105 protein-coding genes, 1 tRNA gene and 4 pseudogenes (2 of these 110 running past the window's edge) are annotated in these 114075 nt (G+C 59.8%); 51 read left to right on the forward strand and 59 right to left on the reverse strand.

The window, feature by feature from the left end; all coding sequences use genetic code 11:
- A protein-coding gene (locus tag ACX3YD_RS07720) for a carboxy terminal-processing peptidase (protein WP_167361787.1) crosses the window boundary here: on the reverse strand, positions 1–434 show its beginning. The gene continues 1648 nt to the left of window position 1, outside the view; only the first 434 of its 2082 coding nucleotides appear in the window; it begins with the start codon at positions 432–434; its stop codon lies beyond the left edge, outside the window.
- Positions 435–572: 138 nt separating this feature from the next.
- On the opposite strand from ACX3YD_RS07720, the gene ACX3YD_RS07725 reads away from it, so the two are divergent.
- Positions 573–1535, forward strand: a complete 963-nt coding sequence (locus ACX3YD_RS07725; RefSeq protein WP_103402564.1) for a zinc-binding dehydrogenase — start codon at positions 573–575, stop codon at positions 1533–1535.
- Between the two features lie 106 nt (positions 1536–1641).
- Here the strand turns inward: ACX3YD_RS07725 and ACX3YD_RS07730 are convergent, their stop codons facing one another.
- The 6 genes from ACX3YD_RS07730 to ACX3YD_RS07755 all read right to left on the reverse strand — a co-directional run bounded on the left by ACX3YD_RS07730 (position 1642) and on the right by ACX3YD_RS07755 (position 7002).
- Complete coding sequence (locus ACX3YD_RS07730) at positions 1642–2295, reverse strand: HAD family hydrolase (protein WP_458959599.1); 654 nt, start codon at positions 2293–2295, stop codon at positions 1642–1644.
- A 110-nt stretch (positions 2296–2405) separates the two neighbouring features.
- Positions 2406–3395 carry an ABC transporter ATP-binding protein gene (locus ACX3YD_RS07735; RefSeq protein ID WP_047531715.1) on the reverse strand — a complete coding sequence of 330 codons (990 nt, stop codon included), beginning with the start codon at positions 3393–3395 and terminating at the stop codon, positions 2406–2408.
- Positions 3392–4192 (reverse strand): ABC transporter permease, encoded by an 801-nt coding sequence (locus ACX3YD_RS07740; protein WP_047531714.1) that lies wholly within the window; start codon positions 4190–4192, stop codon positions 3392–3394. The genes ACX3YD_RS07735 and ACX3YD_RS07740 overlap by 4 nt, the downstream gene beginning before the upstream one ends.
- Positions 4179–5015 carry an ABC transporter permease gene (locus tag ACX3YD_RS07745; protein ID WP_161793951.1) on the reverse strand — a complete coding sequence of 279 codons (837 nt, stop codon included), beginning with the start codon at positions 5013–5015 and terminating at the stop codon, positions 4179–4181. The genes ACX3YD_RS07740 and ACX3YD_RS07745 overlap by 14 nt, the downstream gene beginning before the upstream one ends.
- A gap of 5 nt (positions 5016–5020) precedes the next feature.
- Positions 5021–5827, reverse strand: coding sequence for an alkaline phosphatase family protein (locus ACX3YD_RS07750; protein ID WP_458959600.1), 807 nt, complete (start codon positions 5825–5827; stop codon positions 5021–5023).
- Between the two features lie 110 nt (positions 5828–5937).
- On the reverse strand, positions 5938–7002 hold the full coding sequence (locus tag ACX3YD_RS07755; protein WP_103402567.1) for an ABC transporter substrate-binding protein: 1065 nt from the start codon (positions 7000–7002) through the stop codon (positions 5938–5940).
- 372 nt (positions 7003–7374) lie between these two features.
- Here ACX3YD_RS07755 and ACX3YD_RS07760 point away from each other — a divergent pair, with 372 nt between their 5' ends.
- On the forward strand, positions 7375–8088 hold the full coding sequence (locus ACX3YD_RS07760; RefSeq protein ID WP_047531705.1) for a UTRA domain-containing protein: 714 nt from the start codon (positions 7375–7377) through the stop codon (positions 8086–8088).
- Positions 8089–8139: 51 nt separating this feature from the next.
- Here ACX3YD_RS07760 and ACX3YD_RS07765 read toward each other — a convergent pair whose 3' ends face one another.
- From ACX3YD_RS07765 to minC, 7 genes are all read right to left on the reverse strand, one after another.
- Complete coding sequence (locus ACX3YD_RS07765) at positions 8140–10293, reverse strand: mechanosensitive ion channel family protein (RefSeq protein WP_103402569.1); 2154 nt, start codon at positions 10291–10293, stop codon at positions 8140–8142.
- Positions 10294–10370: 77 nt separating this feature from the next.
- Positions 10371–10547, reverse strand: a complete 177-nt coding sequence (locus ACX3YD_RS07770; protein WP_167361786.1) for a hypothetical protein — start codon at positions 10545–10547, stop codon at positions 10371–10373.
- A gap of 193 nt (positions 10548–10740) precedes the next feature.
- Positions 10741–12030, reverse strand: coding sequence for a M18 family aminopeptidase (locus tag ACX3YD_RS07775; RefSeq protein ID WP_047531698.1), 1290 nt, complete (start codon positions 12028–12030; stop codon positions 10741–10743).
- Positions 12031–12177: 147 nt separating this feature from the next.
- Positions 12178–12813, reverse strand: coding sequence for an RluA family pseudouridine synthase (locus ACX3YD_RS07780; protein ID WP_047531695.1), 636 nt, complete (start codon positions 12811–12813; stop codon positions 12178–12180).
- Positions 12814–13005: 192 nt separating this feature from the next.
- Positions 13006–13260, reverse strand: a complete 255-nt coding sequence (gene minE, locus ACX3YD_RS07785; protein WP_007974947.1) for a cell division topological specificity factor MinE — start codon at positions 13258–13260, stop codon at positions 13006–13008.
- A 3-nt stretch (positions 13261–13263) separates the two neighbouring features.
- Complete coding sequence (gene minD / locus ACX3YD_RS07790; RefSeq protein WP_047531687.1) at positions 13264–14076, reverse strand: septum site-determining protein MinD; 813 nt, start codon at positions 14074–14076, stop codon at positions 13264–13266.
- A 200-nt stretch (positions 14077–14276) separates the two neighbouring features.
- The gene (gene minC, locus ACX3YD_RS07795; protein ID WP_458959601.1) at positions 14277–15014 is read right to left on the reverse strand and encodes a septum site-determining protein MinC; all 738 of its coding nucleotides are present in this window, start codon (positions 15012–15014) and stop codon (positions 14277–14279) included.
- A 118-nt stretch (positions 15015–15132) separates the two neighbouring features.
- On the opposite strand from minC, the gene ACX3YD_RS07800 reads away from it, so the two are divergent.
- Both ACX3YD_RS07800 and ACX3YD_RS07805 read left to right on the forward strand, forming a co-directional pair.
- A complete protein-coding gene (locus ACX3YD_RS07800) occupies positions 15133–16065 on the forward strand; it encodes a lipid A biosynthesis lauroyl acyltransferase (protein WP_458959602.1) in 933 nt (310 codons plus the stop codon).
- A gap of 148 nt (positions 16066–16213) precedes the next feature.
- Positions 16214–17365, forward strand: a complete 1152-nt coding sequence (locus tag ACX3YD_RS07805) for a patatin-like phospholipase family protein (RefSeq protein WP_103402571.1) — start codon at positions 16214–16216, stop codon at positions 17363–17365.
- 98 nt (positions 17366–17463) lie between these two features.
- On the opposite strand, the gene ACX3YD_RS07810 is transcribed toward ACX3YD_RS07805, so the two are convergent.
- The 8 genes from ACX3YD_RS07810 to puuE form a co-directional block, all read right to left on the reverse strand.
- Entirely contained in the window at positions 17464–18249 is a 786-nt protein-coding gene (locus tag ACX3YD_RS07810) for an outer membrane protein OmpK (RefSeq protein ID WP_103402572.1), read from the reverse strand.
- 377 nt (positions 18250–18626) lie between these two features.
- The gene (locus tag ACX3YD_RS07815; protein WP_103402573.1) at positions 18627–19412 is read right to left on the reverse strand and encodes an outer membrane protein OmpK; all 786 of its coding nucleotides are present in this window, start codon (positions 19410–19412) and stop codon (positions 18627–18629) included.
- 167 nt (positions 19413–19579) lie between these two features.
- Positions 19580–20932: a nucleobase:cation symporter-2 family protein gene (locus ACX3YD_RS07820; protein WP_458959603.1), complete on the reverse strand. Its 1353-nt coding sequence runs from the start codon at positions 20930–20932 to the stop codon at positions 19580–19582.
- Positions 20933–21101: 169 nt separating this feature from the next.
- Positions 21102–22403 carry a urate hydroxylase PuuD gene (locus tag ACX3YD_RS07825; RefSeq protein WP_196585639.1) on the reverse strand — a complete coding sequence of 434 codons (1302 nt, stop codon included), beginning with the start codon at positions 22401–22403 and terminating at the stop codon, positions 21102–21104.
- A gap of 50 nt (positions 22404–22453) precedes the next feature.
- Positions 22454–22957, reverse strand: coding sequence for an ureidoglycolate lyase (locus ACX3YD_RS07830; protein WP_007988150.1), 504 nt, complete (start codon positions 22955–22957; stop codon positions 22454–22456).
- Between the two features lie 117 nt (positions 22958–23074).
- Positions 23075–24070 (reverse strand): allantoicase, encoded by a 996-nt coding sequence (gene alc / locus ACX3YD_RS07835; RefSeq protein WP_047531665.1) that lies wholly within the window; start codon positions 24068–24070, stop codon positions 23075–23077.
- 90 nt (positions 24071–24160) lie between these two features.
- On the reverse strand, positions 24161–24676 hold the full coding sequence (gene uraD, locus ACX3YD_RS07840) for a 2-oxo-4-hydroxy-4-carboxy-5-ureidoimidazoline decarboxylase (protein ID WP_103402576.1): 516 nt from the start codon (positions 24674–24676) through the stop codon (positions 24161–24163).
- Positions 24673–25599, reverse strand: coding sequence for an allantoinase PuuE (puuE, locus tag ACX3YD_RS07845; RefSeq protein ID WP_458959604.1), 927 nt, complete (start codon positions 25597–25599; stop codon positions 24673–24675). The genes uraD and puuE overlap by 4 nt, the downstream gene beginning before the upstream one ends.
- A 434-nt stretch (positions 25600–26033) precedes the next feature.
- Here puuE and uraH point away from each other — a divergent pair, with 434 nt between their 5' ends.
- Positions 26034–26387, forward strand: coding sequence for a hydroxyisourate hydrolase (gene uraH / locus ACX3YD_RS07850; RefSeq protein ID WP_103402578.1), 354 nt, complete (start codon positions 26034–26036; stop codon positions 26385–26387).
- A gap of 186 nt (positions 26388–26573) precedes the next feature.
- Here uraH and ACX3YD_RS07855 read toward each other — a convergent pair whose 3' ends face one another.
- From ACX3YD_RS07855 to ACX3YD_RS07865, 3 genes are all read right to left on the reverse strand, one after another.
- Positions 26574–27200 carry a LysE family translocator gene (locus ACX3YD_RS07855; RefSeq protein ID WP_047531655.1) on the reverse strand — a complete coding sequence of 209 codons (627 nt, stop codon included), beginning with the start codon at positions 27198–27200 and terminating at the stop codon, positions 26574–26576.
- 72 nt (positions 27201–27272) lie between these two features.
- Positions 27273–28622 carry an NCS2 family permease gene (locus ACX3YD_RS07860; protein WP_047531652.1) on the reverse strand — a complete coding sequence of 450 codons (1350 nt, stop codon included), beginning with the start codon at positions 28620–28622 and terminating at the stop codon, positions 27273–27275.
- A 297-nt stretch (positions 28623–28919) separates the two neighbouring features.
- On the reverse strand, positions 28920–29366 hold the full coding sequence (locus ACX3YD_RS07865; protein ID WP_458959605.1) for a MarR family winged helix-turn-helix transcriptional regulator: 447 nt from the start codon (positions 29364–29366) through the stop codon (positions 28920–28922).
- Between the two features lie 82 nt (positions 29367–29448).
- On the opposite strand from ACX3YD_RS07865, the gene ACX3YD_RS07870 reads away from it, so the two are divergent.
- Positions 29449–30615: an aminotransferase-like domain-containing protein gene (locus tag ACX3YD_RS07870; protein WP_458959606.1), complete on the forward strand. Its 1167-nt coding sequence runs from the start codon at positions 29449–29451 to the stop codon at positions 30613–30615.
- Positions 30616–30691: 76 nt separating this feature from the next.
- Here ACX3YD_RS07870 and ACX3YD_RS07875 read toward each other — a convergent pair whose 3' ends face one another.
- The 5 genes from ACX3YD_RS07875 to ACX3YD_RS07895 form a co-directional block, all read right to left on the reverse strand.
- Positions 30692–31063 (reverse strand): glutathione S-transferase N-terminal domain-containing protein, encoded by a 372-nt coding sequence (locus ACX3YD_RS07875; RefSeq protein WP_103402581.1) that lies wholly within the window; start codon positions 31061–31063, stop codon positions 30692–30694.
- A gap of 103 nt (positions 31064–31166) precedes the next feature.
- Positions 31167–31712 (reverse strand): GTP cyclohydrolase I FolE, encoded by a 546-nt coding sequence (gene folE, locus ACX3YD_RS07880; RefSeq protein ID WP_024076633.1) that lies wholly within the window; start codon positions 31710–31712, stop codon positions 31167–31169.
- Positions 31713–31789: 77 nt separating this feature from the next.
- Positions 31790–32347, reverse strand: coding sequence for a Smr/MutS family protein (locus ACX3YD_RS07885; protein WP_047531639.1), 558 nt, complete (start codon positions 32345–32347; stop codon positions 31790–31792).
- 87 nt (positions 32348–32434) lie between these two features.
- Positions 32435–32755: a hypothetical protein gene (locus tag ACX3YD_RS07890; protein ID WP_458959607.1), complete on the reverse strand. Its 321-nt coding sequence runs from the start codon at positions 32753–32755 to the stop codon at positions 32435–32437.
- 131 nt (positions 32756–32886) lie between these two features.
- Positions 32887–33477: a cysteine hydrolase family protein gene (locus ACX3YD_RS07895; protein ID WP_047531636.1), complete on the reverse strand. Its 591-nt coding sequence runs from the start codon at positions 33475–33477 to the stop codon at positions 32887–32889.
- A gap of 239 nt (positions 33478–33716) precedes the next feature.
- On the opposite strand from ACX3YD_RS07895, the gene prmB reads away from it, so the two are divergent.
- A complete protein-coding gene (gene prmB / locus ACX3YD_RS07900) occupies positions 33717–34625 on the forward strand; it encodes a 50S ribosomal protein L3 N(5)-glutamine methyltransferase (RefSeq protein ID WP_458959608.1) in 909 nt (302 codons plus the stop codon).
- Positions 34626–34754: 129 nt separating this feature from the next.
- Here the strand turns inward: prmB and ACX3YD_RS07905 are convergent, their stop codons facing one another.
- Together ACX3YD_RS07905 and ACX3YD_RS07910 are read right to left on the reverse strand one after the other, a co-directional pair.
- Complete coding sequence (locus ACX3YD_RS07905) at positions 34755–35546, reverse strand: hypothetical protein (RefSeq protein ID WP_103402585.1); 792 nt, start codon at positions 35544–35546, stop codon at positions 34755–34757.
- Between the two features lie 139 nt (positions 35547–35685).
- On the reverse strand, positions 35686–36639 hold the full coding sequence (locus ACX3YD_RS07910; protein ID WP_103402586.1) for an alpha/beta hydrolase: 954 nt from the start codon (positions 36637–36639) through the stop codon (positions 35686–35688).
- A gap of 129 nt (positions 36640–36768) precedes the next feature.
- Between ACX3YD_RS07910 and aroC the strand changes: the two genes are divergently transcribed.
- From aroC to mtnC, 5 genes are read left to right on the forward strand one after another with little or no spacing between them, the layout of a single operon-like run.
- A complete protein-coding gene (gene aroC / locus ACX3YD_RS07915) occupies positions 36769–37860 on the forward strand; it encodes a chorismate synthase (protein WP_103402587.1) in 1092 nt (363 codons plus the stop codon).
- Positions 37861–37888: 28 nt separating this feature from the next.
- Positions 37889–39040 (forward strand): MFS transporter, encoded by a 1152-nt coding sequence (locus tag ACX3YD_RS07920; RefSeq protein ID WP_458959609.1) that lies wholly within the window; start codon positions 37889–37891, stop codon positions 39038–39040.
- Complete coding sequence (locus ACX3YD_RS07925; protein ID WP_103402588.1) at positions 39037–39663, forward strand: methylthioribulose 1-phosphate dehydratase; 627 nt, start codon at positions 39037–39039, stop codon at positions 39661–39663. Before ACX3YD_RS07920 ends, ACX3YD_RS07925 begins: the two co-directional genes overlap by 4 nt.
- Before the next feature lie 19 nt (positions 39664–39682).
- Positions 39683–40228 carry a 1,2-dihydroxy-3-keto-5-methylthiopentene dioxygenase gene (locus ACX3YD_RS07930; protein ID WP_458959610.1) on the forward strand — a complete coding sequence of 182 codons (546 nt, stop codon included), beginning with the start codon at positions 39683–39685 and terminating at the stop codon, positions 40226–40228.
- 4 nt (positions 40229–40232) lie between these two features.
- On the forward strand, positions 40233–40916 hold the full coding sequence (gene mtnC, locus ACX3YD_RS07935; RefSeq protein ID WP_458959611.1) for an acireductone synthase: 684 nt from the start codon (positions 40233–40235) through the stop codon (positions 40914–40916).
- Between the two features lie 124 nt (positions 40917–41040).
- On the opposite strand, the gene ACX3YD_RS07940 is transcribed toward mtnC, so the two are convergent.
- Positions 41041–41319, reverse strand: coding sequence for a DUF3509 domain-containing protein (locus ACX3YD_RS07940; protein ID WP_103402591.1), 279 nt, complete (start codon positions 41317–41319; stop codon positions 41041–41043).
- Positions 41320–41663: 344 nt separating this feature from the next.
- On the opposite strand from ACX3YD_RS07940, the gene ACX3YD_RS07945 reads away from it, so the two are divergent.
- The 10 genes from ACX3YD_RS07945 (at position 41664) to ACX3YD_RS07990 (ending at position 50613) form a co-directional block, all read left to right on the forward strand.
- Complete coding sequence (locus ACX3YD_RS07945; protein ID WP_458959612.1) at positions 41664–43502, forward strand: long-chain-acyl-CoA synthetase; 1839 nt, start codon at positions 41664–41666, stop codon at positions 43500–43502.
- Positions 43503–43598: 96 nt separating this feature from the next.
- On the forward strand, positions 43599–44117 hold the full coding sequence (locus ACX3YD_RS07950) for an ankyrin repeat domain-containing protein (protein WP_458959613.1): 519 nt from the start codon (positions 43599–43601) through the stop codon (positions 44115–44117).
- Between the two features lie 96 nt (positions 44118–44213).
- Complete coding sequence (locus ACX3YD_RS07955) at positions 44214–44744, forward strand: hypothetical protein (RefSeq protein ID WP_090463937.1); 531 nt, start codon at positions 44214–44216, stop codon at positions 44742–44744.
- Positions 44745–44826: 82 nt separating this feature from the next.
- On the forward strand, positions 44827–45018 hold the full coding sequence (locus tag ACX3YD_RS07960; protein ID WP_047531608.1) for a PLDc N-terminal domain-containing protein: 192 nt from the start codon (positions 44827–44829) through the stop codon (positions 45016–45018).
- A gap of 264 nt (positions 45019–45282) precedes the next feature.
- Positions 45283–46158: a polyamine aminopropyltransferase gene (gene speE, locus ACX3YD_RS07965; RefSeq protein ID WP_047531607.1), complete on the forward strand. Its 876-nt coding sequence runs from the start codon at positions 45283–45285 to the stop codon at positions 46156–46158.
- 161 nt (positions 46159–46319) lie between these two features.
- Positions 46320–46553 (forward strand): hypothetical protein, encoded by a 234-nt coding sequence (locus ACX3YD_RS07970; protein ID WP_103402739.1) that lies wholly within the window; start codon positions 46320–46322, stop codon positions 46551–46553.
- Between the two features lie 211 nt (positions 46554–46764).
- Positions 46765–47106: a ribonuclease E inhibitor RraB gene (locus ACX3YD_RS07975; RefSeq protein WP_060541568.1), complete on the forward strand. Its 342-nt coding sequence runs from the start codon at positions 46765–46767 to the stop codon at positions 47104–47106.
- Between the two features lie 328 nt (positions 47107–47434).
- Positions 47435–48844 (forward strand): circularly permuted type 2 ATP-grasp protein, encoded by a 1410-nt coding sequence (locus tag ACX3YD_RS07980; RefSeq protein WP_103402594.1) that lies wholly within the window; start codon positions 47435–47437, stop codon positions 48842–48844.
- 12 nt (positions 48845–48856) lie between these two features.
- Positions 48857–49807 (forward strand): alpha-E domain-containing protein, encoded by a 951-nt coding sequence (locus ACX3YD_RS07985; RefSeq protein ID WP_047531601.1) that lies wholly within the window; start codon positions 48857–48859, stop codon positions 49805–49807.
- Positions 49804–50613 (forward strand): transglutaminase family protein, encoded by an 810-nt coding sequence (locus tag ACX3YD_RS07990; protein ID WP_103402595.1) that lies wholly within the window; start codon positions 49804–49806, stop codon positions 50611–50613. Before ACX3YD_RS07985 ends, ACX3YD_RS07990 begins: the two co-directional genes overlap by 4 nt.
- A 58-nt stretch (positions 50614–50671) precedes the next feature.
- Here the strand turns inward: ACX3YD_RS07990 and ACX3YD_RS07995 are convergent, their stop codons facing one another.
- The gene (locus ACX3YD_RS07995) at positions 50672–51493 is read right to left on the reverse strand and encodes a c-type cytochrome (protein WP_047531597.1); all 822 of its coding nucleotides are present in this window, start codon (positions 51491–51493) and stop codon (positions 50672–50674) included.
- 595 nt (positions 51494–52088) lie between these two features.
- On the opposite strand from ACX3YD_RS07995, the gene ACX3YD_RS08000 reads away from it, so the two are divergent.
- The 3 genes from ACX3YD_RS08000 to ACX3YD_RS08010 all read left to right on the forward strand — a co-directional run bounded on the left by ACX3YD_RS08000 (position 52089) and on the right by ACX3YD_RS08010 (position 56288).
- Positions 52089–53294: an acetyl-CoA C-acetyltransferase gene (locus ACX3YD_RS08000; protein WP_458959614.1), complete on the forward strand. Its 1206-nt coding sequence runs from the start codon at positions 52089–52091 to the stop codon at positions 53292–53294.
- 24 nt (positions 53295–53318) lie between these two features.
- Positions 53319–55463 (forward strand): 3-hydroxyacyl-CoA dehydrogenase NAD-binding domain-containing protein, encoded by a 2145-nt coding sequence (locus tag ACX3YD_RS08005; protein WP_458959615.1) that lies wholly within the window; start codon positions 53319–53321, stop codon positions 55461–55463.
- A 96-nt stretch (positions 55464–55559) separates the two neighbouring features.
- Positions 55560–56288, forward strand: coding sequence for an amidotransferase (locus ACX3YD_RS08010; protein WP_458959616.1), 729 nt, complete (start codon positions 55560–55562; stop codon positions 56286–56288).
- Positions 56289–56342: 54 nt separating this feature from the next.
- Here the strand turns inward: ACX3YD_RS08010 and ACX3YD_RS08015 are convergent, their stop codons facing one another.
- From ACX3YD_RS08015 to ACX3YD_RS08025, 3 genes are all read right to left on the reverse strand, one after another.
- Positions 56343–57314, reverse strand: coding sequence for a magnesium and cobalt transport protein CorA (locus ACX3YD_RS08015; protein WP_458959617.1), 972 nt, complete (start codon positions 57312–57314; stop codon positions 56343–56345).
- 160 nt (positions 57315–57474) lie between these two features.
- Positions 57475–58197, reverse strand: a complete 723-nt coding sequence (locus ACX3YD_RS08020) for a lysophospholipid acyltransferase family protein (protein WP_458959618.1) — start codon at positions 58195–58197, stop codon at positions 57475–57477.
- A gap of 211 nt (positions 58198–58408) precedes the next feature.
- Positions 58409–59098 carry a crotonase/enoyl-CoA hydratase family protein gene (locus tag ACX3YD_RS08025; protein ID WP_090463920.1) on the reverse strand — a complete coding sequence of 230 codons (690 nt, stop codon included), beginning with the start codon at positions 59096–59098 and terminating at the stop codon, positions 58409–58411.
- Between the two features lie 308 nt (positions 59099–59406).
- On the opposite strand from ACX3YD_RS08025, the gene ACX3YD_RS08030 reads away from it, so the two are divergent.
- A tRNA-Ser gene (locus ACX3YD_RS08030) sits at positions 59407–59496 on the forward strand.
- Between the two features lie 215 nt (positions 59497–59711).
- On the opposite strand, the gene ACX3YD_RS08035 is transcribed toward ACX3YD_RS08030, so the two are convergent.
- On the reverse strand, positions 59712–60929 hold the full coding sequence (locus tag ACX3YD_RS08035) for an MFS transporter (protein ID WP_458960393.1): 1218 nt from the start codon (positions 60927–60929) through the stop codon (positions 59712–59714).
- Between the two features lie 264 nt (positions 60930–61193).
- Positions 61194–62693, reverse strand: a complete 1500-nt coding sequence (pdxR, locus tag ACX3YD_RS08040) for a MocR-like pyridoxine biosynthesis transcription factor PdxR (protein ID WP_458959619.1) — start codon at positions 62691–62693, stop codon at positions 61194–61196.
- Between the two features lie 225 nt (positions 62694–62918).
- On the opposite strand from pdxR, the gene ACX3YD_RS08045 reads away from it, so the two are divergent.
- The 3 genes and pseudogenes from ACX3YD_RS08045 to ACX3YD_RS08055 all read left to right on the forward strand — a co-directional run bounded on the left by ACX3YD_RS08045 (position 62919) and on the right by ACX3YD_RS08055 (position 64733).
- Positions 62919–64169 (forward strand): benzoate/H(+) symporter BenE family transporter, encoded by a 1251-nt coding sequence (locus tag ACX3YD_RS08045; RefSeq protein ID WP_458959620.1) that lies wholly within the window; start codon positions 62919–62921, stop codon positions 64167–64169.
- 15 nt (positions 64170–64184) lie between these two features.
- Positions 64185–64403: pseudogene (locus ACX3YD_RS08050) on the forward strand (heavy metal-binding domain-containing protein); the annotation flags it as partial.
- Between the two features lie 141 nt (positions 64404–64544).
- Entirely contained in the window at positions 64545–64733 is a 189-nt protein-coding gene (locus ACX3YD_RS08055; protein ID WP_103402740.1) for a hypothetical protein, read from the forward strand.
- A gap of 39 nt (positions 64734–64772) precedes the next feature.
- Here ACX3YD_RS08055 and ACX3YD_RS08060 read toward each other — a convergent pair whose 3' ends face one another.
- The gene (locus ACX3YD_RS08060) at positions 64773–66104 is read right to left on the reverse strand and encodes an IS4 family transposase (RefSeq protein ID WP_458959474.1); all 1332 of its coding nucleotides are present in this window, start codon (positions 66102–66104) and stop codon (positions 64773–64775) included.
- A 373-nt stretch (positions 66105–66477) separates the two neighbouring features.
- Between ACX3YD_RS08060 and ACX3YD_RS08065 the strand changes: the two genes are divergently transcribed.
- From ACX3YD_RS08065 to ACX3YD_RS08075, 3 genes are all read left to right on the forward strand, one after another.
- Positions 66478–66846 carry a hypothetical protein gene (locus tag ACX3YD_RS08065; RefSeq protein WP_047531564.1) on the forward strand — a complete coding sequence of 123 codons (369 nt, stop codon included), beginning with the start codon at positions 66478–66480 and terminating at the stop codon, positions 66844–66846.
- A gap of 110 nt (positions 66847–66956) precedes the next feature.
- Positions 66957–67418, forward strand: coding sequence for a glycine zipper domain-containing protein (locus ACX3YD_RS08070; protein ID WP_448647265.1), 462 nt, complete (start codon positions 66957–66959; stop codon positions 67416–67418).
- A 319-nt stretch (positions 67419–67737) separates the two neighbouring features.
- Complete coding sequence (locus ACX3YD_RS08075; protein WP_458959621.1) at positions 67738–68433, forward strand: HAD-IA family hydrolase; 696 nt, start codon at positions 67738–67740, stop codon at positions 68431–68433.
- 50 nt (positions 68434–68483) lie between these two features.
- On the opposite strand, the gene ACX3YD_RS08080 is transcribed toward ACX3YD_RS08075, so the two are convergent.
- The 3 genes and pseudogenes from ACX3YD_RS08080 to ACX3YD_RS08090 form a co-directional block, all read right to left on the reverse strand.
- The gene (locus ACX3YD_RS08080; RefSeq protein WP_458959622.1) at positions 68484–69230 is read right to left on the reverse strand and encodes a 3-oxoacyl-ACP reductase family protein; all 747 of its coding nucleotides are present in this window, start codon (positions 69228–69230) and stop codon (positions 68484–68486) included.
- A gap of 530 nt (positions 69231–69760) precedes the next feature.
- Positions 69761–71038 carry an O-acetylhomoserine aminocarboxypropyltransferase/cysteine synthase family protein gene (locus tag ACX3YD_RS08085; RefSeq protein WP_103402606.1) on the reverse strand — a complete coding sequence of 426 codons (1278 nt, stop codon included), beginning with the start codon at positions 71036–71038 and terminating at the stop codon, positions 69761–69763.
- A gap of 526 nt (positions 71039–71564) precedes the next feature.
- A pseudogene (locus ACX3YD_RS08090) lies at positions 71565–71678 on the reverse strand (hypothetical protein); the annotation flags it as partial.
- A 206-nt stretch (positions 71679–71884) separates the two neighbouring features.
- Between ACX3YD_RS08090 and ACX3YD_RS08095 the strand changes: the two are divergent.
- Positions 71885–72283, forward strand: a pseudogene (locus ACX3YD_RS08095) (methyl-accepting chemotaxis protein); the annotation flags it as partial.
- A 279-nt stretch (positions 72284–72562) separates the two neighbouring features.
- Here ACX3YD_RS08095 and ACX3YD_RS08100 read toward each other — a convergent pair.
- From ACX3YD_RS08100 to ACX3YD_RS08110, 3 genes are all read right to left on the reverse strand, one after another.
- Positions 72563–73291 carry an aspartate/glutamate racemase family protein gene (locus ACX3YD_RS08100; RefSeq protein WP_458959623.1) on the reverse strand — a complete coding sequence of 243 codons (729 nt, stop codon included), beginning with the start codon at positions 73289–73291 and terminating at the stop codon, positions 72563–72565.
- Between the two features lie 57 nt (positions 73292–73348).
- Positions 73349–73837, reverse strand: coding sequence for a cytosine permease (locus tag ACX3YD_RS08105; protein WP_458959624.1), 489 nt, complete (start codon positions 73835–73837; stop codon positions 73349–73351).
- Positions 73838–74225: 388 nt separating this feature from the next.
- Positions 74226–74966 carry a phosphoadenylyl-sulfate reductase gene (locus ACX3YD_RS08110; protein WP_103402608.1) on the reverse strand — a complete coding sequence of 247 codons (741 nt, stop codon included), beginning with the start codon at positions 74964–74966 and terminating at the stop codon, positions 74226–74228.
- A gap of 162 nt (positions 74967–75128) precedes the next feature.
- Between ACX3YD_RS08110 and thrH the strand changes: the two genes are divergently transcribed.
- Complete coding sequence (gene thrH, locus ACX3YD_RS08115; protein WP_103402609.1) at positions 75129–75746, forward strand: bifunctional phosphoserine phosphatase/homoserine phosphotransferase ThrH; 618 nt, start codon at positions 75129–75131, stop codon at positions 75744–75746.
- 110 nt (positions 75747–75856) lie between these two features.
- Here thrH and pabB read toward each other — a convergent pair whose 3' ends face one another.
- From pabB to rloA, 4 genes are all read right to left on the reverse strand, one after another.
- Positions 75857–77200, reverse strand: a complete 1344-nt coding sequence (pabB, locus tag ACX3YD_RS08120) for an aminodeoxychorismate synthase component I (RefSeq protein ID WP_458959625.1) — start codon at positions 77198–77200, stop codon at positions 75857–75859.
- A gap of 108 nt (positions 77201–77308) precedes the next feature.
- A complete protein-coding gene (locus tag ACX3YD_RS08125; protein ID WP_458959626.1) occupies positions 77309–78295 on the reverse strand; it encodes an alpha-L-glutamate ligase-like protein in 987 nt (328 codons plus the stop codon).
- The gene (gene rloB / locus ACX3YD_RS08130) at positions 78295–79830 is read right to left on the reverse strand and encodes an osmotic stress tolerance membrane protein RloB (protein WP_103402611.1); all 1536 of its coding nucleotides are present in this window, start codon (positions 79828–79830) and stop codon (positions 78295–78297) included. Before rloB ends, ACX3YD_RS08125 begins: the two co-directional genes overlap by 1 nt.
- A gap of 5 nt (positions 79831–79835) precedes the next feature.
- A complete protein-coding gene (gene rloA / locus ACX3YD_RS08135) occupies positions 79836–80372 on the reverse strand; it encodes a retropepsin-like aspartic peptidase RloA (RefSeq protein WP_047531528.1) in 537 nt (178 codons plus the stop codon).
- 303 nt (positions 80373–80675) lie between these two features.
- Here rloA and ACX3YD_RS08140 point away from each other — a divergent pair, with 303 nt between their 5' ends.
- The 6 genes from ACX3YD_RS08140 to prpD all read left to right on the forward strand — a co-directional run bounded on the left by ACX3YD_RS08140 (position 80676) and on the right by prpD (position 89227).
- Entirely contained in the window at positions 80676–81392 is a 717-nt protein-coding gene (locus ACX3YD_RS08140) for a GntR family transcriptional regulator (protein ID WP_177329355.1), read from the forward strand.
- Positions 81389–82282: a methylisocitrate lyase gene (gene prpB / locus ACX3YD_RS08145; protein ID WP_047531524.1), complete on the forward strand. Its 894-nt coding sequence runs from the start codon at positions 81389–81391 to the stop codon at positions 82280–82282. Before ACX3YD_RS08140 ends, prpB begins: the two co-directional genes overlap by 4 nt.
- 146 nt (positions 82283–82428) lie before the next feature.
- A complete protein-coding gene (prpC, locus tag ACX3YD_RS08150; RefSeq protein WP_458959627.1) occupies positions 82429–83556 on the forward strand; it encodes a bifunctional 2-methylcitrate synthase/citrate synthase in 1128 nt (375 codons plus the stop codon).
- 194 nt (positions 83557–83750) lie between these two features.
- The gene (gene acnD, locus ACX3YD_RS08155; RefSeq protein WP_103402614.1) at positions 83751–86345 is read left to right on the forward strand and encodes a Fe/S-dependent 2-methylisocitrate dehydratase AcnD; all 2595 of its coding nucleotides are present in this window, start codon (positions 83751–83753) and stop codon (positions 86343–86345) included.
- 66 nt (positions 86346–86411) lie between these two features.
- Positions 86412–87602 (forward strand): 2-methylaconitate cis-trans isomerase PrpF, encoded by a 1191-nt coding sequence (gene prpF / locus ACX3YD_RS08160; RefSeq protein WP_103402615.1) that lies wholly within the window; start codon positions 86412–86414, stop codon positions 87600–87602.
- A 140-nt stretch (positions 87603–87742) separates the two neighbouring features.
- A complete protein-coding gene (prpD, locus tag ACX3YD_RS08165) occupies positions 87743–89227 on the forward strand; it encodes a 2-methylcitrate dehydratase (protein ID WP_458959628.1) in 1485 nt (494 codons plus the stop codon).
- Positions 89228–89290: 63 nt separating this feature from the next.
- Here prpD and ppsR read toward each other — a convergent pair whose 3' ends face one another.
- A complete protein-coding gene (gene ppsR / locus ACX3YD_RS08170) occupies positions 89291–90109 on the reverse strand; it encodes a posphoenolpyruvate synthetase regulatory kinase/phosphorylase PpsR (RefSeq protein ID WP_047531512.1) in 819 nt (272 codons plus the stop codon).
- A gap of 175 nt (positions 90110–90284) precedes the next feature.
- Here ppsR and ppsA point away from each other — a divergent pair, with 175 nt between their 5' ends.
- From ppsA to ACX3YD_RS08210, 8 genes are all read left to right on the forward strand, one after another.
- Complete coding sequence (ppsA, locus tag ACX3YD_RS08175; protein ID WP_090463871.1) at positions 90285–92660, forward strand: phosphoenolpyruvate synthase; 2376 nt, start codon at positions 90285–90287, stop codon at positions 92658–92660.
- 182 nt (positions 92661–92842) lie between these two features.
- Positions 92843–93832, forward strand: a complete 990-nt coding sequence (locus ACX3YD_RS08180) for an alpha/beta fold hydrolase (protein ID WP_458959629.1) — start codon at positions 92843–92845, stop codon at positions 93830–93832.
- Positions 93833–93969: 137 nt separating this feature from the next.
- On the forward strand, positions 93970–94461 hold the full coding sequence (rraA, locus tag ACX3YD_RS08185; protein ID WP_103402618.1) for a ribonuclease E activity regulator RraA: 492 nt from the start codon (positions 93970–93972) through the stop codon (positions 94459–94461).
- Positions 94462–94496: 35 nt separating this feature from the next.
- Positions 94497–95492 carry a zinc transporter ZntB gene (locus ACX3YD_RS08190; RefSeq protein WP_458959630.1) on the forward strand — a complete coding sequence of 332 codons (996 nt, stop codon included), beginning with the start codon at positions 94497–94499 and terminating at the stop codon, positions 95490–95492.
- A 63-nt stretch (positions 95493–95555) separates the two neighbouring features.
- Positions 95556–95804, forward strand: a complete 249-nt coding sequence (locus tag ACX3YD_RS08195; protein WP_047531500.1) for a hypothetical protein — start codon at positions 95556–95558, stop codon at positions 95802–95804.
- Positions 95805–95806: 2 nt separating this feature from the next.
- The gene (locus ACX3YD_RS08200) at positions 95807–96631 is read left to right on the forward strand and encodes a mechanosensitive ion channel family protein (RefSeq protein WP_008048604.1); all 825 of its coding nucleotides are present in this window, start codon (positions 95807–95809) and stop codon (positions 96629–96631) included.
- A gap of 90 nt (positions 96632–96721) precedes the next feature.
- On the forward strand, positions 96722–97312 hold the full coding sequence (gene sigX, locus ACX3YD_RS08205; RefSeq protein ID WP_075949123.1) for an RNA polymerase sigma factor SigX: 591 nt from the start codon (positions 96722–96724) through the stop codon (positions 97310–97312).
- 107 nt (positions 97313–97419) lie between these two features.
- Positions 97420–98469, forward strand: coding sequence for an OmpA family protein (locus tag ACX3YD_RS08210; RefSeq protein WP_103402620.1), 1050 nt, complete (start codon positions 97420–97422; stop codon positions 98467–98469).
- 85 nt (positions 98470–98554) lie between these two features.
- On the opposite strand, the gene cobA is transcribed toward ACX3YD_RS08210, so the two are convergent.
- The 7 genes and pseudogenes from cobA to ACX3YD_RS08245 all read right to left on the reverse strand — a co-directional run bounded on the left by cobA (position 98555) and on the right by ACX3YD_RS08245 (position 108527).
- Positions 98555–99319, reverse strand: a complete 765-nt coding sequence (cobA, locus tag ACX3YD_RS08215) for a uroporphyrinogen-III C-methyltransferase (protein WP_458959631.1) — start codon at positions 99317–99319, stop codon at positions 98555–98557.
- Between the two features lie 10 nt (positions 99320–99329).
- A complete protein-coding gene (locus ACX3YD_RS08220) occupies positions 99330–102047 on the reverse strand; it encodes a nitrate reductase (protein ID WP_458959632.1) in 2718 nt (905 codons plus the stop codon).
- A 20-nt stretch (positions 102048–102067) separates the two neighbouring features.
- Positions 102068–103303 (reverse strand): annotated as a pseudogene (locus tag ACX3YD_RS08225) (NAD(P)/FAD-dependent oxidoreductase); the annotation flags it as partial.
- Positions 103304–103593: 290 nt separating this feature from the next.
- On the reverse strand, positions 103594–105261 hold the full coding sequence (locus tag ACX3YD_RS08230; RefSeq protein WP_458959633.1) for a protein kinase domain-containing protein: 1668 nt from the start codon (positions 105259–105261) through the stop codon (positions 103594–103596).
- Positions 105262–105268: 7 nt separating this feature from the next.
- A complete protein-coding gene (locus ACX3YD_RS08235) occupies positions 105269–106480 on the reverse strand; it encodes a nitrate/nitrite transporter (protein WP_458959634.1) in 1212 nt (403 codons plus the stop codon).
- A gap of 244 nt (positions 106481–106724) precedes the next feature.
- Complete coding sequence (locus ACX3YD_RS08240) at positions 106725–107300, reverse strand: ANTAR domain-containing response regulator (RefSeq protein WP_047531484.1); 576 nt, start codon at positions 107298–107300, stop codon at positions 106725–106727.
- A gap of 15 nt (positions 107301–107315) precedes the next feature.
- On the reverse strand, positions 107316–108527 hold the full coding sequence (locus ACX3YD_RS08245; protein WP_458959635.1) for a CmpA/NrtA family ABC transporter substrate-binding protein: 1212 nt from the start codon (positions 108525–108527) through the stop codon (positions 107316–107318).
- A gap of 229 nt (positions 108528–108756) precedes the next feature.
- On the opposite strand from ACX3YD_RS08245, the gene ACX3YD_RS08250 reads away from it, so the two are divergent.
- Entirely contained in the window at positions 108757–109776 is a 1020-nt protein-coding gene (locus tag ACX3YD_RS08250; protein ID WP_458959636.1) for a quinone-dependent dihydroorotate dehydrogenase, read from the forward strand.
- Between the two features lie 147 nt (positions 109777–109923).
- Here ACX3YD_RS08250 and rmf read toward each other — a convergent pair whose 3' ends face one another.
- Positions 109924–110139, reverse strand: coding sequence for a ribosome modulation factor (rmf, locus tag ACX3YD_RS08255; RefSeq protein ID WP_003223300.1), 216 nt, complete (start codon positions 110137–110139; stop codon positions 109924–109926).
- 530 nt (positions 110140–110669) lie between these two features.
- Here rmf and rlmKL point away from each other — a divergent pair.
- Positions 110670–112940 (forward strand): bifunctional 23S rRNA (guanine(2069)-N(7))-methyltransferase RlmK/23S rRNA (guanine(2445)-N(2))-methyltransferase RlmL, encoded by a 2271-nt coding sequence (gene rlmKL, locus ACX3YD_RS08260; protein ID WP_103402629.1) that lies wholly within the window; start codon positions 110670–110672, stop codon positions 112938–112940.
- A 141-nt stretch (positions 112941–113081) separates the two neighbouring features.
- Positions 113082–114075, forward strand: the 5' portion of a protein-coding gene (locus ACX3YD_RS08265) for a sensor domain-containing diguanylate cyclase (protein WP_103402630.1). 1418 nt of this gene lie beyond the right edge of the window; only the first 994 of its 2412 coding nucleotides appear in the window; it begins with the start codon at positions 113082–113084; the stop codon falls past the right edge of the window.

Consider the following 114075-nt stretch of genomic DNA (forward strand, 5'->3'; position numbering starts at 1 on the left):
TTGGTGGTGAAGTCGATCTTGTCGACGCCCTTGTCCAGCTCTGCCAGGGCAAAATCCAGACGCGATTTGACGCGGTCCAGATAACGCTTGTAGATGGTGAACCCGGCGTTGAGGTCGCCGCTTTTGAGGAAGTCGTCGAACTGGTTCTTCCACTTGTCGAATTCAGCGATGTCGCTGGCCATGAAGTAGCTGCGCGACGGATCCAGCAGTTTGAGGTAGCTGTCGTAGATGATCGCCGAGCGCGCGTCGTCGAGCGGCGGTTTGCTGTAATGGTGACGCTTGAGCAACTCCACGACGTTCAGACTGGCGATGACTTCGTCGCGATCAGGTTGAAGCTTGTCCCAGCTGTTGGCTGCGAAAGAACTGCTCGACATCGGCAACAGGCCGATACCGATGAATAGGGCGAGGGCGGTGCTGGGGAACAAACGCTTCATGTTGATTCGACGCGGGGACAATTGATAACGCATATTAGGCCGTCTTTGAAGTCGCCGGTTCCACAAGGGCCGGTCGCATAATGCAAAAAGCCCGGTGCTACAGCTACGGGCTCAGTCCAGACTCACTATGGAGGCACTGTGAAAGCATTGCAAGGCGTTGAAGGTCAAGTGGAGTGGGTAGAAGAGCCGAGTCCGGCATGTGATGTGGGACAAGTTCGCATTCGAGTCGCTGCGGCAGGTCTCAATCGCGCCGATTTGTTGCAGAAAGCGGGCTTGTATCCGCCGCCGCCGGGGGCCAGCCAGGTGCTCGGTCTAGAGTGTTCGGGGGTGATCAGCGAGGTCGGGCCGGGTTCGTCCTGGCAACTGGGGGATAGGGTCTGCGCCTTGCTGGCCGGGGGCGGCATGGCCGAAGAGGTGGTTGTCGACGGACGGCATGTGTTGCCGGTTCCCGACGGAATGTCGTTGGCTGAAGCCGCCGCGTTGCCGGAAGTGTATGCGACCGTTTGGTTGAACCTGTTTCAACTCGCCGGGCTCAAGCCGGGTGAAAAAGTGCTGCTGCACGCTGGAGCAAGTGGAATTGGTTCAGCTGCCATTCAGTTGTGCAAAGCCTTTGGTAACCCGTGCTGGGTCAGCGTGGGCTCCGCCGAACGCCTGGCCTATTGCGAGGCGCTCGGTGCCCAGGGTGGCGTGGTGCGCAACACCGACCTGGAGAGCTTGCGCGACCTGGGGCCGTTCGATGTCATCCTCGACCCGGTGGGCGGCAACTATTCGGCGTTGAACCTCAAACTGTTGGCGCAGGATGGGCGCTGGGTGCTGATTGGCCTGATGGGCGGTCGCGAGGCGAAGCTGGATCTGGCTCAGGTGCTGTCCAAACGCGTGCAGTTGCTGGGATCGACCCTGCGCAGTCGAGACGATCAGTTCAAGGCCGATCTGTTCAGCGATCTGAGCCAGCATGTGTGGCCGCTGTTTGCTGAAGGACGCTTGAGTCCACAGTTGGCCAGGACTTTTGCGATCAAGGATGCGGAAGCGGCGTTTGCGGAACTGGCGAGCAACAAAGTGGAAGGGAAGGTGGTGTTGGTGATTGACGAAAGCTTGAGCTGAATCCTGTGGGGGCGTGGCTTGCCCGCGATGAACGATGACGCGGTTTGACAGAGACACCGCGTCGCCTGAATCGCGGGCAAGCCTCGCTCCCATAGGGGAGTCGTTGTCATTTCCAGAGATGGATCGGCCAGCCTGCTTTTTCGGCGTGCTCAAGGAGCACCGGATCGGGATTGACCGCATGCGGAAAATCCACCTTCAGCAGCAACGGCAAATCGTTGCGTGAGTCGGAATAGAAACTCGCGCCTTCGAGGTTTTCCTCTTCAGCATCCAGCCATTCCAGCAGTCGGGTGATCTTGCCTTCGCGGTAGGTCAGGGTGCCCACGGTTTTGCCGGAGTAAACCCCGTGCGCCACATCCAGTTCGATGGCGAGTATTTCGTCGATGCCCAGGCGTTCGGCAATCGGTCGCACAAGGTGGGTGCCCGAGGCGGAAATCACCAGGATGCGATCGCCGAGCTTGCGGTGCTCGGCGATGACCCGGGTGGCGCCGCTGAAGATGATCGGTTCGATGACGTCTTCGACCCATGGACCGACCAGGTGCTCGATCTCCTCCGGCGTGCGGCCGATCAACGGTTCCAGGCTGAAGGCCATGTAGTCTTCCATCGCCAGGTGGCCGCGGCCGTAAGCGTCCATCAATTCCTTGTCTCGACGCAGGAAGGATTCACCGTCGACCCAGCCGAGGCGGACCATTTGTTCACTCCACAGCGTCGCGCAGTCACCGTGGATCAGGGTTTCGTCCAGATCAAAAATTGCCAGGGCCATCGGGTTCTCTCTGGGAACAGCTCAAGCTTAAAGCTACAAGCTGCAAGAAGTGGATTTGGGGGGCTTCAGTCTACAACTTGAAACTAGCAGCTTGAAGCTTGGCGCTGCCTTCAAGCTACCTCACACAGCGCCGTCGGATCGATGGAAAGCGCCAGGCGCTGACCATCGGGATGCAAATCGGACGCCGAACGGTTGAGCACATCCACCACCAACTCCACACCCCGGGCTTCGATCCTGTAGCGGATCACGTTGCCCAGCAGGCTGTGGCTGCGTACCTGTGCGTCCAGCTCGCCATTGAGGCTAAGCTCGATGGCCTCCGGGCGAATCGCGATGCGATGGCTGATTGGCCGCTGCAGCAGCTTCGAGGCCGCATCGGCGTCCAGCAGGTTGTAGTTGCCGATGAACCCGGCCGCGAATACATCCACCGGTGCGGTGTACAGGGTTTCGGCGTCGCCACTCTGTACGATCTTTCCCTGATTCATCAGGAAAATCCGGTCGGACATGGTCAGGGCTTCTTCCTGATCGTGTGTGACGAATATTGTGGTCAGGCCCAATTCACGCTGGATCTGACGGATCTGTTCGCGCAAGTGCTTGCGAATTCGCGCATCGAGGGCCGACAGCGGTTCATCCAGCAGCAACAGGCGTGGTCGCGTGACCAGCGAGCGGGCGAGGGCCACGCGCTGACATTGGCCACCCGACAGTTGATGCGGATAGCGCGAGGCAAAGTCGTTCAGCTCGACCAGTTTCAGCACTTCGGCGACGCGTTTCTGGCTATCGTCGGCGTTGACCTTTTGCATGCGCAGACCGAAGGCAACGTTCTGCTCGACGGTCATGTTGGGGAACAGGGCGTAGCTTTGGAACACCATGCCGATTCCACGCTTTTGCGGGCTCAATGGCACGATATCGACACCATCGAGCAGGATCTTGCCACCATCTACCGACGTCAGGCCGGCGATGCAGCGTAACAGGGTCGACTTGCCGCAACCGGAGGGGCCGAGCAGGGTGACGAACTCGCCTTTCTGGATTTCGCAGTTGATGTCGCTGAACACCGTGGTGCCCGCGTAGTTTTTCTGAAGGTGTTGGACGCTGACATAGCTCATTCGCTTTTGTCCTTGTTCAAGATATTGGCCGCCCAGGTCAGAACCAGTACGAAGAAGAAGTAGGAGATCACCAGCGCACTGGTGAAGTGGCCGCTGCTGTTACGCATGTTGTTGAGGTACACCTGCAGGGTTTCGTAGCGGGTACCGACGAGGATGTTGGCGAACACGAACTCACCGAACAGGAACGAGAACGACAGCAGCAACGCCACCATCAAGCCCTTGCGCAGGTTTGGCAGCACCACCAGGAACGCTGCTTGAAAGGTGCTGGCGCCGAGCAGTTGGGCGGCGTCCATCAGGTCGCGCAGGTTGATCGCTTGCAGGTTATTGGTAATCGCCCGGTACATGAACGGCAACGCCACGGTGAAGTAGCAACCGATCAGAATCCAGGGCGTGCCGACCATCGCAAACGGCCCGGACCCGTAGAGCTGCAGCAGTCCGACCGATGACACCACCGGCGGCACCGCGAAGGGCAGCAGGATCAGGATGTTCATCAGCGCGTCGAGTTTCGGGAAGTGGTAATGCACCACGAACAGCAGCGGCAGAATCAGCACCACCGACAGGATCAGTGCGCCGACGCAGACCAGCAGCGACTGACCGAAGGCGTGCAGGAAACGTGGATCGCTCCACAACTGCACATACCATTTAAGGGTGAAACCGCTGGGCAAGATGGTCGCCGACCAACTGCTGGCGATCGAATAGACAAGCGTGCCGAGCAGCGGCAGCAGCAGGATGGCAAACAACAGGTAAACCACCACCCGATGGTAAATGCCGACGGGGCCCAATTCAGCGCGAGACATGGTAGCTCCTCTTCAACAGCAGCTGATGCACGATGGTCACCAGGGTCATCAAGGCCACCAACACCACGGCCAGGGCACTGGCCAGGTTCGGATCGAGGGAAATGTCCCCCGAGACCATCGCCGCGATACGGATCGGCAACACGTTGAAGTTGCCGGTGGTCAGGGCATACACCGTGGCATAGGCGCCCAGGGCGTTGGCCAGCAGGATAACGAAGGTGCCGAGCAGTGCCGGGGTCAGCACTGGCAAGCCGATGTGGCGCCAGAACTGCCAGCCGTTCGCCCCGAGCAGCTCAGCGGACTCACGCCAGTCTTCGCGCAGGGCATCGAAGGCGGGGTAGAGCAGCAGCACGCCAAGGGGAATCTGGAAGTAGGTGTAGAGGATGATCAGCCCGGTTTTGGAATACAGGTTGAAATCCTGAATGATTCCCGCCTGCTTGAGCATGATGGTGAAGCTGCCGTTGAAGCCCAGCAGGATGATGAACGCGAAGGCCAATGGCACGCCGGCGAAGTTGCTGGTCATGTTGGCGAAGGCGTTGACGAAGTTGCGCAGTTTCGAATCGACCCTGCGCAGCGAATAAGCGCCGAGGACCGCGATGATGATGCCGAATACGCTGGACCAGAAACTGATCTCGAGGCTGTACTGAATCGCCTGCAGGTAAAACTTCGAGCTGAAGATCCGGGTGAAGTTGGCCAGGCCCCATCCGGACTCTTCCGATTCCAGGCTGTTGATCATCACCCACGCCAGCGGGGCGATTTCGAACACGATAAAGAACAGTGCGAAGGGCACCAGGCACAAGGCTGCCAGCCATTTGCCGCGAGTCATGGCGTTCACTTGAGCAACTCCCGGCACACAGGTTTGTCATGGGGCACGCCCAGCAGCTCGCAGACCGTGCCGCAAATGTCCGTCTGTTTCGGCGCCGCGTCGGCATTGAAGCTGAAGGCATCGCCAAGCACGAACAGCGGCACTTCGCGTTCTTCTGGCAACAGGCCGTTATGGGAACGGTCGTTGTTCATGCCGTGGTCCGCCGTCACCAGTACCTGATAACCGGCGTCGAGCCAGCCTTGCAGGTAGTCGGCGATGATGATGTCGGCCGAACGGGCGCTGTTGCGGTATTGCGGGGTGTCGAGACCGTGCTTGTGCCCGGCATCGTCGATGTTCATGGGGTGGATCAACAGAAAATTCGGTGCGTGGCGCAGGCGCAGGTTTTCCGCGTCGGCGAACAGGTGCGAGTCGGGGTAGTGATCGCTCCAGTAGAAGTGGCCGTGCTGGATCGGCAGGTCCGGATCATCGGTATGACGATCCCGGGCAGGTACGAACGGGGTACGGTTATAGAGTTCGCTGACCCAGTGATAGGCCGCCGCAGCGGTTTTCAGGCCGGCATCCCTGGCGTAGTGGTAGATGCTGCGCTGGCTGGACAGGCGCGAGACGTTGTTGTGAACGATGCCGCTGTCGATCGGCGTGACACCGGTCAGGATGCATTCGTAGAGCGGTCGGGACAGTGCCGGCAGCTCGCACTCCAGTTTGTAGAGCGCTGCGCGTCCTGCGCCGACATAGGCCTGCAGGTGCCCCATGGCATGCCGGGCAACCTCGTAGCTCAGGCCGTCGAGCACGACAAGGATGACGTTGTGCTTCATAGGGGCGATGACTCCGTGAAACGGGATATCGGAACTCACTCGGTCCACTGTGGGAGCAGGCTCGCTCCCACAGGGATTTCCATTGGCCCGTCGGTTGGCGGGCTACAGCATCACTTCATTTCGACAATGACTTCTTCGTTCCACTTCTGCGGCAGTGCCTTGGATGCCTTCTCCCACGCATCCGCGTCCTTGATCGGCGTGACGTTTTTGTACTGCTCGTTAGGCAGCAGCTTGGCCTGCACGTCTTCCGGCAGTTTCACGTGTTCGGCACGGATCGGACGGGCGTTGCCGCGCGCCAGGTTGGTTTGGCCGGCGTCGCTGAAGATGTATTCGCGGGTCAGCTTGGCGGCGTTCGGGTTCTTGGCGTATTTGTTGATGATGGTGGTGTAGCCGGAAATCACCGAGCCATCGGACGGGATCAGCACCACGTAGTCATCCGGATTGGCCATCTTCGCTTTGTAGCTCAGGCCGTTGAAGTCCCAGACCACGCCGACTTCGATTTCGCCTTTTTCCATGGTCGCGATGGTCGGGTTAGCCATCGACAGGCGACCCTGTTTGGCGATATCGGCAAACATCAGCAGGGCAGGTTGCAGGTTTTTCTCGTCACCACCATTGGCCAGTGCCGCAGACAGTACGCCGTTGGCGGCCTGGGCAGCGGTGCTCACGTCACCAATGGAAACCTTGTATTTGCCATCCTTGAGGTCGGACCACTTGGTCGGTACATCGGAACCGTGCAGCAGCTTCTTGTTGACGATAAAGGCGATGGAACCGGTGTAGGCCAGTGCCCAGTTGCCGTCCTTGTCCTTGGCCCAGGCCGGAACCTGATCCCAGGTCGTCGGTTTGTAAGGTTGTACCACGCCTTGCTTGACCGCGATCGGGCCGAAGGCGGCACCGACGTCGCCGATGTCGGCGCTGGCGTTGTCTTTTTCAGCGGCGAACTTGGCGATTTCCTGCGCCGAGCTCATGTCGGTATCGATGTGCTTGAGGCCATAAGTCTTGGCCAGGTCGTCCCAGGTGCCTTTCCAGTTGGCCCAGTCATCGGGCATGCCGACGCTATTCACTGCGCCTTCTGCTTTCGCAGCGGCTTCAAGGGTTTTCAAATCATCAGCCGCCATGGCGGCGGTGCACATGGCAATGGTCGAGCCTAACAGTGATGCCAGGAAAAGCTGTTTCATTCCGAAGCTCCTATGGGCGTTTTCAACGCTGCGATTGCGATTGTTTTGGTCTAGGTCAGCAATACCTGAGCCAATTTAAGCGGGCTCGATGACACTTTGATGTCGTTCGTCGCCCTGCAAGTCTTTTATTCGCACGGTATTGGAGGGTGCCCGGTAAGCGTAGACCATGGGCAAAGGCCCGCTACACAGGGGACTTGGCCGGTGAATTGCAGGTTTCCAATCGATCGTTGGTTCACGTTTGAGATGACCGTTCGGTAGGTTGTCATCTCTCAGTCATCTGCACTGCCTACGCTTGCAGGGCGTTGATTGAACCGATTTGTCGTGCGGTTCCGCCCCGAAACAGTGCTGGTCTAGTCCAGATAGGTAACATTGATGCGCGACGAGGCAACAAAAGCGGTGACAGCCATTGGCCAGGTGCTTCAGGAGCAGCTCGACCACGGGCTATTGGCTCCCGGCAGCAAATTGCCGGCCGAGCGAAAACTCAGTGAGTTGTTCGGCACCACGCGGATCACCGTGCGTGAGGCCTTGTTGCAACTGGAAGCCCAGGGGCAGATCTACCGCGAAGAGCGACGGGGCTGGTTCGTCTCGCCGCCCCGTCTGGCCTACAACCTGATGCAGCGCAGTCACTTTCACGCGATGGTCAGCGCCCAGGGACGGGTGCCGTCTACCGAGGTGATTTCGGCGCGATTGCAGCCGGCATCAGCGGCGGTCTGCGCCTGGTTGCAACTGCCGGCATTGTCGAGCGTGATTCAGATTTGTCGCTCGCGGCGTATCGATGGGCGGCTGGTGTTGTACGTGGAGCACTACCTCAACCCGCAGTATTTTCCGGGGATTCTGGCGTTCGATCTAAATCAGTCGATCACCGAGCTGTACGCGCGGCACTACGATTTGCACTATGGCCGGGTGCGCTTCGAGATTGTGCCGACCGCGTTGTCGGCCGATGCGGCGGCGGCTTTGCGCGTTTCGGTGGGCAGCCCGGGCTTGCGCATCGCCCGGGTCAATTATGATCAGCATGAACGCTTGATCGACTGCGACCTGGAGTTCTGGCGACATGATGCGATTCATGTCGGGGTGGATGTGGTCTGAGGGTGGCCTAGAGCTGCAAGGTTAAAGTGACAAGTCCTCGACCGGCCGCGTTCATTCCTTTTGCGGTCCACCGCCGGCCGTGATGACCTGCACGCTCATCCGCGGGGTGGCCAGATCCATTCCGGCTTCATCCAGATGCCGTTTCAGCAACAGGTTGAACGCCCGGGACACTTCCCATTGTTTGATCGGCGCGGTCTTGAAGCGGGCGCGCAGAATCGCGTTGCCGGACTCGAAGCTTTCCACACCCTGAATCTCCAGCGGCGACCAGATGTCGCGCCGTTGCAGCGGATCGGTGCGCATTTTCTGGCCGACCTCGCGCATCAGTTTGATCGCGTTGTCGATATCCATGCTCGCAGGCACCGCGACCCGGAAGATCGCGTAGCCGAATTCCCGTGAATAGTTTTTGATGCTTTTGATTTCGCTGAACGGAATGGTGTGGACGATGCCGTCGATATCCCGCAGGCGCACGGTACGAATGGTCAGGCCTTCGACGGTCCCCATGTGGCCGCCGACGTCGACGTAGTCATCGATGGCCAGGGAGTCTTCAATGATGATGAACAGCCCGGTGATCAGGTCGGCCACCAGCGACTGGGCACCGAAACCGATCGCCAGGCCGATCACGCCGGCACCGGCCAGCAGCGGCGTGACATTCATGCCCATGTTCGCCAGGGCGACGATCAGCGCGATGATGAAGATTGCCACGAACAGCACGTTGCGAATCAGCGGCATCATCGTCTGCGCACGGGCATTGGCCAGGCCTTTGCGCGAGCGGGTGAGGGCGTGATGCACGGCGGTATCGCTGAGAATCCAGATCAGCCAGGCAAAGATCAGCGTGCCACCGAGGCTGAACAGTTTGACGCTGACCTCATGGCCTTCGCCTTCGGTGAAGCGGATCAGCGACATGCCCCAGACCCGCAGGCCGAGTTCTATGAACGCCAGCCACACCAGCAGGTGGGCGAGGGTATAGAAAAAGCTGTTCAGGCGTTCCGAGTACAGTGCGTGGCGCTTCACGCCGCGTTGCGGCTTGAGGGCATGGCGACGCACCAGACCGTTGATCACCATGCACAGCACCAGCAGCACGGTGCAGATCAGCGACTGACGCAGTGCGGTGCTGGTGTCTCCGGCCGAGACAAAGGTGGCGAACAGGGAAATCCCTACCAGCACCAGTGCCGGCACGTACCAGAAGGTGCCAAGAATTTCGATGGTATCGCTAAGGGCGCGGCGGGTCAGGCGCCGGGACAGCGGCTGATTGCGGATCAAGTGGGCAATCGGCCGACGGAATCGCAAGATGAACAAACCGGTGGACAGCGCAGCCAATACATTGGCCGCCGTCGCGGCGGTGTGCGCCAAATGTCTGCCAAGGCTGTCGATCAGGCGTGGGTCGTTCAGCGCTTCACCGAACGCGGCGAAGCTGCCGATCAGCCACAACGGCCGGAAGGCCTGATGCCGAAGGATGTACAAGGCGCGGTGGCGGTGCGGACCTTCGAGCAAGGAAAAGGCGATCACGCAGATCGCGGAAAAACAGGTGCCGACTACCAGCGCATAGGCCAGCACCATGGCCAGGCTTTTGCCCAACGACGAGGGTAGCGCGTAGCTCATGTACACCGTGATGACCAAGGCAATCAGCCAGGGGCCGAGTTTTCGCAACGCGAAACGCAGCATGTCCAGGGCCTTGGGGTGTTGCGGCAGTTCTTCGGTGAGGCCGAAGCGCATGCGCACCCGATGGCTGATCCAGATCAGCGCTGCCGCCAGCAGGCTCCAGACCATCAGGATCATGGCGAAGGCGAAGGCGATGGGTAGCCATTCACTGGCCGGCAGCGCCAGTGCCATCAGTTCGTTGGTGGCCAGGTCGAACTCGTTGGACCAACGGGTGATCGGGCTGTCGGCTTCGGAAAACTGTTTTCCGAGACTGGCCAGGGTCCCGCCAATCAGGCCCAGCACGCCCTCTTCGGTGATGGGTTGGGCCTTTTTCGTGGCGTCGCGCAGCTTCTTCAGATCCGCCAGTAGCTGGGCTCGCTGCTGATCGTTCTCCAGTGATTTGATCACTTCGTCCAGGGATTGCCCCAAGGGTTCCTGTGCCTCGGGCTGGGTTTTTGCCGGGCTGAGCAGGCTTGGCAGACCGACCGCCTGGGCAGGCGCCATCGGCAGCAGCGTCATGAGGCAGAGCAGGAACAGGCACGGTAGGGCGAGCAGGCGAGCGAACACTAGGCGGTCAACCTCGGGGTGAGCGGGTCGATCGAGTGTACGAGCCTGCGAAAACCAATGCGAGTCGAGGGGAGGATTTATTCGTTGAGTTTGGCGAGGATCTTGAACACCACGGTGGCGAGGATGGTGAGCATGCCGATCCACATGGCGAACACGCCGAGATTCTTGTCGCGAAAATTGAAGCCGACGGCCAGCAGAATCATCCCGGTCAGAATCGGGATCAGCATGGCGTGGAACGAAGAGAGTGAGATCATGGCGACTGCCTTGTCGAAAGCGATGGTTAAAGTTTAGGTGGCTTTTGGTGGGGCGGGATGATGTGTATCAGAAATGAACCACTGCAATCATGAACTTTGCATTGAGTGAGCTGGCGTCATCGCGGGCAAGCCCGCTCCCACAGGTGAATGCGAATCCTGTGGGAGCGGGCTTGCCCGCGACGTTTTCCAGGGGTTACGGCAGTTCGCGGCTGGCGTAGAACGCGCTCAACACTTTGACCAGGTGTGCCAGGTCATGGCTGCCGCACAGTTCGCGAATCGAGTGCATGGCGAAGGTCGGCAGGCCGATGTCCACGGTGCGTACCCCCAGGTGGCTGGCGGTGATCGGGCCGATGGTCGAGCCACAGCCCATGTCGCTGCGCACCACGAAGCTTTGCACCGGCACTTCTTCGGCCATGCACAGGTGGCGGAAGAACCCGGCGGTTTCGCTGTTGGTGGCGTAGCGCTGGTTGCTGTTGACCTTGATCACCGGGCCGGCGTTGAGTTTCGGGCCGTGGTTGGCGTCATGCTTGTCGGCGTAGTTCGGGTGCACGCCGTGAGCGTTGTCCGCCGAGACCAGCAGGGATTTCTGGATGGTCCGTACGAATTCATCACCTTCGGGCAGCAGGCGGCGCAGCGTCTGCTCCAGCATCGGGCCATCGGCGCCGCACGCCGAGCAGGAACCGACTTCTTCGTGGTCGTTGCAGACCAATACGCAGGTTTCTTCAGTGTCGGCGTTGAGCAGCGCTTGCAGGCCGGCGTAGCACGACAGCAGGTTGTCCAGGCGCGCGCCGGCGATGAAGTCGCCATGCAGGCCGATGACGGCGGCGCTTTGGGTGTCGTAGAAACTCAACTCGTAATCAAGCACGACGTCGGCGTTCAGACCGTGTTCGCGGGCGAGCTGGTCGGTGAGCACGGCGCGGAAGTCCACGCGTTCGTCACCGGCAAACTGCGCAAGCACAGGCGGCAGCTCGGTCTGGGCGTTGATCGCCCAGCCCATGTTGGCTTCGCGATTGAGGTGAATGGCCAGGTTCGGGATGATCGCAATCGGTGCCTTGAAGTCGATCAACTGGCTCTCGACCTTGCCGTCGCGACGGAAGGTCACGCGGCCAGCCAGGGACAGGTCACGGTCGAACCAGGGGGCCAGCAGTGCGCCGCCATAGACTTCGACACCCAGCTGCCAGAAACCCTGGCGCTGCAGTTCCGGCTGCGGCTTGACCCGCAGGCACGGGCTGTCCGTGTGGGCGCCCACCAGGCGAATACCGCCGTGCAGAGGCGAGTGGCGGCCCATCTTGATCGCGACGATCGAAGAGTCGTTACGGGTGACGTAGTAGCGGCCATTGGTCTCGGTATTCCATGGCTCGCGCTCGTCGAGGCGCTGATAGCCCGCCGCTTCCAGACGCTGAACTAGGCTGGCGGTGGCGTGGAACGGGGTGGGGGAGGCCTTGAGGAAGTCGATCAGGCCTTGGTTCAACTCTTCGCGCATGTACTAACTCCAGACAGCAATGGCGCCAGTTTAACGTATTGGCCTGGTAAATGGCGTCGCACTGATGGTGCGGCTGGTCACTGAAATTGAATCTGGACGAGATCCCTGTGGGAGCGAGCGTGCTCCCACAGGTTTTGTGCCCGTGGTTCAGAACGGTGCCGGGCACTCGAAACGCAGGCGTTCACCGGTTTGGGGATGGGTGAAACTGAGCATGCTCGCATGCAGGCACAGTCGCGGCCAGGCGGCCAGTGCCTGCTCGTGGGCGTAGAGCCCGTCGCCCAGCAACGGATGGCCGATGGACAGCATGTGCACGCGCAGTTGGTGAGAGCGACCGGTGATGGGTGTCAGCTCGACGCGGCACCAGTCGCCGCAACGCTCCAGCACACGCCAGAACGTCAGGGCGTGTTTGCCGAATTCATGGTCAACCACGTGGCGTGGCTTGGTCGGTGGGTCGTAGCGCAGCGGCAAATCGATGCTGCCGCTGTCCAGTTCCGGCTGACCCCAGCACAGAGCGGTGTAGGCTTTTTCGGTTTCGCGGTCGTGAAACTGCCGGGACAGCTCGCGATGCGTGTCCGGGTCACGGGCCAGCAGAATGATGCCGGACGTTTCCCAATCCAGTCGGTGGACGATTCGCGCTTCCGGGTAGCCATTTTCTTGCAGACGGGTGATCAGACAGTCCTTGTTGTCATCGGCCCGGCCGGGGACGGAAAGCAACAGGGTCGGCTTGTTCACCACCAGCACGGCGGCGTCCTGGTGAAGGATGTGGATATTGGACAACGGCATTAAAACAGCCTCGTTACAAACGCCAACGGCGGCTCGATCATTCATACGCTCCTCTCTGTGGGAGCTGGCTTGCTGGCGATGCAGGCAACGCGGTCTGACTGTCACAACGCGTTGATGCTATCGCTGGCAAGCCAGCTCCCACAGGGAAGACGTTTCGAATGATCGAGCCGCCGTGGCTCCTGCCGGATCGACTCAGCGATCTGGCAGGGTGATGTTGAGTTCCAGAATCGAGCAGCTGCCCTGGCTTTCCAGTGCGACGTGCACGTCATCGGACCCGATATTGACGTACTTGCGGATAACCTCGACCAGTTCCTTCTGCAAGGCCGGCAGGTAGTCCGGGGTGCTGCGTTGGCCGCGTTCGTGCGCCACGATGATCTGTAGACGCTCTTTCGCTACCGACGCGGTGCTTTGCTTTTTGTTGGCACGAAAGAAGTCAAAAAGGTTCATTGCTTAGTTGCCTCCAAACAGGCGCTCGAAGAATCCCTTCTTCTGTACATCGAGGAATCGATGATTCACGGACTTGCCCAGCAGGCGATCAACGGTATCGCTGTAGGCCTGGCCGGCATCGCTCTGGTCGTCGAGAATCACCGGCACGCCCTGGTTGGATGCCTTGAGCACCGCCTGGGATTCCGGGATCACGCCGAGCAGGGTCACCGAGAGGATTTCCTTGACGTCTTCCACGCCGAGCATTTCGCCTTTGCTCACACGCTCCGGGTTGTAACGGGTAATCAGCAGGTGTTCCTTGATCGGATCCTGACCTTGTTCGGCACGACGGGACTTGCTGGCCAGCAGGCCGAGCATGCGGTCGGAGTCACGAACCGAGGACACTTCCGGGTTGGTCACGACAATCGCTTCGTCAGCGAAGTACATGGCCAGGTGGGCGCCTTTTTCGATGCCGGCCGGGGAGTCGCAGACGACGAACTCAAACTGTTCCTTGAGCTCCATCAGGACTTTTTCCACGCCTTCAACGGTCAGCGCGTCTTTATCGCGGGTCTGGCTGGCGGCCAGGACGTAGAGGTTTTCCAGGCGCTTGTCTTTGATCAGGGCCTGTTGCAGGTTGGCTTCGCCGTTGACGACGTTGACGAAGTCATACACCACGCGGCGCTCGCAACCCATGATCAAGTCGAGGTTACGCAGGCCGACGTCGAAGTCGACGATAACTGTTTTGTGACCGCGCAAAGCGAGGCCTGTACCGATAGCGGCGCTGGTGGTGGTCTTACCCACACCACCCTTGCCGGATGTAACCACGAGAATCTTGGCCAAGGTGTTTCACCCCTAAGGAAAAAGGACTTTTAGCCCCTGAAAAACATCTCTTGAAAACTACTGCAGTCGGACAGCCTTGGCTGGAACCCGGTCCCTGGCGGCGTTTACCCCCGGTAAACACTGCTTTCGACCTTTTTCCTACTTCGTTTGAGCCGTTTTCGCTACGTTTTAGAGATGCTTGGAAAATGCGGCAGTATCCGTTAAAGCCGAATGATGTTCAACACGTCGCCCGACAGGCTGACCTGTACGCCCGAACCCCATAGAGGGTCGCGACGCAAGTCCTCGGAAACCTTGTAATGACCGGCGATGGAGACCAGTTCAGCGCTCATTTGCTGACAGAAAATCCTGGCTTTCGTGTCGCCTTTGACCCCGGCCAACACACGGCCACGCATGGGGCCGTATACATGGATGTTGCCATCGGCGAGAAGTTCCGCGCCGGGGCTGACCGACGAGATCACCACCAGGTCGCTGCCCTGAGCATAGATCTGCTGACCACCGCGCACTGGCGAGGTGATGATTTTCGTCGGCTTGATGGTCGGCTCCGGTGGTTTTTCCGGTTTTTTCACCACCACGCCTTCGTTCAGGTCCAACGGTCGCTCACGGGCGCCGGAGGGCGGCAACACGGGCAGATCGACGGCAATGGCGGCCGCAATGTCTTCGATGCGGTTGGCGCGGATCGCCAGGGTGCGCAGACCATGCTGGCGGCAGACGCGCATCAGCCCCGGCAAGTCGACGGAGCCTTCGTTGGCCGGCAGTTTGTCAAGGGCCAGTACCAGCGGCGCGTTGCTGAAGAAGTTCGGCGCCTGGGCGACCTTGGCGGCCAGTTGCCGGTCAAGGCTTTTGAGGTCGTTACGGGCCAGTTCCAGCACCGTAATGGCGAGCATGCTGCCCTTCAGCTGGAACACGGGATCTTGGTCTAGCGGTTCGGTTTGGCTCATGATCGGCATACAACGACTTGTCACTAAAAGTGCCGAGACTTATAACGAGAACGCCCGCAGGCCGCAAGCCGGGTCGAACGATGTAGAATGCGCGGCCATCGTCTTTTCGGAAGCTTTAATGGATCGCCCGCGTTTTCGAACAACCTTTCTTTCTCCGCGCTTCTGGCCGCTGTGGTGCGGCCTGGGGCTGTTGTGGCTGATTGTGCAGTTGCCGTATCCGGCATTGTTGTGGATCGGTCGTGTGTTGGGCGCGCTCATGTATCGGGTGGCCGGCGACCGACGGCGCATCGCCAAGCGCAATCTTGAGCTGTGTTTCCCTGAAAAGAGCGCTGCCGAGCGCAAACGCCTGCTCAAGGAAAATTTTGCCTCCACCGGCATCGCCTTTTTCGAAATGGCCATGAGCTGGTGGTGGTCACGCAAGCGTCTGGCGAAGCTGGCCCATGTCGAAGGGCTGGAGCATTTGAAGCAGGCCCAGCGCGACGGCAAGGGCGTGATCCTGATGGCGCTGCATTTCACCACGCTGGAAATCGGCGCCGCTTTGCTGGGCCAGCAACACACCATCGACGGCATGTACCGCGAACACAAAAACCCGTTGTTCGACTTCATCCAGCGCCGTGGCCGTGAACGGCATAACCTTGATTCGCTGGCGGTTGAGCGTGAGGACGTGCGCGGCATGCTCAAGTTGCTGCGGGCAGGCCGGGCCATCTGGTATGCGCCGGATCAAGACTACGGCGCCAAGCAAAGTATCTTCGTGCCATTGTTTGGTATCCAGGCGGCCACTGTCACCGCCACCAGCAAGTTCGCACGGCTGGGCAAGGCATTGGTGGTGCCGTTCACCCAGGAGCGCCTGGCGGACGGCAGCGGATATCGCCTGGTGATTCACGCGCCGCTCGAAGGCTTCCCCGGTGAAACCGAAGAGGCCGATTGCCTGCGAATCAACCAGTGGATCGAAGGTGTCTTGCGCGAACGCCCGGAGCAATACCTCTGGGCCCATCGCCGCTTCAAGAGCCGTCCACCCGGCGAGCCCAAGCTGTACGCCAAACGCGGTTGAAGCACGATCTCCTGTAGGAGCGAGCCTGCTCGCGAAAAGCCTGAGAGCGCCGTGGGGTGTCAGGCCCCCCCGGCGTTATCGTTGATGAACTCGGCGAGCAGGCTCGCTTCTGCAGTGACATCCCATAAAGCACCATGGAGCGTTGTGCATGAGTCCAAGGGAACCGGTTACAGGGTTGATTCTTTCCGGCGGTGGGGCGCGGGCGGCCTATCAGGTCGGCGTCCTGGCGGCGATTGCCGAGTTGTTGCCGTTGGGCGCGGACAATCCGTTTCCGGTGATCGTCGGCACTTCCGCCGGGGCGATCAACGCGGTCAGCCTGGCCAGCGGCGCGACGGATTTTCGCGCGGCCATCGAACGCCTGACGGCGTTCTGGCAAGGCTTTCGCAGTCATCTGGTGCTGCGCAGTGACTGGCCGGGGGTGATCCACCAGGCCAGCCGCTTCGTCAGTCACAGCTTGCTGGGGCTTGGCGCCCGGGTCCCGGTGGCCCTGGTTAATAGCTCGCCGTTGCGCAGGCTGCTCCACGACAGATTGCAGATGGACGGCATTGCCGAAGCCATCGCGCAAAAGCAGTTGCATGCGGTGGCCGTCACCGCCTTCGGATATGAGTCAGGCCAGGCTGTGACCTTCTATCAAGGGGGCGGCACCATCGACTCCTGGCTGCGCCATCGGCGGATCGGCATTCCCACCCGGTTGTCCGTTGATCATTTGTTGGCCAGTTCGGCCATTCCTCTTCTGTTCGCCCCGGTGAAAATCGGCGAGGAGTATTTCGGCGATGGTGCGGTGCGCCAATCGGCCCCCATCAGTCCGGCGCTGCACCTGGGCGCCAGTCGAGTACTGGTGGTGGGCGTCAGCGGCAACCCGCGCGGGGTCGACCCCGAGCAGCCGCTGCAACGTGCCTACACCGGTCAACAGCCAACCCTGGCGCAGATCGGCGGGCACATGCTCAACAGTACGTTCATTGACAGCCTGGAAAGCGACATCGAACTGCTGCAGCGATTGAATCAGTTCAGTCATTTGTTGCCCGACGGTGCGCCAACCCGGGCGCTGGGCGTGGCGCCGGTGGAGGTGCTGGTGATTTCTCCCAGCCAGCCCATCGACGAGATTGCCGCGCGCCATCGCCAGGAATTGCCTGCGGCGTTGCGCCTGTTCCTGCGCGGGCCGGGTGCGACAAAGACCAGTGGGGCGGGGGTCCTGAGTTATCTGCTGTTCGAGGCGGGGTATTGCAGCGAGCTGATTGATTTGGGGCGGCGGGACGCATTGGCCAAGAAGGAAGAGCTGCGCCGGTTTCTCGGGTTGTAGGAGCGAGCCTGCTCGCGATGGACGTTAACGATGACGCTGGGAGCCTGACACCCCGTGGCGCTCTCTGATCCATCGCGAGCAGGCTCGCTTCTATAGGATCAGAAGTGGAACTTCACCAGGAAGCTGGTCACGCTCTGGTCGGTCTTGAAGTACTGGCTGTCTTCAATGCCGTACTTGTCTTTCCAATAATCGTACTCAACCCCCACATACAACTGCTTCGCGCCGAAATTCAGCGCTTTGCCCAGGTCGTATTTGATCTGCGGATTGAAGTGCAGGTTGGCGTGGTAGGTGCCTTTGGCGTTCTTGTCGTTATCGACCACCCAGTCCATGTAGCCGTCGATCAGTACGTCCGAGTCGCCCACCCCAATGGTGTAGGACCAGACGGGCGTGATCTGCCAGACGTTGTCGCCCGCACGGCTGCCTTCGGTGTGGCGGTTGTAGAAGTTCAACTGGAAGTAGTCGAAACCGGGGATGGCCAGGTCGAAACCGGGACCGATCAGGTAGGACTCGGTATCGTTTTCACCGAACTCGTAAGTCATGGCGAGCAACACGTCTTTGATCGGACCCAACTCGAGTTTCTGATCGAAGATTTTGCCGAACGACAGCCGCGGGCTGATTTCACCGTAGTAGGTGTTCGAGCCGGCGTAACTGTCGTCCTTGCCGTTGTAGAAAATCTTGTCGACGAACATGAAGTTGTCGCCGTATTTCCAGCCATCGGCGTGTTCGAAGGTCACTGTCTGCTGAATGCGCGGGTTGACCTGGAAGTCCTTGCCATACAGATAGGTCAGGCTGTTGTTCTGCCATTGCAGCAAATCGCCGGCCATGGCCTGGCCCCCTGCCAGCATCGATCCGGCCAGCATCAGGCTAGTGCACGTACGTTTCATTCGGTTGCTCCCAAAAATGTCAGTGGTTCCACGTTATTTTTTTTAAGGTCGACGCTCTGGTGTGGCGCCTTTTTCTGTAGCGATAAAAATCATCCAATCGGTCAGCTTTAGTGCTGTTAGCAAAAGCTGCGCCAAGGCATTCGAAAAGCAAAAAAACTCCCGCTCGGCTGCTCAGGAACAGTCGATTGAGAGGGGATTGGGGATGCCTTGGTACCGTCCAGAGCCGGGATAAGTTGGCTTTCTGGTCAGGAATTAAATCCGGGCTTTTTTTTAAAGCGGATTCAGGCGGCCGCGGAGAATACTGACTCCTCGGCCAGGTCTCAAGTGCCCCGCAACAGCGCACCGACGGCAGGTCTGGGGCACGATTGCGGGCCATCTTAGAAATGCACCTTCACCAGCAGGCTGGTGGTGTTTTCATGGGTGTCGAGTCTGGAGCTGTTCTCGATGCCGTATTTGTCTTTCCAGTAACTGTACTCGGCGCCGACATACACCTGTTTTTCGCGCCAACCCAAGGCTTTGCCCAGGTCGTATTTGATCTGCGGGTTGAAGTGCAGGTTGGCGTGGTAGGTGCCATGTGAGTTCTGGTCGTTGTCCACGACCCAGTCGATGTAGCCGTCGATCAACAGGCTCGAATTGCCCAATGGAAGGGTATAGGACCAGCCTGGTGTGATTTGCCAGACCCCATCGCCGGGCCGTGAACCTTCGGTGTGGCGGCGGTAGAAGTTCAGGGTCACATAGTTGAAGCCGGGCACCTTGAGATCGAAACCGGGGCCGATCAAATAAGCTTCGGTATCGTCTTCGCCATTCTCGTAGGTCATGGCGAGCAATACGTCCTTGATCGGGCCGAGTTCAAAGCGGCGGTCGAGGATTTTGCCGAACGAGAGGCGCGGGCTGAACTCGCCGTAGTAGGCGTGAACGCCCTTGTTTCGGTCTTTTTCGCCGTTGTAGTAGGTGCTGTCGATGAACAGGAAGTTGTCGCCGTACTTCCAGCGATCGGCATGCTCGAAGGTCACCGTCTGCTGAATCGGCGGGTTGACCGCGAAATCCTTGCCGTACAGATAGCTCAGGCTGTTGGTTTGCCACAGCAGTAAATCGCCGGCCATGGCCTGGCTGGCGGCCAGAAGGCCACCGCCCAACATCATGGTTTTCTGGGTACGAATCATCTGTTGCTCCTTCTTGTTTTTATTTTTCAGGCGCAGGCAACCCCTGCCCTGTAGGAGCGAGCCTGCTCGCGAAAACCTCAAGGACACCGCGCTCATCCTGGATGCACGCGTTATCGTTGATGACCATCGCGAGCGGGCTCGCTCCTACAGGGGGGGGTGGTTACCTGTCAGTGGGCGTGGCAGTCGTTGATGGCCGCGCGTTCGGCGCCGCCGAGGATGTTGAACAGCAGGTTCAAGGTCAGCGCGCTGAGCGTGGCCATGGCGATACCGCTGTGGGTGATCGGGCTCATCCACACCGGCAGGTGGGCAAAGAACTCAGGACGTACCACCGGGATCAGGCCCATACCGATGCTGACCGCTACCAGCAGCTGGTTGCGACGGTCAGCGATATCGGCTTCCTGAAGAATCTTGATCCCGGTGGCGGCGACCATGCCGAACATCGCAATGGCGGCACCGCCGAGCACCGCTGGCGGAATCGACGCCACCAGGAACGCGGCTTTGGGCAACAGGCTGAGGACGATCAGCAGGCCGCCGGCCACGATGGTCACCGAGCGGCAACGCACGCCGGTCATCTGCACCAGGCCGATGTTCTGGGCGAAGGAGGAGTGGGTGAAGGTGTTGAAGAAACCGGCGACAAACGAAGCACCGGCATCGCACAGCAAGCCGCGACGCAGCATGCGTGGGCAGACTTCCTGGCCGGTGATCTTGCCCAGGGCCAGGAACATCCCGGTGGACTCGACGAAGATGATCACCACCACCAGGCACATCGACAGGATCGGCGCGAGTTCGAATTTCGGCATGCCGAAATGCAGCGGGGTGACGAATTGCAGCCACGGGGCCTGGGTCATGCCACTGAGGTCGACCATGCCGAGCAGGCCGCAGAGTATGTAGCCCAGGCACATGCCGATCAGCACGGAAATGTTGACCCAGAAACCGCGCATGAAGCGATGCACCAGCAAAATGGTGCCCAGCACCAGCGCGGCGATGGTCAGGTAAATCGGCGAGCCGAACTGGCTGGCCGCAGCACCGCCGCCGGCCCAATTCACGGCCACGGGGAACAGCGACAAACCGATCGAGGTGATGACCGTGCCGGTCACCAGCGGCGGGAAAAAGCGTACAACCTTGGACATGAACGGGGCGATGATCATGCCGAAGAACCCGGCGGCGATGGTCGCGCCGAAGATCCCTTGCAAGCCGATACCGGGCATGCCGGCCATGGCGACCATGCTGCCGACGGCGGCGAAACTGGCGCCCATCATCACGGGCATGCGAATGCCCACGGGACCGATGCCGAGCGACTGAACGATGGTAGCAATGCCGGCCACCAGCAGGTCGGCGTTAATCAGAAAGGCGATTTCTTCACGACTCAGGCCAGCGGCCTGTCCGATGATCAGCGGCACCGCGATGGCACCGCCGTACATCAGCAGAACATGTTGCAGACCGACCAGGATCAGTTGCAAAAGGGGCAAACGCTGAATGGCGGGTGCGTCGGGGATGCGCGCTTTGGAGAGCTCGGACATGCAACACCTCGGATCTTTTTTATTCTTGTGATTGAACGGCTGCCGGGTTGCTCACAGCTGTTTCTTTGCATCAGGTAAACCGCGTTGCGGCCAATCGCTGGCAAGCCAGCTCCCACACAGGCAGTGCAAAACCCTGTGGGAGCTGGCTTGCCAGCGATGCTTTTAACGATTAGTTGGTCTGTGCTCCCTGAACGATCCAGGCGCCGATCAGGTCACGTTCCTGCTGGGTCATCTTGGTGATGTTGCCCAGGGGCATGATCTGGCTGGCGACGGCTTGAGCCTGGATACGCGCAGCGTTCTGGCGGATCTGCTCAGGGGTGTCGAACATCACACCGGCCGGGGCCGCGCTGAACAGCGGGCTGGTCGGTTTGGCCGAGTGGCAAACCGCGCAACGTTCCTGAATCACGCTGTGCACCTTGTTGAAGCCAGGACCCGCATTCGACGCTTGCGCCGGTGCGGCGGCCGGTGCTTCTGCAGGTTTGGCTTCAGCGGGTTTCAAACCACCACCCAATGCTGTTTCCGGCAGCGGCTGGTATTCGATCTTCGCAGGCGCCTTGGCCACGTCCGGGCTGGTCATCGGCGCAGGGCCGGTGACGTAGGCCAGGCTGATCATGCCGACCGCTGCCACAGGCAAGGTCCAGGCAAACTTGTGGCTGTCGTGACGGGTGTTGAAGTAATGACGCACCAACACCGCCAGCACCGCGATCCCGGCCAGGATCAGCCAGTTGTATTGGCTGCCGTAGGTGCTCGGGAAGTGGTTGCTGATCATGATGAACAGCACCGGCAAGGTGAAGTAGTTGTTGTGACGCGAACGCAGCAAGCCTTTGGCGGGCAGCGCCGGATCAGGCGTGCGGTTCTCGGCAATCGCCGCCACCAGTGCCCGCTGCGCCGGCATGATGATGCGGAACACGTTACCGACCATGATGGTGCCGATGATCGCGCCGACGTGCAGGTACGCACCACGACCGCTGAACACCTTGCTGAAGCCGTAAGCGGCGCCAATGATCAACACGAACAGGATGAAGCCGAGCAGGGCAGGGCGTTTGCCCAGGGCCGAGTCGCACAGGAAGGAGTAGACGAACCAGCCGATGAACAGCGAGCCGATACCGATGGCCACGCCTTCAGGGCCGCTCAGGGTGCTGCCGGGAGCCAGCAGGTAGAGCGTCGGGTTGGAGTAGAACACCACGCACAGCAGCGCGATCCCCGACATCCAGGTGAAGTAGGCTTCCCATTTGAACCAGTGCAGGTTGTCCGGCATGGTCGGTGGGGCCAGTTTGTATTTTTCCAGGTGGTAGATACCGCCGCCGTGGATCGCCCACAAATCACCGGCCAGACCACTTTTCGGGTTGACCCGATTGAGGTTGTTTTCCAGCCAGACGAAGTAGAACGATGCGCCGATCCAGGCCACACCAGTAATCATATGAACCCAGCGCACGCTCAGGTTCAGCCATTCCAACAGATGTGCTTCCACAGTCTTTACCTCTCGCCTGTCACTCTGTTGTCGAGTGATCAGACCTTCTCTTATTGGTGGGGGGCGAGGATCAAACGCTCATCCTCTTTGAAAAAATGCTCATCGCAGTTATTGCCTGTGCCACTGCGATCAACCACCAGGAAGTCATCCCGCTTTTCGATCGTCAGCACCGGGTGGTGCCAGACGCCGCGATGGTAATTAATGCCCTGCCTGCCGTTGGTGACGAAGGCGCGGACCAAGCCTGATACAGGTTCATCGCCAAGTGGCGCGACCACGATCAGAAAGGGGTTGCCGAGCAGCGGAATGAACGCCTGGCTGCCCAGCGGATGACGCTCCAGCATGCTGACGGTCAGCGGCATGTCCTGCGCGTCGGCGCGGAAAATGCTGATGATCGCCTTGTCCTCTGGCGTGGCGGTTTCCACCGTCGCCAGTTTGTGGAAGCGCATGGTCGAACCGTTGTTGATCATGAAGTGATCGCTGCCGTCGGTTTCGATCACGTCACCGAAAGGGGCGAAGGCTTCTTTGGTCAGCGGTTCAATCGTCAGTGTGCGCATGCTGTTCTTATCCGAATTCTGTGTTGTTGGTTCTGTCGTCATCGCTGGCAAGCCAGCTCCCCTATTTGGAATGCATTTCCGTGTGGGAGCCAGCCTGCTGGCGATTGGGTTCAATGCTTATTTAGCGACCTTGCCCAAGACACGCAGGCGGCTCACACCACCGTCCGGGAACACGTTCAGGCGGATGTGGGTGATCGGGCCCAGTGCCTTGATCTGCTCGGCGAAGGTGTGTTCGGCGTGCATTTCCAGCTTCTGGCTTGGCAGCAGTTCGCGCCAGAACAGCGACTGGGTTTCGATCTGGCTGTCGGTACCGCCCTTGACGAAGGCGCCCTGGATCGAGCAGCTGTCCGGGTAGTTGCCCTTGAAGTGCAGGGTATCGACGATGATTTTCTCGATTTCGCCCGGGTGGCCCAGTGCGACGATCACCCAGTCATTGCCCGGTGTACGGCGACGCGCGGTTTCCCAGCCGTCGCCCATGTTGATGCCACGGCCCGGGTTGAGGATGTTGCTCATGCGACCGAAGTGTTCGTCGGAGCAGGCGAGGGCGCGGCCACCGTTGAGGGCTGCAGCCAGGTCGACTTGCTCGTTGTCGCCAACAGCGGACCAGTCACGGAACGGAATGCCGTACACGCGCAGACGGGCTACACCGCCGTCCGGGTAGATGTTGAAACGCAGGTGGCTGAAGGCCTGGTCGTTGTTGATTTCGTGGTAGTGGTGGCTGTTGCCTTGCAGTTCGACGGCGGACAGCACTTCAGTCCACTGTGTGTTTTCGTCTGGCTCGCCTTCGGCCAGGAAGCAGGCTTCCAGGGAGGCCGACGGCGGGAAGTTGCCGGTGAAGAATGAAGTGTCGATGTCGACGCCTTTGATCGAGCCCGGCACGCCCAGGCGGATCACTGCGCTGTCATAGCCTTCGAAGCGCTTGCGGCGCGATTCCCAGCCGTCCATCCACTTGCCGTTGTCATCGAACACGCCCTCCTTCCAGACGGCCGGGGTCGGTTGGAACAGACGATTGGCGTCTGCGAACCAGTCATCGGTGACCGAGATGATTTTGGTGCCCAGGCGGGCGTCGGCCAGGTTGACGAACTTCTCGAAAGGTACGGCGTAAGCTTTCATTCTTCTTGTCTGCCTTTAATAAGTTGGCTTGGGATGCTCTCGGGGCCCTGGGAAACGCAAGCGTTCATGAGGTTTCTCGGGCCAGGATCGCTATAGGGTCAGTAATCGGAACAGGGCGATCTTGTTGATCTCCGCCAGCGCGCACTTGAATTCGGTGTCGACCGGGTTGTGAATGCGCGTTTCGAACGCCGCGAGGATCTGATGCCGGTTGCTGCCTTTTACCGCCATGATGAAGGGAAACTTGAACTTGGCTTTGTAGGCGTCGTTCAGCTCGGTGAAGCGCTGGAACTCTTCGGCCGTGCATTGGTGAATACCGGCGCCAGCCTGTTCATGGGTGCTGGCTTCGGTCAATTGGCCCTGGACGGCGGCTTTGCCGGCCAGGTCCGGGTGAGCGTTGATCAGGGCCAGCTGGCTTTGCTGATCAGCACTCAACAGGATGTCGCTCATGCGCTGGTGCAGGGTTTCGATCTCGTCGATCGAAGCGTCCTGGCCGAGCTCGAAGGCTTTTTCGGCCACCCATGGCGAATGTTCGTAGATATCGGCGAACACGCTGACGAACGCGTCGCGGCTCAGGGTCGATGGCTTGATGGATTGAAAGGTGCTCATTTGGCAGCCCCTTGGTATGGATGGGTTGCTTGCCAGTGGCGTGCAATGTCGACGCGACGGCTGAACCACACCTGTTCATGACTTTTAGCGTATTCGATAAAGCGCTTGAGCGAGGCCAGACGCGCCGGACGGCCAATCAGGCGGCAGTGCAGGCCGATCGACAGCATCTTCGGAGCGTCGGCGCCTTCGGCGTACAGCACGTCGAACGCATCTTTGAGGTATTCGAAGAAATCGTCGCCCTTGTTGAAGCCCTGGACCTGGGTGAAGCGCATGTCGTTGGTGTCCAGGGTGTACGGGATCACCAGGTGCGGCTTGCCGGTCGGGTTGTTCGGTTCCCAGTAGGGCAGGTCGTCGTCGTAGGTGTCGCAGTCGTAGAGGAAACCGCCTTCTTCCATCACCAGGCGACGGGTGTTCGGGCCGGTTCGGCCGGTGTACCAGCCCAGCGGGCGTTCGCCGGTGATTTCGGTGAGGATGCGGATCGCTTCGAGCATGTGCTCGCGTTCCTGGGTTTCATCCATGTACTGGTAGTCGATCCAGCGGTAGCCGTGGCTGCAGATCTCGTGGCCGGCTTCGACCATGGCGCGGATCACGTCCGGGTGGCGCTGGGCGGCCATGGCCACGGCGAAGATGGTCAGCGGAATGTCGAATTCCTTGAACAGTTTCAGAATCCGCCAGACACCGGCACGGCTGCCATACTCGTACAGTGATTCCATGCTCATGTTGCGCGCGCCTTGCAGTGGCTGCGCCGAGACCATTTCAGACAGGAAGGCTTCGGATTCTTTGTCGCCGTGCAGGATGTTGCGCTCGCCGCCTTCTTCGTAATTGAGCACGAAGGACAAGGCGATGCGGGCATTGCCCGGCCAGTGTGGATGAGGAGGGTTACTGCCGTAACCGATCAGGTCGCGTGGGTAGTCAGCGCTCACTGCAGTCTTCCTTCTTATTCGTGGCTGTCAGGGTGGTGTGGCGTGCCTGAAGTGGAAAGACAGGCTGGCGTCACAGCGATGGGCTGATTGTATACAACTTTATATTCACTTTGTAAGCCTGATTTTTTGCATTTTTCATTAACGGTCATCTTTCCGCGCGCTTGATCCCATCCTGCAAGAAACCTGCCTGATTGGTCAGCTAATGGCTGGAGAGATCAACCAGCCTGCGGTTTGCCAGTTAACCGCCGGGAAATCCATGGAGGGCGCTGCTTGCCGTAAAAATGTCGTTTTTATTGTGTACAATTTTTTTGAAAAGTGTCTTAATCAATCGCTCGCCGCAGCTTTTCGTGCTCCGAAACGGTGCGGTCTCCTTTTCAACTGACTTCGGGAGGCGCGAGGTCTGACTGCTCCACGCAGCCAGGCGCGCAGAATCAATGGGACGTTTGACTACACATGTTTTGGACGCTGCACATGGCTGCCCGGGCAGCTCGATCAAGGTCGAGTTGTACCGTGTTGAAGGTTCGCAGCTGGAATGGGTCGCCAACGCGATAACCAACAGCGATGGCCGTGTCGATGCACCGTTGTTGCAAGGTGATGACTACCGCACCGGGGTCTACCAGATTCAGTTCCATGCGGGCGATTACTACCGCGCCCGTGGCGTTCAACTGCCGGAACCGGCGTTCCTGGATGTGGTGGTGCTGCGTTTTGGCATTTCTGCGGAGCAGGACCACTATCACGTGCCCTTGCTGATTTCGCCCTACAGCTATTCCACCTATCGCGGCAGCTGATCCCCCAAGCAGCTGCCTCAACCTGGAAGCGACTGCGCATATAGCTTCTTTGGTCTTTCGCCCGCTCACACTGCGGGCTTTTTTTCGCCTGGAGGAAAGTGGTGCCTGTGCTGGCGCTTTCGCCGGCGAGCCAGCTCCTACAAGTCATTCGCACGACCTGTGGGAGTTGGCTTGCCCGCGAAGCTCTTAACGGCTGAGTAGGGAAGCAGCCCCCGCGCCACTGAACAACCCGGCACTGATCCGGTTAAACCAGCTCTGTCCCTTGCCACTGCGCAGATACCGCGCCGCGCCATGGGCACCCAGCCCGTAAGCCAACTTGCACAGCAGGTCCAGCACGGTCCACGTGGCAATCATCACCAGCAACTGCGGGAGGAACGGCTGTTCGGCGCTCAAGAACTGCGGCAGGAAAGCGGCGAAGAACAGAATGTCTTTCGGATTGCTCGCACCCAGCATGAAGGCACGCCCGAACAGGGCACGAAAGCGTGGCACCGGGGCCGCTTGGGGCACTTCGGCACCATGGGACGGTTGACGCGATTGCTGCCAGCTCTGCCAGGCGAGATAGAACAGGTACAGCGCTCCGACGATCTTCAGCGCGCTGAACAATTGCTCCGACGCCAGCAGCAGCGCGCCCAGACCCAGCGCCGAAGCGCTCAGCAGGCCAATCGAGGCCATCACGCCACCGAGAAAGGCCGGGTAGGAACGCACCAGGCCGTAATTCAAACTGTTGCTGATCATCAGCAAAGACAGTGGCCCCGGTATCAGGATCACCACCAGCGCAGCGCCGCTGAACAGCAGCCAGGTTTCCAGACTCATCACTTTCCTCCATTTGCACAAAAGCCTCACCCGACGGGGTGAGGCTGGTTTGAAGCGCGTACCGCGTAAGGTCTACAAGAAGATGAACTTGGCGATGAAGATCGCGCAGAGCACCCACAGACTCGCGGAAATTTCCTTGTACTTGCCAGTGCCGGCCTTCAGGACCACGTAGGTGATGAAGCCCAGCGCGATACCGTCAGCGACCGAAAAGGTCAGGGGCATCATGATGGCGGTGACGATCGCCGGAATGCTGTCGGTCGCTTCGTCCCACTCAATGTGCTTCATGCCACCCATCATCAGCATGGCCACGTAAATCAGTGCGCCTGCGGTGGCGTAGGCGGGAATCATGCCGGCCAGCGGGGCGAAGAACATGGCTGCAATAAATAGCACACCTACGGTCACTGCGGTAAGACCAGTCCGACCACCAGCCGCTACACCCGCGGCACTTTCCACGTAGCTGGTGACAGGAGGAACACCGACGATCGCGCCGAATACGCTGGAGGCGCTGTCGGCTTTCATGGCGCGGGAGAGGTTTTCGATGCGGCCATCGGCATTGACCAGGTTGGCGCGCTGCGCCACGCCCATCAAGGTGCCGGCGGTGTCAAACATGTGCACGAAGAGGAAGGCCAGCACCACACTGATCATGCTGACGTTGAACACGCCGGCGAGGTTCATTGCCATCCAGGTCGGGGCCAGGCTCGGCGGTGCCGACATGATCCCTTCGTAATGCACCAGTCCCAGGCCCCAACCGGCCAGGGTCACGGTGATGATGCTGATGAGGATCGCGCCGAACACTTTGTGGTAGCTGAGCACGGCGATCATCAGAAAGCAGATGGCGGCCAGCAGCGGGCCAGGCTCGCGCAGGGAACCGAGCTTGATCAGCGTGGCTGGACTGTCGACGATGATGCCGGCGGTTTTCAAGCCGATCAGCCCCAGGAACAGGCCCACACCCGCACCCATGGCGAAGCGCAGGCTCACCGGAATGCTGTTGAGCAGCCATTCGCGCACGCGCGAGAAGGTCAGGATCATGAACAGCACACCGGACACGAACACCGCACCGAGGGCGGTTTCCCAGTTGTAGCCCATGGTGCCGACCACGGTGTAGGTGAAGAAGGCGTTCAGGCCCATGCCCGGCGCCAGGCCGACGGGCCAGTTGGCGTACAGGCCCATCAGCAGGCAACCCAGTGCGGCGGCGATGCAGGTGGCGACGAACGCCGCGCCGTGATCGATCCCGGCGTCGGCCATGATGTTGGGGTTGACGAAGATGATGTAAGCCATCGTGATGAAGGTAGTCAGACCGGCAATCAACTCGGTCTTCACCGTGGTGCCATGCAAGCTGAGTTTAAAGATGCGCTCCAGCCAGCCATTGCGTAAAGGCGGCGAGAGATCCAGCGTCGATGCTTCGGATTTGCGGCTTTCCACAGCGAATACTCCTCAAGAGTTTTATTGTTATTTCCAGGGCCGGACCCGAGAGGGTGGCTGCGGCCCTTTGAGGCACTTGCGAATTTGTTGACTGCTTGGTCAGGAACTCGCACGAGGTGGATTATGCTTTTGTGTACAAATAAAGCAAATATTGTTTTTTATTTTGTGGACGAAAAGTTTGGCAATAGGGATATATGGCCTTCGCGGGCCTCATTGCCAGCAGGCTGGCTCCCACAGGTTTTGTGCTCACCACAAATCACGGTGGGAGCCAGCCTGCTGGCGATAAGGGCAGAACAGTCAATCAACAACAGCCTGACTTTTCCCAAGAGCCATATTCACCGCCAACCACCCATTCACCGCCGCTTCCCCGGCGTCGGCAAACACCCGTTCCAGCAATTTCACCTGCTCGCGGCGCAGTGATTGTTCGAAACGCGCCCCATCGTCGGTCAATTCCAGCAGGCGTTTACGCTTGTCGGTCTCGGACGCGACGCTGTTCACCAGATGCATTTCCAGCAGTTGGCGCAATGGCATGTTCAGCGCCTGCTTGCTCACGCCCAGCAAGGCCAGCAACTGCGTCACACTCAAGTTCGGGTAGCGTGCGATGAAAAACACGATGCGTTGGTGCACACGGCTCAAGCCTCGACGCGCAAGCATTTCGTCGGCCTTGGCGGTGAAGGCCTGATAACCGAAGAAAAACGCTTCCATGGCTTGTTGCTGGGATGTCGGGTTTTTAAGGTCAAGCATATTGACGTATCCGCTCGGGCTGACGTAATTTTGGTCAACAAGTTTGACTCATTTCCCTCTGGCCTCGCTACCGGTGATCCCCATGGCTTTTTCCGAACGTGTTTCGCGCCTTAAAAGTTCTCTGATCCGTGAAATCCTCGCCGCCGCCCAGCGCCCGCAAGTGATGTCGTTCGCCGGCGGGTTACCGGCCGAAGCCATGTTGCCCAAGGTCGAATGGGATCAGATGCCGCTGAGCATGGGCCAATACGGCATGAGCGAAGGCGAACCGGCGCTGCGCGAGATGTTGGCCGCCGAGGCCCGGGCGCTGGGCGTGCCCTGCGAGGCGAGCCAAGTGTTGGTGGTCAGTGGCTCGCAGCAGACCCTCGACCTGGCGGCCAAGCTCTACATCGACAAGGGCACCGAGATCCTGCTCGAAGCGCCGACCTATCTCGCAGCGCTGCAAATCTTCCAACTGTTCGGTGCCGAGTGCCTGACCGTGCCGCTGCAAGCCGATGGTCCGGACCTGGCGCAATTGCGCACCCGTCTGGAAAAACACCGTCCGGCGTTCATCTACCTGATCCCGACGTTCCAGAATCCATCGGCTGTGCGCTATAGCGAAGCCAAGCGCGATGCCGTGGCGGCGTTGCTTGACGAGTTCGGCGTGACCCTGATCGAAGACGAGCCTTACCGCGAACTGACCTTCGACGGAGGCAGTGCCACGCCGATCGTCAGTCGCTTGAAGAAATCCAGTTGGATCTACACCGGCACCGTGTCGAAAACCTTGCTGCCCGGTTTGCGCGTCGGTTACCTGATTGCCAGTGCGGATCTGTTTCCGCATTTGTTGAAACTCAAGCAATCGGCTGATCTGCACACCAACCGCGTCGGCCAGTGGCAAGCCCAACAGTGGATTGGCAGCGAAAAATTCCGTGAGCATTTGAGTGAATTGCGCGACTTTTACCGGGAGCGTCGCGATGCGTTTCAGGCGGCCCTGGAAACCCATTTTGCCGACCTGGCGGACTGGAATGTGCCCCAGGGCGGGCTGTTTTTCTGGCTCACTCTCAAGCAGCCATTGGACACCCGAACCTTGCTCCATACGGCGCTGGCCAATGATGTGGCGTTCATGCCGGGCGAGCCGTTCTTCCCGGATCCTGACAACAACCCCGGGCATCTTCGGTTGAATTTCAGCCACATCGACCCGGCGCGGCTGAATGAAGGCCTCAAGCGGTTGGCGGCAGTGGTGCGTCAGGCGCAGGCGGCGCAAGCCGCCTGAAAACCAATAAACCGGCGCAAGGGCCGGTTTATGTTTGCCTGAAGATGTGTGGGGCCGTCAGCCCCGGTGAGATTTTTCAGGCCGCAGCGAAGCGCTTGTCCAGATAGTCAATGATCACCTTGGATTCATACATCCAGGTGGTCTGGCCATTCTCTTCGATGCGCAGGCACGGCACCTTGATCTTGCCGCCTTGCTCCAGCAGGGTCTGGCGATCCTGTTCGTTGTTCTTCGCATCGCGCAACGCCACCGGCACATTCAGGCGGCGCAGGGTGCGACGGGTTTTCACACAGAACGGGCAGGCGTGGAATTGATACAGGGTCAGGTCCTTGGCGGCGCTGTTGACCAGGGCCTGAGCCTCGACCGGGCGCTGCTTCTTGCCGGGGCGAGTGAGAAAGTCGATGAAGATGATCAGTTGGCCAAGGCCGACACGAAGCGCTTTTACGAACACGTTGAAAGCCTCACGGAGCGAAAAATGAAAGGCGCGCAGCTTACCTGATTTTCGCGGACGAAAAAAAACCGGCGATGAATGCCGGTTTTTTTCGTGCTGCGAATTACTTGATGAGGCTGAGGAATTCGCTGCGAGTTGCGGCGTTCTCGCGGAACTCACCGAGCATCACCGAGGTGATCATCGACGAATTTTGCTTTTCCACACCGCGCATCATCATGCACATGTGCTTGGCCTCAATCACCACCGCAACGCCCAGGGCGCCGGTGACTTGCTGGACCGCGTCGGCGATCTGGCGGCTGAGGTTTTCCTGGATCTGCAGGCGGCGGGCGTACATATCGACGATCCGCGCGACTTTCGACAACCCCAGGACCTTGCCGCTCGGGATGTAGGCGACATGGGCCTTGCCGATGAACGGCAGCAGGTGGTGCTCGCACAACGAGTACAGCTCGATGTCCTTGACCAGCACCATTTCGCTGTTGTCGGAGCTGAACAAGGCACCGTTGGTGACTTCTTCGAGCGTCTGTTCATAACCGCGGCAAAGGTACTGCATGGCTTTGGCGGCACGTTTCGGCGTGTCGAGCAGGCCTTCGCGGGAGACGTCCTCGCCCAGTTGGCCAAGGATCTCGGTGTAATTCTGTTCCAGGGACATGAAACTACCTGTGGGATTTTACGCAAAGGGCAAGGGTACGGTGGCGGACACGACGCTGCAAGCATGACGCATCAGCTTTACTCGTCTCGACCTTCCATCATGGTTCGTTTGAGCATCACATACACGGCACCGGCGCCGCCATGTCTGGGTTGGCACGAGGTGAAGCCAAGTACCTGCGTATGCTGGCGCAACCACGTGTTGACGTGGCTTTTGATCATTGGCCGCTTACCGTCCAGGCGCACGGCCTTGCCGTGGGTAACGCGCACGCAGCGGATTTCGAATTTGGTCGCTTCGGCCAGAAAGGCCCAGAGGGTTTCCCGGGCCTTTTCCACGCTCATGCCGTGCAGGTCGAGGCTGCCTTCGAACGGAATCTGGCCGATCTTGAGCTTGCGCATCTGGCTTTCCTGCACACCGTCGCGCGCCCACATCAACTCGTCTTCCGGGCCGACATCGATGACGAACTGATCGGAGAGTCCGTCGACGGTGGTGGCGTCGGTGCGCACGGTGGCGGCCTGACGCAGCTTGGCGATCTGCGCGCGGTCAGCCTTGGGTTTGCCGGTTTCGGCGCGATCGTGCTTGATCGGCTTGACGCCTTGGATCGCACTTTTGAACAGGGAAAAATCGTCGTCTTGCATGTCAGCCTCCGCGAAGGGCGGCCAGTTTACCCAACTCCAGGCGAATGGGCGCGCGACAAAACACGCGCGTTCGATGTGAGCGCGGGTTCAGTCGTGTTTTTTCATCAAATGCGGGGACATGGCCAGCTCTCGCGACTGGCGCGAGCGACGACGGCTACGACGCCAGAGCCACACGCCGAGGTACAGCACGAACAGGCCAATCGCCAGAATCACCGCCGCACCGGCGCGGTTGGTGTTCATCTCGCCCAGGGCGGGTGCGTGGCCGAGCAGGCTGGCGATACCGGCCATGGCGAGTAACACACCGGACATTGCCAGCAGCGCGGCAAACGCCGCGCCGATTCGAAAACGCCAGTTGCTTTGGCCTTTGGGCCGCAAGCGGCGAGCGTCAAAACCATCGGATAACTTCATTCCGACCTTCCTCAATGGGTATCGGCCCTTCGACCGGGAGTTGACCGGGTTGTTCCTGAGGCTAAGACAATTACGGCTAACGAGAGGCTTTTGCGGATGAGCGGCGGTATAGACCGCTCATTGAGCGTCGATCAGATCAGTTCGCGGGTCAGGGCGAGGGTGGCGAAGTTGTCTGCCATGATCGCCATTTCGGTCTGCTGGACGTGCTCGGCGCTCAGGACGCCGCCCTTGTAGGGCAAGTCGCGGGTGGCGCAGGCGTCTTCCACAAGGGTGCAACGGAAGCCAAGGTTCTTCGCGGCGCGTACGGTGGTGCTGACGCTGGAGTGGCTCATGAAACCGCAGACAATCAGGTCGAGGGCGCCCAGATCCTGCAGGCGTTTTTCAAGTGGGGTGCCGTGGAACGCGCTCGGCAGCAATTTGCCGATGATGGTTTCGTCGCCCTGTGGCTCCAGCCCCGGGATGAACTCGCCGCGTTCGCCTTGCGGGTCGAACAGGCCACCCACGGTGCCGAGGTGGCGCACATGCACGATCGGGCGGCCGGCGGCGCGGGCAGCGCCCAACAATTGCTTGATGTTCGCGACGGCAGCGTCCATGCCACTCAGGGCCAATGGACCGTTGAGGTATTCTTTCTGGGCATCGATGATCACAAGCGTCGCATGGCTCAGATTGGCTGCTGCATAACCGCGGCCGCTGAGTTGAAACATCGTTTTTGGAACAGACATTCTGGGGCTCCTTGGAGTGGGGCTTTTGCGACATTGTCCTCTGGCTGAGCGCTTCTGTGAATGGCTACCATTACAAGCGCCGTCGTTACTGGCGTGCAGCGTTGTCAAGTGGTCCGTTTTGTTCAAGACCGAGCGTAAAAAAGAGATTAGTCCTACAACAGCCCCAGTGTTTTTCCTGCGTCGTCGCGGCATCGTTTGACTGATAGAATCGCCCGTCGATTTTTCTGGAGTTTGCCGTCGTGATCACTTCCCGCCTTCGTACCCTGCGTGACCATATTCGTTGGGCCGTCAGCCGCTTCCATGGGGAGGATCTGTTTTTCGGCCATGGCACCGACAACGCCTGGGACGAAGCCCGTCAACTGGTGTTGGGTGCACTGCACTTGCCGTGGGAAATTGCCGACAGCTATCTCGATTGCAATCTGGAAGAAGACGAACTTGTCCACCTGCAACACTTGCTCAAGCGCCGTATCGAAAAGCGCGTCCCGACCGCGTACCTGCTGGGCGAAGCCTGGTTCTGCGGCCTGTCGTTCATCGTCGATGAGCGCGTGCTGATCCCGCGTTCGCCAATTGGCGAGCTGATCGAAAGTCGCTTTACGCCATGGCTGGCCGACGAGCCTGCGCGAATTCTCGACCTGTGCACCGGCTCCGGCTGCATCGGCATCGCCTGCGCTTACGAGTTCCAGAATGCCGAAGTGGTGCTGGCCGATCTGTCGTTCGAAGCGCTGGAAGTGGCCAACCAGAACATCGAGCGTCACGGCGTCGATGAGCGGGTCTACACCGTGCAAGGTGATGGTTTCGATGGTTTGCCGGGGCAGCGTTTCGACCTGATCGTGTCAAACCCGCCTTACGTCGATGCCGAGGATTTCGCCGACATGCCGGACGAATACCAGCACGAACCGGAGCTGGGCCTGGCCTGCGGTGAGGATGGTTTGAACCTGGTACGGCGCATGCTCGCCGAAGCGGCCGATCACCTGACCGAGAAGGGGTTGTTGATCGTCGAGGTGGGCAACAGCCAGGTACACGTCGAGGCGTTGTACCCCGAAGTCGATTTCGCCTGGCTGGAATTCGAGCGCGGCGGGCATGGCGTGTTCATGCTGTCGGCTGAACAGTGCCGGGATCATCAGGCGCTATTCGCCTCCCGCATCTGATTCTTGTGTAGGAGCGAGCTTGCTCGTGATGGACGTCAACGATAACGCGTGTTTTCAGGTTAAACACATCGCTCTCAAGTTCATCGCGAGCAAGCTCGCTCCTACAAGGGGCGTTGCGGTCTCAGACCATCAACGGTGCGTCGCAATCCAGATCAACAACCCCGCCTGAAACACCGCAAACGCCACGAGGCAGGTGATGGTGAATCGCAAGCCGGCGTCTTCACGCTTGTACTTGCTGACCTTTTCTTCGTGTTTCTTGAGTTTGACTTCCTGCTCGGCCAGGTTCTGCTCGGCTTGCTGCAGCATCTGCGCCGCCTCGAGAATTTCCACGATCTGCAGTTTTTCCGTGTTCCAGTCACCCGACAGGTCGCCGACCTGGACTTCCTTGACGCTGCCCTTCAAATGCTGGGCGTCGGCGTAAACCACATCGAAACCGTGCACCCGCAAAAAGTGGTCGCGACGCAGGCGGGTGTCTTCGTTCAGCGCATCCTTGTTGTTCAGGTCGGTGCCGTCGACGGTGTAGCCGGGCCATCGCTTCTTCGCCCAGGTGATGCCCTGGGCCGCCATGAAGCGACCGATACCACGGTTCATCGGTTCGATTTGCAGGCCGCTGTCCGGCCCGAAATGCACGCGCTTTTCGCTGTGGTCGACCCACACGTCCAGATGATTCTGTTCCTTGCGCACGCGTTGGCCGGGCAGGGTGATGCTCATGCGCATCAGGCTGCGCTGCTTGTCGTTGCGCTCGGCATAACCGAACTCGACAAAGCGCAGGGGGCGCCCGCCGGTGTTGCGGTCGGTCTGCAGCGGCGCCAGACGGAGCATCTTGTGGTGCTCGACGTGAACGTCCGCCCAAGGCAGCTCGACCGCTGGCGGTGCGTCTTTTTCAGCGGTGGTGTCGGGTGAAGTCTGGGTATCGGTCATAACGGCGAGATCCTGTCCAAGCTCTGCTTGCCGCCAGCCAGTGCGCTGGCGACAAAGGCTTATCGGCCGTTTTTTTCAAGACTGGAGGGCGACGAAGCGTTCTCGAGCGGTTTTCACGCCACAATGTCGTTTAAAGCGCTTAACGGGTGCGAATTGCGTCAATAAACCCGAGGATTCGAGTGCCCAGTTCGGCCGCCAGGGGCAATTGCGGATCTCTATAGGAAGCCAATTGCCGTTTTACGTCGTTGGGCACGATGCGCATGACGTGGTTCATGCCTTCGATGAGTGCCAGTTCGGCGTCCGGTTTGGCAGCCTTGAGCATTTTGGCGTCATTGACGCCGACCTGAATATCGTTGCTGCCCTGGATGATCAACGCCGGCATTTTCAACTTCGCGAACGCCGCCGCAGGGTCCTGGCGGAACAGCGAAATCAGGTACGGCTGCACGCTCGGGCGGAATATCGCCTGCAAGGGCGGTGGCACGTTATCGTCGGTTTTCCCGGCCTTGAGGCTGTCGAGCAGTTCGTTACTGCGCAGCATCAATGGCGGCGGCAGGTGATTGCTCAGTTGTTGGCGCACCACTTGATCGATCGGCCGGGCGCTGCCGGACAAGGAAATCACTGCGGCCGCATCGACACTCGGCGCCGCGAGACTGGCGATCAAGGCGCCTTCGCTGTGCCCCAGCAAAATCAGCTTGCCGAAACGCGGATCGTCCTTGAGCTTGCGGCCCCAGGCTTGGGCGTCGGAAACATAGGCGTCCAGCGTCAGGTTGCGCTCGTCAGGGGTCGCCGCCAGGCTCGCCGCAACGCCGCGTTTGTCGTAACGCACGCTGGCGATGTTGTGTTTGGCCAGCACCCAGGCCAGCCGTTTCAGGCTGTCATTGCGCCCGCCGTCTGGGTTATTGCCATCTCGATCGGTTGGGCCGGAGCCGGAAATGATCAGGACAACTGGCACAGGCGTGTCGGACTTGGGCAGCAGCAGCGAGCCGAAAAGCTCTCCGCTCCCGGTATCCAACGTGATCGGCCGTTGCAGGACGGTGGCCTGGACGAAACCGGTAAACAGGGTAAGGCTCAAGGCTAGAACTCGCAGCATCATCACGCCATCATGAACGAAGATGCCGGTTGGACTCGCCGACACCCATAAGGTTCGAGGATGAACTACTTGGGTAGCCTGCGTATACTGGCGCGCATTACGTATTCAGGTTCATTTCACGGAGCGTCCTGCATGTCCGGCAATACCTACGGCAAGCTGTTCACTGTCACCACCGCTGGCGAAAGCCATGGTCCGGCGTTGGTCGCCATTGTCGATGGCTGCCCGCCGGGCCTGGAGATCTCCCTGGAAGATCTGCAGCGCGATCTCGACCGGCGCAAGCCTGGCACCAGCCGCCACACTACCCAGCGCCAGGAAGCCGACGAAGTCGAAATCCTTTCCGGCGTATTCGAAGGTCGCACCACCGGGTGCGCCATCGGCCTGTTGATCCGCAATACCGACCAGAAATCCAAGGACTACTCGGCGATCAAGGACCTGTTCCGCCCGGCCCACGCCGACTACACCTACCACCACAAGTACGGCGAGCGCGATTATCGCGGCGGTGGCCGCAGCTCGGCCCGTGAAACCGCCATGCGCGTTGCCGCTGGCGCGATAGCGAAAAAATACCTGGCGACCCAGGGCATCGTCATTCGCGGCTACATGAGCCAGCTCGGCCCCATCGAAATTCCGTTCAAGACCTGGGACTCTGTAGAAGAAAACGCCTTCTTCAGCCCGGACCCGGACAAAGTGCCGGAACTGGAAGCCTATATGGACCAGTTGCGCCGCGACCAGGATTCAGTCGGCGCCAAGATCACGGTGGTCGCCGAAGGTGTGATGCCGGGCCTCGGCGAGCCGATTTTCGATCGCCTCGACGCGGAACTGGCCCATGCGCTCATGAGCATCAATGCGGTCAAGGGCGTGGAAATCGGTGCCGGTTTCGCCAGCGTCGCCCAGCGTGGCACCGAGCATCGCGATGAAATGACTCCGCAAGGTTTCCTCAGCAACAACGCTGGCGGCATTCTCGGTGGCATCTCTTCCGGTCAGCCGATCGTCGCGCACCTGGCCCTGAAGCCAACGTCCAGCATCACCACGCCCGGCCGTTCAATCGACATTCATGGCAACCCGGTGGACGTCATCACCAAGGGTCGTCACGACCCGTGCGTCGGCATTCGCGCCACGCCGATCGCCGAAGCGATGATGGCCATCGTGTTGATGGACCACCTGCTGCGCCACCGTGGGCAAAACGCCGATGTGCGCGTGAGCACCCCGGTGCTGGGTCAGCTTTAATGGCTGACCTGATAGCCGCTGCAGTCTGATGGCTGTGGCGGCGCTGCCGTACTGGCGGCTTTCCAGTTTCTATCTGTTCTATTTCGCCTTGCTCGGTTCGACGGCGCCGTTTCTGGCGCTGTACTTCGATCACCTGGGATTTTCCGCCGCGCGCATCGGTGAGCTGGTGGCGATCCCGATGTTGATGCGATGCGTGGCGCCGAACATCTGGGGCTGGCTGGGTGACTACACCGGCCGGCGGCTGGCCATCGTGCGTTTCGGCGCGGTCTGCACGCTGCTGACCTTTTCACTGATTTTTGTCAGCAAGACCTACGCCTGGCTGGCGATGGTCATGGCCTTGCATGCGTTCTTCTGGCACGCCGTGTTGCCGCAATTCGAAGTCATCACCCTCGCACACCTGCAGGGCCAGACCTCTCGCTACAGTCAGATTCGCCTGTGGGGCTCCATCGGTTTCATCATCACCGTGGTCGCGCTGGGCCGGTTGTTCGAATGGCTGAGTCTCGACATCTACCCGGCGGCGCTGGTGCTGATCATGGCCGGGATCGTGCTCAGCAGCCTTTGGGTGCCGAACGCGCAACCGGCGCCGGGCCACCGGGTGGCGGGGGAGGGATTTCTCAAGCAACTGCGCAGCCCCGGCGTGCTGGCTTTTTACGCGTGCGTGGCGCTGATGCAGATGAGCCATGGCCCGTACTACACGTTTCTGACCTTGCACCTTGAGCGATTGGGCTACAGCCGAGGGGTCATCGGCATGCTCTGGGCCGTCGGCGTGGTGGCTGAGGTGCTGATGTTCATAGCCATGAGCAAAATCCTCGCGCGATTTTCGTTGCGCCGGGTGCTGCTGGCGAGTTTTCTGCTGGCGGCGTTGCGATGGTTGTTGCTGGGTTCGTTGGCTGAGTTCCTCTGGGTATTGTTGTTTGCCCAGGTGTTGCACGCGGCGACATTCGGCAGCTTTCACGCCGCTGCCATTTCATTCGTGCAACGTAGCTTCGGCGCGCGTCAGCAAGGCCAGGGCCAGGCGTTGTACGCGGCACTGGCGGGGACCGGCGGCGCACTGGGCGCGTTGTACGCCGGTTACAGCTGGAACGCCCTGGGCGCCGCATTGACCTTTAGTATTGCCAGCCTCGCAGCCCTCGCGGCTGCCGTTATCATTGCCACATGTATGCAAGAGGACAGGCCATGAGCCTTACCCGTGAACACCTCGCCCAGGAAATCATCGACGCCGGGCGTTTCCTGTATGGCCGCGGCTGGTCGCCGGCCACCAGCAGCAATTATTCGACCCGACTGTCGCCGACCGAAGCGCTGCTGACGGTGTCGGGCAAGCACAAGGGTCAATTGGGCCTGGACGATGTGCTGGCCACGGATCTGTCGGGCAACAGCCTGGAACCGGGCAAGAAACCGTCCGCCGAAACCCTGCTGCACACTCAGCTCTACAGCTGGCGTCCGGAGATCGGCGCGGTGTTGCACACCCACTCGGTGAACGCCACGGTGCTGTCGCGCCTGACGCCGGAAGACTTCATCGATTTCGAAGATTACGAACTGCAAAAAGCCTTCACCGGCGTATCGACCCACGAGTCGCGGGTGCGGGTGCCGATTTTTGACAACGATCAGGACATTGCGCGCCTCGCCGCCAAGGTACAGCCTTGGCTCGACGCCCATCCCGATTGCGTTGGCTACCTGATTCGCGGCCATGGCCTCTACACCTGGGGCGCGCGCATGAGCGACGCCCTGCGGCAGATCGAGGCCTTTGAATTCTTGTTCGAGTGCGAGTTGAAAACCCGCTCGCTCTCTCACCGTAAAGCCTGAACCGTCAAGGAGTTGCCCGATGAGCAGCCTGTCCGTCTACCACGTCTCAAGCCCTGACATTCCGAACAAGGTGCTGACCCATTTCGAAGACATCGCCTCGACCCTGGCCGAGCAGGGCGTACGGTTTGATCGCTGGCAAGCGGCGACGAAAATCCAGCCGGGCTCCAGTCAGGAAGAAGTGATCGCCGCCTATCAAGAGCAGATCGACAAGCTGATGACCGAGCGCGGCTACATCACTGTCGATGTGATCAGCCTGAACAGCGATCACCCGCAAAAAGCCGAATTGCGCGCCAAGTTCCTTGATGAGCACCAGCATGGCGAAGACGAAGTGCGTTTCTTCGTCGCCGGCCGTGGCTTGTTCACCCTGCACATCGACGATTACGTCTACGCCGTGCTCTGCGAGAAAAACGACCTGATCTCGGTGCCTGCCGGTACCAGGCACTGGTTTGACATGGGGGAGCATCCGCACTTCGTCGCGATTCGTCTGTTCAACAACCCGGAAGGCTGGGTGGCCAATTTCACCGGCGAAGACATCGCTGGCCGCTTCCCGCGTCTTGAGGACTGAAACGATGCCGATCAAAGCGATTCTCACCGACATCGAAGGCACCACCAGCGCGGTGAGTTTTGTGTTCGACGTGCTGTTTCCCTACGCCGCGAAACACCTGCCGGACTTTGTCCGTCAGAACGCCGGGCGCAATGATGTCGCTGAACAACTGGCCAGCGTGCGCCGCGACAGCAACGCGCCGGATGCCGACGTCGAGCGGGTGATCGAGATTCTGTTGGGCTGGATTGCCGAAGACCGCAAGGCCACGCCGCTCAAGGCGTTGCAAGGGATGGTCTGGGAGCAGGGTTACCAGGCCGGGCAACTCAAAGGCCACGTCTACCCCGACGCCGTCGAAGCGCTGAAGCACTGGCATCAGCAGGGGTATCAACTGTTTGTCTATTCCTCGGGCTCGATCCAGGCCCAGCGCCTGATTTTCGGCTGCTCGGAAGCGGGGGATTTGACGCCACTGTTCAGCGGCTATTTCGACACCACGTCAGGACCCAAGCGCGAAGCACAGTCCTATACCAACATCACACAGGCCATTGGCCTGGAAGCCTCGCAGATTCTGTTTCTGTCGGACATCGTCGAAGAGCTGGACGCGGCGCGCATGGCGGGGATGGCCACGTGCGGGCTGGCCCGTGAGGGCGGGGAATTGGCGGGGCATGTCACGGTGGACAGTTTTGCGCGGATCGATCCCTCGACGTTCTAAGCCACACATAACCAAGGAGCCAGCCTGCTGCCGATGGACCCGAGTGCGCCGGGTTTAACCAGGACACGCGCGTTATCGTTGACGACTATCGCGAGCAGGCTCGCTCCTACAGTTGTTTCAGGCGTTACAGCGAATGATAGGTCGGCAGGGCAAACCGCTGCTGGCTTTGGAGCATGGAGATTTGTGGCAGTTCGCTGGCTTGTTCGGCGAGGTCGCGACGGATCGCGCTGATGACCCACGACAGTTGATCGCCGTTGTGCAATTGCTGGTAGGAAATCGAGCGCTTGAACACTTTGTCTTCGCCACCGCGCAGGGTCAGCAGAATCCCGCCGTCAGGTCGTGGCTGGGTGGTGACTTCGAAGTTGGAAAACAAGGACGAAAATTTTTCTTGGATCAGGCTCATGTCTTTCGGCTCCGTTAGCGCTGGAATGGCAAGCATGAGGGGGTAGTTGCAGCGATTGTGCCAGCACGCGAATTTAATTAAGTTCTATATAAATCAATAAGTTACGTTTTTGGCTGATTTATTTTTCCGTGCAATTTGCATGAAGGGCCATCGTGCATCCTGCATTTTGCGTGGTCGTCGGCGATTCGATGGAACCATTGCGCGCGCAGATGCTCATGATTTCCAACATCGCTGTGGCGGATACAAAACATTTCAAAAACCGCGTGTACAGCTCAAGAACCGTTGACGTATTTTCGGGCTCAATCAACGCCGCCCGACAATAAAAAGATCGAACGGGAGCAACCATGAGCCGCACACCACGCGACACCATCACCTGGGGCATGATGCTCCGCAAGCTGCCGTCCATTGCCAAAGCCATTCCGCGGGTGGTGAAGGGAATGAAAGTGGCTAACGTCAAGGACCCGACCCAAGCGTGTGGCCTGGGCTGGAGTTTCGAACAAGCGACCTTGCGCAATCCCCAAGGGCCGGCCTTGCTGTACGGCGAGGTCACGCTGACTTATGCACAGGTCAACCAGTGGGCCAATCGCATCGCCCATCACTTGATTGCCCAAGGCATCGGCAAGGGCGATGTGGTGGCGGTGTTCATCGAAAATCGTCCGGAGCTGCTGGTGACGATATTGGCGGTGGCCAAGGTCGGAGCGATCAGTGCGCTGCTCAATACCTCACAAACCCGCGATACCCTGGTGCATAGCCTGAATCTGGTGGCGCCGGTGGCCATCGTCGTCGGCGAAGAGCTGGTGGCGGCGTTTCTGGCGGTACGCGAACGGGTATCGATGGCGCAGGCCCGCACCTGGTTTGTCGCTGATCGGGACACCTACAGCCATCCGGGCGTTTCCCCCGAGGGTTTCGTCAACTTGATGACCGCCAGCCTCGACAACGCCTGTGACAACCCCGTCAGCAGCCAGCAGGTGTTTTTCGACGACCCCTGTTTCTATATCTACACCTCGGGCACTACCGGGTTGCCCAAGGCCGGGGTGTTCAAGCACGGGCGCTGGATGCGCAGCTCGGCGAGCTTCGGCATGATCGCGCTGGATATGCGCCCGGACGATGTCGTCTATTGCACCTTGCCGCTCTATCACGCCACCGGACTTTGCGTGTGCTGGGGTTCGGCCATCAGCGGTGCCTCGGGATTTGCCATCCGGCGCAAGTTCAGCGCCAGTCAGTTCTGGAACGATGTGCGCAAATACCGCGCGACCACCCTCGGTTACGTCGGCGAATTGTGCCGTTATCTGGTCGATCAACCGCCTACTGCCGACGACCGCCAGCACGGCGTCACCAAAATGATCGGCAACGGCCTGCGCCCCGGCGCATGGGGTGAATTCAAGACACGTTTCGGCGTGTGCCACATCTGCGAGCTGTACGCCGCCAGTGACGGCAATATCGGTTTCACCAACATTCTGAATTTCGACAACACTGTCGGTTTTTCCCTGATGTCCTGGGAGTTGGCGGTTTACGACCACGACAGCGGCGCGCCGATTCGCGAAGCCAACGGCTTCATGCGCAAGGTGGGCAAGGGCGAGCAGGGGTTGTTGCTGGCGAAAATCGACGACAAGGCGCCACTGGACGGTTACACCGATCCGCAAAAGACCGAAAAAGTCGTGCTCCACGACGTGTTCGTCAAGGGTGACCGCTACTTCAACACCGGCGATCTGTTGCGCAACATCGGTTTTGGCCATGCGCAGTTCGTTGATCGGCTGGGTGACACCTATCGCTGGAAGGGCGAAAACGTTTCGACCACCGAGGTCGAGAACATCCTCCTGCGACACCCGCATATTTCCGAAGCCGTGGCCTATGGTGTGGAAGTGCGCAACACCAACGGCCGCGCCGGCATGGCCGCCATCACGCCGGCCGAATCCCTGGCGACCCTGGATTTCAGCGAGCTGCTGGCCTTCGCCCGGCAACAGATGCCGGCCTACGCCGTGCCATTGTTCCTGCGGGTGAAAGTGAAAATGGAGACCACCGGGACCTTCAAATATCAGAAAACCCGGCTCAAGGATGAAGCGTTCGACCCGGCCCGGAGCGGCGCTGACCCGATCTACGCCTGGCTGCCGGGAACCGAAACGTACGTGCAGGTGACGGAGCAAATGCTGAAGGATATCCACGGCGGTCGATATCGATATTGAATGTGCCTATGGCCCCGCTTCAGAAAAAAGAAGTGACAGTACCGGGGCTGCTCGGGAAACTGTCGGCTTTGCGAATAACTGAAAGTGGAGCGTTCAATGTCAGACAAAAGCCGCCAGATGACCCCCGAAGAAGCTGCCGAATTTGCCGAACAGGTATTCAACAAGGCACGGGAGGGCGATGCGGCCATGATGGCTGCGCTGCTGACCAAGGGCTTGCCGCCGAACCTGCGCAATCACAAGGGCGACACCTTGCTGATGCTGGCCGCTTACCATGGTCATGTGGACACGGTAAAAGTCTTGCTCGAACACAAGGCCGATCCGGAGATCCGCAACGACAACGGCCAGAGCCCGATTGCCGGTGCCGCCTTCAAGGGCGACCTGGCGGTGGTCACGGCGCTGGTTGAAGGCGGGGCGCAAGTCGAAGGCTCGTCGTTCGATGGTCGTACGGCGCTGATGATGGCGGCGATGTTCAACCGCGTCGCCATTGTCGACTACCTGATCAGCAAAGGTGCCGATCCGAAAGCCAGGGACGCCAATGGCATCACCGCGCTGGAAGCCGCCAGGACCATGGGGGCTGTGGACACCGTTGCGCAGTTGGAAAAACTGCTGGGCTGACGCTGTTCTTCTGTGGCGAGGGAGCAACCTGCGCAGCACTCACTGAATGCGTTATCCTTCGCGCCCTCAAAATTCCCTCGCTACAGGATCCGCCCCATGAAAGCCGCACTCGTCGAACTCATCAGCAAAATCAGCTCCGGGTGCATGGGCGATGACGAAATCCTCAAGGTCGCTGACGAGGCGGCCCAGGCTTACGCGGACCCCGAGGGTTTCCTGGCGGCCAATCCGGACATCAACTACGACGACACCTTCCCGATCCCGCTGGGCGAGTGGGTGGTCGTCGGCAGTCTGCCGGAGACCGTGATGTTCCAGGCCGACACCTACATGGACCTGTTCGCGCAGATCGTTGCTTCGTTCGGGCCGGGCGTCGACTTCAATATCAAGCCCAAGCAACTGGCCAAGACCGAAGCCCTGACCGCGCTCAATCGCATTCAGGTGCAAATGAGCAGCCTGAACAAGGAAAACGGTGGCTATGTGCTGATGAACTTCAGCCAGTTGCTCGACGATGAACTGCAAGTCGTTCTGGTCTACGGCAACGACGTGCCGCGGGTGCTGGAGCTGTGCGCCGAAGTCGGCATTGCCGCTGCGCCGTCCCTGGAAGCCTTGAAAGTGGCCGTTCACGTTTAAAACCGCAAGCTGTCAATAAAAACGGAACCCTGGCCTCGGGCAGCTATCCTAAGAGGGCCAATCACTCTTCAGGAGCGTCACCATGGGTTCCACGTTCAACAGCCTGGTAGGCCTGATCATCCTTGCCCTGGACATCTGGGCAATCATCAACGTACTCAAAAGTGGCGCCGAAACCGGGATGAAAGTCCTCTGGGTGCTGTTGATCCTGTTGCTGCCGGTTTTGGGCCTGATCATTTGGGCGATCGCGGGGCCACGGGGTAACGTCAGAATCTGAAGTCATTCTCCCAAGCGACATAAAATCTGTGGGAGCGAGCCAGCTCGCGATGACGGCGGCACATTCGGAATTGATGTGGCGGACAAATCGCTATCGCGAGCAGGCTCGCTCCCACAGGGCATTGTGGCGAGACATCAAGTGAGGTTCGACCTGTCATCTTCCTCGACGTAGAATGCGCGCCTTTCCCGGTCAATCGAGCCGATCGATTGGCCATCATGGGCGGGTAACCGTCCGTTGCCACCCGCATTCATCGGAGCACTTCCCATGAGCATCACCCCGACCAACGACTACCTGGAAACCCTCTACGAAGGCTATGGCCAGCGTTTTCGCATGGAAAAACTGCTGCACGAAGTGCGCACCGAACACCAGCACCTGGTGATTTTCGAAAACCCGCGCATGGGCCGGGTCATGGCGCTGGACGGCGTGATCCAGACCACCGAAGCCGACGAATTCATCTACCACGAAATGCTGACCCACGTGCCGATCCTCGCCCATGGCACCGCCAAGCGCGTATTGATCATCGGTGGCGGCGACGGCGGCATGTTGCGTGAGGTGGCCAAGCACCGCAGCGTCGAGCACATCACCATGGTCGAGATCGACGGTACCGTGGTCGAAATGTGCAAGGAATTCCTGCCGAATCACTCCAAGGGCGCGTTCGACGATCCACGCCTGAACCTGGTGATCGACGACGGCATGCGCTTCGTCGCCACCACCACTGAAAAGTTCGACGTGATCATTTCCGACTCCACTGACCCGATCGGGCCAGGCGAAGTGCTGTTCTCGGAGAACTTCTATCAGGCTTGCCACCGCTGCCTGAACGAAGGCGGCATCCTGGTCACGCAGAACGGCACGCCGTTCATGCAGATCGAAGAAGTCAAAACCACCGCCGGTCGTCTGCGCAGCCTGTTCCCTGACTGGCACTTCTATCAGGCCGCCGTGCCGACTTATATCGGCGGCGCGATGACCTTCGCCTGGGGCGCGACCAATACCGCTTATCGCAAATTGTCCCGCGAAACCCTGCAACAACGGTTCGCCGGCAGCGGCATCATCACCCGCTACTACAATCCGGAGATCCACATCGGTGCCTTTGCCTTGCCGCAGTACGTTTTGCAGGCTGTGAACAAGCCAAGCAACGACTGATAGCGCGTCAATCAAAAAGGGCTGTCCGCGGTGGTGTTCAATCACGCCGCTGACGGCCCTTTTTTCATGAGGTGCCGGAGGAAAATCAGCGGAACGATTAGCCAGCTAATCAGGTCGAGATAGAAGTAAGCCCATCCATGGGTTTTATCGAGGAGGCACTGATGCAAAAGTGGAAAATCACTTTCGTGGATGATCACGGTGAAACTGTCGACGAAGTCTTTGAGTGCGACGAGTGCCCGGATAACGAACACGCCGCCAAACTCATCAAGGCCCGGTTGCTTCCCGTCGCCGCCGAACTGGATCTGAACGATCTGGAAGGGCGAACCGCCGATGCGACTGTCAAAAGTCTCAAGGCCCAGAACAGCATTCAAATCCTCGGCATCACGCCAATCTGAACATCTCCTGTCACATTCTCAACCAGGCCTTGGCAGCGGCTCTATCTTGGGGCTAATCTGCAGGCGAGATCAGCGAATGGATCGCTAAGGTCTGGTCTTGTCAGCTACATGCTTGTTTCCCGTCGGCACATCGGATGCCGTCGTTCGCACCGTTCGGTGGCGGGCGCTGGGAGTACGGAAAGTCTATCCATCAGTTTGAGGAGGACGTTTCATGAGCACAGCCTATCAAGAAGATATCAGCAGCAGCGTTCTGCGCCGCATGAAAGAGGGCGGTTTCGACTTTTCACGGTTCCATCCCATCGAGTTCTACGCCATTTTCCCGGACGAGGAGCGGGCACGCAGGGCGGCAGGTCATTACCGTGGTGAATCCCTGAATGCGCAAATCAGTGTGCGCGATGACGGCGCATGGGCCCTTGAACTGAGCAAAGTCATGTACGCCACTTACGATGACATCGGCGACTTCGAGCAGGGTTTCGAAGCCGTGGTCGAGCCATTGGGCGGCATCATTGAAGGCTGGGGTGTCAAGCAGGAGGTACGAGGGCGACTCGCATAAACTTATGAACAGTAGCAAGCATCAGTAACGGCTGACCTTTGGGTTGGCCGTTTTCGTTTTTGTCGCCGGCAAACCGAACACGACCTCGAAGAGCCCTCCATGACGGAATGACCCTCCTTCGCCGGCAAGCCGCCTCCCACAGACTATGCTGGTGACAGGCGACTGCAACGCCTTGCAATGAAGCGGGGGCGATCAGGTTGGGGCATTTACCGCACAGGATTGGTGCGGTGTCTGCGTAACGATTATCCAACCGATTGATATCAAAGCGTTTCTGCCGATGGCACGGGCCTTGCGAAGGCCTGTATGTCCGGGTGACAAGGAGTACGGCATGATCCGCACCTATTTTGATGAGATGTACGATGCCGGCGGCCAGGTCCGCCCGCATTATCGGGAGTTTGCCCGTTGGCTGTCCGAAACGCCTGACGAGCTTTTGGCACAACGGCGACGCGAGGCCGATCTGTTGTTTCATCGCGCCGGGATTACTTTCACGCTCTACGGTGATGAGCAGGGGACAGAGCGCCTGATTCCCTTCGACACCATTCCGCGCAGCATTCCCGCCAGTGAATGGCGCATTGTCGAGCGTGGCTGCATCCAGCGGGTCAAGGCGTTGAACATGTTCCTCGCCGACCTCTATCACGAGCAACGCATCATCAAGGCCGGCATCATTCCGGCCGAGCAGGTGCTGGCCAACGAGCAATACCAGTTGGCAATGCAGGGGCTGGATCTGCACCGCGATATCTATTCGCACATCTCCGGTGTCGATCTGGTGCGCGACGGCGACGGCACGTACTACGTGCTCGAAGACAATCTGCGTACGCCGAGCGGTGTCAGCTACATGCTCGAAGACCGCAAGATGATGATGCGACTGTTCCCCGAATTGTTCGCGGCGCAACGCATCGCCCCCATCGACCACTACCCGAACCTGTTGCTTGATACCCTGAAAAGCTCCAGCCCGATCGACAACCCGAGCGTCGTGGTGTTGACGCCGGGGCGCTTCAACAGTGCATTTTTCGAGCATGCGTTCCTGGCGCGGGAAATGGGTGTGGAGCTGGTGGAAGGCGCGGACCTGTTCGTGCGTGACGACAAGGTGTTCATGCGCACCACCGACGGGCCAAAAGCCGTCGATGTGATCTACCGGCGCCTCGACGACGCCTTCCTCGACCCGCTGGCGTTCAATCCGGACTCGATGCTCGGCGTGCCAGGGCTGCTGTCGTCTTACCGATCCGGCAATGTCGTGTTGGCCAATGCCATCGGCACCGGGGTGGCGGACGACAAGTCGGTGTACCCGTTCGTGACCGACATGATCCGTTTCTACCTGGATGAAGAACCGATCCTGAAGAACGTACCGACGTGGCAGTGCCGTAACCCCTCGGAACTTTCCCACGTCCTGGCCCATCTGCCGGAACTGGTGGTCAAGGAAACCCAGGGCTCCGGCGGTTACGGAATGCTGGTGGGGCCGGCGGCGACGGCGGCGGAAATCGAAGCCTTCCGTGCGCGGATCATTGCCAAGCCCCATGCCTATATCGCGCAACCGACGCTGTCGTTGTCGACCTGCCCGACCTTTGTCGAAAGCGGCATCGCGCCACGCCACATCGACCTGCGCCCGTTTGTATTGTCTGGTCGCGAAACCCGGGTCGTGCCCGGCGGTTTGACCCGTGTCGCCCTGCGCGAAGGCTCCCTGGTGGTGAACTCCTCCCAGGGCGGCGGAACCAAGGACACCTGGGTGGTCGAGGATTGAAGGAAGCCTGTCATGTTAAGTAGAACTGCCTCGGATCTGTATTGGATGTCGCGTTACCTGGAGCGGGCGGAAAACCTCGCACGGATGCTCGACATCAGTTATTCGCTGTCGCTGATGCCACAGGATGGACGCGGTGACGGCCTGCACGAACTGGCCATGCCGCTGCTGATCACCGGCACCCTGGACGATTACCTCGAACGCCACGGCGAGTTGCATGCCGAACGCTTGCTGCATTTTTTCGCCCTGGATGCGGCCAACCCGGCGAGCATCTACAGCTGTCTCGGTGCCGCGCGGGCCAGTGCCCACGCGGTGCGTGGCCGAATCACCGCGGACATGTGGGAGAACATCAACGCGACCTGGCTGGAAATTCGCGGCATTGCAGAGCAGGGCCTCAGTCGCTACGGCATGAGCCGTTTTTGCGAGTGGATCAAGGAACGTTCCCACCTGTTCCGGGGCGCGTCCTACGGCACCATCATGCGTAACGATGCGTTCCGTTTCATTCGCCTGGGGACCTTCATCGAGCGCGCCGACAACACGTTGCGCCTGCTCGATGCCCGCTACGAAATGGCGGGTGATCAGGCTGAAGCGGTCAGCGATGGCACGGCCCACGCGTACTACCAGTGGAGTGCCTTGCTGCGGGCCTTGTCGTCCTTCGAGGCCTACACCGAAATTTATCGCGACGCACCCGGCGCCCGGCATGTGGCCGAGTTGCTGTTGCTGCGGGCGGATGTGCCGCGCTCCCTGCGGGCGTGCACCGAAGAAATCGACCAGATCCTTGCCCAGTTGCCGGGAGCCAACGGCCGTCCCGCGCAACGCCTGGCGGCGGAAATGGACGCGCGACTGCGCTACACCGGCATCAACGAAATCCTCGACGAAGGCCTGCACGCCTGGCTCACCGAGTTCATCCCGCTGGTGCGCCAGTTGGGTAACGCGATTCACAGTTCTTATCTGGAGGCGGCATGAGACTTTCGATTAGCCACGAGACCACCTATCACTACGAAGATCAGGTGCGCGCGAGCATCCAGTACCTGCGACTGACCCCCCATGACAGCGAGCGCCAGCACGTGCTCAGTTGGCAGCTCGACCTGCCGCGGCCGGTGCGCGCGCAACTCGATCCGTTCGGCAACATCCTGCACGTGCTGACCATGGACGAACCGCACGAAGCGATCATCATCGGCGCCCGTGGTCAGGTCGACATCGACGAATTGCGCGAAGCCGAGCACGAGAGCCAATCGGCGCTGCCGTTCCTGCGCTTCACCCGCCTGACCGAAGCCGACGCAGCCCTGCGCGCGTTTGCCGAAAAGGAATGCAAGCAACGCCGCGATCGCACGGCGCTGATCGACTTGATGCACGGCCTGAATCAGCACATGACCTACACGCCGGGCGCCACCGAAGTGGACACCAGTGCGGCCCAGGCCTTCGCAGGTCGTTCGGGCGTGTGCCAGGACCACACCCACGCGTTCCTCGCCTGTGCCCGCAGCCTGGGGATTCCGGCGCGGTATGTCTCGGGTTATCTGTACAGCGAAAACAGCGAACACCTGGCCAGCCATGCCTGGGCCGAAGCCTGGCTGGATGACGCCTGGTACAGTTTCGACGTGACCAATGAACTGGCCCGGCCCGAACGTCATTTGAAACTGGCCGTGGGCCTCGATTATCTGGATGCCTGCCCGGTGCGCGGGATGCGCCGCGGCGGCGGGTGTGAACAGATGCATGCCAAGGTGCTTGTTTCACCGACGCCCGCGCCGGTGATCTCCGTCCAGCAGCAGTAATCGGGGCGGCCGGACCCCTGTGTGAGCGAGCAAGCTTGCTCACACAGGCATGTTCATGTCAGGGCTTCACCTTGCGCCCCGCCATATGCTTCAAATACCCCACCAGCATTCCCAGATCCTCATCCGGCAACACCTCGGTCGAGAATCCGGGCATCTTCGCCTGCGGCCACTGACGCAAACTCTGCGGATCACGGATATAGCGCTTGAGGAAGTCCGCGCCGAAGTACTCGGTCGGGTTGTAGGGAATATTCAGATCCGGCCCGAATTGCGCATCCCCGGCACCATTGAGGCGGTGACAGGCCAGGCAGTTTTTCTGGAACAGCGCAAAGCCCTTGTTGACCGGATCGTCCGCCTTTAACGCAGGATCGGGCAGCAGGGCAGGGAAGCGTTCGGCCACCGGTGCCATGCGCTTGATGCTCGCGACTTCGAACGGCCACTGCTCCGGGCTGATATTGCCCGCTTGCGGGTTGGTCCAGACCAGATAGAACGGCCCGGCGCCGGGCTTGCCTTCGGACAGTGGCGGCCAAGGTTTGGCCGGATCCTCGATCGCCAGCCAGGCACGCGCGCCTTGGGTATTGAGCAGCGGCGCAGCGGCCATCTCGGCAGCAAAACCGTCCAGGGCCACGGCTTGCAAGTGGTCGTCCGGTTTGATGCCGGTCAACAGCACTGACAGAGGCACGGCGCGATAGCTCATATCACGCTTGTAGGAAACGTCATTGGTAACGGTGATGGTCTGGGCTTGAGGATGATTGAGCAACTCCTCGGTCTGCCAGGTGCGGTTGTTCGCGCCCAGCTGCAGGTTCAGCTGTGCGGCATACAGAGGCGTGCTGAGCAGCAAGGCCCCGAATAAAGTGAGCGCTTTCAAAGGATCGCCGTCCATGTCGTGGAAGTGCTGCAAAGGTTGGCACAGCCACGCTGGCCCGGGTAGCGAGCCAGTCACATTTTTAATGTGGCGATCTAAAACACGGGTACCGTATTTTTATGAACGACTAGCCGATCACCTTGGTCAGGTTCGGCAAAATCAACAAAAGTGTGGTCGCGAAGAGAATGAGCCCGGCTTGACGAACTTTCGATTGTTTGAACATGGCTTGACCGCCTTTTTTGTTATTTCCTGATGCCTGCCTGCATATCTCCATGACGGCAGAGCAATTCACGTCCTGTAGTACGAGCGCCTCGGCAAAACCCGACGACAACTTCGTATAACCTCACCTTAGAGCCCGCGTCACGCTTGATTTAGATCCATTTCGTATGGAGCGCTCACCAAATACGATTAAAAAAGCATGAGGCCTATTGCCAGCTTCTTGGGCGGCCTTTTGCTAGACACCTGCGTGTCCGCAAGCCGCGGATTCTGTAGCGGACTACCGTCCGTCTGAGCGCGTCCGTCAACGCCGGTGAGCGCTGCGGTCATTGAATCCCCGGTGGCTCGGAATAAGGTGGAAGCCTCTTCAAAGATCACCACCCGGTTCGAGGACGTCATGACCCAAGCATTGATTTTCGACGCGATACGCACGCCCCGTGGCAAAGGCAAGGCCGATGGCGCCTTGCACAGTGTCAAACCGGTGAACCTGGTGGCCGGGTTGTTCACGGCGCTGCAACAGCGGACCGCGCTCGATACCAGTCAGGTCGATGACGTGGTGCTTGGCTGCGTGACACCCGTCGGTGATCAAGGCGCCGATATCGCCAAGACCGCTGCTCAGGTGGCTGATTGGGACGTCAGCGTGGCGGGGGTGCAGATCAATCGTTTTTGCGCGTCGGGGCTGGAGGCGGTGAACCTCGGGGCCATGAAAATACGTTCCGGTTTTGAAGACCTGGTGGTGGTCGGTGGCGTCGAGTCCATGTCACGCGTGCCCATGGGCAGTGACGGTGGAGCCTGGGCGCTCGACCCGCAGACCAATCTGCACAGCCACTTCACCCCGCAAGGCGTGGGCGCCGATCTGATCGCGACACTGGAAGGCTTCAGCCGTCAGGACGTCGATGCCTATGCACTGCATTCCCAGCAAAAAGCCGCACGGGCGCGGGCCGATGGTTCGTTCAACAAATCGCTGGTGCCGGTGCAGGACCAGAACGGCATCATCCTGCTCGATCACGATGAGTTCATTCGCGCCGACTCGACGCTGGAGGGCCTGGGCAAGCTCAAGCCAAGTTTCGAGATGATGGGGCAGATGGGTTTCGACGCCACCGCGCTGCGGGTCTACAGCCATGTGGAGCGGATCAATCACGTACATACCCCCGGCAACAGTTCCGGGATCGTCGATGGCGCGGCGTTGATGCTGATCGGCTCGGAGGCCAAGGGCCGGGCGCTGGGCTTGCAGCCACGGGCGCGAATCGTCGCCACGGCGGTCACCAGCACCGACCCGACCATCATGCTCACCGGCCCGGCGCCGGCCACCCGCAAGGCACTGGCCAAGGCGGGGCTGCGGGTGGAGGACATCGATCTGTTCGAGGTCAACGAAGCGTTTGCCTCAGTGGTGTTGAAGTTCATCAAGGACATGGCCGTCGACCCGGACAAGGTCAACGTCAACGGCGGTTCCATCGCCATGGGCCATCCGTTGGGCGCCACCGGTTGCGCGATTCTCGGCACCTTGCTCGATGAGCTGGAAAGCCGGCGCCTGCGCTTTGGCCTCGCGACGCTGTGTGTCGGCGGCGGCATGGGCATTGCCACCATCATCGAACGCCTCTGAACCCCGAATTCAAGGACAAGTGACATGACCCAAGCCATACGTTACGAAAAAGGCCAGGACCAGATCGTCGTCCTGACCATCGACATGCCGGGCCAGAGCGCCAACACCATGAACGCGATGTACCGTGAAGCCATGGCTGACTGCGTCGCCCGGCTGGTGGCCGACAAGGACGCCATCGCCGGAGTGATCATTACCTCGGCCAAGAAAACCTTCTTTGCCGGCGGCGACCTCAATGAACTGATCAAGGTCGGCAAACCTGAGGCCAAAGCTTTTTATGAGAGGGTGCTGACCCTCAAGGGCCAACTGCGCACCCTGGAAACCTTCGGCAAACCGGTGGTTGCCGCGATCAACGGCGCTGCCTTGGGCGGCGGCTGGGAAATCTGCCTGGCCTGCCATCATCGCGTGGCGCTGGATCATCCGTCGGTACAACTCGGCCTGCCGGAAGTGACCCTGGGCCTGCTGCCGGGCGGGGGCGGTGTGGTACGAATGGTGCGCATGCTCGGCCTGGAAAAAGCCCTGCCGTATCTGCTCGAAGGCAAGAAAATACGGCCGCAGCAGGCATTGCAGGCCGGTTTGATCGACGAATTGGCAACGGATCACGAAGAGATGATGGCCAAGGCGCGGGCCTGGATTGTCGCCAACCCGACGGCGGTACAACGCTGGGATGTGAAGGGTTATCAGATTCCCGGTGGCACGCCGTCGAATCCGAAAGTCGCGCAGATGCTGGCCATCGCGCCGTCGATCCTGCGCAGTAAAACCCAGGGCTGCCTGCCGGCGCCGGAGAAAATTCTCTGTGCCGCCGTGGAAGGCGCCCAAGTGGATTTCGATACTGCGCACCTGATCGAAACCCGTTACTTCACCGAGCTGACCACCGGCCAGGTCTCGAAGAACCTGATCGGCACCTTCTGGTTCCAGCTCAATGAAATCAACGCCGGTGGCTCGCGGCCCCAGGGCTTCGCCCCCTACGTCACGCAGAAAGTCGGCGTGCTCGGTGCCGGGATGATGGGCGCGGGCATTGCCTTCGTCAGCGCCTCTGCCGGCATCAACGTGGTGCTCAAGGACATCAGCCTCGCGGCAGCAGAGAAGGGCAAGGCGCATTCGGCGGCGCTGCTGGACAAGAAAGTCGCACGCGGGCAAATGAGCGCCGAGCAGCGCGAAAGCATTCTGGCGCGCATTCAGACCACTGAAGACGATGCCGATCTGGCCGGTTGCGACCTGATCATTGAAGCGGTGTTTGAAGACCGCGAACTGAAGGCCAAAGTCTCCCTGGCGGCGCAAAAGGTCGTCGGCCCGGACGCGGTGATCGCTTCCAACACGTCGACCCTGCCGATCAGCGGCCTGGCCACGGCGGTGCCGGACCAGAGCAAGTTCATCGGCCTGCATTTCTTCAGTCCCGTGGACAAAATGGCCCTGGTGGAAATCATCAAGGGGGCCAATACCAGCGATGAAACCCTGGCTCGCGGGTTTGACTTCGTCCTGCAAATCAAGAAAACGCCGATTGTGGTCAACGACAGTCGTGGCTTCTTCACGTCGCGGGTGTTCGGCACGTTCACCAATGAAGGCATTGCCATGCTCGGTGAAGGGGTCAGCGCGCCGCTGATCGAGACCGAAGCGCGCAAGGCCGGTATGCCCATCGGACCTCTGGCAATTTCTGACGAGGTTTCCCTCAGCCTCATGAGCCATATCCGCCAGCAAACCGCCAAAGACTTGCAAGCCGAAGGAAAACCGCTGGTCGAGCACCCGGCCTTCGCCGTGATTGACCTGCTGCTCAACGAGTACAAGCGCCCGGGCAAGGCGGCCGGGGGTGGCTTCTACGAGTATCCCGTCGGTGGCCAGAAGTACCTGTGGCCAGAGCTGAAAACCCGTTTTGAAAAGGCCGACGGGCAGATTTCACCGAAGGATGTGCGCGATCGGCTGCTGTTCGTGCAGGCCATCGAAACCGTGCGCTGTATGGAGGAGGGGGTGCTGACGTCGACGGCGGATGCCAACGTCGGCTCGATCTTCGGCATCGGTTTTGCGGCATGGACCGGCGGTGCGCTGCAGTTCATCAACCAATACGGAGTCAAGGACTTCGTCGCCCGCGCCCAGTACCTGGCCGGACAATATGGTGAACGCTTCGCTCCACCGGCACTGCTGCTGGAGAAAGCCGCCAAGGGGGAGGCATTTTAAGGGGGGATTGACGCGTTCCGGGGCTTGCCTTGCCACTGTGTTTCAAGGCAGGCTCTGGGGGTGTGCATTATTCCCATCACGTGTCAGGTATTTTTTATGTCGTTACGCATCTGCATTCTGGAAACCGACATCCTGCGTCCGGAATTGGTTGACCAATATCAGGGCTACGGGCAGATGTTCAAGCACCTGTTTTCGCAGCAACCCATCGCCGCCGAGTTCACCGTTTATAACGTGATGCAGGGCGAGTACCCCAGTGATGACCTGACGTTCGATGCTTACCTGGTCACCGGCAGCAAGGCCGACTCCTTCGGCACCGACCCGTGGATCCAGACCCTCAAGACTTACCTGCTGACCCGCTACGAACGTGGCGACAAGCTGCTGGGCGTATGTTTCGGTCATCAGTTGCTGGCCCTGTTGCTGGGCGGCAAGAGCGAGCGCGCAACCCAGGGCTGGGGCGTCGGCACCCATCAATACAAGCTCGCGGCCAAGGCGCCGTGGATGAGCCCGCTCAAAGAAGAGCTGACGTTGTTGATCAGCCACCAGGATCAGGTCACGGCATTGCCGGAAAACGCCACGGTGATCGCCTCCAGCGATTTCTGCCCGTTTGCCGCGTACCACATCAACGATCAAGTGCTGTGCTTCCAGGGCCACCCGGAGTTCATCCACGACTATTCGCGAGCGCTGCTGGAAATTCGTCAGCAAGCGCTGGGCGAGGAGATTTTCTTGAAAGGTATCCAGAGCCTGGAGCATGAACACCATGGCACCACAGTGGCCGAGTGGATGATGCGATTTGTGGCGCACAAGCCAGAAAACCAGGCTGTGTAAGACGGCGGCAGCACACCTGTGGCAAGGGAGCGCGCTCCCTTGCCACACTGTTTGTCAGAGCCAGCCCGACCTCTTGAAACTCGCCCACAAACCCACGCACCCCACCGAAATAAACCCCAGCACCGCGAAATACCCGTAGTGCCAGCTCAACTCCGGCATGTTCTGGAAGTTCATCCCGTAAATCCCTGCCACCGCCGTTGGAAACGCCAGAATCGCCGCCCATGCAGCGAACTTGCGCTGTACCACGCTCTGGCGCGATGCCTCCAGCAGCACCCCGACCTCAATGGTCTGGCTGGCAATATCGGCCAGGGTCGTCAGGTCTTCCATCTGTCGGGTGACATGAATCTGCACATCGCGGAAGTACGGGCGCATGTTCTTGTCGATGAACGGAAAATTCAGCTTTTGCAGTTCCTCGCCTATCTCCACCATCGGCGCCGCGTAACGGCGCAGCCGCACGACGTCCCGGCGCAGACTGTGCAGGTTCTGGATGTCGCGCTCATTCAGTGAGCCGCACATGACGTTGCGTTCCAGTTCATCGATTTGCGCATGAATGGCTTCGCCCATCGGCTGGTAGTTTTCAATCACGAAGTCGAGGATGGCATAGAGCACGAAATCTTCGCCGTGCTCCAGCAACAGTGGACGCGCCTCACACCGTTGCCGGACATGGGCGTAGGACGCCGAGTGCCCGTTGCGCGCAGTGATGATGTAGCCCCTGCCGGCAAAGATATGGGTCTCGATGAACTTGAGTTTGCCGTCCTCCATGATGGGGGAATAAATGACGATGAACAGGGCATCGCCGAAAGTTTCCAGTTTCGGCCGGCTGTGTTTCTCCAGGGCATCTTCAATCGCCAGTTCATGCAGGTTGAACTGGCGTTGCAGATTGTACAGTTCCTCTTCGTTCGGCTCTTCAAGGCCGATCCAGACGAAGTGACCCGGCTTGGCAGCCCAGGCCGCACCCTCGTCGAGGGTGATATTGGTGACTTTCTTACCGGCGCTGTAAACCGCAGCAGCAACAACTCTACCCATGATGTTGGTTCACTTCTAATTGGCAGCAATCTATTGGCAAATGGCCATGGCAGACAGTGTTCAGCTTAACCCTGACTACTGCTTGAGAGTCAGTGAAATCTATTGAGTTCGCAGGCAAAAATTCGCAGGCAAAAGAAAACCCGCACGCGGCGGGTTTCTTTCAAGCGGCTTGCAGTTGCCGGTCCATCGAGTCGATGCATTCGCGCATCTGCTCACGGCACTGGGCAATTAGCATCGGCATGTCATCCAGGCTCAAGCCTGCCGTAGGAATCGCCGGTAGCGAGCGAATCAGAATTTTCCCACTGCGCCAGCGGTTCAATCGCATGTGCTTGACGTAACTGCTGACACACACCGGCACGATCGGCACCCCGGCAGCGATCGCCATTTGGAAGGCGCCTTTCTTGAACGGCAACAGCTCCTCGCCCAGATTGCGTGTGCCTTCCGGGAAGACCCAAATCGAGGTGTCTTCGTTTTGCAGGGTGTGGGTGGTGGTCAGCATCGACTGGCGTGCCTTATGCGCATTGCCGCGATCGATCAACACATTGCCGGCCAGCCAGAACAATTGGCCAAACAAAGGCACCCATTTCAGGCTCTTTTTGCCGATGCACACGGTACGGCGGGGCACCACGTTGCCAAACACAAACAGATCATAGTTGGACTGGTGGTTGGCGATGATCACGCAACTGTCGGGTTTGTCCATCAAGGGTCCGACATCGGCTTTTACCCGCAGGCGCAAAATACGCATCGCCGGCCACGCATAAAGGCGCGCGCACAAACGGCTGTTGTCAGGGTTGAACGGGCGACTCAGGCCCAGCAGGACGCCCAGCACGCCTGCCAGAATAAAGTGCAGGCCCATCAATGACATACGTAAAGCAAACAGCATTTGCAGGCCCATCGGGACAAAAGGTGGCGCAGTGTACGGATGTGCACTGTTTTCGGCAATTGCCGTTATATAGGTAGGAGATAGCGGATGTTTAAGTGCATGTTTCCGACTGAGGGGTCAGACCCGTGCTAGAGCAGTTGTGGACTTTCAACAGACTGCCTAGCAAAAAGCCCGACACGACGGTCGGGCTTTTCGTTATTGCCGGCCCGGATTAGCCCAGATGTTCCTGATCCAGGATGATCGCGTTATCCAGGGCTTCCAAAAACTCTTTGCGCACTTTCAGTTTGGTGTTCTTGTGCGCGGTCATGTTGATCTTCTTCAACTGACGAGCCGCAGCCAGCGCCGCGCCTTGCAGTTCCTCGGCCGACACCACGACGTCAAGGAAGCCGGCATCCACGGCGCTCTTCGGGTTGAACATCTCACCGTTGATGACCGAACGCGGGAATGCCGATTTGCTCAAGCGATCACGAGCGATCTCGATACCCGCGTGATGCATGGTCATGCCGATCTGCACTTCGTTGAGGCCGATGCTGAACGGGCCGTCTGTACCAATGCGGTAGTCCGCCGACAACAGCAGGAAGGCACCCTTGGCCACCGCATGGCCGGGGCACGCCACGATCACCGGGAAGGGGTGGGACAACAGACGACGGGCCAGTGTCGAGCCGGCAGTCACCAGCGCGACCGCTTCCTTGGGGCCGGACGTCATCACCTTCAGATCGTAGCCGCCCGAGAGAATCCCGGGCGTACCGGTAATGATCACCACCGCACGATCAGACACTGCCTGATCCAGCGCAGCGTTAAACGCAGCAATCACGTCCGGAGAGATGGCATTCACCTTGCCATTGCTCAAGGTCAGGGTCGCGATACCGTCTTCGAGATGGTAGGAAATCAACTCACTCATGACGCTATTCCTTTTATTAAAGTTGGGCAGACGTTACCCACCGTCACAGGCCAGGTAAAGCGCCGTGACTGACCCGCCAGTCACGCTTCGCGCGCCCGGCAAGCGTGCTCCGCTACGCCAGCCAAGCGTTGCCCTCTATATAGAAGGGCGGTCGGAGCCGGAGAATGGCCGGTTTGCCATTGCCTTCATCGGTTCAAAACCCTTGATCGAGTTAAGCGCATGAAAATTCTCAAAAAAATGTTTGCCAACAGAAAAGCTTTCGACTACATTAGCGCGCCTCGACAGACAGAACATGTTTGAAGAGATACGGTGAAGTGTCCGAGTGGCTTAAGGAGCACGCCTGGAAAGTGTGTATACAGGAAACTGTATCGAGAGTTCGAATCTCTCCTTCACCGCCACATTCAGTAAACACAAACCCCTGATTTTCCTGGAGAAAGTCGGGGGTTTGTGGTTTTTGGCGTCTGAAAAAAGGCTCATACGGGAACACGGGCTGTTGTCAAAGCCGCTGACAGGGGGCGAGCCGCTCCTGGTGTTCAGGAAAACGAAGTGCAACTTGTACTTGTGAATCGTCTTGTTGTCCCGTTCGACGATGCCGCAGAAGCCTTATCCCAAGTCATTTAAAGGCCTCAGGCAGGGGCGTCGATGTTCTGGTTCTTGCCAGGTACCACTCCTGCATCAGGGTCAGCACGACGGTCAGGCTCATGAATGTCACGCTGGCCCAGAAGATGGCCGTTGGGTGCCCTTGGTCCAGCATCCAGCCGAAGCCGATGGGCCCGATTGCGCCACCGATGTTGAAACCGGTGGAGACGATGCCGAAGGTTTTGCCTTCTGCGCCCTTGGGCGATGCCGCCCGCACGAGCATATCGCGCGAGGGTGCGATCAACCCCGTCAGAAACCCCACGGCGCCAAGAGCGATGATCAATGCCAGTTCGCTCAATCGGGTCGTGGCGACGATGGCCGTCAACACGGCGGCCAGTGCAAAGGCAGTCGCGGCAACCACCCCATGACGTTGGGTACGATCGGCCAGCGCACCGCCGGCGAGCACGCCAAAGGCGCTGGCAAACAGGAACGCCGTCAGCGCCGAGTTGGCCCAGGGCAACGTTGCGCCCTGTCCTTGCATGAGGGCGGCGACAGAAAACTTTTCAATCGCACTGGTGCTCAAGTTCAACAATACGAACAGCAAGGTCAGGCTCAGGATCATTGGCGAGAGCAGTGACAGCCTTCGGGTGCTGGCGATTTTGAGTGCAGGTTCGTGTGCGTGGTGAGTCCGAGTCACCCGTGCCAGCCCCGAGCCGGGTATCAACAACAGCCCCAGCGCGATAAAACCCACCAGCGCAGCGCCAACGAATGCGAGCCCCGGGCTGCTCGCAGTGGCAATCCCCAACAAAAACACCGGTGCAATGGCCGCGCCCAGAAACCCGGCAAAGGTATGGACAGAGAACGCTTTGCCGATGTGGGCGGGATTGATTTCTTGAGAGAGCAACGCGTAGTTGGCCGGGTGGTAGACGGCGTTGGCAATCCCGGCCAATGCCATGGCAATCAGCAAACAGCCGTAGCTGGGGAACAGTGCGATCAGCAGGAAGCTGATGCTGCCCAGGGCAACCCCGGCGATCAGCAAACGCCTAGCCCCGTAATGATCAACGACAAAGCCCATAGGGGCCTGCACCAGTGCCGTGACGATATTGAAGATGCTCAGGGCCAGGCCCAGCTCGACATAACCCACGCCAAAAAAAACCGGCAGCAGGGGGAACAGGGCCGCCAACACCATGATGTGCAAATGACTGACAAAGTGCGCCGTTGCAACCTGAGGAAGCAATCCGACATGAACGATCGACATGGCTAAACCTGTTCTATGAGCATTAACGCTCTGGCAAGAAGTGGTCTGCCAAACCGGTTGGTTCTGCGCCTGCTGGCGGTCGAAACACTACGGGACCGGGTTGGCTCGGCGCTGATATTAAGCACGTCATGGTCTTGCGTAATAGTCCATTGTCGGCGAGGTAACCAGACCACTTCAAACATCGCCAGAGCGCGTGGCGCCGCTACTGCGCCGGTTGCCGCGATGTCGATGCGCGGTATTCCAATGCCAGACGTTGCCCTAGCGGGTTTTCAGTGCATGGGCCAGGCGCTGCATGGCCGCTTCGATTTCATAAGCGGTCAAGGACGAGTAACCCAATAGCCAGCCTTGTTTCTTCTTCTCGCCGGCGTACAAACGGCTCAGGCCGGAAAGCTGTATGCCCGCGCTGGCCGCTTGGCGGATGGTTTTTTCCTCAGACCAGCCATCGCGCAGCAGGCAGGGGATTTGCAGTCCGCCGGGAGGGCGCAAGGCGGTAACGATGCCGTCCAAATGCTTGCCGATCGCGTCGAGCATGCTGGTGCGGCGCCCGGCATACAGCTTGCGCATGGCCCGGATATGGGCGTTGTAATGGCCGTCTTCCATAAAGCGCGCCAGGGTCAGTTGCAGGATTTGCGGTGTGTGACCGTCCATCATGCTGCGCGCATAGGTGAAGGCTTTGATCAACTCATGGGGCAGTACCATGTAGCCCATTCGCAACCCAGGGTAGAGGGTCTTGCTGAAGGTGCCGATGTAGAGCGTACGCTGGTACTTGTCCAGGCCTTGTACGCAGGCGGTCGGCTGCCCGTCGTAGTGAAACTCGCTGTCGTAGTCATCTTCGATGACCCATTTGCCCTGCTGCGCCGCCCAGTTGATCAACTCAAGACGACGCTCCAGCGGCAGGGTCGCGCCGGTGGGGTATTGATGAGACGGCGTGACATAGACGCAATTGGCGCCGCTTCGGTCGGCGTTCAGCAGGTCGGTGCGTATGCCCAGTTCATCGACATCAATGGGCAGAACCCTGGTCTCGGCGGTTTCAAAGGCCTTCCTGGCGCCGTAGTAACCCGGGTTTTCCAGCAGGATCGGTTTGCCGGCATCCACCAACAACTGCGCACACAGAAAAAGGGCCTGGCGAGTGCTGCTCAGCACCATGATCTGGTCGGGGGTGCATTTGGCTCCGCGCTCAAGGTTCAAGTAGGTGGCAATCGCCTTGCGCAGCGGCTCGGCGCCTTGCGGGTCGCCATGCAACAGCACATTGGCGCGATACTCCTTCATGACCCGGCGTTGCAGGCGCTCCCAGACATCGGTGGGGAAGGTGCGGGTTTCCGGCAGGCCGGTCGCAAATGCCTTGATCACCTGCTGATCATTCACACCGCCACTGTCGAGGATCATCCGCCCGCGCTGGCTCAAGCCCGCCCCCGGTGCCGCCTGGCTGCTTTTGACTTCCTGGGCCTTGATGCGGCGACGTGTCACGCCTCGCAATTCAGTGCCCACCGTTTCGCTGACATAACTGCCGGCCCCCTCGCGCCGCACGATAAAACCGTCCCGGTGCAGTTGCACGTAGGCGTTCTCCACGGTGTCGCGGGCAATCCCGAGTGACTTGGCCAACACCCGCGTCGCGGGCAGCTTCAAACCAGGGTCAAGGGCGCCGTCGAGGATCAGCTCACGCAGCGCGCGCTGAATCCGCTGGTGCAGATCCAGTAACTGAAACTCAGCGTCGTTGAGGCGTATTTTCAGCGTTTCCAGTTCGAACGTTTTCGCCATGCGGTCTGCCTTACTTCAATAAATTGGCCTGCAAAGGCAGGCCAGTCTATCCGTAGAATTCACCCCTCGCCACGGCCTTTGTGCGAGGCAAGCACGCACGTTGCGGGCGATTTTGAACGGCGGTGACTCAGCCGGTCACACGACTACGACGCAGGGCCGACGGCGTTGCCGTACATCATCCTCACTCGAGGCCGAATACTTCGTTTCGCAAGGAGCAAAGCCATCATGTCTTCTTCACCATCCTCGTCCACCCTGCGTCTACGCGACCTTGTGCATCCGATTGTCGCCGGCCTGATTTCAGTCATCGTCAATTATGGCGGCACGTTCATCCTGGTCTTTCAGGCCGCCAAGGTCGCCGGGCTCAGCCCCGAGCTGACGGCGTCGTGGGTGTGGTCGGTGTCGATTGGCGTGGGTATTACCGGGCTGTTTCTCAGTTGGGCAAGCCGTGAGCCGATCATTACCGCCTGGTCGACACCCGCCGCGGCCTTTCTGGTCGTCGCACTGTCCACCACACCCTACGCCGAGGCTGTGGGTGCATACATCATTTCGGCCGCCGCCTTCGTTCTGCTGGGTTTGTCCGGCTGTTTCGAAAAAATCATCCGCCTGATTCCGCCGGGCGTGGCTGCGGGGCTGCTGGCCGGTATCCTGCTGCAGTTCGGTATCGGCGCGTTTGGTGGCATGAGTATTGACCCCGCGTTGGTCGCGTTACTGATTGCCGCTTACGTTGTGCTCAAGCGATTTACCGCACGCTACGCAGTGGTGGGCATTCTGCTGCTGGGGCTGGCGTTTCTCCTGACGCAGGGGCGTGTGGATCTTTCTGGGCTGGAACTGCAATTCGCGGCACCGGTATTCACCCGGCCTGAGTTCTCGCTCAATGCGTTGCTCAGCGTGGCGCTGCCGCTGTTTCTGATCACACTCACCGGCCAGTACATGCCGGGCATGCTGGTGCTGCGCAACGATGGCTTCAGCACCAGCGCCAATCCTATCCTGACGGTCACAGGGTTGGGCTCATTGCTGATGGCGCCCTTCGGTTCTCACGCGTTCAACGTTGCGGCCATCACTGCGGCCATTTGCACCGGCAAGGAGGCCTCGGAGGATCCGTCCAGGCGCTGGATCGCCGGGGTTGCCGCGGGTGTGTTCTACATTCTCGTCGGGATTTTCGGGGTGACCCTCGCCGCCGTGTTCATGGCACTCCCGGCCACCTTCATTACGACGCTGGCCGGGCTGGCCCTGCTTGGCACTATCGGCGCCAGCCTGGCCAGCGCCATGGCGGAGGTCAAATCCCGGGAAGCCTCGCTGATCACTTTTCTGGCATCCGCGGCGAACATCACCTTGCTGGGGATCGGTGGGGCGTTCTGGGGGTTGCTGATCGGTCTGGCGGCCTACGTCTTACTCAATGGCCGTTTGCCGCGTCGCGAGGCGCGGGTCATTCCGGTGGCCGACACCGTAGTAACCACCAAAGGCGCCAATCACTGATGTTCGCTTAACTGGATCTTCTCCGGAATGCGCGACTTCTTCGGTGGTCGCTCCCAGACATTGGCGCGTGCGCTGCAGGAAGCACGAATCCAGGCCACTGACGAAATCAAGGAGCGCGCCCTTGCGCTTCAAGCTGATGCGGTGGTGGGGCTCAATGATGAGATCGCCATGCCGGCCGGGAAGGGAGCAATGGTCGTGGTGTTTGTCACCGGTACGGCGGTGAAGCTCAGGTGATGCGTGGGCCATTCGTCGGGCACTCGGCAAGCTGAATAACAAGTCCAGTAATGACCGGCTAGTCTCAAAGGCTTCGTGATCGGTATTTTTCAGGCAAAGGGCTTGCCGGTATTGATCACGCATTTGATAGGGGGTGAAGAGATGGCTGATCCGTACATTGAAGACGACGGGGCAGAGTTTCCGATCAACAATTGCGTGCAGTGTGGACAGACGGTCTATGTTGCGAGTTTCGGTGAAGATCAGACCGAGGTCGACAAGATCAAATCCAGGGCGCGCCGACTGTTGAAAGCCAAATTTTTACCCAGGGTAGCGGCACCGGTCAGGAAGTAATGAACCGCCAGCAGACCCCGTCATCGAGCGTAATGCTGTTCACTTAAGTGGAGCAGCCTTACGGTCTACTGGAAATCGGGTTTTTGAGATCTTCACCGTCCTTGGCCTCGAAGGCCTTGGACGGTGATCCAGAAACAATCCTCCAATACCTGCCCTTAACTCTGCCAAGCGTCTCCCTGTGGCTGAAATCGGGTTGGCCGCTGCCATCACAATCAATTGCACCGCGATGTACTGACAAGCCGGTTTGAAACGGATGTCCGAGGGCGCTCGGCCAAACGCCACCGCTGCCTGACTGGCTTCCCGACGAATTACGTTGTAAGCCAGCAAAAGTCCCCACACCTCCTGATAAATCAGCTCGACTTTTTTGCTGCGCAAGGTCATGGCGTTCTGTTGCATCGAACTCTTGATGTCTCTGAAGCCCAGCTCGATCTCCCAGCGTTCCTGATAAAGCTTGGCCACGGCTTTGGCGTTGTAGGTGTCAACCGGCAAGGACGTCATGACGGTCTTCACCTTGCCTTGAATTTCATAGCTGACTTCACGTACCTCCCAGTGCGATGGAAGGGCCGGATTTCGCTTTCTGGCCTGCGGCGAGACTTTCATGCGCACCAAACGATCATGCTGGCTGTAGCGGGTCACTTCTTCGCAGACCAGTCCTTTTTTTGCCGGGATCAACCAGTGACGGTTGCTACCCGCGCTGCTCAGACTCGACAGCAGCTCGGCGCCCCAGAACCCTTTGTCGAACAGCGTCACCGAGTGGTCGGGAATCTGCTGCAAAAACTCGTCGGCCAAGCGCATTTCACTGCGTCGGTAAGGGCTCAATTGCGCATCCAGGATCACATGCGAACGCACATTCATCAGCGCCACCAGACGCAGCATGGGAAACGGTGTCTGGCGCTCACTCGGAGTATTTCCCGACCCGAAGTGGTCCCGAAGCTCGGGCGTATCCGGGGTGCGTAAAAGTGCACCGTCCACCGCGAATACCTGCAGGTCGTGCCAGGCATCATCGTCGTAGCGCTCTGCCCCCCATTGAGTACCGGTCTTGCGAAACAGCCACTCAACAGGATCGGCACCGAGCCGCTTTCGCGCCTCGGTCACACCGCTGCGGGCCAACAAGTGGTCAGAAGCCAGACCTTGGGCGCAGATATTCAGGCGTCTGGCCACTTCGTGAACGGGCTCATCTCGAAATAGCGCCATCCCCAAGACCAACCAAAGCACTTGATCAGCGGGCAGACGACGCCGGCGAATGGTCGCCTGACTCGACAAATCCAGTGCAGACGCTACCCATTCAAGGGGAATGTTTTGAGTAAAAGTGCTCAGGTCGCAGAAGTTGAAAAGGTCGCCGAGGTCGAGCAGGTCCTGTTGAACAGACATAAAAAATCCGATGCCAGAGGTCTGGCATCGGATTTTCGATGAAGCCCGGTTTGGACTCAAATGCTTAAGTGAACAGCATTACGTCATCGAGCGGGGTTTTTTATGTCTGGCGGATTGTTTAACTGTTTGTTTCTGCGAATTATCTTTCACAAAGTTTTCACATCGCCTTACGTAGGCTCAACTCATCCGTTAGAAAGCAACACCCTGCCCGTTCCCCAGCGGGCTTTTTTTTGCCTGGCATAAAACCTTTTCGATAAATGCTGTCCAACCGTCGCCAATAACGAGGTTGAGCGCACGCCTGTCTGGACTTTTTCGTCGCTAAAGCATTCAATCTCGCCCCTTTCGATTTACACCCTTTTTTGAGGTTTTTGTCATGCGTTTCACTCTGCCTGCTTTGGTTCTGGGTCTTCTGGTTGCTCAAGGTGCAATGGCTGGCGACGGCACGGCTGCCGTTGGTGGTGGTTTGGGCGGTGCGTTGGGTAACGTCGTGGGCCAGAGCATGGGTGGCAGCACCGGCGCAGCGATCGGTGCTGGCGTAGCGGGCGCGGCGGGCAGTGCCGTTGCGGCCAAGAAAGGCCATCGCACCAGCGCCGCCATTGGCGGTGGTGTTGGCGCGGCCGGTGGTTCGGTGATCGGCAACAGCCTGGGCGGCAAGACCGGTTCGACTATCGGTGCAGGCCTGGGTGGTGCATTGGGCGGCGGCGTCGGCAGCAACCTGGCCAAGGGTCACAAGCGTCACTGATCCTGATCGGCTGACTGAAAAAGCCCGGCTCGATGCCGGGCTTTTTCGTTTATGAACGATTTTCTCTACGTTGCCTCCAAGTGTTAAGCCCATTGAATGCGAGTTTCACCATGACAGCTATGACTGAAGGCAAGGAAGTGAAGATGTCCGGCCGTTTGAGGTTGCCAGCGCTGGTTTTAGGCCTGTTGCTCACACCACTGGCGATGGCGGCCGGTGACGGTACGGCGGCGGTCGGCGGCGGGTTGGGTGGTGCGCTGGGGAACGTGGTCGGTGGGCAAATGGGTGGCAGCACGGGTGCCGCGATCGGTGCCGGTGTAGGTGGTGCGGCAGGCAGCGCGGTCGGCGCGCCCAAGGGCAGTCGCACAGAAGCCGCGATTGGCGGTGGGCTGGGCTCAGCGGGTGGCTCGGTGATCGGTAACAGCCTCGGCGGCTCCACCGGATCGACCATCGGCGCAGGCCTGGGCGGGGCAGCGGGTGGTGCGGTCGGCAACAATCTGGGGAGCGACAACGGCAGTTCCCATTCCGGTGGGGGTCATAAACACAAGAATAAACACAGAAACAAACATCACTGATGGGACATCGCACTCCCTCCGGAACCCGGCCAGGCGCCGGGTTTTTCGTTCCTGTCAGCAGGGTGCAGGAATGTTTGACTGAAGGTCGTCTCGAACGTCATACATCTCCAAGAGCTTGCGGCGAGCCGAGTTGAGTGGCGGTCGATCCTCCCGCCGACGATCTCCACGGCACGGGTGCGAACGCGAACGACAGCCGCCCTTCGAGTTTTGCCCGTTGCCCTGAGCCAGCTGCGCTCGCTATGCTGCTGAAACCTTTAATCAGTCACCGAGGCGGTCGCAACCGGCCGCCTGGGATGTCGTTGAAAACGGATCAGATGCGATGAGTGCAGCGCTGGATGAGTTCGGCCCGATCAAGGCTGTGATATTCGATATGGACGGCTTGTTGCTGGACACCGAGGGCATCTACACCGAGGTCACGTCGATCATTGCCGGGCGCTATGGGCGGACGTTCGACTGGCGCATCAAGCAAAACATCATCGGTCGTGGCGCGGGTGATCTGGCGCGCTATGTGGTCGAGGCGCTGGATCTGCCCATCAGTGCCGAAGAGTTTCTGGTGATCCGCGAACCCCTCATGCGCGAGCGTTTTCCTACTGCTCAAGCCATGCCTGGCGCACAGGAACTGGTGCGGCATCTGAAAGCCAACAACATCCCCATTGCGGTGGGCACCAGCTCTTCGAGCCAGTCGTTTGGCCAGAAAACCACCTTGCACCGCGACTGGTTCGCGCTGTTCGACATTATCGTCACGGCCGATGACCCGGAAGTCGGCGCAGCCAAACCGGCGCCGGATATCTTTCTCACCGCAGCCCGACGCCTGGGTGTCGCCCCGCAAGACTGCCTGGTGTTCGAAGATTCACCCTTCGGTGTCACGGCGGCGAAAGCGGCGGGGATGACGGCGATTGCCATTCCCGACGCGGCAATGGCTGACGAAAAATACGCACACGCCGATGGCATTCTTCGTACGTTGAAAGCGTTCAAGCCAAGTGCTTGTGGGTTGCCGGCGCTCGAGTGGGCCTGACAACGGACAATGTGGGAGCAAGCTCCCACATTTGATTAAGGTCTAACGCATCAGGCGCCGAAGCCACCATCGATGGTCAGGCTCGCACCGGTGATGTAGCCCGCCTCGGGGCCGGCGAGGTAGGCGACGAAACTGGCAATCTCTTCGGCTTTGCCATAACGGCCGACGGCCATCAATGGAATCAGGCTGTCGGCGAAGTCACTGTCGGCCGGGTTCATGTCCGTGTCGACCGGCCCCGGTTGCACGTTGTTGATGGTGATGCCTTTCGGGCCAAGATCGCGGGCCAGGCCCTTGGTCAGGCCGACCAGTGCCGACTTGCTCATGGCGTATGGGCCCCCACCGGCAAAGGGCATGCGATCGGCATTGGTACTGCCGATGTTGATGATCCGACCGCCAGCGGTCATGTGTCGGGCGGCGGCCTGGGTGGCGATGAACACGCTGCGCACGTTGATGGCCAGGGTCTGGTCGAAGTCTTCGAGTTTGAAATCCTCCAATGGCGCAACAGCCAGCACGCCAGCGTTGTTGACCAGGATATCCAACTGTCCGAAGGCGTCTATAGTGGCGGTCACGGCGCCACGAATGGCATCGGCGTCGGCGCTGTCAGCCTTGATGGCCAGGGCTTTGCCGCCGTCAGCGATGATGCTGTTCTGCAACGCTTCGGCCTTGGCCGTGGAGCTGACATAGGTAAAGGCGACGGTCGCGCCTTCAGCGGCCAGTCGTTTGAGGATGGCTGCGCCAATGCCACGGGAACCGCCTTGAATCAATGCCACTTTGCCGCTGAGGTTTTGAGTAGCCATATCGATCTCCAAAGTCCCGAGGCGAGATTGCCTTGGTTGATGGAGCCTAGTATCGATTCGGGATTACAGGCTGTCTTCGGTGCTCAATAAAAAATAACATCAAGGAATGCACCGGTCTTCAGAAGATGTAACGGTACTGCATTAATTATTGAAATTAATAAGACGAAACCCTATTAAGATGAAATATAAGACGTCTGTGGTGTCGCCTGAAATGATTGAAAAAACTACGGGTTAGTAATGTTTGGTTTGTTAGGGGTTGTATTAATCAGTTCAAGGAGAGGCGACTTTTTATAGTCGATTGCAGGTCCGCGGTCAGTGGAGGAGTATCAATCACCCTTCCTCGGCGATGCCAGAAGCGCAGATGAAAAACGCCAGGTAATGAAGTCTTGTTACCCTCCAACTCCACGCCCCCAGTGGCGTGGAGTTTTCTGACATGCATCAAGGCACCCAGTTCTCCAGGGTGAGTCCATCATCCTTTTTGTATGGGCAAATCCAAGCCGACATCCCTGCAGCATGCAGGCTACTTGCCCTTAGAGATGAGTTGAATCCAGCGCTTGCTGCAAATCGTCTATCAGGTCTTCAATCGCCTCAATGCCTACCGAAAGACGAATCATTTCTGGCTTAACCCCGGCCTTCGCTTGTTCCTGTTCGTTCATCTGCCGATGGGTAGTAGAGGCCGGGTGGCAGGCCAGAGACTTCGCGTCACCGATGTTCACCAGGCGTTTGAAAATGTGCAGAGCGTCGTAGAAACGGACACCGGCTTCATAGCCGCCCTTCAAGCCAAACGACAGGATCGCCGATGGTTTTCCCTGCATGTATTTCTGCGCCAGTGCGTGGTGTGGATGGTCCGGCAGGCCGGCGTAACTGACCCATTCAACCTCAGCGTGACCTTGCAGGAATTGCGCAACCTTCATGGCGTTTTCGGTGTGTCGTTCCATGCGCAGTGCCAGGGTTTCCAGGCCTTGCAGTAGCAGGAACGCGTTCATCGGTGCCAGCGCCGCTCCAGTGTTGCGCAGTGGCACAGTGCGGGCGCGCGCGATGAAGGCGGCGGGGCCGAATTTCTCGGTGTACACCACGCCGTGATACGCCGGTTCGGGTTGGTTGAGACCGGGAAATTTCTCCGGGTATTGGCTCCAGGGGAAGGTGCCGCTGTCGACGATCACACCCCCCAGGGAATTGCCGTGGCCGCCGACATATTTGGTCACCGAGTGCACGACAATGTCGGCACCGAACTGGATCGGCTTGCACAGAATCGGCGTAGCCACGGTGTTGTCAACCATCAGTGGCACACCACGGGCGTGAGCGACATCGGCGAGTGCTTCCAGGTCGATGATATTGCCCGCCGGGTTGCCGATGCTTTCGCAGTACACCAACTTGGTGTTGTCATCGATCAGTTCTGCGATGGCCTCGGCGGAATCGTTTCGGGCAAAACGAACATCCACGCCGAAGCTCGGCAGAAGGTGAGCGAACAGGGTATACGTACCACCATAGAGTTGCGGGGTGGTGACGATATTGTCACCGGCGCGGGTCAGGGTCTGGATCGCATAGTGAATTGCGGCACTGCCAGCCGAGACGGCCAGGGCCGCGATACCACCTTCGAGGGCGGCAATGCGTTGCTCCAGCACATCGTTGGTGGGGTTCATGATCCGCGTGTAGATATTGCCGGGCACGTCCAGGTTGAACAGGTCGGCGCCGTGCTGGGCGTTATCGAATTCGAAGGCGACGTTCTGATAGATCGGCACGGCGACGGCCTTGGTGGTCGGGTCCGACTTGAAGCCGTGGTGCAGCGCGATGGTTGCGTCTTTCATGATTGTTATCGATCTCCTTTAAGTGTCCCGGATTTTCTGTCAACAGCCCTTCGATTAAACCGATACCCGGCTCCGAGTGGGTATTGTCCATTTTTTGCTGATGTTTCCCAGCATTTCCATGCTGATTGCCCTGTGTTCTCCTGCTCGAAAAGTGAGCAGAACCCGTTGAGCACCTGGCTCAGTTTTTCAGTCGACAAAACCGCCTTTACCGGGGCAGTTTTCGGTCAGTGGCCACACTTACAGTTCCAAGCCATTTGCAGGCTCACTCTAACGAAACCTGGGATTGTTGCTCCACCACGTTCGTACATCCGGTATACAGGGCAGCACAAGGCCTGGGTGCAGGCTTTGTGCCAGGTGCCAACTTACTGTTTTTAAAAGAAATTAAATCCACATGCTTAAGCTGAAGTGTCTGTCGAGTGACAGTGTTGATGAAGTTCTGTTGCTGGACCGACAGTCGGTTTACTGTGGTGCGCAATAGACGAAGGCCAGCGCGAGTGCTGGCCTTCTTAAAGGGGATATCAGATTTTCAGGCGGTCTGCTTGCTGCCACCTCCAATCTGCCAGGCATAGGGTGGTTCGGTACCGTTGATCTCCCGGTCGCCGATGATCCGCTCTTTGTGAATCAATGGGGTATGCGAGGCCTTGCCGACCTGGGTGCCGCTGGCGACCCTGTTGGTGAGCACGTATTGCATCGTGCACTTATTTGATTCACGAATGTTTCATTCGGATAGCCAGCAACGACCTTCTACTCCTCTGACCTGCTACCCCGCGCGGACATCCTTCAACGTGGAGGATTTCGCGTAATCCAGCATTGATTCATGAGCTCTTGAGCGTCAGCGATGGATAGCAAGCTAGAACCTTGGCCACACGAACATCCCGCGCCGCTGACGACATCCGGCAGATGGTCGAAGGCCTGCAAAATGAAACGCAAAAAGCCGTGGGTTTTATGGAGAACGGAGTCAAGGATGTTGACAACAGCTTGCGCCTGGCCGAAGAGGCATCCTCGGAAAATATGCAACTGCATCAGGCAGTGGAAAGCATGTTCAGCATCATTCAGCAGCTTAATGAGCGCAGCCTTGATTATGGAAAAACAATCAAACAGGTCGATCAGTCATCCGCAGAGATGCGCCAGACGGTGATCGTGCTGCAGACCAATGCGGAAACGGTAAGGCTTGACGCCAACAAGTTGCAACAACTGGTGGGGCTGTTCGAGGTGAGCAACAACTCCCGGCGAAGTGCTGCTTGAAGCTTTGCCGCGTACTTCCCATTGCCGCAAACAGACCCCAAGGCCTTTTATTTTTCGATGCCATTGAGCATTTATCCTCCCTGACCCAGGCGCATGGTTACCTTCATTGAGCAGGTAACCCTGTGTAAACCAAAAGTTGATAGTGGTCGCTATGGAAACCTTCAGCAGTGTTTCCGGCTCCCACAGTTTTTGTGTCGTTCCACAATGATGCACACGACACCTGACTATGGGAGCGAGGGTTGCCTCAGGCGGTGTTCCGATGATTAACGATAACGCGGTCTACCTGCCAAACCGCCCCGGCCAGCCAATGATTTTTTTCGGCCGTGGCGTTGCATAAGTCCGTACCTTCGACGTCGACAACCCCAGGCGCACCAGGGATTCGGCAATGGTCACCGCCGCCGTCACGCCGTCCACCACCGGCACTCCAGTGCGTTGGCGAATCTGTTCACCCAGCCCGGCCATGCCGCCACAGCCCAGGCAAATCACTTCGGCCTTGTCCTGGGTCACCGCCAGTTCGGCCTGATGCACGATAGCCTCCAGTGCGCGTTGCGGTTCGTGCTCCAGTTCCAGTACCGCCAGACCACTGGCCCGCACCGACGCGCAACGATCCCAGAGCCCGGACAGTTTGAGGCGATCCTCGATCAGCGGCACCGTGCGGTCTAGGGTGGTGACCACCGAATAGGCATGGCCGAGGAACATCGCGGTGCTCGCCGCCGCATCGGTGATGTCCACCACCGGCACGTTAAGCAGTTCCTGCAGGCCTTCGCGGCCGTGCTCGCCGTAGCCGGCCTGAATCACGGCGTCGAAGGGTTGGTCGTAAGACATCACCCGATCCATCACGGCAATGGCCGCCAGATAACTTTCGAAGTTGCCTTCGATGGAGTCGGCACCGAAGTGCGGGGTCAGGCCGACGATTTCCGTGCCGGGGGCTGCAACAGCCTGGGCCGAGCGGGCGATGGCCTGGGTGATGGATTCGGTGGTGTTGACGTTGACCACGAGTATTCGCATGGGAAGTCCTTATAGCGCGTTGGTTCTGCGGCCCGGACTCGCCGGGCCGCCAAGTGATTAATGACTGACGTTGTCGACCGCGATCGCTTCGCCGCTGACATCGGCGTAGTGCGGTTGGCGTTTGGCGATGATCAGGTAGAGCATTCCGGCAATCCCGGCGCCGGGAATGAACGCCGCCACGGCGCGCAAGTTGACCCCGCGGCTGTAGTAATAGGCGCCAGTCGGGTCTTCGCTGTACAACTGCGGCACGTTGACCTGACCTTTTCGCACCAGCCAGTAGTCGACCATGATCACGCCATACAACGGCCCGAGCAGGGCACCGAGGCCCGACAGGAAGTACACGATCACCAGCGGGCTGTTGTAGAGGTTCCACGGCAGGTTCCTGATGCTCGACGCCGCGATGACTGTGCATGAGCGCAAGGGCTCGACAAATCTTCGTCGCGGGGGCGAATACCATTGGTTACGGGGCATCTGCAGCCTGTACGGGATAGGGCGCTTCAGGCTTGCGGATCTGGTGTGTGTATGTTCTGAATTGATTGTATACAAAACATGTATGCACCTTTGCCAGATCTATGCCAGCCAGGAATCTATAAATTCGGCTGCTCATTTCGTTTTGTTATGAGATGGCGCTAAGTGACTGAAAATATGGCGATATAAATTGACCGTTCGAACAGGTATTTATTTTTCGACAGGCTTTGTGGGAAAGGTCGACGCAGGAGGTCGGAAAGGCAGGATGTAACTTTTTCGGGCGCGGAAACTAAAAGTGCACACATAAATGGCACTGATGGTGACATTTATGTGTACACATTTTTGGTTGGTCACGCCCCCTGTAGGAGCGAGCCTGCTCGCGATGAACCCGAGAACGCCGCGGGGTGTCAGGTTCCCAGCGTAATCGTTAACGACCATCGCGAGCAGGCTCGCTCCTACGATGGGTTTACGCTTTGGACTTGCTGATGATATTGCCCGCGTGCAGCCCGCATTCCTTCTGCGTGGCCTCTTCCCACCACCAGCGGCCTTCGCGCTCGTGCTGGTTCGGCAGCACCGGGCGGGTGCAGGGTTCGCAGCCGATGCTGATGAACCCGCGCTCATGCAGGCTGTTATACGGCAGTTCCAACATGCGGATGTAACCCCAGATCTCTTCGCTGGTCATTTGTGCCAGCGGGTTGAATTTGTACAGGGTGCGTTCCGGGGTGGAAAACGCGCCGTCGATTTCCATCACGGCGACTGCGCTGCGAGTGCCGGGGCTCTGATCGCGGCGTTGGCCGGTGGCCCAGGCTTTCACGCCTGACAGCTTGCGGCGCAGCGGCTCGATCTTGCGGATGCCGCAGCATTCGCCATGGCCGTCCTTGTAGAAACTGAACAGGCCCTTTTCCTTCACGAACGGTTCAAGTTTGGTGTAGTCCGGCGACACCAGTTCGATGTCGATCTTGTAGTGCTCGCGCACTTGATCGATGAAGCGGTAGGTCTCGGGGTGCAAGCGACCGGTGTCGAGGCTGAACACCTTGACGTTCTTGTTCAGCTTCCAGGCCATGTCCACCAGCACCACATCCTCGGCACCGCTGAAAGATATCCACAGGTCATCGCCAAACTCGGCGAAGGCGAGTTTCAGGATGTCCTGGGCGGATTTACTGGCATAGGTCGTGGCGAGTTCCACGACGTCGAACGTTGGGCTCATCAGGGCGGCTTCCTACTGGTCATTGGCGCTGGGCGCTCTATATGGGCCGATGGTAACAAAAAGCTGCGCCGGTCGGGGTGTCCTCTGCGTTGCGCGGTGGGGGAGTAATCGCTAGAGTTCGGGCTCGCTCGACTCAATAAACAATACAAATGGGAGTGTCTTGTGGAAATTGCCTGTCTGGACCTTGAAGGTGTGCTGGTCCCGGAAATCTGGATCGCCTTCGCCGAAAAAACCGGGATCGAATCCCTCAGGGCCACCACCCGGGACATTCCCGACTACGACGTGTTGATGAAGCAGCGCCTGCGGATTCTCGACGAACACGGCCTGAAGCTTGCGGATATCCAGGAAGTGATCGCCACGCTCAAGCCGCTGGACGGCGCCATCGAGTTCGTCAACTGGCTGCGCGAGCGCTTCCAGGTGGTGATTCTGTCGGACACCTTCTACGAATTTTCCCAGCCGTTGATGCGTCAACTGGGCTTCCCGACTTTGCTGTGCCATCGTTTGATCACCGATGATGCCGGCCGGGTGACCAGCTATCAGTTGCGTCAGAAAGATCCGAAGCGCCAGTCGGTGTTGTCCTTCAAGAGCCTGTACTACCGGGTCATTGCCGCCGGTGATTCCTACAACGACACCACGATGCTGGGCGAGGCCGATGCTGGCATTCTGTTCCATGCACCGGACAACGTGATCCGCGAGTTCCCGCAGTTCCCGGCGGTACACACCTTTGAAGACCTGAAACAGGAATTCATCAAGGCTTCCAACCGCGCCCTGAGCCTGTAACACGCCCCCTGCAGGAGCGAGCCTGCTCGCGATGGACGTCAACGATTACGCGTTTAGTCTGAAAGCGAGCCGGGTCTCAGCAGGCTCGCTCCCACAGGGAACGGTGTTAATCAGAGGCTTTGCAGGGTATCGAGCAACACCTTCACCTTGGTGATCGATTCCTGATATTCGGCTTGCCACTCGGAATCGGCGACAATCCCGCCGCCGCCCCAGCAACACACCTGCCCATCTTTCATCAGCAAGCTGCGAATGGCGATGGAGCTGTCCATCTCGCCGCGCACGTCCAGATACAGCAGCGAGCCGCAATACAGTCCGCGCCGGGTCGGTTCGAGCTCGTCGATGATCTGCATCGCGCGAATTTTCGGTGCCCCGGTAATCGAGCCGCCGGGGAAACTGCCGGCGATCAAATCCAGTGCATCACGATCCTCCGCCAACATGCCGGTGACACTGCTCACCAGATGATGGACGTTCGGGTAGCTTTCAAGGCTGAACAATTCCGGCACCGAGACCGAACCGGTCCGGCAGGTGCGGCCGAGATCGTTGCGCAGCAGGTCGACGATCATCAGGTTTTCCGCGCGATCCTTGGCGCTGGCCAGTAGTTCGGCGGCATTCGCCGCATCTTCGGCGGGCGTGATGCCGCGAGGGCGAGTGCCTTTGATTGGCCGGGTTTCAACCCGTCGCTCACTGATTTTGACGAAGCGTTCCGGCGACAGGCTCAGCACGGCGGCACCGTCGGGCAAGCTCTGGAAACCGGAAAACGGTGTCGGGCACGCCGCCCGCAACGCGCAGTACGCGGCCCATGGATCGCCCTGGCAAGGGGCGCGGAAGCGCTGGGCGAAGTTGACCTGATAGCAGTCACCTGCCTGGATGTATTGCTGAATCCGCTCAATGGCGTGGCGATATTGATCGGCGCTCAGGTCGGCACTCATCGGCCCTTGCAGTTTGAAAGCCTCGACCGGTTCAATCGCAGGCTGCTCGAACAGCTGTATCAAACGCTCGCGCTCGCCGTCAGCCAGCGCAGGATGAAACACCAGTTGGCTGGTCATCCGTTGGTGATCGCTGATCAACGCCCAGTCGTACACACCGAAGCGCGCATCCGGCAGTTGCAGGTCGTCCAGGGCCTGGCAAGGCAGGTGTTCCAGATGGCGGCCGAAGTCGTAGCTCAAGTAGCCGATCAAGCCGCCGGCGAACGGCAGTTCACAGGCCGAAGGCAGGGACGCTTCGCCGAGCCGCGTCAGGTTTTCCCGCAGGCGTTGCAGGAAATCTGCGCCGCTTTCGTCAGGCAATACCGTCAGTTGTTCCAGCGGCCAGGCGCTGAGCAGGTCATAGCGCCCGCGTTCGGCACTTGGCCGGCCGCTGTCGAGCAGCACGGCACCGGGGGCATGGCGGATGGCCGCGAAATAATCGGCGGGGTTGGCGCGATAGGGAAGCGGGTGTACGGAACAGGTCAACATGAGTGAGGGCGATCGGCCGTTGAGGCGGGGTGGCGATTGTAGTCCCCTCGGCGAATTGCTCCTAGAGGGGAAGTCGGGGATTGGCGGGCTGAGGGCGATTGGCGGGGTTCAGCCCTCGACGGTCGGGATATGCCCGAACATCTCCTGCACAAAGGCTACGCGCTCTTCTGCGGTTTCGGTCACGCCGCGAGCCTTCAGGTCTTCGAGTCGCGCTTCGACCGCATGGGTGCGCAGGGTCAGGCCGCAGTCGTTGGCAATCTGGATGTTCAAGCCTGGCCGCGCATTGAGTTCGAGAATCAGCGGACCTTTTTCCTGGTCCAGCACCATGTCGACACCGATGTAGCCCAGGCCACACAGCTCGTAGCACCCGGCGGCGAGTTTCATGAAGCCGTCCCAGTAGGGCAGTTGCACGCCGTCAACGGCGTTGGTGGTGTCCGGGTGTTTGTTGATGATGTTGTTCAGCCAGGTGCCGCGCAAGGTCAGGCCGGTGGCCAGGTCGACACCGACGCCGATGGCGCCCTGGTGCAGGTTGGCCTTGCCGCTGGACTGGCGGGTCGGCAGGCGCAGCATGGCCATGACCGGGTAACCCATCAGCACGATGATGCGGATGTCCGGCACGCCTTCATAACTGATGCTCTTGAAGATCTGGTCCGGGATCACCCGGTATTCGATCAATGCCCGGTCGCGATGCCCGCCGAGGGAGTACAGGCCGGTCAGGATGCTGGAGATATGGTGCTCGATCTCCTCATGACTGATGATCTTGCCCGATACCGTGCGAAAGCGGCCCTCGAAGCGGTCGGCAACCACAATGATGCCGTCACCGCCGGCGCCCTGGGCCGGTTTGATCACGAAGTCGCTGCGTTCGCCGATGATATCACCGAGCTTGTCGATTTCCTTCTCGGTGGAAATCACGCCATACAGTTCCGGCACATGAATACCGGCGGCGATGGCTCGCTCCTTGGTGAGGATCTTGTCGTCGACGATCGGGTACAGGCTGCGCTTGTTGTACTTGAGCACATAGTCCGCGTTGCGTCGGTTGATCCCCATGATGCCCCGCGCTTCCAGGGCCTTCCAGGTCTTCCAGAAGCCGAACATCAGCTGTCAGCCTTCTTCAGAAAAGCCTTGAACCGCACCAGTTCGGTCAGGCGATAGCCGCGATAACGACCCATCGCCAGCATGAAGCCCACCATGATCAGCAGGACCGCCGGGAAGGTGAAGACGAAGTACACCAGCTCCGGCACGGTCATGATCAAGTGGGCCAGGGAGGCTGCGAACAGCGTGCCGATCGCCACTTTCATGGCGTGGCTGGCGCCGCGTTCTTCCCAGGTGATCGACAGGCGTTCAATGGTCATGGTCAGGATCACCATCGGGAACAGCGCCACGGACAACCCGCGCTCCAGGCCAAGCTTGTGGCTGAACAGGCTGATGGCCGCAATCAGTACCACCACGAACGTCAGCACCACGGACAGCCTCGGCAGCATCTGCAGCTTCAGGTGTTCGAGGTAGGAACGCAGCGACAGCCCCAGTGCCGTGATGATGGTAAACAGCACGATGCCGAAACCGAGCTGGGTCTCGCGGAAGGCCAGGGCGATCAACACCGGGGTAAAGGTGCCCAGTGTCTGCAGGCCGACCAGGTTGCGCAGGATCAGGATCACCAGCACGCCGATCGGGATCATCACCATGATCATGAAGGTCTGCTGGGTTTGCAGCGGCAGGCCGTACAACGAGTATTCGAGGAAGTTGGCGTCAGTGTTTTCGTCGGTCAGCTTCGCCAGGCGAATGGCGTTCATTTCACTGTTGTTCAGGCTGAAGGTCACGTTGGCCTTTTTGCCGCCATCGACGGTGATCAGGTTTTCGTCGCCCGTCCACCACAGCAGGCGGTCGGTTGGCAGCCCCTGTTCACCGGTTTCCGGGTTGAAGTACAACCAGTCGGTGCCGTTGAAGCTGCGCAGCCAGAGTTCCGGGGTTTGCGGCTGGTCGGCCACCAGGCGAATGGTGTGGACTTTCTCGATGGGCACGTGGGCGATGGACAGCAGCAGTTCGACGATTCGGGCCTTGTGCACGGTGGACGGATCACCGGCCAGCAGCAGCTTCACGTTGTCGTCGTTGAGGTTGTTGACCCGCTTGATGGCTTCGCCGATGAACGTCTCGACGTCGGCCGAGTGTTGGCGAATCGGTGCGAGCAGGGCTTCGGCAGCGATTTTTTCCGGACCCTCCACGGCGATGCTGTCGCGGAAAGTCGGGCCCTTGACCTTGGACTTTTCACCGGAGTAACGCTTGGTCAGCACCAGGCGGTAATACAGCGTCTGGTTGCCCTTGGCCCGGCGTGCCGACCAGGTGACCTTGCGATTGCCGTCGACCCGGTTCACGGCGACACCATAGTTATTGGAGATGAAGCTCTCGTTGAGGCTGACGAAGTCGCGGCTCAGTGGCGGCACGAACATCTGGATCTTGACCGGGTCCTTGGCACTGGCGACGAACTCGACCTTGGCGTCGATGTTCCACAAGTCGTCGGTGGCGTCTTCGGTGACCGGGATCCCGAGCACGAAGATCTGATAGGCCGTGACTGAAATGCCCAGGATCACCAGGATGGCGATCAGCAGTTTCAGATGGAGGGTAAGAGAGCGCATTTAAATTACTCTGCGGTATGAGCGTCGGTGGTGCAGGCGGGTTTGCCGGCAGCATATTTAAGGCTGGGGTCGACCAGCGCGTCGAAGCGTTTGAGCGCTTCGGAGCCAATCAGGAGCGGGTATTGGAAAGCGCTGCGGTCGGTCAGGTTCACTTCGATGCTGCGCAGGGCCGAGCCCATGCAGATATCCAGCTCGATCACCGGGCGGGCCGTGTACTTCTTGCCTTCTTCCGGGTCGTAGTCGCCGGCCCGACGCTTGATCTTGCTGACCCGGGCCAGCGGTCGTTCGATCGGGTGCGAATGGGCGGCGTCGATGGCCAGATAGAAACGCACCCACGATTCGCCGTTGCGTTTGAAGCGCTTGATGTCGCGGGCGCTCAGGGAAGCGGTTTTCGCTCCGGTATCAAGCTTGGCGGCCACTTCGAGGTCGATACCGCCCAGGGACGCGTATTCATTGAGGCCGTATACGGTCTTTTCCCCTGCCGCCGCGAAGCCGGGCAGGCAAAGAAAATAAAGGAATGTGGGGAAGGGCTTGAGTCTCATAAATCCTGGTGCGCAGCGGTCCGTACTTCGATTCAAGGCCCTGGCATCGCTGCACAAGTTCCCTCGTATGCCTATCAGGGTTTTATGACAGACAGTGCAGATGCGGCAAACAAATGCGGGCGGCATTCTAGCACGGTGGTTTTGTGGCGCCAGCGCTGACCGGCGGCTATAAACAGCAGTTCATGTGTGGTGATGGTGCAGACGGTTATTAGACGATTGTCGACAATATCTAATTATCCTTTGACTAGGACGCCTTGATTCGCTAGTTTTTGCGGCATTAGCTTTCAAGGTGTCGACAATATGCTGGATCAACTCGATCCCCCGCTGGTAACCCAGGATGATTCGGAAACACTTTCCGAAAACGTCTTCCGGCGCATTCAGGCGGCCATCGTCAAGGGTGAGATCGCCCCGGGCAGCAAAATCTCCGAGCCAGAGCTGGCGCGCACCTATGGCATCAGCCGGGGGCCGCTGCGTGAGGCCATCCACCGCCTCGAAGGCCAGCGCCTGCTGGTGCGCGTACCCCACGTCGGTGCGCGGGTGGTGTCGCTGAACCATGCCGAATTGCTGGAGCTTTACGAAATCCGTGAGTCCCTCGAAGGCATGGCCTGTCGCCTCGCCGCCGAGCGTATGACCCTCGAAGAAATCGACGAACTGCGCCAGGTTCTCGAAACCCATGAACGCGATGAAGCGTTTCAGGCGGGTCGGGGCTACTACCAGCAGGAAGGCGATTTCGACTTCCATTACCGAATCATCCAGGGCAGCGGCAACCGTACCCTGACGCAAATGCTCTGCGGCGAGCTGTATCAATTGGTGCGCATGTACCGCATCCAGTTTTCCACTACGCCCAATCGCCCGCGCCAGGCCTTCGCCGAGCACCACCGAATTCTCGATGCCATCGCCGACCGTGACGGTGAACTGGCCGAGTTGTTGATGCGCCGCCACATCGGCGCTTCCAAACGCAATATCGCCCGTCATTATCAGGACGGCGCCAACCCGACAGCCAAACGAGGTGAGTCATGAGTTTGAACAAGAGCACTCCAGGCCAGCGTTTCCGCGATGCGGTCGCCAGCGAGCATCCATTGCAAGTGGTCGGCGCGATCAACGCCAACCACGCGCTGCTGGCCAAGCGCGCCGGTTTCAAGGCGATCTACCTGTCGGGTGGCGGGGTGGCTGCCGGTTCCCTTGGCGTACCTGACCTGGGCATCACCGGCCTTGATGACGTGCTGACCGACGTGCGTCGCATCACCGACGTCTGCGACCTGCCGCTGCTGGTGGACGTGGACACCGGTTTCGGCTCCTCGGCGTTCAACGTCGCCCGTACCGTCAAGTCGATGATCAAGTTCGGCGCGGCGGCGATTCACATCGAAGACCAGGTCGGCGCCAAGCGTTGCGGTCACCGTCCTAACAAGGAAATCGTGTCGCAGCAGGAAATGGTCGACCGCATCAAGGCCGCCGTCGATGCCCGTACCGATGACAGCTTCGTGATCATGGCCCGTACCGACGCCCTGGCAGTGGAAGGTCTGGAATCTGCCCTGGATCGCGCCGCCGCGTGCATCGAGGCCGGCGCCGACATGGTGTTCCCGGAAGCCATCACCGAACTGGAGATGTACAAGCTGTTCGCCAGCCGCGTGAAAGCGCCGATCCTGGCCAACATCACCGAATTCGGCGCGACACCGCTGTACACCACCGAGCAACTGGCCGGTGCCGACGTATCGCTGGTGCTGTACCCGCTGTCGGCTTTCCGCGCCATGAACAAGGCTGCCGAGAACGTCTACACCGCGATTCGCCGCGACGGCACGCAACAGAACGTCATCGACACCATGCAGACTCGCATGGAGCTTTACGATCGCATCGACTACCACACCTTCGAACAGAAGCTCGACGCGTTGTTTGCGCAAAAGAAAGGCTGAATCAAACCCTGTAGGAGCGAGCCTGCTCGCGATGGACGCCAACGATAACGCGGTGTCCCTGATGCACCGAGGTGATCCGTCCACCTTCGCGAGCAGGCTCGCTCCTACAAGTTTCCCTAACAAATTCAAGAAGACTGGAGACAGTAATGGCCGAAGCAAAAGTACTCAGTGGCGCCGGACTCCGTGGCCAGGTTGCCGGGCAAACCGCACTGTCCACCGTGGGCCAGTCGGGCGCAGGCCTGACCTATCGCGGCTACGATGTTCGCGAACTGGCGGCTGACGCACAATTCGAAGAAGTCGCCTACCTGCTGCTGTACGGCGAATTGCCGAGCAAGGCACAACTGGCGGCCTACATCAGCAAGCTGAGCAAGCTGCGCGACCTGCCGCAAGCGCTGAAAGAAGTGCTGGAACGCATCCCCGCCGACGCCCACCCGATGGACGTGATGCGCACCGGTTGCTCGTTCCTGGGCAACTTGGAACCGGAGCTGGACTTCTCCGAGCAACACGACAAGACCGACCGCCTGCTGGCCGCGTTCCCGGCGATCATGACCTACTGGTATCGCTTCAGCCACGATGGCAAGCGCATCGACTGTGTGACCGACGAGCCGTCCATCGGTGGCCATTTCCTGCACCTGCTGCATGGCAAAAAGCCGAGCGAGTTGCATGTCAAAGTGATGAACGTGTCGCTGATCCTCTATGCAGAGCACGAGTTCAACGCTTCGACCTTCACCGCACGGGTTTGCGCATCGACCCTGTCCGACCTGTATTCCTGCATCACTGCGGCTATCGGTTCGCTGCGCGGTCCGCTGCACGGCGGCGCCAACGAAGCGGCGATGGAAATGATCGAGCGTTTCTCGTCGCCTGAAGAGGCGGTCGAGGGCACCCTCGGCATGCTGGCGCGCAAGGACAAGATCATGGGCTTCGGCCACGCGATCTATAAGGACAACGATCCGCGTAACGAAGTGATCAAGGGCTGGTCGAAAAAACTCGCCGACGAAGTGGGCGACAAGGTGTTGTTCCCGGTTTCCGAAGCCATCGACGCCACCATGTGGGAGCAGAAGAAGCTGTTCCCGAACGCCGACTTCTACCATGCCTCGGCGTACCACTTCATGGGCATCCCGACCAAGTTGTTCACGCCGATCTTCGTTTGCTCGCGCCTGACCGGCTGGGCCGCCCACGTGTACGAACAACGCGCCAACAACCGCATCATCCGCCCGAGCGCCGAGTACATCGGCGTCGAGCAGCGCAAGTTCGTGCCAATCGAACAACGCTGAATGGTCGGGGCCTGCACCGGGATCTGAGTTCACGCAGATCCCTGTAGGAGCGAGCCTGCTCGCGATGGAATGTCATACACATTGGTGTCGACTGACACACCATCGCGAGCAGGCTCACTCCCACAGTGGAAAGTGTTGACTTCATGCCCGGTGCCATCCCCACCCTTTGTAATTACCGTGACCGAGTCCTGACGATGAACACAAAATTTCGCAAATCGCTGCCTGGCAGTCAGCTGGATTACTTCGATGTCCGTGCGGCTGTCGAAGCCATTCAGCCAGGCGCCTACGACACCCTGCCGTACACCTCTCGCGTGCTGGCGGAAAACCTTGTGCGTCGCTGCGACCCGGCCACGCTTAACGAATCCCTGAAGCAGTTCATCGAGCGCAAGCGCGACCTCGACTTCCCGTGGTTCCCGGCCCGCGTGGTGTGCCACGACATTCTCGGCCAGACCGCGCTGGTCGACCTCGCCGGCCTGCGTGACGCCATCGCCCTGCAAGGCGGCGACCCGGCGCAAGTGAACCCGGTGGTGCCGACCCAATTGATCGTCGACCACTCCCTGGCCGTCGAGCGCGGTGGCTTCGATCCGCAAGCGTTCGAAAAGAACCGCGCCATCGAAGACCGTCGTAACGAAGACCGTTTCCACTTCATCAACTGGACCAAGAAGGCGTTCAAGAACGTCGACGTGATCCCGCCGGGCAACGGCATCATGCACCAGATCAACCTGGAGAAAATGTCTCCGGTGATCCAGGTCCGTGATGGCGTGGCGTTCCCCGACACCTGCGTCGGCACCGACAGCCACACCCCTCATGTCGATGCGCTGGGTGTAATCGCCATCGGCGTTGGTGGCCTGGAAGCGGAAAGCGTGATGCTCGGTCGTGCATCGTGGATGCGTCTGCCGGAAAGCGTGGGCGTTGAATTGACTGGCAAGCTGCAGCCGGGCATCACCGCCACCGACATGGTGCTGGCGCTGACCGAGTTCCTGCGCAAGCAAAAAGTCGTCGGCGCATGGCTGGAGTTCTTCGGCGAAGGCGCTGCCGCGCTGACCCTCGGCGACCGCGCGACCATCTCCAACATGGCCCCGGAATACGGCGCCACGGCGGCGATGTTCTACATCGATCAGCAGACCATCGACTACCTCAAGCTCACCGGTCGTGAAGACGATCAGGTGCAGTTGGTGGAGAACTACGCCAAGACCACAGGCCTCTGGGCTGACAGCCTGAAGGACGCGCAATACGAGCGCGGCCTGACGTTCGACCTGTCCACGGTAGTGCGCAACATGGCCGGCCCGAGCAACCCGCACGCCCGTGTCGCGGTGTCGGATCTGGCGGCCAAAGGCATCTCCGGCAAGTGGGAAGATGTGCCGGGGCAAATGCCCGACGGCGCGGTGATCATCGCCGCCATCACCAGTTGCACCAATACCAGCAACCCGCGCAACGTGATCGCCGCCGGCCTGCTGGCGCGCAACGCCAACAAGCTGGGCCTGACCCGCAAGCCATGGGTGAAGTCGTCCCTGGCGCCTGGCTCGAAAACCGTGGCGCTGTACCTGGATGAAGCCGGCCTGACCACCGAGCTGGAACAACTCGGTTTTGGCGTCGTCGCCTTTGCCTGCACCACCTGTAATGGCATGTCCGGCGCGCTGGATCCGGTGATCCAGCAAGAGATCATCGACCGCGACCTGTACGCCACCGCCGTGCTGTCCGGTAACCGCAACTTCGACGGACGGATCCACCCATACGCCAAGCAAGCGTTCCTCGCGTCGCCGCCATTGGTGGTCGCGTACGCCATTGCCGGCACCATCCGCTTCGACATCGAGAAGGATGTGTTGGGTGTGGTTGACGGCAAGGAAATTCGCCTCAAGGACATCTGGCCAAGCGACGAAGAAATCAACGCGGTAGTCAAAGCCTCGGTGAAGCCGGAGCAGTTCCGTCAGGTGTACATCCCGATGTTCGCCATCCACGAAGACACTGGTCCGAAAGTCGCGCCGCTGTATGAGTGGCGCGAGATGAGCACCTACATCCGCCGTCCGCCGTACTGGGAAGGCGCGCTGGCCGGTGCCCGTCCGCTCAAGGGCATGCGCCCGCTGGCCGTGCTGCCGGACAACATCACCACGGACCACCTGTCGCCGTCGAACGCGATCATGCTCGACAGCGCCGCCGGTGAATACCTGGCGAAAATGGGCTTGCCGGAAGAGGACTTCAACTCTTACGCGACTCACCGTGGTGACCACCTCACCGCGCAGCGCGCCACCTTCGCCAACCCGAAACTGTTCAACGAAATGGTTCAGGAAAACGGCAAGGTCAAGCAGGGCTCGCTGGCTCGTGTGGAGCCGGAAGGCAAAGTCATGCGCATGTGGGAAGCCATCGAAACCTACATGGACCGCAAGCAGCCGCTGATCATCATCGCCGGCGCCGACTACGGTCAGGGCTCGTCCCGCGACTGGGCGGCCAAGGGCGTGCGCCTGGCTGGCGTGGAGGCGATTGCCGCTGAAGGTTTCGAGCGCATTCACCGCACCAACCTGGTGGGCATGGGCGTGTTGCCGCTGGAATTCAAGCCGGGCACCAATCGTCACACCCTGGCCATCGACGGCAGTGAAACCTATGACGTGGTGGGCGAGCGCACCCCGCGCGCCGAGCTGACGCTGGTGATCCATCGCAAGAACGGCGAGCGCGTCGAAGTGCCGGTGACCTGCCGTCTCGACACCGCCGAAGAAGTGTCGATCTACGAGGCCGGCGGCGTGTTGCAACGCTTCGCCCAGGACTTCCTCGAAGAATCGGCGGTTGCCGTTTAACACACGCTGCACAGACACGGGACTTTGAGTCCCGTGTCTTTTTCCAGATCAGGAGTAACGAGCACCATGGCTCATGCACCGCAAATCAAGATTCCCGCCACCTACATGCGCGGCGGCACCAGCAAAGGCGTGTTCTTCAGCCTGCGAGACTTGCCTGAAGCGGCCCAGGTTCCAGGCCCGGCCCGCGACGCCTTGCTGCTGCGCGTAATCGGCAGCCCCGACCCGTACGAAAAACAAATCGACGGCATGGGCGGCGCGACGTCGAGCACCAGCAAAACCGTGATCCTGTCGAAAAGCATCAAGGCCGATCACGACGTCGATTACCTGTTCGGTCAGGTCTCCATCGACAAGCCTTTCGTGGACTGGAGCGGCAACTGCGGCAACTTGTCCGCGGCGGTCGGTTCGTTCGCCATCAGCAACGGTCTGGTGGACGCCAGCCGCATTCCGCACAACGGCGTGGCCGTGGTGCGCGTATGGCAGGCCAACATCGGCAAGACCATCATCGCCCATGTGCCGATCACCAACGGCGAAGTGCAGGAAACCGGCGATTTCGAACTCGACGGCGTGACCTTCCCGGCCGCTGAAGTGCAGGTCGAATTCATGGACCCGGCAGCGGAAGAAGAGGGCGGTGGCGGGTCGATGTTCCCGACCGGCAACCTGATCGATGATCTGGAAGTGCCGGGCGTCGGCACCCTCAAGGCGACCATGATCAACGCCGGCATCCCGACGATTTTCGTCAATGCCGAAGACATCGGCTACAAGGGCACCGAGTTGCAGGGCGCGATCAACGGCGACCCCAAAGCACTGCTGATGTTCGAAACCATCCGTGCCTACGGCGCGCTGCGCATGGGCCTGATTGCCAACATCGACGAAGCCGCCAAGCGCCAGCACACGCCGAAAGTGGCGTTCGTGGCCAAGCCGGCTGACTACGTGTCCTCGAGTGGCAAAACCGTTGCGGCGGGTGATGTCGACCTGTTGGTGCGTGCGTTGTCGATGGGCAAGTTGCACCACGCGATGATGGGCACGGCGGCTGTCGCCATCGGCACCGCGGCGGCGATTACTGGCACCCTGGTCAACCTGGCAGCGGGCGGAGTCGAGCGCAACGCGGTGCGCTTCGGTCACCCGTCCGGCACCTTGCGCGTCGGCGCCGAAGCCAGTCAGGTGAACGGCGAATGGACCGTGAACAAAGCCATCATGAGCCGCAGTGCGCGGGTGTTGATGGAAGGTTACGTTCGCGTGCCCGGTGATTCGTTCTGACCCATGCCCTATCGTAGGAGCGAGCCTGCTCGCGATGAACCTGAGAGCACCACGGGGTGTCAGGTACCCAGCGTTATCGTCGATGACCATCGTCGGAACGCCGCCCGGAGCAAGCTCGCTCCTGCAAGAGGGAATCGAACATGAGCGCCAACGTTGACCTCAACAATCGCCCGGACTACGACCAGGTGCTGCAGGACATCGCCGATTACGTACTCGATTACACCATCGAGTCCCGGGAAGCCCTCGACACCGCTCGCAACTGCCTGATGGACACCCTTGGCTGCGGCTTGCTGGCCCTGCGTTTCCCTGAGTGCACCAAACACCTGGGGCCCATCGTCGAAGGCACTGTCGTGCCGTTCGGCGCTCGCGTGCCCGGCACCAACTACCGCCTCGATCCGGTCAAGGCGGCCTGGGACATTGGCTGCATCGTGCGCTGGCTTGACTACAACGACACCTGGCTCGCGGCCGAGTGGGGCCATCCGTCGGATAACCTCGGCGGCATTCTCGCGGTGGCCGATCACTTGTCGCAAAAGCGTCTGGCCAATGGTGAGGCGCCGTTGACGGTTCGCACGGTGCTGGAAGCGATGGTCATGGCCCATGAGATTCAAGGTGTGATCGCGCTGGAAAATTCGTTCAATCGTGTAGGCCTTGATCACGTCATTCTGGTGAAGGTCGCCTCGACGGCGGTCTGCGCCAAGCTGATGGGGGCCAATCGCGAGCAGTTACTCTCAGCGCTGTCTCACGCCTTCGCCGACGGCCAGGCGCTGCGCACCTATCGCCATGCACCGAATGCCGGCTCGAGAAAATCCTGGGCGGCGGGCGACGCGTCCAGTCGTGGTGTTCGTCTGGCGGACATCGCCATGCGCGGCGAGATGGGCATTCCCGGTGTGTTGAGTGCCGGGCAGTGGGGCTTTTATGACGTGCTGTTCAGCCACACCAATAAGGACCTGGCGCTAAAGCCCGAAGACAAACGGGCGTTCAGTTTTTCCCGGCCGTACAGCAGTTATGTGATGGAAAACGTGCTGTTCAAGATCAGTTTTCCCGCCGAGTTCCACGCACAAACAGCCTGTGAAGCCGCAGTGACCCTGCACCCGCAGGTGCGAAATCGTCTTCACGACATCGACCGGATCGTCATCACCACCCACGAATCGGCGATACGCATCATTTCCAAGGTCGGCCCTTTGGCCAATGCCGCCGACCGCGATCACTGCCTCCAGTACATGACCGCGGTGCCACTGGCATTCGGCAATCTGGTGGCCGAATACTACGAAGATGACTTCCACAAGGCACATCCGATCATCGATGTGTTGCGCGAGAAAATGGTCATCGTCGAAAACCCGGTTTACACCCGCGAGTACCTGGAGGCCGACAAGCGTTCCATCGCCAATGCCGTTCAGGTGTTTTTCAAGGACGGTACCAGCACCGAGAACGTGGTGGTGGAGTACCCGATCGGGCATCGGCGGCGCCGTGCCGAGGGTATTGCGCTGCTGGAGGATAAATTCAAGGCGAACTTGCTGACACGATTCACCGGCCAGCGTAGCGCCGAGATTTTTGCGTTGTGCAAGGATCAGGCAGCGCTTGAAGCGACGCCTGTTAATAGATTTGTGGATTTGTTTGTGATCTAGAAGACCGCGTTATCGCTCAATCGCCAGCAGGCTGGCGATAAGGCCGGAACCGGCGATAGAAACTTACTTGAAGCGCCGCTCGACGCCTTTTTCCACGAGGATCTTCGCCGAGATCTCTTCAACGGAAAAATGCGTGGAGTTGATGTGCGGGATGTTCTCGCGGCGGAACAGGTTTTCCACTTCGCGCACTTCGAACTCGCACTGGGCGTAGCTCGAATAGCGGCTGTTGGGCTTGCGCTCGTTGCGGATCGCGGTGAGGCGGTCCGGGTCGATGGTCAGGCCAAACAGTTTGTGCTGGTGGGCGCGCAGGGCGCTTGGCAGTTGCAGGCGCTCCATGTCGTCTTCGGTCAGCGGGTAGTTGGCGGCGCGGATACCGAACTGCATGGCCATGTACAGGCAGGTGGGGGTCTTGCCGCAACGCGACACGCCCACCAGGATCAGGTCGGCTTTGTCGTAGTAGTGCGTGCGGGCGCCGTCGTCGTTGTCGAGGGCGAAGTTCACCGCCTCGATCCGCTCCATGTAATTGGTGTTGGCGCCGATGGAGTGGGATTTGCCGACGGTGTAGGAAGAATGCTCGGTCAGTTCCTGTTCGAGAGGCGCCAGGAAGGTCGAGAAAATGTCGATCATGAAACCATTGGAAGTCGCAAGGATCTCACGAATGTCCTGATTGACGATGGTGTCGAAGATAATCGGACGGAAGCCGTCGGTTTCGGCGGCTCTGTTGATTTGTTGTACCATGGCCCGCGCTTTATCCGCGTTGTCGATGTACGGCCGGGTGAATTTGCTGAAGGTAATGTTCTCGAACTGCGCCAGGAGGCTTTGACCCAGGGTTTCGGCGGTAATGCCGGTGCCATCGGAGATAAAGAAAGCAGATCGTTTCATTTGCACCTTGGGCCTTAAGCTAGTAACGAATCTTGGATATGATAGGCGCGATTTGTCGGCCGCCAATGGCCCGCATTCTCACTTATTTTCCAGGTCCAGGCCATACAGCTGGCAAACGCTCTTCCGAGCAAGCCGGCTTCTGAGCTTTTCCAACACAGTTAGTGGAGAGATCACCTTGGTAGAGTACGTAGTTTCCCTCGATAAGCTCGGCGTCCATGATGTGGAGCATGTGGGGGGCAAGAACGCATCCCTGGGCGAGATGATCAGCAACCTTGCAGGTGCCGGTGTATCGGTGCCTGGTGGCTTCGCCACGACCGCTCAGGCATATCGTGATTTCCTGGAACTGAGCGGCCTGAACCAGCAGATTCACGACGCCCTTGATGCCCTGGACGTCGACGACGTGAACGCCCTGGCCAAGACCGGCGCCCAGATCCGTCAATGGATCATGGAAGCCGAGTTCCCTGAAAAACTGAACACCGAAATCCGCACGGCGTTCGCCACGCTGTCCGCCGGCAACCCTGACATGGCCGTGGCCGTGCGTTCTTCCGCTACCGCCGAAGACCTGCCGGACGCTTCCTTCGCCGGTCAGCAGGAAACGTTCCTGAACATCCGTGGTGTCGAAAACGTCATTCGCGCCGCCAAAGAGGTGTTCGCCTCGTTGTTCAACGACCGCGCCATTTCCTACCGTGTCCACCAGGGTTTCGACCACAAACTGGTTGCCCTGTCGGCCGGCGTGCAGCGCATGGTCCGCTCCGAAACCGGCACGGCCGGCGTGATGTTCACCCTCGATACCGAATCGGGTTTCCGTGACGTGGTGTTCATCACCGGCGCCTACGGCCTGGGTGAAACCGTCGTGCAAGGCGCGGTGAACCCGGATGAGTTCTACGTCCACAAGGGCACGCTGGCTGCCGGTCGTCCGGCGATCCTGCGCCGCAACCTGGGCAGCAAGGCCATCAAGATGATCTACGGCGACGAGGCCAAGGCCGGTCGTTCGGTCAAGACCGTCGATGTCGACAAGGCCGATCGCGCGCGTTTCTGCCTGACCGACGCCGAAGTCAGCGAACTGGCCAAGCAGGCGATGATCATCGAGAAGCACTACAAGTGCCCGATGGACATCGAATGGGCCAAGGACGGTGACGACGGCAAGCTGTATATCGTGCAGGCCCGTCCGGAAACCGTGAAGAGCCGCACCCAGGCCAACGTCATGGAACGTTACCTGTTGAAAGAAACCGGCACCGTGCTGGTGGAAGGCCGTGCCATCGGCCAGCGCATCGGCGCCGGCAAGGTCCGCATCATCAAGGACGTGTCCGAGATGGACAAGGTCCAGCCAGGCGACGTACTGGTTTCCGACATGACCGACCCGGACTGGGAACCGGTCATGAAGCGTGCCAGCGCCATCGTCACCAACCGTGGCGGCCGTACCTGCCACGCGGCGATCATCGCCCGTGAACTGGGGATCCCGGCCGTGGTCGGTTGCGGTAACGCCACCCAGCTGTTGAAAGACGGCCAGGGCGTGACCGTTTCCTGCGCTGAAGGCGACACCGGTTTCATCTTCGAAGGCGAACTGGGCTTCGACATCAAGAAGAACTCCGTGGATGCCATGCCGGAGCTGCCGTTCAAGATCATGATGAACGTCGGTAACCCGGACCGTGCCTTCGACTTCGCGCAGCTGCCGAACGCCGGTGTGGGTCTGGCCCGTCTGGAGTTCATCATCAACCGCATGATCGGCGTGCACCCGAAGGCGCTGCTGAACTACGACGGTCTGCCGTCGGACATCAAGGAAAGCGTCAACAAGCGAATCGCCGGTTACGACGATCCGGTCGGTTTCTATGTCGAGAAGCTGGTTGAAGGCATCAGCACCCTGGCGGCAGCGTTCTGGCCGAAAAAGGTCATCGTGCGTCTGTCGGACTTCAAGTCCAACGAATACGCCAACCTGATCGGCGGCAAGCTCTACGAGCCGGAAGAAGAAAACCCGATGCTGGGTTTCCGTGGCGCCTCGCGTTACATCAGCGAATCGTTCCGTGACTGCTTCGAACTCGAATGCCGTGCCCTCAAGCGCGTGCGCAACGAGATGGGACTGACCAACGTCGAAATCATGGTGCCGTTCGTCCGCACCCTGGGCGAAGCGAGCCAGGTGGTTGACCTGCTGGCGGAGAACGGTCTGGCCCGTGGCGACAACGGTCTGCGCGTTATCATGATGTGCGAACTGCCGTCCAACGCCATCCTGGCTGATGAGTTCCTTGAGTTCTTCGACGGCTTCTCCATCGGTTCCAACGACCTGACCCAGCTGACTCTGGGCCTGGACCGTGACTCCGGGATCATCGCGCACCTGTTCGACGAGCGTAACCCAGCGGTCAAGAAGCTGCTGGCCAACGCCATTGCCGCGTGCAACAAGGCCGGCAAGTACATCGGCATTTGCGGTCAGGGCCCTTCGGATCACCCGGACCTGGCCAAATGGCTGATGGAACAAGGCATCGAAAGCGTGTCGTTGAACCCCGATTCCGTACTGGAAACCTGGTTCTTCCTGGCTGAGGGTCAGGCGCAGGCTTGATCCAGTGTGAACGGGCCGCTCTCTTGTAGGAGCGAGCCTGCTCGCGATGGTCGTGAACGATCCTGAATAAACGCGTTGTTCTGGAGTCCATCGTGAGCAGGCTCGCTCCCACAGGGGCGGTGCCTTTAAGATTCAAGTAGGGCGGGCTCCTCCGGATGCCGCCCTTTTTTGTGCAAGAACTTATGCAAAGCAGCAGCAACCTATTTCCTGTCGCCCTGATCAGCGCCGAGCGGCGCGGCGATCTGAGCGAAGATGTTTATCGTTTAAAACCCGGCAACAGCCCCGATGGCACCGTCGAAATTGCGGTGACTCGCCTAGGCATGGCCGATGAGCCAGCGGTGCGTGGCGTGCCGGTCATCCTGTTGCACGGCAGTTTTTCCAATCGACGTTTCTGGTTTTCCCCGAAAGGGGTGGGGCTCGGCGCCTATCTGACGCGCCTGGGCTTCGACGTATGGATTCCGGAAATGCGCGGTCACGGCCTCTCACAGCGCAATCAGAACTACCGCAAGAACCGTGTCGCCGACTACGCTCGTTACGATTTGCCGGCCATTGGCGCGTTCGTGCGTGAGCAAAGCGGCCAGGTCCCACACTGGATCGGCCACTCGCTGGGCGGCATTACCCTGGCAGCCGCATTGGGCGGTCAATACATCGGTGAGCCCGTGGTGGCGTCCGCGGCGTTCTTTGGTGCGCAGATCAGTCGCACGTACTGGCCGTTGAAAATCCCGCCGGTGGAGTGGAGCGGTCGTTTCATTCTCAAGCGTTTTGCCCAGCTGTCGGGTTCACGGCTCAAACGCGGCCCGGAGGACGAGCCGATTGGCCTGGCCCTGGAAAGCATGCGTTGGCACGGCCTGTTCGGGCGCTTTGGTGATGCAGACAAGGACTGGTGGGCGGGTTTGGCCGAGGTCAGTTTGCCGGTGCTGGCGGTGAGTGCCGCCGGTGACCATCAGGATCCGGCCTGGGCTTGTCGCAAGCTGTTCGATCAGGTGGGGTCCGAGCACAAGCAATTTATCAACCTGGGTCGCGAGCAGGGCTTTGCCGATAATTTCGGTCACGTTGAAATGTTGGTCAGCAAAGCCGCACAGGCTGAAGTCTGGCCATTGGTGGCCCGTTGGCTGGCGGATCAGCAAACCCCTCTGCTGGGTGAAACAGCGGATTTGGCCGCGGCGATTTGAACCCGACGCTCTATCAAGGGCATTTCGCTCTGATCGGCTAGCGGCTAAGATATGACGCATTGAGCTGTTCTGGTCATTTTCGATGACTGAGTCATCACTGATGTTCGTGCTTTCTTCCTCTTCACAGGAGTTTCTCGATGAACCATTACCTAACGCCTGACCTGTGCGACGCCTATCCGGAGCTGGTGCAGGTGCTGGAACCGATGTTCAGCAATTTTGGCGGCCGTGATTCCTTTGGCGGCGAAATCGTGACCATCAAATGCTTCGAAGACAACTCGCTGGTCAAGGAGCAAGCCGAGCTCAAGGGAGATGGCAAGGTACTGGTGGTCGATGGTGGCGGCTCCCTGCGTCGTGCGCTGCTGGGCGACATGATCGCCGAGAAGGCCGCGAAAAACGGCTGGGAAGGGCTGGTGATCTACGGTTGCATCCGTGACGTTGACGTCATCGCGCAAACCGATCTGGGCGTTCAGGCCCTGGCCAGCCACCCGATGAAAACCGACAAGCGCGGTATCGGTGATCTGAACGTGGCCGTAACCTTTGCGGGCGTGACCTTCCATCCGGGCCATTACATCTATGCGGACAATAACGGCGTGATCGTCTCGCCAAGCCCGCTTGCAATGCCCGAGTAAGTTTTGGTCGATTTTTTTTGAAGAATGGAATGCGGATGTTCGAGGAAGAAAACGCGCAATGGGGGCTGGTACATGCCCTGGTGTTGGATGGTAAAGGCGGCGCGCGTTCGATAGCCCGGACTGAACTCGATGAACTGCAGCTCCAGGCCCATGAAAGCCTGTGGCTGCACTGGGATCGCAGTCATCCGCAAACCCAGACCTGGCTGCGCAAATCCAGTGGCCTGAGCGAATTCAGCTGTGATCTTTTGCTGGAAGAAAACACCCGACCGCGTCTTTTACAGCTTTCGGACAGCGAACTGCTGCTATTTTTGCGCGGGGTCAATCTGAATCCGGGGGCCGAGCCTGAAGACATGGTCTCGGTGCGAATCTTCGGTTCTGCCCAGCGTGTCATCTCCCTGCGTTTGCGCCCGTTGCGCGCCACGGAGGAACTGCTGGAGCAACTGGCGGAGGGCAAGGGACCGAAAACAGCCTCCGAACTCATCCTGTGCATGGCGCAGTACCTGACCAACAAGTTGCAGGATCTGGTCAGCGACCTCTCGGAAGTGGTCGATGAAGAAGAAGAAAAGCTGGATACCGACGAACGGTATACACCGGAACACGGAGCTGTTTTGCAGATCCGTCGCCGGGCGGCGGCGTTGAAGCGGTTTCTCGCTCCGCAGCGGGATATTTTTGGTCAGCTGACGCGGATCAAACTGCCCTGGTTCGTCGACGACGATGGTGATTACTGGAACGAATTGAACAACAGTCTGACCCGCTATCTTGAAGAGCTGGAGTTGACCCGGGAGCGGGTAGGGCTGGTCCTTGAGACCGAAGACCGACGATTGAGTGTGCGCATGAACCGCACGATGTACCGCTTCGGGATCATCACCGGGATTTTTTTGCCAATGAGTTTTTTGACCGGTCTGTTGGGGATCAACGTCGGTGGAATTCCATTCTCTGCGAGCCCTTATGGCTTCCTGATTGCCTGCCTGATGATGATCTCGGTGGCATTGGGGCAGTGGTGGTTATTCCGACGTTTGCGCTGGGTTTGAAAGTGGCCCATGTGACCCGGGTAAATTTGATCGCGTCTTTCACAGACATCACGAGAGGTGCGTATGCACGATCCGTTTGAACAGTCTTTGCGTGACATGCTCAAGGCATCACCGTCCACCCGGGACGACGATGCGTGCCTTGGTCGTGTACTGAAAACCGCCAACCGCCAGGTCGGTGCCGGTGATTTGTTCAGCCTGCTGGGCCGTTGGTTGCCCGCCCTGATGATCGCCGTTAATAATGGATCGGCCCATGTCGCGCCGGTGTCCCGTCTTCGTAAACCTGCTGCCCGCACTGCTGATAAGGCTGATTGAATATGGAACTTGATCTCTGGACTCAGAGCCTCGTCACTGCCATGACCGCGTTGTGGACCAAGGTTGCCAACTTCATTCCGAACCTGTTCGGCGCACTGGTTGTGCTGCTGTTGGGTTTTGTCGTGGCCAAATTGCTGGACACGCTGCTCTCCAAGTTGCTGGCCAAACTGGGCCTCGATCGCCTGATGGGCGGCACCGGTCTGACCAAGTTGCTATCTCGTGCCGGGCTACAGGTACCGATTTCTACCCTGATCGGCAAGATCGTCTATTGGTTCGTTCTGCTGATTTTTCTGGTTTCTGCGGCAGAATCCCTTGGACTTGAACGAGTTTCGGCTACGCTGGACATGCTCGCGTTGTATCTGCCGAAGGTCTTTGGCGCAGCGCTGGTGTTGCTGGTGGGGGTCTTGCTCGCGCAACTGGCCAACGGGCTGGTGCGCGGCGCGGCAGAAGGCGTGGGCCTGGACTACGCTTCTGGCCTTGGGCGAATTGCCCAGGGATTGGTCATCATCATCAGTATTTCGGTCGCGATCAGCCAGTTGGAGGTCAAGACTGACCTGCTCAACCATGTGATTGTGATTGTATTGATTACCGTTGGTCTGGCGGTTGCGCTGGCCATGGGATTGGGAAGCCGGGAAATTGCCGGCCAGATTCTTGCGGGAATCTATGTGCGTGAGTTGTACCAGGTTGGGCAACAAGTGCGTGTTGGCGAGGTCGAAGGCCAGATCGAAGAGATCGGCACGGTTAAAACCACATTGCTGACCGATGAGGGTGAGCTAGTCTCTCTTTCCAATCGGATCCTTCTCGAACAGCATGTGAGTAGCCGCTAACCCGGCAAACCCTGCTAATGTATGCCGCCGCAAAATGCCCGCTGATGCTGGCTGCGGCGGACATTGACCTGACTGTCGGCCCGACTTGTTTTGAATAAAGCCCAATCGCTATCCATGCGCTACGACCCCCGCGAGCTCTCTGATGAGGAGTTGGTCGCGCGCTCGCACACCGAGCTGTTTCACGTAACGCGCGCCTATGAAGAACTGATGCGGCGTTACCAACGAACATTATTTAACGTCTGCGCACGATATCTCGGGAACGATCGCGACGCAGACGATGTCTGTCAGGAAGTGATGTTGAAGGTGCTGTATGGCTTGAAGAATTTCGAGGGCAAATCGAAGTTCAAGACATGGCTATACAGCATCACTTACAACGAATGCATCACTCAGTATCGGAAAGAACGGCGAAAGCGTCGCTTGATGGACGCCTTGAGTCTCGACCCCCTCGAGGAAGCGTCTGAAGAAAAGGCGCCGAAACCGGAGGAAAAGGGTGGACTCGATCGCTGGCTGGTGTATGTGAACCCGATTGACCGCGAAATTCTGGTGCTACGATTTGTCGCAGAGCTGGAGTTTCAGGAGATCGCAGACATCATGCACATGGGTTTGAGTGCAACAAAAATGCGGTACAAACGCGCTCTAGACAAATTACGTGAGAAATTTGCAGGTATTGCTGAAACTTAGTTCGGCGCAAATATCTCTTACGTGTAGGCAAGTTCTGATAGACTTGCCGCCGAGTTGTCCCCCGGTTTGCGGGACTGCTTCACAATCACCAGATGGGGATTTAACGGATGAAACTGAAAAACACCTTGGGCTTGGCCATTGGTACTCTTATTGCCGCCACTTCGTTCGGCGCTCTGGCACAAGGCCAAGGCGCAGTTGAAGGCGAGCTCAACTACGGGAAAAAGTACAACGACAGCGTTAACAACGTTGAAGATGGCTACACTCCTGGCGCTTCCATCGGTTACTTCTTGACCGACGACGTGTCGTTGAACGCGACCTACAACGCAGATGACTACACCCGTTCGAACAACGGCACTGGCGGTCAGAAAATCAAAGGCGACCAGTTCGGTCTGAACGCTCAGTACCACTTCAACAACGCTGGCGACGCACTGCGTCCTTACGTTCAAGGTGGTGTTAAGCACGGCAGCATGACCAACGTAGCCGCTGACGGCCACACCGGTCGTGACCAGTCGACTTTCCTGACTGCAGGCGCCGGCGTTAAGTACTACTTCCTCGAGAACTTCTTCGCCCGTGCTGGCGTAGAAGCTGACTACAAGCTGGACAACGGCAAGTGGGACTACATCCCGTCCGTAGGTCTGGGTGTGAACTTCGGTGGCGGCTCCAAGCCTGCTGCTGCTCCAGTTCCAGCACCAGCTGAAGTCTGCTCCGACAGCGACAACGATGGCGTATGCGACAACGTTGACAAGTGCCCTGACACCCCAGCCAACGTAACCGTTGACGCTGATGGTTGCCCAGCAGTTGCTGAAGTGGTTCGTGTTGAGCTGGACGTGAAATTCGACTTCGACAAGTCGGTAGTCAAGCCTAACAGCTACGGCGACATCAAAAACCTGGCTGACTTCATGAAGCAGTACCCATCCACCACCACTACTGTTGAAGGTCACACTGACAACGTCGGTCCTGACGCTTACAACCAGAAACTGTCCGAGCGTCGTGCAAACGCCGTTAAGCAAGTTCTGACCAACCAGTACGGTGTTCAGCCGTCCCGCGTTCAGTCTGTTGGCTACGGCGAATCCCGCCCAGTTGCTGACAACAAAACTGAAGCTGGCCGTGCAGTTAACCGTCGCGTAGAAGCGCAGGTTGAAGCTCAAGCTAAGTAATTAGCCCGCAGCTCTGAGAAAAGCCCGGCTCAGGCCGGGCTTTTCTTTGTCTGCGATTTGATGAAACAAGTGGCAATCCGGCAGATCAGGCGTTTTGATCGGCCACCATCGCGGGCAAGCCACGCTCCCACTGAGAAGACATTGCACAGGCCGCCACGGTGCCGATGACCAGAATGGCCGGGCTCTTGAGCTGGAAGGCGCCGGCATCTTCCTCCATCGCCGACAGGTCACTCCGACATTCCCGTTGGTGGGGCAGGGATGCGTTTTCAATCATCGCCACTGGCGTATCCGTCGCCATTCCACCGGCCAGCAACTGTTCGCGGATTTCGCCGAGCTTGGCCACCCCCATGTAGATCACCAGGGTTGTTCCGCTTTGGGCCAGCGCCTGCCAGTTCAGACGACTGCCGTCCTGGGTATGGGCAGTGACCAGTGTCACGCCGCGCGCGACACCGCGCAGGGTTAGCGGAATAGCGCATTGTGTCGCGCCCGCGAGTCCGGCCGTGATGCCATTGACCAATTCGACCTCCACCCCACGTTCACGCAACCACGTCGCCTCTTCGCCGCCGCGCCCGAAAATGCAGGGATCGCCGCCCTTGAGCCGCACCACGCATTTGCCTTGGCGCGCGTAACGCAGCATCAGTCGATGAATGAACGCCTGCGGGGTAGAGCGACATCCGCCGCGTTTGCCCACGGGGATGATGCGCGCGCCGACGCAATGCTCCAATACTGCGTCATTCACCAGGTCATCGATCAGCACGACATCGGCCTCTCTCAATGCCCGAACGGCCTTGAGGGTCAGCAATTCCGGATCGCCAGGTCCTGCGCCTACCAGCCAGACTTTTGCGTTCATAGTGTTTTCCTCACGAGGTGACCGCGACCGGTCGCGCCTTGGCGACCAGCAAACGCTTGATTTCCGGGACGCACGAGCCGCATTGCGTACCGCAGCCCAATTCTTGTTTCAGACCCTGCAAGTCCAATCCCCGGGCGATACCGGCGCAAACCGCGCTTTGGCTGACGTTCTTGCAATTGCACAGGGTTTTGTCACCGGCCGCCGACGCGCCTGCCTGACCTGGTGGCGCGCTGAGCGGCGCCAGCAACCAGCGCCGAAGTTGTTCGTCGGCCCGACCTTCCCGCCAAAGATTCAGCAGCCAGTGTTGGGCGAGGGTTTCCCCAGCCAGGCGAATGGCGGTAATTCGGCCGTGGTCGATACGGACCCGCTTGCCGATGGAGCGCTGCGGGTCGTCGTAGGCCAACACCGGACCTTCATGCAGTCCCAGGTGTTGATCGATATCCCGGAGCCATTGCGGGTCCGGTGCTGTGGCGCTGGCAGCGCGTATAAGCAACGCTGGGCGTTCACGGCCTGTTAGGCTGAGGCTTGCGTAGGAAAACGTCTCACAGAGGGGGCGTAGCGTCTCAAAATGCTGTTGTACATCGCCCTCGATCAGAGCGAACAGTCTCCAGGGCAACTGAACCGGCTCCAGGCGCACGCCACTGTGCTTGAGTTCGGGTTGCTTCGACAGCGGATCAAAGGCGGGGAGGGTGAGACTGTTCACGCCGCCCTTGAGAAAGCGATCGCCCCAATGCATGGGCAAAAACGCCTGACCGGGACGCACGTTGTCGTCGCTGCTGACCGGCACAATCACCTCGCCGCGCCGGCTTTTCAGGCTGACAAGGTCGCCTGGTTCCAGGTCATGTTGGCGCAGCTCTTGCGGATGCAGGCTCAAGACCGCTTCGCCCACGTGGCCGAACAGTTGCGCAGCGGTGCCGGTGCGACTCATGCCATGCCATTGATCACGCAAGCGGCCGGTGATCAGGGTCAGCGGGAAGTGTGCATCGCGTTGCTCCTGGGCGGCGCGGAAAGGCTCGGCGATGAATTGTGCGCGACCGTTGGCGGTCGGGAAGACGCCGTCGCCGTACAGGCGAGCGGTGCCTTCGCTGGCATTCGCGGGGAAGGGCCATTGCTGCGGGCCGATCCGATCGATCAGGCCATGGCTGATGCCGGACAAGTCGAGGTCTCGCCCGCGAGTCAGTTGTTTGAATTCATCGAAGAGCTGCGCCGGGGCTTCAAAGGCAAACAGGCTGGGTTGTCCGGGGCGTAGATATTTTTCCAGGCGCTGTGCGAAATCTACGGTGATCGCCCAATCGGGCCGCGCTTCACCGGGTGCGACGATGGCCTGGCGGACGTGGGAAATGCGTCGTTCGGAGTTGGTCACCAGGCCATCTTTTTCGCCCCAACTGGCGGCAGGTAGCAACAGGTCGGCGAATGCGGCGGTTTCGGTGGTGCGAAACGCTTCCTGCAACACCACGAACGGACAGGTTTGCAATGCAGCGCGCACGGCGTTCTGGTCCGGCATCGATTGCGCCGGGTTGGTGCAGGCGATCCACAGCGCCTTGATCTTGCCGCTGCGCACCTGCTCGAACAGTTCGATGGCAGTCAGCCCGGTATTGGCCGGAAGCTGTTCGACGCCCCAGTAAGCGGCCACTTCAGCGCGGTGTTCGGCATTGGCGGCTTCACGATGCCCGGGCAACAGGTTCGACAGACTGCCGGTTTCCCGACCGCCCATGGCATTGGGCTGACCGGTCAGGGAGAAAGGTCCTGCGCCGGGGCGGCCAATTTGTCCGGTGGCCAGATGCAGATTGATCAGCGCGCTGTTTTTGGCGCTGCCAGCGGTCGACTGATTCAACCCCATGCACCACAGGGACAGAAAACGCTCAGAGGTGCCGACCCATTCGGCGCACTGGCGCAGCTGTTCGACGCTGATCCCACACAGCTGCGCAACCATCGAAGGCGTGTAGTCGTGTACCAGATACTTGAGTTCCGTCAGACCTTGGGTGTGCGCTTTGATGAAGTCGTGGTCGACCCGGTTTTCCCACAGCAGCAAGTGCAAAATCCCATGGAACAAAGCGACATCGGTTCCCGGCAGAATCGCCAGATGCAGGTCAGCCAAATCACAGGTATCGGTGCGGCGCGGGTCGATGACGATGACTTTCATCTGCGGGCGGCGGGATTTGGCCTCCTCCAGGCGACGAAACAGCACCGGATGGGCGTAGGCCATATTGCTGCCGACGATCATCACGCAATCGCTGGATTCCAGGTCTTCGTAGCTGCAGGGCGGTGCGTCGGCGCCGAGGCTGCGTTTGTAGCCCACCACCGCTGAAGACATGCACAGCCGTGAATTGCTGTCGATGTTGTTGGTGCCCACCAGCGCTCGCGCCAGTTTGTTGAAGGCGTAGTAATCCTCCGTGAGCAACTGTCCGGAAATGTAGAACGCAACACTGTCCGGGCCATGTTCGGCGATGGTGCGGGCAAACACGCTGGCGGCGTGATCGAGGGCGGTGTCCCAGTCGGTGCGACTGCGGGCCAGGCCTTTGCCCAGGCGCAGTTCGGGATACAACGCTCGCGCGCTCAGGTCGCCGGTCAAATGCAGGGTCGAGCCCTTGCTGCACAGTTTGCCGAAGTTGGCCGGATGGGCTGGATCGCCGCTGACGCCGAGGATGCGCTCGCCGTCGTGCTCGATCAGCACGCCGCAGCCGACCCCGCAGTAACAACAGGTGGACGCAGTGATCTGGCGGTTCATCAGGCGACTTCCCGTGTCGTTCCGGCGTCACCCAAGGCCTGTTCCAGGGTGAAGGAATGGCCAAACATCAACTGGTCGCGGATTTCGCCGATGACCTGGTGCTCGAGGATTTGCCGAAAGTACCAGCCGCCGTCGGCCGTATCGCCGTACAGGCAGGCCCCGACCAGTACGTCGTCCTTGATTACCAGCTTTTTGTAGACGCCACTGATGGGGTCGGTGAGGGTGATGGTTTCGGTGCCTTCACCGCCCATGTAGTCACCGGCGGAAAACAGGTCGATGCCGGTGACTTTCAATTTGGTCGAGGTCACCGAGCCCTTGTAGGTGGCGAATCCCAGTTGTGCGAGGTGATTGGCGCAGACCTTGGCCTGGTCGAACAGCGGTGCAACCAGGCCATAGGCGATGCCGCGATGGCTGGCGCATTCGCCAATGGCGTAGACCCGTGGGTCGTAGGTTTGCAGGGTATCGTTGACCAGAATCCCGCGGCCGCAAGGGAGGCCGGATTGTTCCGCGAGTTCGATGTTGGGGCGGATTCCGGCGGCCATCACCACCAGATCGGCGGGAATGATGTCGCCGTTCTTGAACTCGACTGAGCCGACCCGGCCATTGCCGGCATCGTGCAACGCCTGGGTTTGCTCGCAGAGACGAAAGTGCAGGCCGCGGGCCTCCAGGGCATTTTGCAGTAACTGGCCGCTGGTCTTGTCCAGTTGCCGATCCAGCAACCATTTGCCGAGGTGCACGACGGTGACGTGCATGCCGCGCAGCATCAGCCCGTTGGCAGCTTCCAGCCCCAGCAGCCCGCCACCGATGACCACCGCGTGTTTATGGGTTTTGGCGGTGTCGATCATGACCTGGGTGTCGGCAATGTCGCGGTAGCCGATTACGCCCTGCAGCGTGTTGCCGGGAATCGGCAGGATGAACGGGCTGGAGCCGGTGGCGATCAACAGGCGATCGTATTCGGCCACGGTGCCGTCTTCGGCAATGACCCGGCGTCTGACCCGGTCGATTTCCACGACTCTGCGGTTGAGCAGCAACTTGATGTCGTTTTCCAGGTACCAGTCCAGGTCGTTGAGTACGATCTCTTCGAAGGTCTGCTCGCCAGCCAGCACCGGCGACAGCAGGATGCGGTTGTAGTTGGTATGGGGTTCGGCACCGAAGACCGTGATGTCGTACAGCTCGTTGCTCAGTTTCAGCAGTTCTTCGAGGGTACGAACGCCGGCCATGCCATTGCCGATCATCACCAGTTTGAGCTTTTTCATCAGGTTCTCCGGGGAACAACGACCCGCCTCATCAGGCTTTCCAGGTCGTGCTCGACAATTTCGCGCAAACAAAAAAAGGCGTCCCGCCAGTTGCCTGACGGGGACGCCTTTGTCCGGTCCCGTTCTCTCGGGAAGCGCAGTCTTCGTCGTTGAAGCCTGCACGTTATGTGTGATGGGAAGGCTAATGCAGTGGTTGTGCCAAGTCGGTCAAGTCCGTGGTTCGCGGTGTCTGCGCGCGCCCGCCCTGGGCAAACGGCGTTTTGTTGCACCGAATCAACGCGCGGCGCCCACTAATGGAGCGCCAACACCAGCAGCACCAGATTCGCCACCAGCGACATCAGCGCCAGGGTCCGCCACACCTTCAACGGCTCGCGCTCCAGTAACGGTTTGGGGCGCACGCTCAAACTGCGGCGCTCGCCCTGTTCCATCAGCAATAACCACTCTTCCGACGTTTCAAAGCGTTGATCCGGATCCGCCGCTACCGCGCGTTCCAGGGTTTGCATCAGCCATTCCGGGAGGTCGGGGCGATAGCGGCTGGCATTCACCGGAACGCCGAACCGTGGGCGTTGGAACGCTTCGATTTCGCCGTAGGGAAAATGCCCGGTGAGCAGGACATACAGGGTCACGCCGACCGAGTACAAATCCTGTTGCGCGCTCGGCGGGTCGCCGCGAAACGCTTCCGGCGCAATGTAGCTGGGGGTTCCGGGCAGCGCAGAGGGCTCGTCGAGGGACAAGCCGGGGCAATAGGCGAGCCCGAAATCGAGCAGCCGTAACTCGCCGTCGTCCCCCAGCAGCAGGTTCTCCGGTTTGATATCGCGGTGCAGTATTTGCCGCCGATGCAGCATGCCCACCGCTCGCAACAGGCGTTCGGCCAGGTCTTGCCATTGGGCCAGCGGCAGCGGCCCGACTTGCTCATGCAGCTGGGCCAGGGTCGATCCTGAATATTCGCGCATCACGTAGTACAAATGCTGACGCTGACTGGCGGCATGCACTTCGGGGAAATGACGCCCGGCTACACGCTTGAGAAACCATTCTTCCGACAACAACGCTTGCCCGGCCGGATGATCGTCGCGCAGGTGAGCGGGCAGGGTTTTCAGCAGCCAGGCCTGTCGCTGACTGTCACGCACGCGATAAAGCAGGGATTGCTGGCTCTGGCCGACGATCCCTTCGACTTGCCAGCCCTCGAATTCCTGGTCCGGTTTCAGTGCGGGCGGCAGCGGCCATTGCTGCAGTTGAATCAACGCATCGCCGATGCTGGTTTCACCCAGGGCATCGACCCGCACCAGCAAGGCGCTGGCATTGTCCTGGCTGCCGGCCAGGTGCGCGGCATTGACCAGGGTGTGTGCGGCGCTGTGCAGGTCCGGTTGGTCCCGCAGAATCGCGGCAATGGCCGTGTCGCCCAGGACCGCCCAGACCCCGTCGCTGAGCAGCACAAAGCTTTCATCAAGGCGCAATTCGCCGTCGAGGAAGTCCAGCACCAGGTGCTGATCGAGCCCCATCGCTCGTTTGAGCACATGCTGCATGCCTGGTTGGTCCCAGACATGATCCTCGCTGATGCGCTGCAACTGATCGGCATGCCAGCGATACACTCGACAATCGCCCACATGGGCCAGGGTGAAGCGCCGACCGCGCATGACCAATGCGCTGACCGTGGTCAGCAGCGGTTGTCCACCGCCGTTGGCCTGCAGCCAGCGGTTCTGCGCCAGCAGCAGGCGATCCAGCGCCTGGGCGACGCCCCAGGTTTCCGGGGTGGCGTAATAATCCAGTGCCAGTGCCTGCAGGGTGGAACGAGCGGCCAGCCCACCGTCGGCGCACTGGCTGACACCGTCGGCGATGGCGAACAGGTAACCCTTGCTCGCCGCCAGTGCCGGGGCCGGTGTGACCAGCCGCAACGCGTCCTGGTTTTCTTCGCGCGGGCCGATGGCGCTGGCTTCGGCGAAACTCAGTTGCAGGCTCATCGCCGGCTCAGACCCGTGCAGCGGTCACGGCAGCCGAACCCCAGGTGGTTCTCCAGCGACGTTTCACCCCGTGCAGGCCGAACCAGGCGAGGACGCCGAGGCTGGCGAACAACCACAGCGCCAATTGGTAGCTGCCGGTGCTTTGCTTGATCGCACCCATGCCCGCCGCCAGGGCAAAACCGCCGATGCCGCCGGCCATGCCGATCAGGCCGGTCATCACGCCGATCTCCCGACGAAAGCGCTGCGGCACCAACTGGAACACGGCGCCATTGCCCGCACCAAGGCCGAGCATGGTGCAGACGAAAAGTGCCAGCGCAGCGTAGGAACTCGGCAGGTTGAATCCGACGGCAGCAATGCAGATCGCGGCCACGGTGTACATCGCCAGCAGGGTGCGGATGCCGCCGAAACGGTCCGCCAGGGCACCGCCCAAGGGGCGCATCAGGCTGCCGCCGAACACGCAGGCGGCGGTGTAGTAGCCGGCCGTCACCGGGCTCAGGCCGTATTGATCGTTGAAATAGCCGGGCAGGGCACTGGCCAGGCCAATGAAGCCACCGAAGGTCACGCTGTAGAAAAACATGAACCACCAGCTGTCGCGGTCGCCCAGGGCCTTGAAGTAGTCGGCCATCGACTTGGCTTTCGGCCGTTCAGGCGCGTTTTTGGCCAGCCAGGCGAAAACGATCAACGACAGGATCAGTGGAATGAGGGCAAAGCCGAACACGTTGCTCCAGCCATACGCAGCCGCCAGAACCGGCGCAATCAACGCGGCAAACACCGTGCCCGAGTTACCGGCGCCGGCGATCCCCATGGCCTTGCCCTGATGCTGCGGCGGATACCATTGCGACGCCAGCGGCAGGGCCACGGCGAACGACGCACCGGCCATACCGAGGAACAGCCCCAGAACCAGGGCCTGCTCGTAGCTGTGGATGCCCAGTTTCCAGGCACCGAACAGCGCACAGATAACGATCACCTGGCCAATCAGTCCAGCGGTTTTGGGCGACAGGCGATCGGCCAGCATGCCCATGATGAAGCGCAGTACCGCACCGGCCAGAATGGGCGTGGCCACCACCAGCCCGCGCTGTTGTGTGGTCAGGTGCAGGTCGGCGGCGATTTGCACGGCCAGTGGGCCAAGCAGGTACCACACCATGAAGCTCAGATCGAAATAGAGGAAGGCTGCGAACAGGGTCGGGGTATGGCCGGATTTCCAGAAGCTTGAATTCATCGCGCACCTCAGCTGATAGGAGTCTCGAACGGGAGTCATGCAGGTGGGGCGCCTTGAGGGCTGCACCACCCGCCCCGGGCAATGGGGCCAAAAACAAAAAAAACGCCGCCACCTGATTCGCCTTGGGGCAAATGAGGTGAGCGACGTCTTTGTCGTAGGTGGGGCAACCGCCGTTGGTTACCTGTGGAGATTACTTAGCGAGATCTATGCCAATACCGTGAAACCGAGTGAAGGCAGCAGGGTTTCAGCCCAGCAGTTCACTCATGGCGATGATCTGCTCCGCCACCTGAATCAGCTTCTGCTGGCGGCTCATGGCCTGGCGGCGCATCAAGGTGTAGGCCTCTTCTTCGTTGCAGTCCTTCATTTTCATCAGCAGCCCTTTGGCCAACTCGATGCGCTTGCGCTCGGCGAGCTGCTGGTCGCGGGCGTGCAGTTGCGCGCGCAGGGCCTGGTCGCTTTCGAAGCGCGCCATGGCCACGTCGAGAATCGGCTGCAGGCGTTGCGCGTGAATGCCTTCGACGATGTAGGCACTGACCCCGGACTTGATCGCCTGGCGCATCACATCCGGGTCGTGTTCGTCGGTGAACATCACGATCGGGCGTGGTTGGTCGCGACTGACCAGCACCACTTGCTCCATCACATCGCGGCCCGGTGACTCGGTATCGATCAGAATCACATCCGGACGCACCGTTTCGACGCGCCCGGGCAGGTCGATGGTCAATCCTGATTCGTCGATTACCTCGAAGCCGGCCTCGGTCAGTGCCGCCTTCAGGCGTCCGACTTTTTTTGCGGTGTCGTTGATCAGCAGAATACGCAACATGTTCGCAGTCTCCTGTCAGCGGTTGGCTAATCGATGCGAGCTATTGCTCATGGCGTGCAGCTTGAAACTGCGGGCATAACCGGCAGGGTCCGAGCCGTCCCAGACCTTGCCGTCGATCAACTGGCTGCTGCGCATCTCGTTACCCAGTGCGGCGACGCCGACGGCGCTGGCGGCCTCACGATACAGGTCCAGTTGTTGCACCTGGCGGGCCACCGCCAGGTAGTCCGGATCGTCGCGCAACAGGCCCCAGCGACGGAACTGGGTCATGAACCACATGCCATCGGACAGGTACGGCAGATTGACCTCGCCCCCACCGTGGAAGCGCAGGGCGTGCGGATCCTGCCAGCGATTGCCGAGACCGTCGTCGTAGTCGCCCAGCAAACGCGGCTCGATGCATTCGAGCGGCGCATCGAGGTATTGCGCGGCACTGAGCAATTGCGCGGTGCTGCGACGATTTTCAGTGCTTTCTTCGATAAAACGACTCGCCTGCAGAATCGCCATCACCAATGCGCGGGCGGTGTTCGGGTATTGCTCGACGAACGCGCGGGTGCAGCCCAGGACTTTTTCCGGGTGATCGGGCCAGATGGTCTGGGTGGTCGCCATGGTGAATCCAAGGTTCTGTTGCACCGCGCTGGCCGACCAGGGCTCGCCGACGCAGAAACCGTCGATCCGTCCCGCTTGCAGGTGCGCAACCATTTGCGGCGGCGGCACCACTACGCTCTCGACGTCCTGCAACGGGTGAATGCCCTGGCTGGCGAGCCAGTAATACAGCCACATGGCGTGGGTGCCGGTGGGGAAGGTCTGGGCGAAGGTGAGTTTTGGGCGACTTTGGTGCACGTGCCGGTCCAGTGCTTCAGGACTGGTCACACCCAGCGCTTGCAGGCCGTGGGAGAGGTTGATGCTCTGGCCGTTCTGGTTCAGCCCCATCAGTACGCCCATGTCTGTTGGCGCCACTCCGCCGATGCCCAGGTGCACGGCGTAGATCAGGCCGTAGAGGCTATGGGCGGCATCGAGTTCACCGCTGACCAGTTTGTCCCGCAGGTTGGCCCAGGATGACTGGCGCTTGAGGTTCAAGGTCAGGCCATAGGGCTGGGCGAAGCCCTGGGTGGCGGCGACGACGACTGACGCGCAGTCGCTCAGGGCCATGAAGCCGAGGTTGATTTCGGACTTTTCCGGGGCATCGCTGCCATTGACCCAGGCCAGCGGGCCGGCTGATGGTTCGTTCATCGCGTCTTCACCTTGCAAAAAAAAGCGTCGTCCCGCGTCCTTGCACGCGCAAGGGCGGATGACGACGCCATTGTCCTGGCACTCATCCCGCCGTTGGCATGGGTGCTGATGTCAGGATCGGTGCAAGGCATATGCCATCGTCCGTTGATTGAATCGCGCGCCTCGCCTGCGGGCCGCTTGCCCGGCTATAATCGCCGCCACTTTTCATAGCCCAGAGTCAAACCCGCCCATGTACACCCTGGCCCGTCAGCTGTTGTTCAAACTTTCCCCGGAAACCTCCCACGATCTGTCCCTGGACCTGATCGGCGCGGGCGGGCGTCTGGGGCTCAACGGCTTGTTGTGCAAGGCCCCGGCGAAGGTGCCGGTGACGGTCATGGGCCTGGACTTTCCGAACCCGGTGGGACTGGCGGCCGGTCTGGACAAGAACGGCGCGGCCATCGACGGTTTTGCTCAGCTGGGTTTTGGCTTTGTTGAAATCGGCACCGTCACCCCGCGTCCACAACCGGGTAACCCGAAGCCACGCCTGTTCCGCCTGCCGGAAGCCGAGGCGATCATCAATCGCATGGGCTTCAACAACCTCGGCGTCGATCACCTGCTGGCCCGCGTTGCTGCGTCCAAGTACAAAGGTGTGCTGGGCATCAACATCGGCAAGAACTTCGATACTCCGGTCGAGCGCGCGGTCGACGATTACCTGATTTGCCTGGACAAGGTTTACGCCCATGCCAGCTATGTGACGGTCAACGTCAGCTCGCCGAACACGCCGGGGCTGCGCAGCCTGCAATTCGGTGACTCGCTCAAGCAACTGCTGGCCGACCTGGCCACGCGCCGCGCGGAACTGGCGCTGCGCCACGGCAAACACGTGCCCCTGGCGATCAAGATCGCGCCGGACATGAGCGACGAAGAAACCGCGCAGGTCGCGCAAGCGTTGATCGATACCGGGATGGACGCGGTCATCGCCACCAACACCACCTTGAGCCGCATAGGCGTCGAAGGCATGGAGCATGGTGACGAGGCGGGTGGTTTGTCCGGTGCACCGGTTCGCGACAAGAGCACCCACACCGTGAAAGTACTGGCGGCCGAATTGGGTGGTCGCTTGCCGATCATCGCGGCGGGCGGCATCACCGAAGGCAAGCACGCGGCGGAAAAAATCACCGCAGGGGCGAGCCTGGTGCAGATTTACTCGGGCTTCATCTATAAAGGGCCGGCACTGATTCGTGAGTCGGTAGACGCCATCGCAGCCCTGCGTTAATCCCTGTGGGTATGCCGATGAGTTTTGAACCGACATAAAAAAGGGCTCCTTTAAGGAGCCCCTGGGCCGGAGCCCGCCGTCCGGATGGGACGTGCGTGGTTAATGGGTTGCGTAATCAGATTTTCGTGTCGGAGTGTGTGCCCTGTATTAGCCGACGGCGTGAAGTTCGTTGAGTCTGTGGATTCCCGCAGTGCCGGTCATACCGTCCCAGTTGTCGCCGCGTCCTTCTCGCCAGCCGTTGATCCAGGCTTGGCGTACCGACGGTAGAGTAAATGGGCAAAGCTCACGGGATTTGCCACCAACGCCATATTGATATCCGCGCAAAAACGCTCTTTCCAACGGATCACGCTTAAGTCTTCTCATAGGGTGTAGCCCTCACTTGTTGACTGTTTTCATCGCGTCGACCTCAATCGAGGTCAGGCAGAAAAACTCTGCCGTTGGGGGCTCGCTGCCGGCGTGGCGAGCCAAGGTGTTGGCGTCGTTGCGGCGCCAACCTGAGTTGAGTTCTAACCAATGCGTCACATCGAGGGAATGATCGTTTTGTCATAAGGACGTAACGATAAAGATGCTATGGCCATAAGTAACACGATGTTCGTGGCGTATTTATTGACCAAAGCCCTGTATGATCGGCCCCCCGCAGGATGCCGGGGTTAGTCCTTTGGTGAGAATGTCTCGCGTTGCAGTGCGGGATTATTCGACGAAGGGTCGACTTGTGACATTTTGTTGCATCAACTTTTTTATCTGTCCTTGCATCTAAGCTCATTTAACCCGAGCAGCAGGGGTGGAATGGCACACCTTCGTGCCACGCGGGCGCTCTTCGAGAAAAGCGCCTGATTGAAAACCGGGCCGGCAATGCGTTGCCGGCTCACTCAGCTAAAGGCTCTGGAACTCCCATGTCCGATCGTTTCGAACTCTTCCTCACTTGCCCCAAAGGCCTTGAAGGCCTGCTCATCGAGGAAGCCGTCGGGCTTGGCCTTGAGGACGCTCGTGAGCACACCTCTGCCGTGCGCGGCATGGCCACCATGGAAACCGCTTATCGCCTGTGCCTGTGGTCGCGCCTGGCGAACCGCGTGCTGCTGGTGCTCAAGCGTTTCCCGATGAAGGACGCCGAAGACCTCTATCACGGCGTGCTCGATATCGAGTGGCAAGACCACATGCTCAACGACGGCACCCTGGCCGTCGAGTTCAGCGGTCACGGCTCGGGCATCGACAACACTCACTTCGGTGCCTTGAAGGTCAAGGACGCCATCGTCGACAAACTGCGCACTCCGCAGGGTGATCGCCCGTCCATCGACAAGCTCAACCCGGACCTGCGCATCCACCTGCGCCTGGACCGTGGCGAAGCGATCCTCTCCCTCGACCTGTCCGGCCACAGCCTGCACCAGCGCGGCTACCGCCTGCAGCAGGGCGCGGCGCCGCTGAAGGAAAACCTTGCGGCCGCCATCCTGATCCGTTCCGGCTGGCCACGCATCGCGGCCGAAGGCGGCGCGTTGGCGGACCCAATGTGCGGTGTCGGTACATTCCTTGTCGAAGCGGCAATGATCGCCGCCGACATGGCGCCGAACCTGCGCCGCGAGCAGTGGGGCTTCACCGCGTGGCTCGGCCACGTGCCGGCGTTGTGGAAAAAACTGCATGAAGAAGCCGTCGAGCGTGCGGCGGCCGGTCTGGCCAAGCCACCGCTGTGGATTCGCGGTTACGAAGCCGACCCGCGCCTGATTCAGCCGGGCCGCAACAACGTCGAGCGTGCCGGCCTGAGCGAGTGGATCAAGATCTACCAGGGCGAAGTCGCGACCTTCGAGCCGCGCCCGGACCAGAACCAGAAAGGCCTGGTGATCTGCAACCCACCGTACGGCGAGCGTCTGGGCGACGAGGCGAGCCTGCTCTACCTCTACCAGAACCTCGGCGAACGCCTGCGTCAGGCTTGCCTGAACTGGGAAGCGGCCGTGTTCACCGGCGCGCCGGACCTGGGCAAGCGCATGGGCATCCGCAGCCACAAGCAGTATTCGTTCTGGAACGGCGCCTTGCCATGCAAACTGCTGCTGATCAAGGTGCTGCCGGACCAGTTCGTCACCGGCGAGCGCCGCACTCCGGAACAGCGTCAGGCCGAGCGTGAGCAAGCGGTCTACGATCAGGCACCGACCGAGCCGCAAGAGCGCAAGTACAACAAAAACGGCAATCCGATCAAACCGGCGCCGGCACCGGCGCCGGTGATCGAGCAGCCACGCCTGAGCGAAGGCGGGCAGATGTTTGCCAACCGCCTGCAAAAAAACCTCAAGGCGCTGGGCAAGTGGGTCAAGCGTGAGGGCATCGATTGCTACCGCGTCTACGATGCCGACATGCCGGAATACTCCATGGCCATCGACCTGTATCACGATTGGGTCCACGTTCAGGAATACGCCGCGCCGAAATCCATCGACCCGGAAAAGGCGTCGGCGCGCATGTTCGATGCCCTGGCGGCGATTCCGCAGGCCTTGAACATCGACAAGAGTCGCGTGGTGGTCAAGCGTCGCGAGCGTCAGAGCGGCACCAAACAGTACGAACGTCAGGCTGCGCAGGGCAAGTTCGTCGAGGTCAATGAAGGCGGTGTGAAGCTGCTGGTGAACCTGACCGATTACCTCGACACCGGCCTGTTCCTCGATCACCGGCCGATGCGCATGCGCATTCAGAAAGAGGCCGCCGGCAAGCGCTTCCTCAACCTGTTCTGCTACACCGCGACGGCCAGTGTTCATGCGGCCAAGGGCGGCGCGCGCAGCACCACCAGCGTTGATCTGTCGAAAACCTATCTGGACTGGGCGCGCCGCAACCTGTCGCTGAACGGTTTTTCCGACAAGAACCGCCTGGAGCAGGGCGATGTGATGGCCTGGCTGGAAAATGCTCGCGAAGAGTACGACCTGATCTTCATCGACCCGCCGACCTTCTCCAACTCCAAGCGCATGGAAGGGATCTTCGACGTGCAACGTGACCAGGTGCAGTTGATTGACCTGGCCATGGCACGTCTGGCGGCAGGCGGGGTGCTGTACTTCTCCAACAACTTCCGCAAGTTCGAGCTGGAACCCAACCTCAGCGAGCGTTATGCGGTCGAGGAAATCACCGCCCAGACCATCGATCCGGATTTTGCCCGTAACGGCAAGATCCATCGTGCCTGGAAAATCACGGCCCGCTGACACCGGGAAGATTGGATCCACAGAGCCTTGATTTTTAAAGGCTCTTGGATTCCTTCCGCACTGGTCAAATTAGTGGCTAATAGCTATAACTCCTCTCACGGCCAAAGGGCTTTCCTGCACCTGGCGTTTTGAGTTGCGTTTATGTCGTTGCACGCCGTGCGCCCAAAGATCCTGGGTTTTATCAGCGAAGACGTGTCGGCCTGGCTGGTCGCGCTGCTGGTATTGCTCGTCGGCGGGGTCCTCACCGGGTTGCTCGCCTGGTCGACCCTGAACCTGTTTCACCATCAACTGCGGCAACGTTTCCAACTGCTGGCCAGTGAGCGTTACAGCCGTATCGAAGAACGTTTTGAAGACCAGGAGCAGCGCCTCGATGGCCTGCGCCGGTTCTTTGCCAATTCCGATGCAATCTCCCGTGAAGAATTCAACGGCTATACACAGCCTCTGTTACGCCGTACCCAAGCCTATTCGTTCGCCGAACGCATCAGTGGCGATCAGCGGGCGGCGTTCGAGCGTCGGGTGCGGGATGAGGGCCTGACGAATTTCACAGTGCGTGAGCTCACCGCCGACGGCCAACTGCAACTGGCCGGCGAGCGTGATGAGTACGTGCCGGTACTGTACAGCCAGACACAAAGCAAACTTGGGTCGCCGCTTGGCTACGACTTGCTGGCCCAGCCCTTGCGGCGCGCAACCCTGGAACGGGCCGACCAGCATCGGGGCATGGCTGTGTCGCAACCGATGCATCTGGTCAGTATCGAGCCGGCTTATGCGCGGGGCGTGCTGCTGGTCGCGCCTGTCATGTCGCGCGATGACCCCGATGCAGCGAAGAACAAACCCTTTGGTTATGTCATGGCGGTGATCAGCATGCGCCAGTTGCTGGCCGACGGGTTGCCAGAGGCCGGGCGTGACTATCTCTCGGTACGCATTCTCGACTTATCCACAGACGATCAGCACGAAGTGCTGTTTGAGTCACCCAATGCACCGGCCCTCAGTGAACTGTCGTCGACTCGCCTGGTGCGCCTGGCTGATCATGATTATCAGGTTGATATCCAGCCCAGCGAGGCCTTCCTGCAGGCCAACCATTCGTCGGTGACCTCGTTGGTGGTGCTCGGCGGTTTGCTCAGTGTGTTGCTCAGTG

This window comes from Pseudomonas fluorescens group sp. PF-1, assembly GCF_054481335.1.

Excerpts from the sequence above, each read along its gene's own strand:
- ACX3YD_RS07730 (WP_458959599.1), bottom strand. The coding sequence starts at position 2,295 with ATGGCCCTGGCAATTTTTGATCTGGACGAAACCCTGATCCACGGTGAC.
- ACX3YD_RS07735 (WP_047531715.1), bottom strand. The coding sequence starts at position 3,395 with ATGAGCTATGTCAGCGTCCAACACCTTCAGAAAAACTACGCGGGCACC.
- ACX3YD_RS07740 (WP_047531714.1), bottom strand. The coding sequence starts at position 4,192 with ATGTCTCGCGCTGAATTGGGCCCCGTCGGCATTTACCATCGGGTGGTG.
- ACX3YD_RS07745 (WP_161793951.1), bottom strand. The coding sequence starts at position 5,015 with ATGACTCGCGGCAAATGGCTGGCAGCCTTGTGCCTGGTGCCCTTCGCA.
- ACX3YD_RS07750 (WP_458959600.1), bottom strand. The coding sequence starts at position 5,827 with ATGAAGCACAACGTCATCCTTGTCGTGCTCGACGGCCTGAGCTACGAG.
- ACX3YD_RS07755 (WP_103402567.1), bottom strand. The coding sequence starts at position 7,002 with ATGAAACAGCTTTTCCTGGCATCACTGTTAGGCTCGACCATTGCCATG.
- ACX3YD_RS07760 (WP_047531705.1), top strand. The coding sequence starts at position 7,375 with ATGCGCGACGAGGCAACAAAAGCGGTGACAGCCATTGGCCAGGTGCTT.
- ACX3YD_RS07770 (WP_167361786.1), bottom strand. The coding sequence starts at position 10,547 with ATGATCTCACTCTCTTCGTTCCACGCCATGCTGATCCCGATTCTGACC.
- ACX3YD_RS07775 (WP_047531698.1), bottom strand. The coding sequence starts at position 12,030 with ATGCGCGAAGAGTTGAACCAAGGCCTGATCGACTTCCTCAAGGCCTCC.
- ACX3YD_RS07780 (WP_047531695.1), bottom strand. The coding sequence starts at position 12,813 with ATGCCGTTGTCCAATATCCACATCCTTCACCAGGACGCCGCCGTGCTG.
- minE (WP_007974947.1), bottom strand. The coding sequence starts at position 13,260 with ATGAACCTTTTTGACTTCTTTCGTGCCAACAAAAAGCAAAGCACCGCG.
- minC (WP_458959601.1), bottom strand. The coding sequence starts at position 15,014 with ATGAGCCAAACCGAACCGCTAGACCAAGATCCCGTGTTCCAGCTGAAG.
- ACX3YD_RS07800 (WP_458959602.1), top strand. The coding sequence starts at position 15,133 with ATGGATCGCCCGCGTTTTCGAACAACCTTTCTTTCTCCGCGCTTCTGG.
- ACX3YD_RS07805 (WP_103402571.1), top strand. The coding sequence starts at position 16,214 with ATGAGTCCAAGGGAACCGGTTACAGGGTTGATTCTTTCCGGCGGTGGG.
- ACX3YD_RS07810 (WP_103402572.1), bottom strand. The coding sequence starts at position 18,249 with ATGAAACGTACGTGCACTAGCCTGATGCTGGCCGGATCGATGCTGGCA.
- ACX3YD_RS07815 (WP_103402573.1), bottom strand. The coding sequence starts at position 19,412 with ATGATTCGTACCCAGAAAACCATGATGTTGGGCGGTGGCCTTCTGGCC.
- ACX3YD_RS07820 (WP_458959603.1), bottom strand. The coding sequence starts at position 20,932 with ATGTCCGAGCTCTCCAAAGCGCGCATCCCCGACGCACCCGCCATTCAG.
- ACX3YD_RS07830 (WP_007988150.1), bottom strand. The coding sequence starts at position 22,957 with ATGCGCACACTGACGATTGAACCGCTGACCAAAGAAGCCTTCGCCCCT.
- alc (WP_047531665.1), bottom strand. The coding sequence starts at position 24,070 with ATGAAAGCTTACGCCGTACCTTTCGAGAAGTTCGTCAACCTGGCCGAC.
- uraD (WP_103402576.1), bottom strand. The coding sequence starts at position 24,676 with ATGAGCACCTTTCAATCCATCAAGCCATCGACCCTGAGCCGCGACGCG.
- uraH (WP_103402578.1), top strand. The coding sequence starts at position 26,034 with ATGGGACGTTTGACTACACATGTTTTGGACGCTGCACATGGCTGCCCG.
- ACX3YD_RS07855 (WP_047531655.1), bottom strand. The coding sequence starts at position 27,200 with ATGAGTCTGGAAACCTGGCTGCTGTTCAGCGGCGCTGCGCTGGTGGTG.
- ACX3YD_RS07865 (WP_458959605.1), bottom strand. The coding sequence starts at position 29,366 with ATGCTTGACCTTAAAAACCCGACATCCCAGCAACAAGCCATGGAAGCG.
- ACX3YD_RS07870 (WP_458959606.1), top strand. The coding sequence starts at position 29,449 with ATGGCTTTTTCCGAACGTGTTTCGCGCCTTAAAAGTTCTCTGATCCGT.
- folE (WP_024076633.1), bottom strand. The coding sequence starts at position 31,712 with ATGTCCCTGGAACAGAATTACACCGAGATCCTTGGCCAACTGGGCGAG.
- ACX3YD_RS07885 (WP_047531639.1), bottom strand. The coding sequence starts at position 32,347 with ATGCAAGACGACGATTTTTCCCTGTTCAAAAGTGCGATCCAAGGCGTC.
- ACX3YD_RS07890 (WP_458959607.1), bottom strand. The coding sequence starts at position 32,755 with ATGAAGTTATCCGATGGTTTTGACGCTCGCCGCTTGCGGCCCAAAGGC.
- ACX3YD_RS07895 (WP_047531636.1), bottom strand. The coding sequence starts at position 33,477 with ATGTCTGTTCCAAAAACGATGTTTCAACTCAGCGGCCGCGGTTATGCA.
- ACX3YD_RS07905 (WP_103402585.1), bottom strand. The coding sequence starts at position 35,546 with ATGACCGATACCCAGACTTCACCCGACACCACCGCTGAAAAAGACGCA.
- ACX3YD_RS07910 (WP_103402586.1), bottom strand. The coding sequence starts at position 36,639 with ATGATGCTGCGAGTTCTAGCCTTGAGCCTTACCCTGTTTACCGGTTTC.
- aroC (WP_103402587.1), top strand. The coding sequence starts at position 36,769 with ATGTCCGGCAATACCTACGGCAAGCTGTTCACTGTCACCACCGCTGGC.
- ACX3YD_RS07920 (WP_458959609.1), top strand. The coding sequence starts at position 37,889 with ATGGCTGTGGCGGCGCTGCCGTACTGGCGGCTTTCCAGTTTCTATCTG.
- ACX3YD_RS07925 (WP_103402588.1), top strand. The coding sequence starts at position 39,037 with ATGAGCCTTACCCGTGAACACCTCGCCCAGGAAATCATCGACGCCGGG.
- ACX3YD_RS07930 (WP_458959610.1), top strand. The coding sequence starts at position 39,683 with ATGAGCAGCCTGTCCGTCTACCACGTCTCAAGCCCTGACATTCCGAAC.
- mtnC (WP_458959611.1), top strand. The coding sequence starts at position 40,233 with ATGCCGATCAAAGCGATTCTCACCGACATCGAAGGCACCACCAGCGCG.
- ACX3YD_RS07940 (WP_103402591.1), bottom strand. The coding sequence starts at position 41,319 with ATGAGCCTGATCCAAGAAAAATTTTCGTCCTTGTTTTCCAACTTCGAA.
- ACX3YD_RS07945 (WP_458959612.1), top strand. The coding sequence starts at position 41,664 with ATGAGCCGCACACCACGCGACACCATCACCTGGGGCATGATGCTCCGC.
- ACX3YD_RS07950 (WP_458959613.1), top strand. The coding sequence starts at position 43,599 with ATGTCAGACAAAAGCCGCCAGATGACCCCCGAAGAAGCTGCCGAATTT.
- ACX3YD_RS07955 (WP_090463937.1), top strand. The coding sequence starts at position 44,214 with ATGAAAGCCGCACTCGTCGAACTCATCAGCAAAATCAGCTCCGGGTGC.
- ACX3YD_RS07960 (WP_047531608.1), top strand. The coding sequence starts at position 44,827 with ATGGGTTCCACGTTCAACAGCCTGGTAGGCCTGATCATCCTTGCCCTG.
- speE (WP_047531607.1), top strand. The coding sequence starts at position 45,283 with ATGAGCATCACCCCGACCAACGACTACCTGGAAACCCTCTACGAAGGC.
- ACX3YD_RS07970 (WP_103402739.1), top strand. The coding sequence starts at position 46,320 with ATGCAAAAGTGGAAAATCACTTTCGTGGATGATCACGGTGAAACTGTC.
- ACX3YD_RS07975 (WP_060541568.1), top strand. The coding sequence starts at position 46,765 with ATGAGCACAGCCTATCAAGAAGATATCAGCAGCAGCGTTCTGCGCCGC.
- ACX3YD_RS07980 (WP_103402594.1), top strand. The coding sequence starts at position 47,435 with ATGATCCGCACCTATTTTGATGAGATGTACGATGCCGGCGGCCAGGTC.
- ACX3YD_RS07985 (WP_047531601.1), top strand. The coding sequence starts at position 48,857 with ATGTTAAGTAGAACTGCCTCGGATCTGTATTGGATGTCGCGTTACCTG.
- ACX3YD_RS07990 (WP_103402595.1), top strand. The coding sequence starts at position 49,804 with ATGAGACTTTCGATTAGCCACGAGACCACCTATCACTACGAAGATCAG.
- ACX3YD_RS07995 (WP_047531597.1), bottom strand. The coding sequence starts at position 51,493 with ATGGACGGCGATCCTTTGAAAGCGCTCACTTTATTCGGGGCCTTGCTG.
- ACX3YD_RS08000 (WP_458959614.1), top strand. The coding sequence starts at position 52,089 with ATGACCCAAGCATTGATTTTCGACGCGATACGCACGCCCCGTGGCAAA.
- ACX3YD_RS08005 (WP_458959615.1), top strand. The coding sequence starts at position 53,319 with ATGACCCAAGCCATACGTTACGAAAAAGGCCAGGACCAGATCGTCGTC.
- ACX3YD_RS08010 (WP_458959616.1), top strand. The coding sequence starts at position 55,560 with ATGTCGTTACGCATCTGCATTCTGGAAACCGACATCCTGCGTCCGGAA.
- ACX3YD_RS08015 (WP_458959617.1), bottom strand. The coding sequence starts at position 57,314 with ATGGGTAGAGTTGTTGCTGCTGCGGTTTACAGCGCCGGTAAGAAAGTC.
- ACX3YD_RS08020 (WP_458959618.1), bottom strand. The coding sequence starts at position 58,197 with ATGCTGTTTGCTTTACGTATGTCATTGATGGGCCTGCACTTTATTCTG.
- ACX3YD_RS08025 (WP_090463920.1), bottom strand. The coding sequence starts at position 59,098 with ATGAGTGAGTTGATTTCCTACCATCTCGAAGACGGTATCGCGACCCTG.
- pdxR (WP_458959619.1), bottom strand. The coding sequence starts at position 62,693 with ATGGCGAAAACGTTCGAACTGGAAACGCTGAAAATACGCCTCAACGAC.
- ACX3YD_RS08045 (WP_458959620.1), top strand. The coding sequence starts at position 62,919 with ATGTCTTCTTCACCATCCTCGTCCACCCTGCGTCTACGCGACCTTGTG.
- ACX3YD_RS08055 (WP_103402740.1), top strand. The coding sequence starts at position 64,545 with ATGGCTGATCCGTACATTGAAGACGACGGGGCAGAGTTTCCGATCAAC.
- ACX3YD_RS08060 (WP_458959474.1), bottom strand. The coding sequence starts at position 66,104 with ATGTCTGTTCAACAGGACCTGCTCGACCTCGGCGACCTTTTCAACTTC.
- ACX3YD_RS08065 (WP_047531564.1), top strand. The coding sequence starts at position 66,478 with ATGCGTTTCACTCTGCCTGCTTTGGTTCTGGGTCTTCTGGTTGCTCAA.
- ACX3YD_RS08070 (WP_448647265.1), top strand. The coding sequence starts at position 66,957 with ATGACAGCTATGACTGAAGGCAAGGAAGTGAAGATGTCCGGCCGTTTG.
- ACX3YD_RS08075 (WP_458959621.1), top strand. The coding sequence starts at position 67,738 with ATGAGTGCAGCGCTGGATGAGTTCGGCCCGATCAAGGCTGTGATATTC.
- ACX3YD_RS08080 (WP_458959622.1), bottom strand. The coding sequence starts at position 69,230 with ATGGCTACTCAAAACCTCAGCGGCAAAGTGGCATTGATTCAAGGCGGT.
- ACX3YD_RS08085 (WP_103402606.1), bottom strand. The coding sequence starts at position 71,038 with ATGAAAGACGCAACCATCGCGCTGCACCACGGCTTCAAGTCGGACCCG.
- ACX3YD_RS08100 (WP_458959623.1), bottom strand. The coding sequence starts at position 73,291 with ATGCGAATACTCGTGGTCAACGTCAACACCACCGAATCCATCACCCAG.
- ACX3YD_RS08110 (WP_103402608.1), bottom strand. The coding sequence starts at position 74,966 with ATGAGCCCAACGTTCGACGTCGTGGAACTCGCCACGACCTATGCCAGT.
- pabB (WP_458959625.1), bottom strand. The coding sequence starts at position 77,200 with ATGTTGACCTGTTCCGTACACCCGCTTCCCTATCGCGCCAACCCCGCC.
- ACX3YD_RS08125 (WP_458959626.1), bottom strand. The coding sequence starts at position 78,295 with ATGTTCGGCTTCTGGAAGACCTGGAAGGCCCTGGAAGCGCGGGGCATC.
- rloB (WP_103402611.1), bottom strand. The coding sequence starts at position 79,830 with ATGCGCTCTCTTACCCTCCATCTGAAACTGCTGATCGCCATCCTGGTG.
- rloA (WP_047531528.1), bottom strand. The coding sequence starts at position 80,372 with ATGAGACTCAAGCCCTTCCCCACATTCCTTTATTTTCTTTGCCTGCCC.
- prpB (WP_047531524.1), top strand. The coding sequence starts at position 81,389 with ATGAGTTTGAACAAGAGCACTCCAGGCCAGCGTTTCCGCGATGCGGTC.
- prpC (WP_458959627.1), top strand. The coding sequence starts at position 82,429 with ATGGCCGAAGCAAAAGTACTCAGTGGCGCCGGACTCCGTGGCCAGGTT.
- acnD (WP_103402614.1), top strand. The coding sequence starts at position 83,751 with ATGAACACAAAATTTCGCAAATCGCTGCCTGGCAGTCAGCTGGATTAC.
- prpF (WP_103402615.1), top strand. The coding sequence starts at position 86,412 with ATGGCTCATGCACCGCAAATCAAGATTCCCGCCACCTACATGCGCGGC.
- prpD (WP_458959628.1), top strand. The coding sequence starts at position 87,743 with ATGAGCGCCAACGTTGACCTCAACAATCGCCCGGACTACGACCAGGTG.
- ppsR (WP_047531512.1), bottom strand. The coding sequence starts at position 90,109 with ATGAAACGATCTGCTTTCTTTATCTCCGATGGCACCGGCATTACCGCC.
- ACX3YD_RS08180 (WP_458959629.1), top strand. The coding sequence starts at position 92,843 with ATGCAAAGCAGCAGCAACCTATTTCCTGTCGCCCTGATCAGCGCCGAG.
- rraA (WP_103402618.1), top strand. The coding sequence starts at position 93,970 with ATGAACCATTACCTAACGCCTGACCTGTGCGACGCCTATCCGGAGCTG.
- ACX3YD_RS08190 (WP_458959630.1), top strand. The coding sequence starts at position 94,497 with ATGTTCGAGGAAGAAAACGCGCAATGGGGGCTGGTACATGCCCTGGTG.
- ACX3YD_RS08195 (WP_047531500.1), top strand. The coding sequence starts at position 95,556 with ATGCACGATCCGTTTGAACAGTCTTTGCGTGACATGCTCAAGGCATCA.
- ACX3YD_RS08200 (WP_008048604.1), top strand. The coding sequence starts at position 95,807 with ATGGAACTTGATCTCTGGACTCAGAGCCTCGTCACTGCCATGACCGCG.
- ACX3YD_RS08210 (WP_103402620.1), top strand. The coding sequence starts at position 97,420 with ATGAAACTGAAAAACACCTTGGGCTTGGCCATTGGTACTCTTATTGCC.
- cobA (WP_458959631.1), bottom strand. The coding sequence starts at position 99,319 with ATGAACGCAAAAGTCTGGCTGGTAGGCGCAGGACCTGGCGATCCGGAA.
- ACX3YD_RS08220 (WP_458959632.1), bottom strand. The coding sequence starts at position 102,047 with ATGAACCGCCAGATCACTGCGTCCACCTGTTGTTACTGCGGGGTCGGC.
- ACX3YD_RS08230 (WP_458959633.1), bottom strand. The coding sequence starts at position 105,261 with ATGAGCCTGCAACTGAGTTTCGCCGAAGCCAGCGCCATCGGCCCGCGC.
- ACX3YD_RS08235 (WP_458959634.1), bottom strand. The coding sequence starts at position 106,480 with ATGAATTCAAGCTTCTGGAAATCCGGCCATACCCCGACCCTGTTCGCA.
- ACX3YD_RS08240 (WP_047531484.1), bottom strand. The coding sequence starts at position 107,300 with ATGTTGCGTATTCTGCTGATCAACGACACCGCAAAAAAAGTCGGACGC.
- ACX3YD_RS08245 (WP_458959635.1), bottom strand. The coding sequence starts at position 108,527 with ATGAACGAACCATCAGCCGGCCCGCTGGCCTGGGTCAATGGCAGCGAT.
- ACX3YD_RS08250 (WP_458959636.1), top strand. The coding sequence starts at position 108,757 with ATGTACACCCTGGCCCGTCAGCTGTTGTTCAAACTTTCCCCGGAAACC.
- rmf (WP_003223300.1), bottom strand. The coding sequence starts at position 110,139 with ATGAGAAGACTTAAGCGTGATCCGTTGGAAAGAGCGTTTTTGCGCGGA.
- rlmKL (WP_103402629.1), top strand. The coding sequence starts at position 110,670 with ATGTCCGATCGTTTCGAACTCTTCCTCACTTGCCCCAAAGGCCTTGAA.